The 111220-nt window shown below is 66.8% G+C and carries 108 protein-coding genes and 1 pseudogene (1 of these 109 only partly in view); 46 read left to right on the plus strand and 63 right to left on the minus strand.

All coding sequences use genetic code 11. From position 1 onward, the window contains the following. A partial coding sequence (locus B3098_RS19170; protein WP_286898491.1) for an alpha/beta hydrolase occupies window positions 1–1417 on the plus strand: 1417 nt, incomplete at its 5' end. A 37-nt stretch (window positions 1418–1454) separates the two neighbouring features. Here the strand turns inward: B3098_RS19170 and B3098_RS19175 are convergent. The 7 genes from B3098_RS19175 to B3098_RS19205 form a co-directional block, all read right to left on the minus strand. Beyond that, window positions 1455–2261, minus strand: a complete 807-nt coding sequence (locus B3098_RS19175; protein ID WP_286898493.1) for a putative hydro-lyase — start codon at window positions 2259–2261, stop codon at window positions 1455–1457. A gap of 28 nt (window positions 2262–2289) precedes the next feature. Then, window positions 2290–3639, minus strand: a complete 1350-nt coding sequence (locus B3098_RS19180; RefSeq protein ID WP_286898731.1) for an amidase — start codon at window positions 3637–3639, stop codon at window positions 2290–2292. A gap of 90 nt (window positions 3640–3729) precedes the next feature. Further along, complete coding sequence (locus B3098_RS19185) at window positions 3730–4413, minus strand: DUF2848 domain-containing protein (protein WP_286898495.1); 684 nt, start codon at window positions 4411–4413, stop codon at window positions 3730–3732. Window positions 4414–4479: 66 nt separating this feature from the next. After that, window positions 4480–5763, minus strand: coding sequence for a TRAP transporter large permease (locus B3098_RS19190; RefSeq protein WP_286898497.1), 1284 nt, complete (start codon window positions 5761–5763; stop codon window positions 4480–4482). After that, complete coding sequence (locus B3098_RS19195) at window positions 5760–6380, minus strand: TRAP transporter small permease subunit (RefSeq protein WP_286898499.1); 621 nt, start codon at window positions 6378–6380, stop codon at window positions 5760–5762. Before B3098_RS19195 ends, B3098_RS19190 begins: the two co-directional genes overlap by 4 nt. A 131-nt stretch (window positions 6381–6511) precedes the next feature. Next, window positions 6512–7558 carry a TRAP transporter substrate-binding protein gene (locus tag B3098_RS19200; protein WP_105238771.1) on the minus strand — a complete coding sequence of 349 codons (1047 nt, stop codon included), beginning with the start codon at window positions 7556–7558 and terminating at the stop codon, window positions 6512–6514. A gap of 339 nt (window positions 7559–7897) precedes the next feature. Continuing rightward, window positions 7898–8785 carry a LysR family transcriptional regulator gene (locus B3098_RS19205; RefSeq protein ID WP_286898503.1) on the minus strand — a complete coding sequence of 296 codons (888 nt, stop codon included), beginning with the start codon at window positions 8783–8785 and terminating at the stop codon, window positions 7898–7900. A 93-nt stretch (window positions 8786–8878) separates the two neighbouring features. Here B3098_RS19205 and B3098_RS19210 point away from each other — a divergent pair, with 93 nt between their 5' ends. Both B3098_RS19210 and fabV read left to right on the plus strand, forming a co-directional pair. Then, complete coding sequence (locus tag B3098_RS19210; RefSeq protein ID WP_218343703.1) at window positions 8879–9841, plus strand: DMT family transporter; 963 nt, start codon at window positions 8879–8881, stop codon at window positions 9839–9841. Between the two features lie 118 nt (window positions 9842–9959). Further along, window positions 9960–11150 (plus strand): enoyl-ACP reductase FabV, encoded by a 1191-nt coding sequence (fabV, locus tag B3098_RS19215; protein ID WP_286898505.1) that lies wholly within the window; start codon window positions 9960–9962, stop codon window positions 11148–11150. Between the two features lie 66 nt (window positions 11151–11216). Here fabV and B3098_RS19220 read toward each other — a convergent pair whose 3' ends face one another. Both B3098_RS19220 and B3098_RS19225 read right to left on the minus strand, forming a co-directional pair. After that, window positions 11217–11519: a hypothetical protein gene (locus B3098_RS19220; RefSeq protein ID WP_286898507.1), complete on the minus strand. Its 303-nt coding sequence runs from the start codon at window positions 11517–11519 to the stop codon at window positions 11217–11219. 57 nt (window positions 11520–11576) lie between these two features. Next, entirely contained in the window at window positions 11577–12254 is a 678-nt protein-coding gene (locus B3098_RS19225; protein ID WP_105238766.1) for an ABC transporter ATP-binding protein, read from the minus strand. On the opposite strand from B3098_RS19225, the gene B3098_RS19230 reads away from it, so the two are divergent. Next, a complete protein-coding gene (locus B3098_RS19230) occupies window positions 12253–12900 on the plus strand; it encodes an arylesterase (RefSeq protein ID WP_286898509.1) in 648 nt (215 codons plus the stop codon). The two genes, B3098_RS19225 and B3098_RS19230, sit on opposite strands and share 2 nt — an antisense overlap. Window positions 12901–12916: 16 nt before the next feature. On the opposite strand, the gene B3098_RS19235 is transcribed toward B3098_RS19230, so the two are convergent. Further along, entirely contained in the window at window positions 12917–14875 is a 1959-nt protein-coding gene (locus B3098_RS19235; protein ID WP_175136626.1) for a SurA N-terminal domain-containing protein, read from the minus strand. A 352-nt stretch (window positions 14876–15227) separates the two neighbouring features. On the opposite strand from B3098_RS19235, the gene B3098_RS19240 reads away from it, so the two are divergent. Genes B3098_RS19240 through B3098_RS19250 form a run of 3 tightly spaced genes read left to right on the plus strand, consistent with a single transcriptional unit; the run spans window position 15228 to window position 18203 of the window. Then, entirely contained in the window at window positions 15228–16553 is a 1326-nt protein-coding gene (locus B3098_RS19240) for a M20/M25/M40 family metallo-hydrolase (RefSeq protein WP_286898512.1), read from the plus strand. Further along, window positions 16550–17299 (plus strand): glycerophosphodiester phosphodiesterase, encoded by a 750-nt coding sequence (ugpQ, locus tag B3098_RS19245; protein ID WP_175136628.1) that lies wholly within the window; start codon window positions 16550–16552, stop codon window positions 17297–17299. Before B3098_RS19240 ends, ugpQ begins: the two co-directional genes overlap by 4 nt. Before the next feature lie 13 nt (window positions 17300–17312). Beyond that, window positions 17313–18203, plus strand: coding sequence for a 23S rRNA (adenine(2030)-N(6))-methyltransferase RlmJ (locus B3098_RS19250; protein ID WP_175121701.1), 891 nt, complete (start codon window positions 17313–17315; stop codon window positions 18201–18203). A gap of 158 nt (window positions 18204–18361) precedes the next feature. Here B3098_RS19250 and B3098_RS19255 read toward each other — a convergent pair whose 3' ends face one another. The 3 genes from B3098_RS19255 to B3098_RS19265 form a co-directional block, all read right to left on the minus strand. Then, window positions 18362–19792 carry a dihydrolipoyl dehydrogenase gene (locus tag B3098_RS19255; RefSeq protein ID WP_175121702.1) on the minus strand — a complete coding sequence of 477 codons (1431 nt, stop codon included), beginning with the start codon at window positions 19790–19792 and terminating at the stop codon, window positions 18362–18364. 275 nt (window positions 19793–20067) lie between these two features. Next, window positions 20068–20796 carry a glutathione peroxidase gene (locus tag B3098_RS19260; RefSeq protein WP_108005634.1) on the minus strand — a complete coding sequence of 243 codons (729 nt, stop codon included), beginning with the start codon at window positions 20794–20796 and terminating at the stop codon, window positions 20068–20070. A 177-nt stretch (window positions 20797–20973) separates the two neighbouring features. Beyond that, on the minus strand, window positions 20974–21174 hold the full coding sequence (locus B3098_RS19265; RefSeq protein WP_175121703.1) for a heavy-metal-associated domain-containing protein: 201 nt from the start codon (window positions 21172–21174) through the stop codon (window positions 20974–20976). A 151-nt stretch (window positions 21175–21325) separates the two neighbouring features. Here B3098_RS19265 and B3098_RS19270 point away from each other — a divergent pair, with 151 nt between their 5' ends. Further along, window positions 21326–23608, plus strand: a complete 2283-nt coding sequence (locus B3098_RS19270; RefSeq protein ID WP_286898522.1) for a heavy metal translocating P-type ATPase — start codon at window positions 21326–21328, stop codon at window positions 23606–23608. Next, entirely contained in the window at window positions 23605–23997 is a 393-nt protein-coding gene (gene cueR, locus B3098_RS19275) for a Cu(I)-responsive transcriptional regulator (RefSeq protein WP_175121705.1), read from the plus strand. The genes B3098_RS19270 and cueR overlap by 4 nt, the downstream gene beginning before the upstream one ends. Window positions 23998–24112: 115 nt before the next feature. Here the strand turns inward: cueR and rlmD are convergent, their stop codons facing one another. From rlmD to surE, 7 genes are all read right to left on the minus strand, one after another. After that, window positions 24113–25606, minus strand: coding sequence for a 23S rRNA (uracil(1939)-C(5))-methyltransferase RlmD (rlmD, locus tag B3098_RS19280; RefSeq protein WP_286898526.1), 1494 nt, complete (start codon window positions 25604–25606; stop codon window positions 24113–24115). 215 nt (window positions 25607–25821) lie between these two features. Beyond that, the gene (locus tag B3098_RS19285) at window positions 25822–26574 is read right to left on the minus strand and encodes a TorF family putative porin (protein WP_175121707.1); all 753 of its coding nucleotides are present in this window, start codon (window positions 26572–26574) and stop codon (window positions 25822–25824) included. Window positions 26575–26920: 346 nt separating this feature from the next. Beyond that, a complete protein-coding gene (locus tag B3098_RS19290) occupies window positions 26921–27589 on the minus strand; it encodes a hypothetical protein (RefSeq protein WP_286898530.1) in 669 nt (222 codons plus the stop codon). Window positions 27590–27784: 195 nt separating this feature from the next. After that, window positions 27785–28564, minus strand: a complete 780-nt coding sequence (locus B3098_RS19295; RefSeq protein ID WP_175121709.1) for a 3'-5' exonuclease — start codon at window positions 28562–28564, stop codon at window positions 27785–27787. Beyond that, window positions 28561–29421: a peptidoglycan DD-metalloendopeptidase family protein gene (locus B3098_RS19300; RefSeq protein ID WP_175121710.1), complete on the minus strand. Its 861-nt coding sequence runs from the start codon at window positions 29419–29421 to the stop codon at window positions 28561–28563. Before B3098_RS19300 ends, B3098_RS19295 begins: the two co-directional genes overlap by 4 nt. A gap of 16 nt (window positions 29422–29437) precedes the next feature. After that, window positions 29438–30259, minus strand: coding sequence for a protein-L-isoaspartate(D-aspartate) O-methyltransferase (locus B3098_RS19305; protein ID WP_255595626.1), 822 nt, complete (start codon window positions 30257–30259; stop codon window positions 29438–29440). Further along, window positions 30244–31002 carry a 5'/3'-nucleotidase SurE gene (gene surE, locus B3098_RS19310; RefSeq protein ID WP_286898533.1) on the minus strand — a complete coding sequence of 253 codons (759 nt, stop codon included), beginning with the start codon at window positions 31000–31002 and terminating at the stop codon, window positions 30244–30246. The genes B3098_RS19305 and surE overlap by 16 nt, the downstream gene beginning before the upstream one ends. Window positions 31003–31096: 94 nt before the next feature. On the opposite strand from surE, the gene plsY reads away from it, so the two are divergent. After that, a complete protein-coding gene (plsY, locus tag B3098_RS19315; RefSeq protein ID WP_279974271.1) occupies window positions 31097–31735 on the plus strand; it encodes a glycerol-3-phosphate 1-O-acyltransferase PlsY in 639 nt (212 codons plus the stop codon). A gap of 65 nt (window positions 31736–31800) precedes the next feature. Here plsY and tsaD read toward each other — a convergent pair whose 3' ends face one another. Continuing rightward, window positions 31801–32832, minus strand: coding sequence for a tRNA (adenosine(37)-N6)-threonylcarbamoyltransferase complex transferase subunit TsaD (gene tsaD, locus B3098_RS19320; RefSeq protein ID WP_218343689.1), 1032 nt, complete (start codon window positions 32830–32832; stop codon window positions 31801–31803). Between the two features lie 110 nt (window positions 32833–32942). On the opposite strand from tsaD, the gene B3098_RS19325 reads away from it, so the two are divergent. Then, complete coding sequence (locus B3098_RS19325; RefSeq protein WP_279974269.1) at window positions 32943–34235, plus strand: NCS2 family permease; 1293 nt, start codon at window positions 32943–32945, stop codon at window positions 34233–34235. 59 nt (window positions 34236–34294) lie between these two features. Here the strand turns inward: B3098_RS19325 and B3098_RS19330 are convergent, their stop codons facing one another. After that, the gene (locus B3098_RS19330; protein WP_279974281.1) at window positions 34295–34651 is read right to left on the minus strand and encodes a VOC family protein; all 357 of its coding nucleotides are present in this window, start codon (window positions 34649–34651) and stop codon (window positions 34295–34297) included. Between the two features lie 246 nt (window positions 34652–34897). On the opposite strand from B3098_RS19330, the gene B3098_RS19335 reads away from it, so the two are divergent. Both B3098_RS19335 and B3098_RS19340 read left to right on the plus strand, forming a co-directional pair. Next, the gene (locus tag B3098_RS19335) at window positions 34898–35920 is read left to right on the plus strand and encodes an LLM class flavin-dependent oxidoreductase (RefSeq protein WP_175121717.1); all 1023 of its coding nucleotides are present in this window, start codon (window positions 34898–34900) and stop codon (window positions 35918–35920) included. Window positions 35921–36086: 166 nt separating this feature from the next. After that, window positions 36087–36461, plus strand: a complete 375-nt coding sequence (locus B3098_RS19340) for a thioredoxin family protein (RefSeq protein ID WP_006388150.1) — start codon at window positions 36087–36089, stop codon at window positions 36459–36461. Between the two features lie 96 nt (window positions 36462–36557). Here B3098_RS19340 and B3098_RS19345 read toward each other — a convergent pair whose 3' ends face one another. The 17 genes from B3098_RS19345 to B3098_RS19425 form a co-directional block, all read right to left on the minus strand. Further along, a complete protein-coding gene (locus B3098_RS19345; protein ID WP_286898541.1) occupies window positions 36558–37145 on the minus strand; it encodes an IMPACT family protein in 588 nt (195 codons plus the stop codon). A 108-nt stretch (window positions 37146–37253) separates the two neighbouring features. Next, window positions 37254–38060 carry an ABC transporter substrate-binding protein gene (locus B3098_RS19350; protein WP_286898543.1) on the minus strand — a complete coding sequence of 269 codons (807 nt, stop codon included), beginning with the start codon at window positions 38058–38060 and terminating at the stop codon, window positions 37254–37256. A gap of 10 nt (window positions 38061–38070) precedes the next feature. Beyond that, window positions 38071–38844 (minus strand): ABC transporter permease, encoded by a 774-nt coding sequence (locus tag B3098_RS19355; RefSeq protein ID WP_175121720.1) that lies wholly within the window; start codon window positions 38842–38844, stop codon window positions 38071–38073. Next, a complete protein-coding gene (locus B3098_RS19360) occupies window positions 38841–39839 on the minus strand; it encodes an ABC transporter substrate-binding protein (RefSeq protein WP_175121721.1) in 999 nt (332 codons plus the stop codon). Before B3098_RS19360 ends, B3098_RS19355 begins: the two co-directional genes overlap by 4 nt. 68 nt (window positions 39840–39907) lie before the next feature. Next, window positions 39908–40678 carry an ABC transporter ATP-binding protein gene (locus B3098_RS19365; protein ID WP_175121722.1) on the minus strand — a complete coding sequence of 257 codons (771 nt, stop codon included), beginning with the start codon at window positions 40676–40678 and terminating at the stop codon, window positions 39908–39910. A gap of 106 nt (window positions 40679–40784) precedes the next feature. Further along, window positions 40785–42002, minus strand: a complete 1218-nt coding sequence (locus B3098_RS19370; protein ID WP_279974263.1) for an MFS transporter — start codon at window positions 42000–42002, stop codon at window positions 40785–40787. Window positions 42003–42185: 183 nt separating this feature from the next. Further along, entirely contained in the window at window positions 42186–43790 is a 1605-nt protein-coding gene (locus B3098_RS19375) for an ABC-F family ATPase (RefSeq protein WP_175121724.1), read from the minus strand. 144 nt (window positions 43791–43934) lie between these two features. Further along, entirely contained in the window at window positions 43935–45008 is a 1074-nt protein-coding gene (locus B3098_RS19380; RefSeq protein WP_286898546.1) for an LD-carboxypeptidase, read from the minus strand. Further along, window positions 45005–45496 carry a tRNA adenosine(34) deaminase TadA gene (gene tadA / locus B3098_RS19385; RefSeq protein WP_286898732.1) on the minus strand — a complete coding sequence of 164 codons (492 nt, stop codon included), beginning with the start codon at window positions 45494–45496 and terminating at the stop codon, window positions 45005–45007. The genes B3098_RS19380 and tadA overlap by 4 nt, the downstream gene beginning before the upstream one ends. A 10-nt stretch (window positions 45497–45506) precedes the next feature. Next, complete coding sequence (locus B3098_RS19390; protein WP_175121726.1) at window positions 45507–46355, minus strand: haloacid dehalogenase-like hydrolase; 849 nt, start codon at window positions 46353–46355, stop codon at window positions 45507–45509. A 148-nt stretch (window positions 46356–46503) separates the two neighbouring features. Beyond that, window positions 46504–47016, minus strand: a complete 513-nt coding sequence (locus B3098_RS19395; RefSeq protein ID WP_279974259.1) for a hypothetical protein — start codon at window positions 47014–47016, stop codon at window positions 46504–46506. Between the two features lie 157 nt (window positions 47017–47173). Further along, entirely contained in the window at window positions 47174–47515 is a 342-nt protein-coding gene (gene mnhG, locus B3098_RS19400) for a monovalent cation/H(+) antiporter subunit G (protein WP_175121727.1), read from the minus strand. After that, window positions 47512–47793 carry a K+/H+ antiporter subunit F gene (locus B3098_RS19405; RefSeq protein ID WP_056317324.1) on the minus strand — a complete coding sequence of 94 codons (282 nt, stop codon included), beginning with the start codon at window positions 47791–47793 and terminating at the stop codon, window positions 47512–47514. Before B3098_RS19405 ends, mnhG begins: the two co-directional genes overlap by 4 nt. Next, the gene (locus tag B3098_RS19410; protein ID WP_286898548.1) at window positions 47790–48272 is read right to left on the minus strand and encodes a Na+/H+ antiporter subunit E; all 483 of its coding nucleotides are present in this window, start codon (window positions 48270–48272) and stop codon (window positions 47790–47792) included. Before B3098_RS19410 ends, B3098_RS19405 begins: the two co-directional genes overlap by 4 nt. Further along, on the minus strand, window positions 48272–49903 hold the full coding sequence (locus tag B3098_RS19415; RefSeq protein WP_175121729.1) for a monovalent cation/H+ antiporter subunit D: 1632 nt from the start codon (window positions 49901–49903) through the stop codon (window positions 48272–48274). The genes B3098_RS19410 and B3098_RS19415 overlap by 1 nt, the downstream gene beginning before the upstream one ends. Then, a complete protein-coding gene (locus B3098_RS19420; RefSeq protein ID WP_175121730.1) occupies window positions 49900–50244 on the minus strand; it encodes a Na+/H+ antiporter subunit C in 345 nt (114 codons plus the stop codon). Before B3098_RS19420 ends, B3098_RS19415 begins: the two co-directional genes overlap by 4 nt. Beyond that, on the minus strand, window positions 50244–53159 hold the full coding sequence (locus B3098_RS19425; RefSeq protein WP_286898549.1) for a monovalent cation/H+ antiporter subunit A: 2916 nt from the start codon (window positions 53157–53159) through the stop codon (window positions 50244–50246). The genes B3098_RS19420 and B3098_RS19425 overlap by 1 nt, the downstream gene beginning before the upstream one ends. 555 nt (window positions 53160–53714) lie before the next feature. On the opposite strand from B3098_RS19425, the gene B3098_RS19430 reads away from it, so the two are divergent. After that, window positions 53715–54701 (plus strand): Bug family tripartite tricarboxylate transporter substrate binding protein, encoded by a 987-nt coding sequence (locus B3098_RS19430; RefSeq protein WP_056560769.1) that lies wholly within the window; start codon window positions 53715–53717, stop codon window positions 54699–54701. 427 nt (window positions 54702–55128) lie between these two features. Further along, window positions 55129–56121 (plus strand): hypothetical protein, encoded by a 993-nt coding sequence (locus tag B3098_RS19435; RefSeq protein ID WP_286898550.1) that lies wholly within the window; start codon window positions 55129–55131, stop codon window positions 56119–56121. Here B3098_RS19435 and B3098_RS19440 read toward each other — a convergent pair. From B3098_RS19440 to B3098_RS19455, 4 genes are all read right to left on the minus strand, one after another. Further along, entirely contained in the window at window positions 56051–56914 is an 864-nt protein-coding gene (locus tag B3098_RS19440; protein WP_286898551.1) for a DMT family transporter, read from the minus strand. The genes B3098_RS19435 and B3098_RS19440 overlap by 71 nt on opposite strands. Window positions 56915–57352: 438 nt before the next feature. Beyond that, window positions 57353–60028, minus strand: coding sequence for an AAA family ATPase (locus B3098_RS19445; RefSeq protein ID WP_286898552.1), 2676 nt, complete (start codon window positions 60026–60028; stop codon window positions 57353–57355). Then, a complete protein-coding gene (locus B3098_RS19450) occupies window positions 60025–61152 on the minus strand; it encodes a metallophosphoesterase family protein (RefSeq protein WP_286898553.1) in 1128 nt (375 codons plus the stop codon). The genes B3098_RS19445 and B3098_RS19450 overlap by 4 nt, the downstream gene beginning before the upstream one ends. A 223-nt stretch (window positions 61153–61375) precedes the next feature. After that, window positions 61376–62677 (minus strand): D-amino acid dehydrogenase, encoded by a 1302-nt coding sequence (locus tag B3098_RS19455; RefSeq protein WP_191578958.1) that lies wholly within the window; start codon window positions 62675–62677, stop codon window positions 61376–61378. Between the two features lie 135 nt (window positions 62678–62812). Between B3098_RS19455 and B3098_RS19460 the strand changes: the two genes are divergently transcribed. From B3098_RS19460 to B3098_RS19475, 4 genes and pseudogenes are all read left to right on the plus strand, one after another. After that, the gene (locus B3098_RS19460; RefSeq protein WP_175121736.1) at window positions 62813–63280 is read left to right on the plus strand and encodes a winged helix-turn-helix transcriptional regulator; all 468 of its coding nucleotides are present in this window, start codon (window positions 62813–62815) and stop codon (window positions 63278–63280) included. Between the two features lie 173 nt (window positions 63281–63453). After that, window positions 63454–64042, plus strand: a pseudogene (locus B3098_RS19465) (DUF502 domain-containing protein); the annotation flags it as partial. 244 nt (window positions 64043–64286) lie between these two features. After that, window positions 64287–64544, plus strand: coding sequence for an RNA-binding S4 domain-containing protein (locus tag B3098_RS19470; RefSeq protein ID WP_175121737.1), 258 nt, complete (start codon window positions 64287–64289; stop codon window positions 64542–64544). Window positions 64545–64578: 34 nt separating this feature from the next. Then, on the plus strand, window positions 64579–65154 hold the full coding sequence (locus tag B3098_RS19475) for a restriction endonuclease (RefSeq protein WP_286898554.1): 576 nt from the start codon (window positions 64579–64581) through the stop codon (window positions 65152–65154). Window positions 65155–65170: 16 nt separating this feature from the next. Here the strand turns inward: B3098_RS19475 and B3098_RS19480 are convergent, their stop codons facing one another. Beyond that, window positions 65171–65599, minus strand: a complete 429-nt coding sequence (locus B3098_RS19480; protein WP_286898555.1) for a nuclear transport factor 2 family protein — start codon at window positions 65597–65599, stop codon at window positions 65171–65173. A gap of 160 nt (window positions 65600–65759) precedes the next feature. Here B3098_RS19480 and B3098_RS19485 point away from each other — a divergent pair, with 160 nt between their 5' ends. Next, window positions 65760–66179, plus strand: coding sequence for a DUF2784 domain-containing protein (locus B3098_RS19485; RefSeq protein WP_279974249.1), 420 nt, complete (start codon window positions 65760–65762; stop codon window positions 66177–66179). Between the two features lie 34 nt (window positions 66180–66213). On the opposite strand, the gene B3098_RS19490 is transcribed toward B3098_RS19485, so the two are convergent. The 3 genes from B3098_RS19490 to B3098_RS19500 all read right to left on the minus strand — a co-directional run bounded on the left by B3098_RS19490 (window position 66214) and on the right by B3098_RS19500 (window position 70171). After that, window positions 66214–67341 carry an acyl-CoA dehydrogenase family protein gene (locus B3098_RS19490; protein ID WP_286898556.1) on the minus strand — a complete coding sequence of 376 codons (1128 nt, stop codon included), beginning with the start codon at window positions 67339–67341 and terminating at the stop codon, window positions 66214–66216. A gap of 180 nt (window positions 67342–67521) precedes the next feature. Continuing rightward, on the minus strand, window positions 67522–69342 hold the full coding sequence (locus tag B3098_RS19495) for a glycoside hydrolase family 15 protein (protein WP_286898557.1): 1821 nt from the start codon (window positions 69340–69342) through the stop codon (window positions 67522–67524). Between the two features lie 7 nt (window positions 69343–69349). Then, window positions 69350–70171: an SDR family oxidoreductase gene (locus B3098_RS19500; RefSeq protein ID WP_279974247.1), complete on the minus strand. Its 822-nt coding sequence runs from the start codon at window positions 70169–70171 to the stop codon at window positions 69350–69352. Window positions 70172–70443: 272 nt separating this feature from the next. Between B3098_RS19500 and B3098_RS19505 the strand changes: the two genes are divergently transcribed. Further along, complete coding sequence (locus tag B3098_RS19505; protein WP_286898558.1) at window positions 70444–71340, plus strand: NAD(P)/FAD-dependent oxidoreductase; 897 nt, start codon at window positions 70444–70446, stop codon at window positions 71338–71340. A 113-nt stretch (window positions 71341–71453) separates the two neighbouring features. Next, complete coding sequence (locus B3098_RS19510; protein ID WP_286898733.1) at window positions 71454–72509, plus strand: sensor domain-containing diguanylate cyclase; 1056 nt, start codon at window positions 71454–71456, stop codon at window positions 72507–72509. Window positions 72510–72656: 147 nt separating this feature from the next. Here the strand turns inward: B3098_RS19510 and B3098_RS19515 are convergent, their stop codons facing one another. The 7 genes from B3098_RS19515 to B3098_RS19545 form a co-directional block, all read right to left on the minus strand. Continuing rightward, window positions 72657–73628, minus strand: coding sequence for an alpha/beta hydrolase family protein (locus tag B3098_RS19515; protein WP_175136655.1), 972 nt, complete (start codon window positions 73626–73628; stop codon window positions 72657–72659). A gap of 150 nt (window positions 73629–73778) precedes the next feature. Then, complete coding sequence (locus B3098_RS19520) at window positions 73779–75509, minus strand: ABC transporter substrate-binding protein (RefSeq protein WP_175136656.1); 1731 nt, start codon at window positions 75507–75509, stop codon at window positions 73779–73781. A 119-nt stretch (window positions 75510–75628) separates the two neighbouring features. After that, window positions 75629–75937, minus strand: a complete 309-nt coding sequence (locus B3098_RS19525; protein ID WP_056317261.1) for a DUF2160 domain-containing protein — start codon at window positions 75935–75937, stop codon at window positions 75629–75631. Between the two features lie 27 nt (window positions 75938–75964). Further along, the gene (locus B3098_RS19530; RefSeq protein ID WP_279974241.1) at window positions 75965–76777 is read right to left on the minus strand and encodes a carbohydrate ABC transporter permease; all 813 of its coding nucleotides are present in this window, start codon (window positions 76775–76777) and stop codon (window positions 75965–75967) included. Continuing rightward, window positions 76770–77660: a carbohydrate ABC transporter permease gene (locus B3098_RS19535; RefSeq protein WP_175121750.1), complete on the minus strand. Its 891-nt coding sequence runs from the start codon at window positions 77658–77660 to the stop codon at window positions 76770–76772. The genes B3098_RS19530 and B3098_RS19535 overlap by 8 nt, the downstream gene beginning before the upstream one ends. Then, entirely contained in the window at window positions 77657–78745 is a 1089-nt protein-coding gene (locus B3098_RS19540) for an ABC transporter ATP-binding protein (RefSeq protein WP_286898559.1), read from the minus strand. The genes B3098_RS19535 and B3098_RS19540 overlap by 4 nt, the downstream gene beginning before the upstream one ends. Continuing rightward, on the minus strand, window positions 78745–79830 hold the full coding sequence (locus B3098_RS19545; RefSeq protein ID WP_279974236.1) for an ABC transporter ATP-binding protein: 1086 nt from the start codon (window positions 79828–79830) through the stop codon (window positions 78745–78747). The genes B3098_RS19540 and B3098_RS19545 overlap by 1 nt, the downstream gene beginning before the upstream one ends. Window positions 79831–80051: 221 nt before the next feature. Between B3098_RS19545 and B3098_RS19550 the strand changes: the two genes are divergently transcribed. Beyond that, window positions 80052–80843, plus strand: a complete 792-nt coding sequence (locus B3098_RS19550; protein WP_224776955.1) for a DeoR/GlpR family DNA-binding transcription regulator — start codon at window positions 80052–80054, stop codon at window positions 80841–80843. A gap of 92 nt (window positions 80844–80935) precedes the next feature. Continuing rightward, complete coding sequence (locus tag B3098_RS19555) at window positions 80936–82534, plus strand: glycerol-3-phosphate dehydrogenase/oxidase (protein ID WP_286898560.1); 1599 nt, start codon at window positions 80936–80938, stop codon at window positions 82532–82534. A gap of 17 nt (window positions 82535–82551) precedes the next feature. Here the strand turns inward: B3098_RS19555 and B3098_RS19560 are convergent, their stop codons facing one another. The 3 genes from B3098_RS19560 to B3098_RS19570 form a co-directional block, all read right to left on the minus strand. Then, window positions 82552–83151, minus strand: a complete 600-nt coding sequence (locus B3098_RS19560; protein ID WP_286898561.1) for an HD-GYP domain-containing protein — start codon at window positions 83149–83151, stop codon at window positions 82552–82554. Window positions 83152–83295: 144 nt separating this feature from the next. Beyond that, entirely contained in the window at window positions 83296–83976 is a 681-nt protein-coding gene (locus B3098_RS19565; RefSeq protein WP_175121756.1) for a type 1 glutamine amidotransferase domain-containing protein, read from the minus strand. Then, window positions 83973–85022 (minus strand): NADP-dependent oxidoreductase, encoded by a 1050-nt coding sequence (locus tag B3098_RS19570; protein ID WP_175121757.1) that lies wholly within the window; start codon window positions 85020–85022, stop codon window positions 83973–83975. Before B3098_RS19570 ends, B3098_RS19565 begins: the two co-directional genes overlap by 4 nt. Window positions 85023–85185: 163 nt before the next feature. Here B3098_RS19570 and B3098_RS19575 point away from each other — a divergent pair, with 163 nt between their 5' ends. The 10 genes from B3098_RS19575 to B3098_RS19620 all read left to right on the plus strand — a co-directional run bounded on the left by B3098_RS19575 (window position 85186) and on the right by B3098_RS19620 (window position 95282). After that, window positions 85186–85938, plus strand: a complete 753-nt coding sequence (locus B3098_RS19575) for a TetR/AcrR family transcriptional regulator (RefSeq protein ID WP_286898562.1) — start codon at window positions 85186–85188, stop codon at window positions 85936–85938. A 2-nt stretch (window positions 85939–85940) separates the two neighbouring features. Continuing rightward, the gene (locus tag B3098_RS19580) at window positions 85941–86894 is read left to right on the plus strand and encodes an HlyD family secretion protein (protein ID WP_175136666.1); all 954 of its coding nucleotides are present in this window, start codon (window positions 85941–85943) and stop codon (window positions 86892–86894) included. Then, complete coding sequence (locus B3098_RS19585) at window positions 86891–87838, plus strand: ABC transporter ATP-binding protein (protein WP_218343660.1); 948 nt, start codon at window positions 86891–86893, stop codon at window positions 87836–87838. Before B3098_RS19580 ends, B3098_RS19585 begins: the two co-directional genes overlap by 4 nt. Further along, complete coding sequence (locus tag B3098_RS19590) at window positions 87835–88980, plus strand: ABC transporter permease (RefSeq protein WP_175121761.1); 1146 nt, start codon at window positions 87835–87837, stop codon at window positions 88978–88980. The genes B3098_RS19585 and B3098_RS19590 overlap by 4 nt, the downstream gene beginning before the upstream one ends. 5 nt (window positions 88981–88985) lie before the next feature. Then, the gene (locus B3098_RS19595; RefSeq protein WP_286898563.1) at window positions 88986–90455 is read left to right on the plus strand and encodes an efflux transporter outer membrane subunit; all 1470 of its coding nucleotides are present in this window, start codon (window positions 88986–88988) and stop codon (window positions 90453–90455) included. A gap of 132 nt (window positions 90456–90587) precedes the next feature. Next, window positions 90588–91319 (plus strand): response regulator transcription factor, encoded by a 732-nt coding sequence (locus B3098_RS19600; RefSeq protein WP_191579583.1) that lies wholly within the window; start codon window positions 90588–90590, stop codon window positions 91317–91319. 66 nt (window positions 91320–91385) lie between these two features. Beyond that, window positions 91386–91868 carry a YbaK/prolyl-tRNA synthetase associated domain-containing protein gene (locus B3098_RS19605; protein WP_286898564.1) on the plus strand — a complete coding sequence of 161 codons (483 nt, stop codon included), beginning with the start codon at window positions 91386–91388 and terminating at the stop codon, window positions 91866–91868. Between the two features lie 23 nt (window positions 91869–91891). After that, complete coding sequence (locus tag B3098_RS19610; RefSeq protein ID WP_286898566.1) at window positions 91892–93916, plus strand: FUSC family protein; 2025 nt, start codon at window positions 91892–91894, stop codon at window positions 93914–93916. A gap of 3 nt (window positions 93917–93919) precedes the next feature. Further along, entirely contained in the window at window positions 93920–94705 is a 786-nt protein-coding gene (locus tag B3098_RS19615) for an NRDE family protein (RefSeq protein WP_286898567.1), read from the plus strand. Window positions 94706–94847: 142 nt separating this feature from the next. Beyond that, window positions 94848–95282, plus strand: coding sequence for a carboxypeptidase-like regulatory domain-containing protein (locus tag B3098_RS19620; RefSeq protein ID WP_286898569.1), 435 nt, complete (start codon window positions 94848–94850; stop codon window positions 95280–95282). Between the two features lie 61 nt (window positions 95283–95343). Here B3098_RS19620 and B3098_RS19625 read toward each other — a convergent pair whose 3' ends face one another. After that, the gene (locus B3098_RS19625) at window positions 95344–95718 is read right to left on the minus strand and encodes an MAPEG family protein (RefSeq protein ID WP_056560668.1); all 375 of its coding nucleotides are present in this window, start codon (window positions 95716–95718) and stop codon (window positions 95344–95346) included. A 267-nt stretch (window positions 95719–95985) separates the two neighbouring features. Here B3098_RS19625 and B3098_RS19630 point away from each other — a divergent pair, with 267 nt between their 5' ends. After that, window positions 95986–96822 (plus strand): CPBP family intramembrane glutamic endopeptidase, encoded by an 837-nt coding sequence (locus tag B3098_RS19630; protein WP_286898570.1) that lies wholly within the window; start codon window positions 95986–95988, stop codon window positions 96820–96822. Between the two features lie 12 nt (window positions 96823–96834). On the opposite strand, the gene B3098_RS19635 is transcribed toward B3098_RS19630, so the two are convergent. The 4 genes from B3098_RS19635 to arfB all read right to left on the minus strand — a co-directional run bounded on the left by B3098_RS19635 (window position 96835) and on the right by arfB (window position 99506). Next, window positions 96835–97890, minus strand: coding sequence for an alkene reductase (locus B3098_RS19635; RefSeq protein WP_286898571.1), 1056 nt, complete (start codon window positions 97888–97890; stop codon window positions 96835–96837). Window positions 97891–97941: 51 nt separating this feature from the next. Next, window positions 97942–98289 carry an ArsR/SmtB family transcription factor gene (locus tag B3098_RS19640; protein WP_056560656.1) on the minus strand — a complete coding sequence of 116 codons (348 nt, stop codon included), beginning with the start codon at window positions 98287–98289 and terminating at the stop codon, window positions 97942–97944. Window positions 98290–98358: 69 nt separating this feature from the next. Continuing rightward, on the minus strand, window positions 98359–99081 hold the full coding sequence (locus tag B3098_RS19645) for a DUF2238 domain-containing protein (protein WP_286898572.1): 723 nt from the start codon (window positions 99079–99081) through the stop codon (window positions 98359–98361). A gap of 8 nt (window positions 99082–99089) precedes the next feature. Next, the gene (arfB, locus tag B3098_RS19650; RefSeq protein ID WP_175121770.1) at window positions 99090–99506 is read right to left on the minus strand and encodes an alternative ribosome rescue aminoacyl-tRNA hydrolase ArfB; all 417 of its coding nucleotides are present in this window, start codon (window positions 99504–99506) and stop codon (window positions 99090–99092) included. 201 nt (window positions 99507–99707) lie between these two features. Between arfB and queE the strand changes: the two genes are divergently transcribed. From queE to B3098_RS19705, 11 genes are all read left to right on the plus strand, one after another. Then, on the plus strand, window positions 99708–100340 hold the full coding sequence (gene queE / locus B3098_RS19655) for a 7-carboxy-7-deazaguanine synthase (RefSeq protein WP_286898573.1): 633 nt from the start codon (window positions 99708–99710) through the stop codon (window positions 100338–100340). A gap of 28 nt (window positions 100341–100368) precedes the next feature. Beyond that, window positions 100369–100812 (plus strand): 6-carboxytetrahydropterin synthase QueD, encoded by a 444-nt coding sequence (gene queD, locus B3098_RS19660; protein ID WP_056560642.1) that lies wholly within the window; start codon window positions 100369–100371, stop codon window positions 100810–100812. Window positions 100813–100964: 152 nt separating this feature from the next. Then, window positions 100965–101438 (plus strand): MarR family winged helix-turn-helix transcriptional regulator, encoded by a 474-nt coding sequence (locus B3098_RS19665; protein ID WP_175121773.1) that lies wholly within the window; start codon window positions 100965–100967, stop codon window positions 101436–101438. Continuing rightward, window positions 101435–103486, plus strand: coding sequence for an FUSC family protein (locus B3098_RS19670; RefSeq protein WP_286898576.1), 2052 nt, complete (start codon window positions 101435–101437; stop codon window positions 103484–103486). The genes B3098_RS19665 and B3098_RS19670 overlap by 4 nt, the downstream gene beginning before the upstream one ends. Continuing rightward, window positions 103483–103695, plus strand: coding sequence for a DUF1656 domain-containing protein (locus tag B3098_RS19675; protein ID WP_175121775.1), 213 nt, complete (start codon window positions 103483–103485; stop codon window positions 103693–103695). Before B3098_RS19670 ends, B3098_RS19675 begins: the two co-directional genes overlap by 4 nt. Before the next feature lie 2 nt (window positions 103696–103697). After that, window positions 103698–104612, plus strand: a complete 915-nt coding sequence (locus B3098_RS19680) for an HlyD family secretion protein (protein WP_175136677.1) — start codon at window positions 103698–103700, stop codon at window positions 104610–104612. A gap of 66 nt (window positions 104613–104678) precedes the next feature. Then, window positions 104679–106100 (plus strand): efflux transporter outer membrane subunit, encoded by a 1422-nt coding sequence (locus B3098_RS19685; RefSeq protein ID WP_286898578.1) that lies wholly within the window; start codon window positions 104679–104681, stop codon window positions 106098–106100. A gap of 157 nt (window positions 106101–106257) precedes the next feature. Beyond that, entirely contained in the window at window positions 106258–107091 is an 834-nt protein-coding gene (locus B3098_RS19690) for a hypothetical protein (RefSeq protein ID WP_286898580.1), read from the plus strand. Window positions 107092–107104: 13 nt separating this feature from the next. Continuing rightward, window positions 107105–108829 carry a thiamine pyrophosphate-binding protein gene (locus B3098_RS19695; protein ID WP_286898582.1) on the plus strand — a complete coding sequence of 575 codons (1725 nt, stop codon included), beginning with the start codon at window positions 107105–107107 and terminating at the stop codon, window positions 108827–108829. Window positions 108830–108888: 59 nt separating this feature from the next. Continuing rightward, on the plus strand, window positions 108889–109866 hold the full coding sequence (locus B3098_RS19700; RefSeq protein WP_286898585.1) for a Bug family tripartite tricarboxylate transporter substrate binding protein: 978 nt from the start codon (window positions 108889–108891) through the stop codon (window positions 109864–109866). Between the two features lies 1 nt (window position 109867). Continuing rightward, entirely contained in the window at window positions 109868–110662 is a 795-nt protein-coding gene (locus B3098_RS19705) for an SDR family NAD(P)-dependent oxidoreductase (protein ID WP_175136681.1), read from the plus strand. Between the two features lie 112 nt (window positions 110663–110774). Here the strand turns inward: B3098_RS19705 and B3098_RS19710 are convergent, their stop codons facing one another. Further along, window positions 110775–111220, minus strand: the 3' portion of a protein-coding gene (locus B3098_RS19710) for an IclR family transcriptional regulator (RefSeq protein WP_175121782.1). Its footprint extends 379 nt past the window's final position; only the last 446 of its 825 coding nucleotides appear in the window; the start codon falls outside the window, past its right edge — the gene reads right to left on this strand; it ends in the stop codon at window positions 110775–110777.

Raw genomic sequence — 111220 nt, forward strand, 5'->3', positions numbered from 1 at the left:
CCCGCGGCTATCCATTCAAGCCGCCCCCCCCTTCCCCCTTGATCACCGCCTGCACCACGGCGACAATCCACGCGTGCCTTTGCCGTTTGGCTCCCCCATCAACCGGGCCCACCGCATGCGCTTTTTCAATGCCCGCTCGCTCGCCTCGGCGATTTGCCAGTCAGGGACTGCCCGCGCCCTCCTGGCCGCGCTGCTCACGACACTGCTGGCAGCCTGCTCCTCACCCGTGCAACTCATGCCCACACCCGTCAAGTTCACGACGGGCCAGGCCGACCCCTTCGCACACAAGGCGGCGGCCGACATCACCTCGATTCCGCTCCTGTACGCCACCAACCGCGCCGTCTTCCTGGAATCGCGCCAACCCTTCTATTCCATCTTTCCCAGCGACACGCTGCGCATGGGCGTGGCCAAGGTGCAGATCGGCGACGGGACGCTGGACTGGGATCAATTGCGCCAGCTTTCCACCACCGGCAGCCAGCGCGGCAGGCCGGTGCTCAGCCTGGAGCGTATGGAAGAGCTGGTTGCCCTCACGCCGCAGAGCGATGCAGAATCCTCGCCCGAGGCCCAGGCCTACTTCGCGCTAATCAACGACGCCCTGGCGGTCAGCCGGCACCGCGACCTGATCGTCTATGTGCACGGCTTCAACAATGCCGTATGGCGCGGCACCGCGCAGGCCGCGCAGTTTCATCACTTTACGGGCCGGCAGGCGGTCGTCCTGGCCTTTCTCTGGCCATCGGCCGGCAGCCTGCTGTCCTATGCCACGGATGTCCGCACCGCGCGGGCATCCGTGCCCGCCTTCGCGCGCCTGCTGGAACTGCTCGCGCGCAACACGAATGCCGAGCACATCAACGTGCTGGCGTTCAGCGCGGGCGCGCGCATTGCCAGTGAAGGACTCGCCACGCTGGCTCAGCCCCGCGACGGCGAAAGCCGCGAGGCATTGCGCGCACGGTTGCGTCTGGGCCAGATCTATTTCGCGGCGCCCGACGAGGACACGTACCGCTTCGTGACGGACCTGCGGCAGTACATCGACCTGACCGAACGCGTGAGCCTGGGCGCCAATCTAGGTGATCGCGCCTTGCGATTCGCAGCGCGCCACCAGCGGGCGTCACGGGCCGGCCGGCCCGATGCGGACGATCTGACCGAGGAGCAGGTGGATTTCGTCAACGCCGCCTCGCAGCGGCTGAACTTCGACATGATCTGGGTCGATCCGCGCGCCATCCCCGATCTGAATCGCCGCGCCCACAGCTTCTGGTTCGGCAACGCGTGGGTCAGCAGCGACGTGCTGATGCAGTTCCTGTGGCACAAGGCGCCGGCCGAGCGCGGGCTGCAGGAAGGCTTTACGCAGCAAGGCATGCGCTTCTGGACCTTCCCGCCCGACTACGACCAGCGCGTCAAGACGCTGATGCAACAGCGCTGACGCCCCGCCGACAAACCACTCTCGGGCCGCGCCCGGATCAGAACACCGCCATGCGGCTGTTGATGAGGTCGGTGACCAGCATGTGGCCCGGCGCATGCGTGATGCAGAATTCCGGCCGCACCGCCGCCACCACCGATTGCGGCGTCACGCCGCACGCCCAGAACACCGGCATTTCGCCAGGGCGGATCTCCACGGGATCGCCGTAATCGGGTGCACCGATATCCGAGATGCCGATGAGCGACGGATCGCCAATGTGAACGGGCGCGCCATGCACCGATGGGAACCGCGACGTCACCTGGATCGCCCGGATCGCGTCGGCGGCCTTGAGGGGCCGCATAGACACCACCAGCGGACCGCCGAACACGCCAGCCGGCTGCGTTGCGATGTTGGTGCGGTACATGGGCACATTGCTGCCCTGCTCGATGTGGCGCACGGGCAAGCCGTTGTCCAGCATCGCCTCTTCAAAAGAGAACGAGCAGCCGATCAGGAACGACACGAGGTCGTCGCGCCACAGGTCGCGCACGTCCGTCGGCTCCGCCACGAGTTCGCCGTCCTTCCAGACCCGGTATCGCGGGATGTCGGTGCGGATGTCGATGTCCGCGCCAAGCTCGGGCAACGACGGGTCGCCCGCCTCGGACATGGCCAGCAAGGGACACGGTTTGGGATTGCGCTGGCAGAAGTGCAGGAAATCCGCCGCCAGCGCGCGCGGCAAAATCGCCAGGTTGGCCTGAACGTGCCCCGGCGCCAGATTCGCCGTGGGACCCGTCAGGCGCCCGCTGCGGGCATCCAGCCGCGCCTGGCGGGCGAGCGCGAGGCTGGTTCTAACGTTATCGGCGTCTGGCATGGGTTCTCTCGTTGCAGGTAAGCGCCGCTCAGCGCGCGGCGAACAGGTCTTCGACCGACAGGCCGATGCCCAGGACGCGGCGGTCCGCACCATTGCTGGCCGCGATCATCAGGCCCACGGGCGCCGTGCCCGCCGCGTGGCAGGGCAAGGACAGCGCGCAGCCGTCCAGGAAATTGATGAGGGTGGGATTGCGCAGGATGAGTCCGTTGGCGGCGTAGTAGGCTTCGTCGGAACCCTGCAGGTCCGCGACCGGCGGCGCCACGATGGGCGTCGTGGGCATGATCAGCGCGTCGTAACCGGCAATGCGGTGGTCCACAGCGGCTACCCACGCCTCGCGCGCATCGAGCAGTTCGATGTAATCGGCGGCCGTCATATCCTGGCCGCGCATGATGCGCGAGACAACGCGCGGGTCGTAACGCTTGCCCGCGCGCGCGATCAGGTCGCGGTGCCAGGCCCAGGCTTCGGCGGCGGTGAAACCGCCCTTGCTGTTGATGGCGGCCAGCTCGGCGAATTCCGGAATCTCGATCCGGTCGATCAGCGCACCGGCGTCCTCCAGCCGTTGCACCGTCGCCGCGAAGGTGTCGGAGACATGCTTGTCCATGGCGTCCAGCGCCAGCGTCGTCGGAATGGCCAGACGCAGGCCACGCACGGGCAGCGCCTGCGGCAAGGGACCCGCGTCGCCCGACAGGATGGCGTCGAGTTCGGCGCAGCAGCGTACGCTGGCGGCGATGGGGCCGATGGAATCCAGATTGGCCGACAGCGGCAGCACGCCCTGCATGGACACCCGCCAGGCGCTGGGCTTGAACCCGGTCAGGCCGCACAGGGCGGCAGGAATGCGCACGGAGCCGCCCGTATCCGACCCGATGCCCGCGACGGCCATGCCGTCCGCAACCGACACCGCCGCACCGGACGACGAGCCGCCGGGAATGCGGCCGGTGGCGCGGTCGTACGGATTGAGCGGCGTGCCGTAGTGGGGATTGATGCCCAGGCCCGAATACGCGAATTCGGTCATGTTGGTGCGGCCGATGATGACGGCGCCCGCGGCGATCAGGCGCTGCACGACCTCGGCATTCGCTTCGGCCGCCGGCTCGCCTTCGCGCGCCACGGACCCGGCCATCGTGGTCTCGCCCGCGATGTCGAACAGGTCCTTGATGCTGATGGGCAACCCTTCGATCGCGGACCGCACGATGCCGGCCGCGCGCAGCGTGTCGGACGCGCGCGCCTGCGCCAGCGCCGAATCGGCATAGAGCTTGGTGAAGGCGCGAGCGCCCTCGCCCGCCGGATCCTGAGCCCGCGCCAGCGCGGCTTCGGTCAACGCGACGGAGGTGCTGCGGCCCTCACGCAGGGCCGAGGTCAGATCATTCAGGGTCGAAACCATCATTGTCCTAATGCCGCCTGGCGGCGTAAGTGTTCGGTCGGGCGCCTTCGCGGGGAACGCGCCCGGATTCAGCGCCGAGCGTGGCGGCCATCAGGCGACCACGGGCAGCGACTCGACATGATAGCGGTGGCGCAGCGTGCGATTCAGGCGCGGATCGTGCAGTTCCATCGTGAAATCCGCGGCCGGGCGGATGCCGCCGATGGCGGCCACCGTGCCGCAGGTCATGCCTGCGCCATCCGGCAGGACGGCGCCGCCGCCCGTGTAGCCCGCGATCAGATCCTGCGGCGTGCGCAACGTGGACAGCGGCCCTTCCTGGTACAGCACCTTCTCGCCGTTTTCAACGATGTAGGCGCGGATGATCAGTTCGTCCCAGTGCCCCGCCACGTCCGCGAGACGCCAGGCTTCGGCGCCAACAGGCTTCACGCAGACCTGCTTGGACATCGCCACGCTGACGGTCTCCAGCTTGCGGTCGGTATGGTCGGAAGCGATGCTGACGTACATCTCGCCGTCGACGGCAAAGACAAACGTTTCGACCTCGCCCGACGATTCCTCGCCCAGCGCCTGCACATTGGCGGACTGGGTGAGCTGGTTTTCGGCGATGCGGTAGTACAGCGGCACGCTGCTCGGACGCGGCACGCCGATGGCGGCCAGTTCCTCGATGTGGTGTTCGATGGCAGCCATGTCGCGCCCGGCCCAGCCCGCCACGATCACGCTGTTGAAGGCCACTTCCACCTGGCGGGGATTGGCGTCGTCGATCTTGAATACGGCTTTCATATCAGTCCTGCGAAGAAGGAGTGGGAAGCGGCGCGGCCAACGGGCCGCGCCGGAATCAAAGAGTCATCAACCGAAGACGCGCGGCAACCACAGCGCGATGTCGGGCCAGAAAGCCAGCAGCGCCAGCATCACGAACATGGCCGCCACGAACGGCAGGCTGCCGACAATCACGGCGCTCATCGAGCCGCTCTTGCGCAGGCTTTGCACGACGAACAGGTTCAGGCCCACGGGTGGCGTGATGAGCGCAGCCTCGACCAGAATGATGATCACGATGCCCAGCCAGATGGGGTCGTAGCCCAGCGCGATCATGATGGGCGCCACGATGGGAATCGTCGTGATCATCATGGACAGCGTCTCCATGAAGCAGCCCAGCACCAGATAGAAGATCACCACGATCAGGAGCATCCAGCCAGGGGACAGGCCGAGACCGGTGATGGACTTGGTCAGCGCATCGGTCAGGCCCGTCGCCGACATGACGAAGTTCAGGAAGCTGGCGGCAATGACGATCAGCATGATCATGGCCGTGGACCGCATCGTGCCTTCCATCACCTCGCGCAGCATCGACCACGTCAGGCGGCGGAACCACGCGGCCAGGATGAACGCGCCCAGCACGCCCAGCGCGGCGGCCTCGGTAGGCGTCGCCAGGCCCGCATAGATCGATCCGACCACCAGGAAGAAGATGCCCAGCGGCGGCGCCAGATGCACGAGGCTGGCGATGCGTTCGCCCCACGTTGCGTGGATCTTCTTGCCGCCCCACGACGGTTTGGCCACGCAGGCGATCACGACGGTCAGCATGAACAGCGCCGCCATCGCAAAGCCGGGGATGATGCCGGCCAGGTACAGCTTGGGCACCGACGAGTTCGTCAGCACGCCATAGATGACCAGATTGATCGAAGGCGGGATCAGGATACCCAGCGTGCCGCCCGCGGCAAGGCTGCCAAGAAAAAGCGGCTCGTTGTAACCGTACTTGCGGATCTGCGGAATGGCGACGGTGCCCACGGTAGCAGCCGTTGCCACGCTGGAGCCGGATGTCGCCGAGAACAGCGTCGAGGCGCCAATGTTGGCGTGCATCAGTCCGCCCGGCAGCCACGACAGCCATAGGCTCATCGCGCCGTACATGCGCTCGGCAAAACCGGCGCGCAGCAGCACTTCGCCCAGCATGATGAACAGCGGAATCGCAACCAGCAGGAATTCGTTGTTCGAACTCCAGGAGATCTCGCCGATGGCCCGCGTCAGCGGCAGCATCGAGAACATCGGATCCAGGATCAGACCCAGGACGCCAAGCGCGGCGCCCACGGGGATCGACAGGCCGATCAGGACCAGCAACAGGGTCAAGGCGGTGGCAATCATGCGGCTTCTCCCTTCACCATGCGCTCGCCTGCGGCGGCTTCCTCGTCAGCCTCTTCCTGCGCCGAACGCACGCCGCAGATCTGCTTGACCAGTTCGATATCGCCCGTGACGAGCGCGGCGGATGCCCGCGCCAGCATCAGCGCGACCGTGATGCACATCCACGCCAGACCCAGCACCCACAACCCCTGCGGAATCCAGAGCGGCGTGGCCAGCGGCGTGTTGGCAGAGGACTTCTGCGTCCAGGACGTCACCACCACGTCGTACGCGTAATACGTCAGAAACACCATGAAGACGGCCAATGCCACCATGGAGATCCAGTCCAGCACGGCCGACAGGCGAACCGGCAGGTATTGATAGAGCACATCGACGCGCACGTTGGCGCGCTGCAGCGTGGCAAACGCCAGCGCCCAGGAGGTGCTGATGGCAAACGCGTAGCTGGACAGTTCGTCCGCGCCCCCGGTCGTGAAACCCAGGAACTTGCGGGCCAGCACGTCGAAGGAAATGAGCAGCACGCTGGCCACGGTCAGGGCGCCGCCGGCCCATACAGCCGCGCGGGAAAAGCTCTCCGCGCGCCGCAACAGGCCGCCGAGCAGGCGGAAGTGTTCGGTTTGAGTCATGAATGGAACCTCAGGTGGCACGGCCTGCCATCGCGTGCGGGCGCCGCGGACCTCATGCCAAGGTCACGGACCAGCGCGCGCCATCACCGGCCGGAATTCGCGCCGGCCCGCGGGCCGGCGCGTCCTGGCGCTTACTTGCTGGCGGTCAGGTTCAGCGTCTTGCCGACCGTGGCATTCCAGTCCTTCACGCACTGCGCCGAGCAGCGGGCGGCCCACTTGGGCAGGACGGCCTCTTGCGCCACCTTCTTGAGCAGCGCCTTGTCGGCGTCGGAGGGTTGCACCAGGACCATCTTGCCCTTGACCGGGAACGGGCACGCAGCCGCGCCGGTGTTGCAGTCATAGCCTTCCTGCGTCTGGCGCGCGGCGGCATCCCAGATGTTGTCGACCAGCGTCTTGACGTTGTCCTGCAGGAACGTGCGCACCTTCGGATCCAGCTTGTCCCAGGCCTTCTGGTTGACGGCATGGATCTGCTGGTTCCAGTTGATCGGCAGCGCCACCAGGTGCGTCGACACCTCGTACCACTTGGCGGAGTAGCCCGACAGCGAGCCCGTGATGGCGCAATCGACCACCTTGTTCTGCAGCGCGGGAACGACTTCGCCGAAGGCCATCGTCACGCTCGAACCACCCAGTGCTTCGACAAATTCGGCCGTGGTGCGGCTGCTGGTGCGGACCTTCTTGCCCTTGATGTCGGCCAGGCCCTTGATCTCGGCATTGCAGAACAGCACCTGCGCCGGATAGGTGGAGATGCCCAGCAACTTGACGTTGTTGCCTTCGCCGTACAACTTGGCGTAGACGGGCTCGAAGGCTTCGGTCACGGCGCGCGCCGTCTTGACGTCGGGCGCGAGGCCAGCCAGGTCGATGGCTTCGTTGATCGGGTTGTCGCTGGCAAAGTAGGACAGCGTGGCGGTGCCGAATTCGATGACGCCCTGCGACATCAGGCGCAGCAGCTCGGGCCCCTTCAAGCCCATTTCATTGAAGCCCTTGATCTCCGCCGTGACCTGTCCCTTGGACTGCTCGGGAATGGTCTTGGTCCAGAACGGCTTTTCGTAGTCGTTGTAGGCGGTCAGGTTGGACAGGCCGCCCACGATCTTCAAGTGGGTCTTGGGAAGGTCCTGGGCGTGGACGGCGCCGGCCAGAAGGCTGGCGGCGATGGCGGCAAAAGCAAGGGACTTCTTCATGGAAAAACTCCTGGCTGCGGGATCGTGTGCCGCGCGCGGGATCCCGTTGTCCTGGTTGCGCGCCGGTAGGAATCGGTGGTCTCGGATGTGTATCCAGCCGCTACTCCGTTATGAGCGCCATTGCAGCGTCAGGGGCGGCGAGCGTCCAATCGTAAGTTCCGATGTGGGGGTATAAATATTTTTTGGGTCTCGCGGCGTGCGGCGGCGCCAATCCGCGCAAACGACGCATCGGCGCGGCTTTGCGGCCGACGGGCAAGCGCGGCGGCACCCTTCTCGCTTATGCAACAAGCAATCCGCGACGCCGCCCGCTCGGGAAAACACCTACGGCCAAATTGCCGGTCAGGTCTGCGCGGCAACCTTTTGCGCCATCTGCGCGATGACGCGCACGGCATGGCTGTCCGGCCCTTGCACCCACGTGGCGGTGAAGCTCAACTCGGGCAGCGGATCAGCCTGCACCTGCAGAATGCGCAACTCGCCGCGCGCCAGCTCCTTGCCCAGAAACACGGGCGCGATCACGCTGGTGCCGATCGCGTCCTGCGTCATCCGCACCACCATGGACATCGAGGCGCTGCCATACATGCGCGGCGACGTGACACCCGCACGGGTCAGCATGTCGCGCACCACGCGGTACGGCGAACTGTTGGAGGGATAGGTGATGATCGGCAGCTTGCCGATCGTTGCTAGCGTCAGAGGCTCGGGCCCCAGATCCAGCACCGGACTGGCGACCCACGCGAGCGGGTAGGTGCACAGCGGCAGATTCTCGACCCGTGCTTCAAGCACCGGCCCCATCAGAAACGCCAGATCGATCTGGCGCGACATCAGGTGCGAGCGCAGCACATTCGTGGTATCGACTTCGATTTCCAGCACCAGCGCGGGATACGTCGCGTGGATCAGTTCAATGAGCGCGGGCAGCCAGGTCTGCACGATGGTCTCGGCCACGCCGATGCGCACGGTTCCCGACATGACGTTCTGCTCGCGCGCGGCTTCGAACATGTCGCGCCGCACCTGCAGCATGCGCTCGGCATGCGACAGCAGTTCGTGTCCCTTGGCGGTCAGCTTGACGCCGCGCGCATCACGCTCGAACAGCTTGACGCCCAGGTCGGCCTCCAGCGAAGCGATGCGCTGCGAGACGGCGGGTTGCGTGGTGTTGAGTTTGTCGGACGCGGCGCGAAAGCTGCCCAGCGTGGCGACCCAGAAAAACGTTTCGACGTTGCGTAGTTCTATCATTGGCCTTTTCCCCCGGCGCGATGAGCGTATCATGTCAGCCGCCCATCGCCCCAAAGGCGCCATGCCTCGTGCACGCTGAAAGGAGTACCCTCCATGTCCCCGGCCGATAACGGTCGCCCGCGCTCCGGCGCGTCCGCCGCGCGCGGCCCGATGATCGGTGTGCTGCTGCTGGTGCTGTCGATGTGGACCCTGTCGTGCCTGGACGCGAGCGGCAAGTGGGTCATGGACGCGGGCGTACCTTTGCTCGTGCTGTCGTGGTTCCGTTACGCCATCCACCTGGTGCTCGTGCTGGCGCTTGTGCTGCCCGCGCGCGGCATGGGCGTGTTGCGCAGCACCAAGCCGCGCGAGCAGCTCATCCGCGGCGGCTCGATGTTCCTGGCCACACTCATGTTCTTCACGACGCTGAGCTACATCCCCCAGGCCGAGGCCACGTCCATCAATTTCCTGGCGCCGTTGCTCGTGCTGTCGCTGGCGCCCTGGATCCTGAAGGAACCCGCGCGCATGTCGCGCTTTGTCGCGGCGGGCATCGCCTTTGTCGGCGTGCTGATCGTCATCCGCCCCGGCGGCGGCCTGCACCCGGTGGGCACGATCTTCGGCCTGCTGACGGCCTGTTGCTTCACGGCCCAGTTCATCGCCACACGCCGCGTCGCCGGCGACGACCCCTTCACCTCGCTGATCTGGAGCGGTGCGGTGGGCACGATCTGCCTGACCCTTGCCCTGCCCTTCATCCTGCCGCCCGCCCTGCCGTTCCTGCAGGCCTTGTCGGCGTTCGACTGGGCCGTGCTGATCTCCACCGGCATCACGGGCTGCGTGGGCCACCTGTTCCAGATCGCCGCCTATCGCCGCGCGCCGGCGTCCACGCTGGCGCCGTTCATCTACCTGCAGATCATCAGCGCCACGTCCGTGGGCTGGCTGGTATGGGGCCATTTTCCCGACCCGCTGACCTGGCTGGGCATCGCCATCATCTGCGCCAGCGGCGTGGGGATCGGCATGATCGAATGGCGCCGGGGCCGCGCGCAGAGCGCCGCGGCGGCGCGGGCTGCCCGCGGCACGTAAGCCCGGCGTTGATCGGCGACAGATTCGAAATCGCGGGCCGGCCGCCTCCCGTACAATGCGCTTCGCCTGATGCCCATTCCCGCATCCGTCCCTGGCGTATTCCCAACAAGAGGCTCCCATGATCATCAAGCCCCGCGTGCGCGGTTTCATCTGCGTCACCACCCATCCTGCCGGCTGCGAAGCCAACGTGAAGCAACAGATCGACTACGTGAAGGCGCAAGGACCGGTGCCTGGGGGCCCCAAGCGCGTGCTGATCCTGGGCGCCTCGACGGGGTATGGGCTGGCCGCACGCATCAGCGCGGCCTTTGCCTGTGGCGCGCAGACGCTGGGCGTCTTCTTCGAACGGCCGGGCGACGCCGCCAAGCCGGGCACGCCGGGCTGGTACAACAGCGCCGCGTTCCACAAGTTTGCCGAGGCCGAAGGCCTGTACGCCAAGAGCATCAACGGCGACGCCTTTTCCGATGAGATCAAGCAAAAGACCATCGCCGCCATCAAGGCGGACCTGGGTCAGGTCGATCAGGTCATCTACAGCCTCGCCGCCCCGCGACGCACGCACCCGAAGACGGGCCAGGTCTACACCTCCACGCTCAAGCCCATCGGCAAATCCGTGACCTTGCGCGGCCTGGACACCGACAAGGAGCTCATCAAGGACGGCGTGCTGGAACCCGCCTCGCAGGACGAGATCGACGCCACCGTCGCCGTGATGGGCGGCGAAGACTGGCAGATGTGGATCGACGCGCTGCTGGAGGCCGGCGTGCTGGCGGACGGCGCCACCACCACGGCCTTTACCTATCTGGGCGAAAAGATCACGCACGACGTCTACTGGAACGGGTCCATCGGCGCGGCCAAAAAAGACCTGGACCAGCGCGTGCTGGACATCCGGGCCAGGCTTTCGGAACACGGGGGCGACGCGCGCGTGTCGGTGCTCAAGGCAGTGGTCACGCAGGCAAGCTCGGCCATCCCGATGATGCCGCTGTACCTGTCCCTGCTCTTTAAGGTCATGAAGGAAGACGGCACGCACGAAGGCTGCATCGAGCAGGTGTATGGGCTTTATCGCGACAGCCTGTGCGGCCCGTCGCCGATCCTGGACGACGAAGGCCGGCTGCGCGCCGACTACAAGGAACTGGACCCGAAGGTGCAGGCGCGGGTGCAGGCGCTGTGGGATCAGGTCGATACGGACAGCCTCTATGCGCTGACCGATTTTGCTGGCTACAAGCGCGATTTCCTGCGGCTGTTCGGGTTTGAAATCGACGGCGTCGATTACGCGGCCGACGTCGATCCGGTCGTGGAGATCCGCAATCTGGGGTGAACGCAGGGCGGCGGTGCCGGCCGCGCGTTGCTCGTGCTGTCCCGGCGCACCGGGACGGCGCCATTCCTACAGGTATTCCAGCGTCACCAGATAGCGCTTGCCTGAGGCTTGCGCTTCGGCATTGGCCGCGGGCACTTCCCGCACGGAGGTTTTGACCCGCGGCGCCGGATCCTCGGCGCGGGCCCGGGATTCAGGCGCGCAAGCCACGCGGGGGAGTCCACCGGCGCTTGCCGGCGTCACACGCGGCATGCACCCTGCCGGCTCCACAATGCCACCGACAAAGCGGATGACACCACCGCTCGCGCCGGCAACGGCGGGCGCCAGCAACGCAACAACCAAGAACGCATGGATGGATGTACGGGCAGACATGGCAACTCCTTGAGTTAGCCTACTCCCGTACATTTGCGACAGCAATGGGTATTCGTCTCAATCGTCCGTGACCATGCGGCCGGCGGCCAGCACCAGTTGCCGCCCGCAGCGCGCCGCCAGTTGCGGATCGTGCGTGACCAGCACCAGCGTCGTCCCGTGCTCGCGGTGCAGGTCGAACATCAGATCGATGACCGTCACGCCGGTTGCGGCATCCAGGCTGCCGGTGGGCTCGTCGGCAAACAGCAGGTCCGGCTGCACGACAAACGCACGGGCCAGCGACACACGCTGCTGTTCGCCGCCCGACAGCGTGCGCGGATAGTGGTGCAGGCGCGCGCCCAGCCCCACCCGTTCCAGCATGGCCTGCGCGGCCTCGCGCGCGGATTGGCCGGCCAGCTCCAGCGGCAGCATCACGTTTTCCAGCGCGGTCAGGTTGGGCAGCAACTGGAAGGACTGGAACACGAAGCCGACGTGATTGGCCCGCAGGCGCGCGCGGCCGTCTTCGTCCAGGGCGAACAGGTCCTGCCCGGCAAGGTGTACGCTGCCCACGCTGGGAACATCCAGACCGGCCAGCAGTCCCAGCAGAGTCGACTTGCCCGAGCCCGAGCTGCCCGTGATGGCCACGGCGCTGCCCGCCGCGACCGTAAAATCAATTCCTTCCAGGATAGAAAGCGATCCACCGGCATCGGCCACCCGCTTGCCCAGCCCTTTCACCACGATTGAGTTATTGCTATCCATGCGCCTATTTTCCCGTCTGCTTCTTGTGACTGCCTTCGCGACCGCCGCGGCGGCGCCCGCCCACGCTCAGACCGCCGCGGCGCCCCAGGGTTCCACGCCGCGCACCGTGCTGGTGGTGGGCGATAGCCTGTCCGCCGAATACGGCATCAAACGCGGCACGGGCTGGGTGCCCCTGCTGTCCGCGAGGATCTCAGAACAATACCCGAAGTTCCAGGTCGTCAATGCCAGCATCAGCGGCGACACGACCAGCGGCGGCGTTGCCCGCCTGCCCGCCCTGCTGCGCCAGCATGCGCCGGCGGTCGTCGTGCTGGAGCTGGGCGCCAACGACGCGTTGCGCGGCCTGCCCCTGAACATGACCGAGCAAAACCTGCGGACCATGACCCAGGCGGCGCGCAAGGCCGATGCCGAGGTGCTGATCGTCGGGATGCAGATTCCGCCCAATTACGGACGGGACTACGCCCAACGCTTTGCCGCGGTGTTTTCCAATGTGGCCAAAAACGAAAACGCCCAGCTCGTGCCCTTCCTGATGGAAGGTATCGCGACGAACCGGGCGATGTTTCAGGCTGACGGCATCCACCCTAACGAGGATGCCCAGCCTCAATTGCTGGACAACGTGTGGCCGGCGCTGCGGCCCATGTTGAACTGACTATCTGACAGGGCGATCAGCCCGCGGCCTGGGCCTGATCGCCGCGGATGACATCCGCGGCGGCGGGCGTGACGTTCACCTCGTACTGCTGGCGCAGCATGCGGATCAAAGCCTCGTTTTCGGCTTGGCCCCATGCACCCGACAGTTGCTGCGCCAGGCGCTCCATGTCGGCCGCATCGGACTTGCCGGCTTCCACCTTTTCCAGACGCACCAGCGTGTAGTCCACGCCGGACTGCACCCCCGTGAAGGCCGGCAGCGTGGCCGACGGCAGGCGCATCACGGCGTCCAGCACCGGGCGCGACAGATCCTGGGGATTCTGGCGCGTCACACTGATGGCCGGGCCGAAGCCTTCGGGCGTCGCGGCGGGATCAGCCTTGGCGGCCGCCAGGGCCGCTTCGCCGGCCTTCTTGGCGGCTTCGGCGGAGCGCTCGTCGAGCAGCTTGGCGCGAATGACTTCGCTGACCTTGTCCAGCGGCGGCACGTGGGCCGGTTCAACGGAGGCAACGCGCACGGCCAGCATCGTGTCGGGCGCGAGTTCGATCACACCGGAATTCTGCTTTTCGCGCAGCACGTCGGGCGAGAACAGCACTTGGCGCACGCGCGGGTTGTCCAGCAGCGCGGCGTCGGGGCTATCAGCGGCGGAGCCCGGACCGGCCTTGTCGGCGGGCAGCAGGCCTTCGCGGGTGACGCCCGAAGCGGTGCGCAGCTTCAGGCCGACGGCGTCGGCAGCCGGTTGCAGGCTGTCGCGCTGGTCGTAGACCTGCTTGTTCAGCTGGCTGGCCATCTCGGAAAAACGCTGCGCGGCGATCTGCTTGCGGACTTCCGCGGTGATCTGGTCCTTGACCTCGGCCAGCGGCTTGACGGCGCCCGGGCTGATTTCCGTGACCTTGACGATGTGCAGGCCAAACGGGCTTTCGACCACGCCGGACACCTGGTTCTGGGCCAGGCCGAAGATGGCCTTGTCCAACGGGCCGGGCTGCGCACCCGGGGCAATCCAGCCCAGGTCACCGCCCTTGGCGGCCGAGCCGGCGTCCTGCGAATTCTTGGCAGCCAGTTCGGCGAACTTGGCGGGATCGGCAGCGGCCTGCTTGGCGATGTCTTCGGCCTTGGCGCGCGCGGCCTTGCGGGCGTCTTCGCCCGACGGCAGCTCGATGAAGATGTGGCTGGCGCGGCGGCGCTCGGGCTGGCCAAAGCGGTTCTTGTTCTGTTCGTAATACGAAGCCAGGTCCTCGTCCTTGACCTGCACGCCTTGCGTGGCGGCGGCTTCGTCCAGCACCAGGTATTGCACCTGCACCTGTTCCGGCACCTGCAATTGCTGCTTGTTGGCGTCGTACCAGGCCTGGATGTCGGCCGGGTTCACGGTGACTTGCGAGCGGAAGTCCGCGGCGGAGAAGTTGCGCAGTTGCACGGTGCGGGCCTGGGTCAGCGCCGATTCCACGGCGGCGACCACTTCGGCCGGCGCGCGGGCCGATTCGCCGACGGGCTCGAGCACACGGGCGATGGCCAGGTCGCGGCGCAGGCCGGCTTCAAACGACGTCGGCGACATGCCCTGCGCGGCCAGCACCTGGCGATAGCGTTCGGGCGAGAAGCGGCCGTTATCCTGGACTTCGGGGATGGCGGCGATCGTGTTGCGCAGCGTCTCGTCGGACACCGAGAAACGGTTGTCGGCGGCCACGTTGGCGAGCAGGCGCTGGTTGATGAGCTGGTTCAGCAGGCCTTCACGCAGCGCGGGCGTATCGATCACGGCCGGATCGAACTGGGCGCCCAGGCGCTGGCGGAACTGGTCAAGCTGGTTGCGGTGCGCCTGATCAAACTCGGCGCGGGAAATCGGCTGGCCAGCCACCGTCGCCAGCTCGGGCTCCCGACTCATGAAGCTGTCATAGCCTTGAATCCCGACCAGGAAGAAGGAAGGCACGATCAAGATCAGCAGGATGAACTGCATCCAGCGCCGATGGCTGCGAATAAATTCGAACATGGAATCCCTGTTGCCGCGCTCCGGGGGTAGACGCCCGGGGCCGCACGAAAACGCATAAAAAAAGGCGAAGTCGATTCGCCTCTATTCCCATACCGGTTCAAACCGGGTTCAGCGGGCGGATTTTACCATTTCTCATTCATTGCGCGGCCATTGCCCAAGCCAACGGGCAATGCGCGGCGTCGTGGACCATCCGTCCCCACGGAGGGCGAGGTCCGTCAACCCGGGAATCCCCCATTACCGCCCCCGCGCCGCGCTCGTATCGTGGGCTGGGGTTAGCCCGCAGATCGAGGGCCGCCCTGCCAGGCCGGCGCCAGGCCGGCTCCCCTTCCCGCGCGCAAAAAGGTCACCCACGATGCCGTTCATGCCTTCCCGCCTCCCGTTGCTGAAGTCCTGTGTCGCCCTGATGTTTCTGAGCTGCGCCCACGCCGCGCAGGCCGCCCCGGTGGCCAATGTGCTGGACGCGGCAAAGGGCCAGCAGCAGGCAATGCTCGATACCATGCGGGATCTGGTGAATATCGAGTCGGGCAGCAAGGATGTCGAAGGCGTTGAACGCATCGCCGAACTGATCCGCGACCGGCTCAAGGAACTGGGCGGCGCCGTCGAGATCATTGCGCCTACCGACGTGTTCCGGCTGGACGACACCCCCGAGAAGGTCGGGCCGATGGTCCACGCGGAGTTCAAGGGCGGCGGCAGCAAGAAGATCATGCTGATCGCCCATATGGACACGGTGTACCGCAACGGCATGCTGAAGGACCAGCCGTTCAGGATCGACGGCGACAAGGCCTATGGCCTGGGAATTGCCGACGACAAGCACGGCGTGGCGGCCATCCTGCACACCATCGCGCTCCTGAAAACACTGAAGTTTGCCGACTACGGCACGCTGACGGTGCTGATCAACGGGGACGAAGAGATCAGCTCGCCCGGCGCGCGCAGCACCATCACCCGCCTGGGCGCCGATCAGGATGCGGTCTTTTCGTTCGAGGGCGGCGGCATGGAACCGCGCCTGACGCTGGCCACCAGCGGCATCGGGGCGGCGTACCTGACCGTGCAGGGCAAGACCTCGCACGCAGGCGCCCGGCCGGAGGGCGGCGTCAATGCGCTCTACGAGCTGTCGCACCAGCTCCTGCAGCTGGACGATCTTTCCAAGCCCGACGAGGGGCTGAAGCTGAACTGGACCGTCGCCCAGGCAGGCACCAACCGCAACGTCATTCCGGGACTGGCCACCGCCCAGGGCGACGCGCGGGCGCTGCGCGTGGCCGACTTCGACGCCCTGGCGCGCACGCTGGAGGAACGCATCCAGAAGAAACTGCTGCCCGAGTCCAAGGTCAGCGTGAAGTTCGAGGTCCGCCGCCCGCCGCTGGAGGCGACTGCGGCGTCGCGCGCCCTGGCCCAGCACGGCGTGAAGGTCTACCAGGAGCTCGACCTGCCGCTTAAGGTGGTGGACCGGGCCAGCGGTGGCGGCACGGACGCCGCCTTTGCGGCGCTGAAGGCCCGCGGACCCGTCATCGAGGGCATGGGACTGAGCGGATTCGGCGCGCATTCGAATGACGCCGAGTACGTCCTTGTGAGCAGCATCGTGCCGCGCCTGTATCTGGCCACGCGCATGATCATGGACGTGTCGCAGAACAAGGTATCCTTGCAACCTGTCCCAAAAGAACCCCAAAGCAGCACCAAATGACCGCAAACCTCCCCTCCTGGCCTTACTCCCGCCACATCGCGCATCGCGGCGGCGGCCGTCTGGCGCCGGAGAACACGCTGGCCGCCATGCGCGTCGGCGCCGAACACGGCTTCACCATGTTTGAGTACGACGTGAAGCTCAGCAGCGACAACGTGCTGGTGCTGATGCACGACGACGACGTCGACCGCACCTCGAACGGCAAAGGCCCTGCCGCCGCCAAGACCTACGCCGAACTGGCGCAGCTTGATTTCGGTAGTTGGCATTCGGCGGCCTACGCCGGCGAACCGCTCCCCACCTTTGCCGCCGTCGCCCGCTACACGCTGGCCAACGGCATCGCCAGCAACGTCGAGATCAAGCCCTGCCCCGGCCGCGAAGCCGAAACCGGCCGCGCCGTCGCCCTGGCGGCCCGCGAACTGTGGCAAGGCGCCGGCACCGCGCCGCTGTTGTCCTCGTTTGCCGAAGAAGCCTTGGAAGCCGCCCGCCAGGCCGCTCCCGAATTGCCGCGCGCCCTGCTCGTGGAAAAGGTGCCCGCCGACTGGCGCGAACGCCTTGCCAAATATGAATGCGTGGCGCTGAACATCAACCAGAAGGACGCCACCCGCGAACTGATCGACGCCGTGCACGCCGCCGGCTACCGCATCGCGGCCTGGACCGTCAACGACCCCGAGCGCGCGCGCCTGCTGCTCGACTGGGGCATCGACGGCATTTTCACCGACGAGCTGGCCGCCATCCGGCCCGCCGCCTGAGGCAGAAAGCCCCGTGTTCAGCTACCGCCACGCCTTTCACGCCGGCAACCATGCCGACGTGCTCAAGCACGCCATCCTGGTCCATACCCTGGACTACTTCAACAAGAAAGACGCCCCGTACTGGGTCATCGACACCCATGCAGGCGCCGGCCTCTACAGCCTGGACAGCGACTGGGCAGCCAAGACGTCCGAATTCGCGGACGGCATCGGCCGCCTGTGGGAAGCGCAGGACCTGCCGCCACTGCTGGCCGATTACGTTGCGCGCATCCGCGACTACAACACCAACGGCCGTCTGCGCCGTTATCCGGGCTCGCCGTGGCTGACGCTGGACGCGCTGCGCCCGTCCGACCGCCTGCGCCTGTTCGAGATGCATCCCACCGAAATCGACACGCTGGTCGGCAACCTGGAGCACCAGGGCCGCGCCGCGCAGCGCCAGACCACAATCTACGGCGACGACGGTTTCGAGGGCATCAAGGCGCTGCTGCCGCCGCCCACGCGACGCGGCATGGTGCTGATCGACCCGTCGTATGAGGACAAGCACGACTATCGGCGCACGCTCCTCACCGTGAAGGAGTGCATCAAGCGCTTTGCCACCGGCACGTATGCCATCTGGTATCCGCTGGTGCAACGCCGCGAGGCCAGCGAGATGGCGCGCCATTTCGAGAACCTGAAGGTCAAGAGCTGGCTGCACGCCACCCTGACCGTCAAGAAGGCGACCATCGATGGTTACGGCCTGCACGGCAGCGGGATGTTCCTCATCAACCCGCCCTGGACACTGCACGACGCGTTGAAACAGGCTATGCCGTATCTGGCGCGCGAACTGGCACAGGACGAACGCGCAGGCTTCACGCTGCAATACCGCGAGAACCCGTTCCCGGTGCCGAAGAAGCAATCGGACGACTGACGCCCTGCCCCGCACCGGGGCAATGCGGCCGCACCGACGACAAAGGGCCGCGCCTTCATGGCGCGGCCCTTTTTTTGCGATCGCGATCCTATGAGGTCCGCGACCCTTTCAGGTCAGCGACCCTTTTTGCGTCCGCGCCCCGCTTACATCAGCGGCGCTCAGACCGTTTCCACGTCGGCCTGGCGCATCGCTTCCTGCGCCAGCGCCAACTTCGACGCGGCATCGCGCAGCGCGGTGCGCAGGCCTTCCTCGATCACCGGGTGGTAGAACGGCATTTCCAGCATGCGCGCCACCGTGAGCTCCTGCTGCACGGCCCACGCCAGCAGATGGCCGATGTGCTCCGCGCTGGGTCCGATCATCTCGGCGCCCAGGAAGCGGCCTGTTTCAATATCGGCGTAAACATGCAGCATGCCGCGGTTCTTCAGCATGACGCGCGAACGGCCCTGGTCGCTGAAATCCACTGCACCGGTAACGAACGTGCCCGGCACCAGCTTGGCGTGTCCTGCGCCGACCAGCGCGATCTGCGGATCCGAAAAGACCACGCCCAGCGGCGCACGGCGCAATCCCTCGCGCACTTCCGGGAAGCGCGCCGCGTTCTCGCCCGCAATGCGCCCTTCGTCGGCGGCCTCGTGCAGGAGCGGCGCGTCGGCGTTGGCGTCGCCGGCAATGAAGATCGGCGAGCTGCCCGCCTGCATCGTCAGCCGGTCAAACTGCGGCACGCCTTGCGCGTTGAGCGCCAGCGACGTGTTTTCCAGACCAAGACCATCGACGTTGGGACGGCGGCCCGTGGCGACCAGCGCGTAGTCGAAGCGCTCGGTGCGCTCGCTGTTGTCCAGCGCCACGTAACGCACTTCCACCTCGTCGCCGACGCGGCTGGTTTCCAGGACGCGGGCATCGGTGTCCAGATAGAACTCGCGCTGAAAGATCTTGCGGGCGGTTTGCCGCACCTGCGGATCGCTGATGCCGCCCAGGCTGCCGCTCATGCCGAACACGCGCACTTCCACGCCCAGCCGGGCGAGCGCCTGGCCAAGCTCCAGCCCGATCACGCCAGGCCCGAAAACCGCCACGCGATTAGGCAGGTCGTCCCACGCAAACACGTCATCGTTCACAACGAGGCGATCGCCGAGCGCGCGGAAAGGCGGCGGCACGGACGGCCGCGAGCCGGTGGCGATCACGACACGCGAGGCCTGGATTTCGGTGTGGTCATCCACACGCAGCACGGTGTCGGACACGAATTTCGCGTAGCCGCGCACCTTGTCTTCGGCCGGAATGTTTTCCACGCCGTCGACAACGAAGCCCACAAAGCGGTCGCGCTCGCGCTTGACGCGGTCCATGACCTCGGCGCCGTCGACCGTGATCTCGCCGCCGACATGCACGCCGAACGCATCGGTGTGCGCCGCCGCGTGCGCCGCCTCGGCGGCCGCGATCAGCAGCTTGGACGGCATGCAGCCGACCCGGGCGCAGGTCGTGCCGTAAGGGCCGCCTTCGATAAGCAGCGCGCGCTTGCCCGCCGCCTTGGCGGCTCGGTAAGCAGCCAGGCCTGCGGTTCCGGCGCCGATGACAGCAATGTCGGTATGCAGCGTCTTCATGATTGGGAATCCCCCGTGGTCGCGTAATGATCAGAATGTGAAGGCAAATTCCGCCTTGTTGCGTGCCCTCGAGGCAAACGCCGTCCTGCGTCCTGATTTTGGACGCACGGCGCCCGCACAAGGGCGCAAAAGAAGGGAAACTTGCGGGAGTAGCGCGGCGGCTACGTTGCCGGCCATTGCGCCGGAGCGCGCGGCGGCCAGTGCGGAATCAACCGCCGCGCGCTCCGGGCGACCGGGCGGGGACCATGCCCCTGCCCGGCCGTCTCGCCGGTCAATCAGGCGAAGTGCGCCTTCAGGTCTTCCAGGCCGCCGATCAGGGCGCCGTTGATGAACACCTGCGGGGCCGTGCCCTTGCCGGACACTGCGCCGATCACGCGGCCGCGGACCTTGTTTTCCAGCGGGATCTCGATCGGGGCGTAGCCCTTGCTGTCCAGCAGCGCCTTGGCTTCGACGCAGAACGGGCAGCCGGGCTTGGAGAACACCACGACCTGGTCAGGCTTCTTGGCGGACGGCGCGAAGTGAGCCAGCATGGTGTCGGCGTCCGACACTTCAAACGGATCGCCTTCCTTTTCCGGCTCGATGAACATCTTTTCGACGACACCGTCCTTGACCAGCATGGAATAGCGCCAGCTGCGCTTGCCGAAGCCCAGGTCGCTCTTGTCGACGAGCATGCCCATGCCTTCGGTGAAGGCGCCGTTGCCGTCGGGCAGCAGCGTGATGTTGGCCGATTCCTGGTCCTTGGCCCATTCGTTCATGACGAAGGTGTCGTTGACCGACACGCAGACGATGCTATCGACGCCGGCGGCGAAGAACGCGGGAGCCAGTTCGTTGTAGCGCGGCAGGTGGGTGGACGAGCAGGTCGGCGTGAAAGCGCCGGGAAGCGAGAAGACCACGACCGTCTTGTTCTTGAACAGGTCGTCGGTCGTGACCTTCTTCCACGTGTTGTCCTCACGAACGGGGAACGTCACATTCGGAACACGTTGGCCTTCGCGGTTTTGCAGCATTCGATTCTCTCCTTGGTTTGATAACTTAAGTGGCGGGTTTCTGGCCCGCCATGAAAAGAATCATAAATCTCGACTATCAATTAATCCAATTTAATTACTTTAATTGATCGATAGCCTAATTCGATTGATGAATATTCAAAGAAAGATAGAAGCTATCACAAAGCCGCGTTCGCGTCCTCAGACGCGGGCCGGCTCGTAACCCGCGTCCCGGATGGCGGCTTCTACCTTGTCGGCCTGGTCGGTGCCGCTGATGGTGACGCGATGCGTGGGCAGATCCACGGCGACCACGGCGCCCGGGACAGCCTCGTTGACGGCGCCGGTGATGGTCTTGACGCAATGGCCGCAGGTCATGTCGGGCACTTGGAAAGCGATGCTCATGGTTTTCTCCAAAAGTTGACGGCGGCGCTTGAGCCACCATGTCGGGCAGGTTAAACGTTCCCATCATGTCAAGGTCAAGCGTAGAATGGCGCTTGACCTTCCCACGATGGGAAGGATGAAACTGGGCGCTCCCATCCAGATCGAGATAGTCATGCACGCAGCACGCTCGTCCTCATTTTCCGAATTGGAACTCGCCATCGAAGGCATGACCTGCGCATCATGCGTCAAGCGCGTGGAAAAAGCGCTGGCGAATGTTCCCGGCGTTGCGCAGGCGCAAGTGAACCTTGCAACCGAGCGCGCGCGGGTCTCCTTCGACCCCACGGCTGCCGAGCCGCAGGCGCTCGTCGCGGCCGTCGGCAAGATGGGCTATGAGGCGCGTCCGATCGCCGACCAGGATGACCATGCCGAGCGGCAGTCCGAAGCCCGCGACGCCGAGGCGCACCGCTTGCAACGTGCATTCATCGCCGCGTTGGTCCTGACGCTGCCGGTGTTTGCGCTGGAGATGGGATCGCACCTGATTCCCGCCATGTACCACTGGGTGATGGAAACGATTGGCCGGCAAAACAGCTGGCTGCTGCAGTTTGTACTGACCACCGCCGTGCTGGTCTGGCCGGGCCGGCAGTTCTTCACCAAGGGGCTTGTGGCGCTGTGGCGCCGCGCGCCCGAAATGAATTCGCTGGTGGCGCTGGGCGCGGGCGCGGCCTGGGGCTATTCGGTTGTCGCCACGTTTGCGCCGGGCTTGCTGCCGAACGCCGCGCGCAACGTCTATTTTGAAGCTGCCGCCGTCATCGTCACGCTGATCCTGCTGGGCCGCATGCTGGAAGCCCGGGCCAAGGGCAAGACGGGCGCGGCCATCAAGCGGCTGATCGGCCTGCAGCCGCGCACCGCGCGCGTGCTGCGCGACGGCCAGGCGCAGGACATCGAGATCGAACGCGTGCGCACGGGTGACATCGTGATGGTGCGGCCGGGCGAGAAGATTCCGCTGGACGGCGACATCATCGAAGGCAGCTCGTACGTCGACGAATCCATGCTGACGGGCGAGCCCGTGCCCGTGGAAAAGCAGCCGGGCATGCAGGCCACCGGCGGAACGCTGAACACGTCCGGCAGCTTCACGCTGCGCGTCACGCACACGGGCGCGGACACCATGCTGGCCCGGATCATCCGCATGGTCGAAGCGGCCCAGGGCGCGCGGCTGCCGATCCAGGCGATGGTGGACCAGGTCACCGCGTGGTTCGTGCCGGCGGTCATGGCGGCCGCCCTGCTCACCTTCCTGGCGTGGTTCTTCATGGGCCCCGAACCGGCGCTATCCCATGCGCTGGTCAACGCGGTGGCCGTGCTGATCATCGCCTGCCCGTGCGCGATGGGGCTGGCCACGCCCACGTCCATCATGGTGGGCACCGGGCGCGCCGCCGAAATGGGCGTGCTGTTCCGGCAGGGCGATGCGTTGCAGACGCTGCGCGACGTCAACGTCGTGGCCTTCGACAAGACGGGCACCCTGACGTTGGGCAAGCCCACACTCACCGAACTGGAGCCCTCACCGTGCCAGGATCCGCAGCAGGTCCTGCAGTGGGTGGCGTCAGTGCAGGCGCGCTCTGAGCATCCCATCGCGCTGGCCATCGTGGCCGCGGCTGCCGAACGCAAGATTGAACTGCTTCCCGCCGACAACTTTGCCGCCATTACCGGCGCCGGCGTCGAGGCCACGGTGGCGGGCCGCAAAGTGCTGGCGGGCGCAGCGCGTCTGATGGCCGAACGTGGCGTCGACGTCAGCGCATTCGGCGCACGCGCCGCCGACTGGGGCAACGAAGGCAAGACGCCGATCTACGTCGCCATCGACGGCCAGGCGGGCGCCATGATCGCCGTGACGGACCCGGTCAAGCCCTCGGCCGTCTCCGCCATCGCCGCGCTGCACGCGCAAGGCCTGAAGACCGCCATGATCACGGGCGACAACCGCCACACCGCGCAGGCGGTCGCGCGCCAGTTGGGCATCGATGAAGTGCGCGCCGAGGTGCTGCCGGACGGCAAGGTCGAGGCTATCGCGACGCTGCGCGAAGGCGGCCGCAAGGTGGCGTTCGTGGGCGACGGCATCAACGATGCGCCCGCATTGGCCGCAGCCGACACCGGCATCGCAATCGGCACCGGCACTGACGTGGCGATCGAGGCGGCGTCCGTCGTGCTGATGGCCGACGACCTGCACGGCGTGCCCAACGCCATCGCGCTCAGCCGCGCCACGCTGGCCAACATCCGCCAAAACCTGTTCTGGGCGTTCGCCTACAACGCTGCGCTGATACCCCTGGCCGCGGGCGCGCTGTATCCGGCCTTCGGTCTGTCGCTGTCGCCGATCTTCGCGGCGGGCGCGATGGCGCTGTCCAGCGTCTTCGTGCTGGGCAATGCGCTGCGCCTGAAGGCATTTCGCCCCCACGGGAGGCAAGCATGAACATCGGACAAGCCGCCAAGCAATCCGGCATCTCGGCCAAGATGATCCGCTATTACGAAAGCATCGGCCTGATCAGCCCCGCCGTGCGCACCGATTCCGGCTACCGCGTGTACAGCGATCATGACGTGCACACGCTGCGCTTCGTGCGCCGCGCGCGCGATCTGGGGTTTTCCGTGGAGCAGATGAACGAGCTGCTGGCGCTCTGGCAGGACCGCAGCCGAGCCAGCGCAGACGTCAAGCGCATTGCGCTTGAGCACGTTGAGGAGCTGGAGCGCAAGGCGGAGGCGCTGCGCGAGATGGCCGCCACGCTCAAGCATCTGGCGCAGCATTGCCATGGCGACGAGCGGCCCGACTGCCCTATTTTGGAGAACCTGGGTTGCTCGCACTGACGACACGCGGCGGAAGTTTTCCGGCCGCGGGATAACGCCCGGCGCGGGAGACGCCCGCCGCGGGGTACGCCCACCGTGGGGGTACGCGCGCCGCGGGTGCGCCCGCCGCTGCTTTTTACTGGTCCGCCTGCGCCTCGGCGGCGACACGGGCCTCGTAAGCTTCGGTGGCGGCCTGCTTGGCTGCCGCCTTTTCAGCCGCCGCGGCCAGCTTGGCTTCCTCGGCGGCCGCCGCATCGGCCGCTGCCTGGATCGCGCGCTGACGAGCGCGTTCCTTCGCCTCCCGCACACCCTCGGCATCCAGCGTTTCGAATACGGCGATGGATTCCACATGGCCCGTGTGCGGGAACATGTTGATCACGCCGGCGCTCTTGAGCACGTAGCCGCCCTCGTGGACCAGGATGGATGCGTCGCGCGCCAAGGTGCCGGGATTACAGGACACATAGACGATGCGGCGCGGCCGTTCTTCGAACGTGAGATCGGACAACGCCTGCGACACCGCGTGGGCGCCTTCGCGCGGCGGATCGATCAGCATGCGGTCGAAGTAGCCCAGGCTGCGCAGCCAGGTCGCGTCGACTTCGAAGAGGTTCAGCGTGGCAAAGCTGGTGCGCTCGCCCAGGCCGTGGCGCGACGCTGCATCGAAGGCGCGGTCGGTCAGCGCCTTGCTGCCTTCCACGCCCACGGCCTCGCGGCCTTGCGTGGCCAGCGGCAGCGTGAAGTTGCCCAAGCCACAGAACAGATCGGCCACGCGGTCGGTGGGCTGCACGTCCAGCAGTTTGAGCGCGCGGGACACCATTGCGCGGTTGATGGCGTGGTTGACCTGCGTGAAGTCGGTGGGCCGGTACGGCATGCGCAGGCCGAACTCCGGCATGGTGTAGGACAGCGCATCGTTGTGCTCGCGCTCCAGCGCGTGCACCGTTTCCGGACCCTTGGACTGCAGCCACCATTGCACGTTGTGCTTGGCCGCGAAGGCGCGCAGGATGGCGATGTCGCCGTCGGTCAGCGGCAGCAGATGGCGCAGCACCAGCGCCGTCACGCCTTCGCCGAGCGCCACCTCGATCTGGGGCATGCGGTCAGGGGCGGACATGGACGCGATCATTTCGCGCAGCGGGATCAACAGATCGCTGACGTGGCGCGGCAACACATGGCATTCGCGCATGTCTGCCACAAAGCTGCTCTTGCGTTCGTGAAAGCCCACAAGCACCCCGCCCTTCTTGGGCACCACGCGCACCGACAGGCGCGCGCGATAACGGTAGCCCCAGGTCGGCCCCTGCAGCGGCGGCAGGATCAGCGCCGGGCGCAGCTTGCCGACATGCCAGAACGTGTCTTCGAGCGCGCGTTGCTTGATCGCCACCTGCGTGGTGGGCTCCAGATGCTGCATGGCACAGCCGCCACAGACGCCGAAATGCGGGCAGCGGGGTTCCACGCGTTGCGATGAGGGACGCAGCACCTCGTCGACACGGGCGGTTTCATAGGAAGGCTTGCGGCGCAACGTGACCGCGGTGACCCGTTCGCCCGGCAAGGCGCCTTCCACGAAAATGACTTTCCCGTCGCGGCGGGCGATCCCCCTGGCTTCCAGGTCCAGGGATTCGATACTCAAAACGTCAGACATCTCACGCAGTCCAGAATTGCACGCAACCCGTGATTGTAGAAGGACTTCGCGATTTACCGGAAATCGGGTTTGATGGGGCCGGAGCGGCCCGCACCGCGCCGCGTGGTGCTGCGCCCCGCGCGGGTAAAAAAGGGGCTGTTTCGGCCCGCCGCCGGGCAAGGCGGCGTGCCGGAACAGCCCCAAAGGCCGGCGCCATTCAGGCGCCGCCACGGATATCAGAACGAGCGCGCGACCGAGAAGACAGCGCCGATTCGGCCCGACGGGTGACCGTACTTGGTGGGCAGCCAGTTGTCCTTGGTGGCGCCGACGGCCGCCAGACCGAGGATCCAGCCCTTCAGGTCCTTGGTCACGCCCACCTTGTAGTCGACGTAATGGCCGATCGAGTCGCCGTCCATGTTGGTCTGGTTCTTGAGCTTCTGGTAGCCCAGATGGCCCAGCAGTCCCCAGCCGTCGCCCAGGTCGAACGTGGCCGTTCCGTCCAGGTACCAGGTGCCCTTGCTGTCCGGCGTGCTGAAAAAGTCGCTGGGCGTGTACGAATACTTGAGGCTGTAGTTGCCGTAGGACGCGCCCAGGTAGAGGTCCGTGTTGTTGTAGTTCCCGCCCTTGGGGGAACTGGAGCCGGGATAGTAGTAATGCAGCACGCCCGCATCCAGCGTGAAGCCGCCGCCCACGTCACCCTTCCAGCCGCCGTAGAAATCCATTTCCAGGTTGCCGTCGGTGAACACGAAGCTGGAGACGTTGGAGTTCCAGTTGCCCAGGTAGAAGCCCGAACTGTGGTTCAGGTCAAAGCCCAACTGAACGGCGGGACGGAAGTCGGTCTGCGAATAGCCGCGGAAGCGGTAATCGCTGACTATGGTGGCGTTACCGCTGAGCGAAAAGCCGCCACCCAGGTCGGTGGGTTCGGCTTGCGCCACACCTGCAAAACAAGCGGCAAGCGCGAGGGGCAAGGCTAGCAACGTCTTATTCATGGTGCGAAGGTCCTGATCGGATAGTCGAAAGAGCGGACGGCGCGCGGCGCATCCGGCTGCCCGGCTTGTGCAGGTCAAGCCGGCTCAAATCCCTTCAAGCAATGTCCGTGCCAGGTTTCAGCGCCAGCGTGCAGCCTGCCGCAGTGTCCTTCGGGCTTCGGCATTGCACCATGCTGGTGCCCTCTTATGGGGCGCGGCCAAGGCCCATGCGTCAAAACTGGGAAATCCGGCCTGGCCCCGCCTGGAAAAAACAAACACCCCGGCACGCGGGAAGCGTGTCGGGGTGCTGTTCAAGCGGAGCGTTGCTCCGCTTTGCGGCCAGTGTGATGGCCCAGGACTTGCCGGCTCAGTTGGCGTGGGGCGCGGCAGGCGGCGGGGGCGGCGGGACGTCGCCGGCAGCCGGCGGAGGCGGCGGCATGCCGGGACGACCGTCGGCGCCGCGCATGCCGGGGCGACCCTTGCCGTCCGCGCGGGCTTCCATCTTGGCGTGGCGCTCGGCCATGCGGGCTTCGCGCTCCTTGACGATCTTGGTCACCTGGCCGCGCTGCGTGTCGTTCAGGCTATCCCAGACGGCCAGCCATTGGTCGCGCACCTGCTTGGCTTGCGGGCCGAACGCGTCACGGCGCTTTTCCGACTGCTCGATGAGCGCGCGGGGATCCAGCTTGCCGCTGTCCAGCTGCGACTTGAGCAGGTCATGGCGCGTACCGCGGTCGGCGCGCATCGCTTCGTGCAGGCTGCGCTGCCCTTCCTGGGCGGTCTTGAACAGGGCCTCCTGCTTGGCGTCGAGCTTCAGCTCGGCGACCTGGGCCTTGGAGACGGGGCCCAGACCGGGGATCAGCAGGCCGTCGCGCATGCCCTTGTGGAAACCACCGCCGCGATGGCCTTCGTGCATGGCGGCCGGACCGCCCTCGGCGGGAGGAGGCGGCGCAGCCATTGCGGAGCCAGCCGCGAAACCGCTCGACGCGGCGACGATAGCAAGGACGGCCAGATTGGAGCGGATAGCGAATCGGGACATGGATGTCTCCTGAAAGTGAAGAAAGCGAGGCCATTGTGCGATCCGCCTGGTTTCATCCAGGTTTCGTTTACGGCCGTCTTGTTTCAGTCGATTGCTTGCCCGCCAGACGCGAGAACGGGGCCACACAGGCCCCGTCGGTGTCCCCTGACCCGTGCGCATTGGCAAGGAATCAGGCTGGCTGGCCGCCCGCGCGGATCAGCCCGCGTCCCAGGCCGCCATGTATTCCTTCCAGTGCGGCGCATCGCTGGCCGAGAGCGTGTCGCGCACCAGCGCGATTTCGGTCTCGTAGGCGGTGCGGTCGAGTTCACCGCGCAGGAAGCGGAAGCGGCAATACACCAGCCACGTATTGACCACGTCGGTTTCACAGTACGCCCGCACTTCGTCGGCGCGGCCCGTGCTCCAGGCCTCCCAGACCTTGCTGCCATCCATGCCGAGCTTGCCGGGAAAGCCGCACAGCTTGGCCAGTTCGTCGAGCGGCGCGTTGGCGCGGCCGTTGTACTTGGCCAGCACGTCCATCAGATCGATGTGACGGTTGTGATAGCGCGAAATGTAGTTGTTGAACTTGAAATCGCGGTCTTCTTCGCCCATGTCCCAGTAGCGCGGCGCGGGCACACCCTGGATCAGGCTGCGGTAATGCAGGACGGGCAGGTCAAAGCCCGAGCCGTTCCAGCTGACGAGCTTGGGCGTGTAGCGTTCGATGGTCTTGAAGAAGCCCGCAAGCAAGGCCGCTTCGGGATCGTCCGGCTGGCCCAGCGTCTTGACGCGAAAGCCCTGGTCGTCACGGAACACGCACCCTACCACCGCGACCTTGTGCAGATGCAGCGGCAGGAAGTCGTGGCCCACGGCCTCACGCCGCGCGGTCAGCGCGCGCTCGACCACTTCGTGGTCGGGCACGTCGGCGCCCCAGCCGTTGAGCTTGCGCAGCCCGTCGGCGTCAGGGATGGTCTCGAGGTCGAATACCAGGGTGGGCGTCATTTGGGCGGCAGGTATTGCATCGGATCCACCGGCGTACCCTGGCGGCGGATTTCAAAGTGCAGACGCGGCGACGTCGTGTCGCTCTGGCCGAGTTCAGCGATCTTGGCCCCGCGCTTGACCGTCTGGCCGGTCTTCACGAGCAGCGCACGGTTGTGCGCGTAGGCCGTGATGAAGCCGTTCTGGTGCTCGACGATGATGAGGTTGCCCAGGCCGCGCACGCCATTGCCGCTGTACTTGACCAGGCCATCCGCCGCGGCGGTGATCGGGTCGCCCAGCGCGCCGGCGATGTCGATGCCCTTGCTGCTGGCATTGAACGCCTGCACGATCTGGCCGTTGGCCGGCCAGGCCCAGTTGATGACGCCCGCATCGGCCGCACGCGTGGCCGGCTTGGTGTCGACCGGCGCCGGCGCCGGCGTGGGCGTGGCATCAGGTGCGGGCGTGGTGGCCGCGGGAGTTTCGGGTTGGTCAAGCGGACGCGGTTGCGGCCGGTTGCTGGCAATCGGCGCGGTCTGCGCGCCGCCGCCGGTGGCGCCGCCAGACATGCGCAGCACCTGCCCCACCGAGATCTGGTTGGGGTCGCTGATGTTGTTCCAGCGCTTGATGTTTTCGATGTCGACGTTGTTGGCGCGCGCGATCTTGTAGAGCGTGTCGCCCGGCTTGACCACATAGCTGCCGGACGTGGCCGTCGGCGCGGGTTGTCCGCCGGTCATGTCGACCACCGGGGCACGAGTACCTTTGGATGCGCAGCCGGCCAGGATGGCGAGGCTGAGAACCCCCACTGCGAAGAGCGGGCGGCGAAGACGCGTCATGGACGCGCCCAAATTCATATCGGTCAGTTGCAACTGCCCGTTGAGCATACGTTTCTCCTGTCGCTCAAGATTGTATTCCGGACCGTAGCGGCACAAAGCGCACGGCCTCTAGTTCGGTTCTTTTCCAGCTTGCCGCGCCCGTGCGTTCGATCAGAACCAGGCGCTGGTTCGAGCCCCCTTCGGGAGCGATGAGACGGCCGCCCGGAGCAAGCTGCGTCAGCAGCGCTTGCGGGATGGCCAGACCTGCGGCAGCCACAACGATAGCATCGAACGGCGCCACGCCGGGCAGCCCCAAAGTGCCGTCTCCATAGATGAGCCGGATCCTTGTAGTGAGCCGCAAGGCGCGTAGATGCTCGCGCGCCAGCTCGTACAGCCCGCGTATGCGTTCGATGGTGTGGACGTCGCGCACGAACTGCGCGAGCACCGCGGCCTGGTATCCGCAACCGGCGCCGACCTCGAGCACACGGGTAGGCGCGCGATCTTCGCAAGCAGCCGCGATCATACGCGCCACAACCCACGGCTGGGAAATGGTTTGCGAGTGACCGATGGGCAACGCGGCGTCTTCGTACGCGCGGCTGGCAAGGGCCTCGTCTACAAACAGATGGCGCGGTACTGCGGCCATGGCGTTCAGCACGCGTTCGTCGGTGATGCCCTGAGAGCGCAGACGCTGCACCATGGCCTGGCGCAAGCGTTCGGAGTTCAGGCCAAGGTTGCTGCCCGCTTGCGGCACGGGCGTCTGCGCCTGCCGCTGCAAGGTGGCGGCCGAGATGCGCGTGTTGCTGTTGGCCGGCGTGTAACCCGGGCCGAGTCGGCCGGCGTCGTGGCGGGCCGGGCTGCCGCGGCCGGCGCCGGGGGTGATGTCCGGCTGGCTTATGCGTTTGCGCATAGCGGCTCTGCCCAGGTGCGGATCTCGTCAAGCTGGCTGTGCTGGGTCAGGTCCAGACGCAACGGGGTGACGGACACGATGCCCTGCTCGACGGCGTGAAAGTCCGTGCCGGGCGTGGCGTCGGCGGCCAGTCCGACCGGTCCGATCCAGTAGACCGTGTCGCCATAGGGCGTGGTGGTGCGCACGACCGGTTGCGACGGATGCCGCTTGCCCAGCCGCGTGACCGCAAACCCGTGCATGTCTTCAAAACGGCGGCTCGGGATATTGACGTTGAGCAGCACCGGCGCGGCGAGCGGCTGGGCCAGATGGCGCTCGACGACCAGGCGGGCGGCGCGTGCGGCCGAGTCGATGTGCTCCCAGCCCTTTTCCGCCAGCGAGAACGCGATGGCGGGGATGCCGAACAGATAGCCTTCGCTGGCGGCGGCGACGGTGCCCGAATAGAGGGTGTCATCGCCCATGTTGGCGCCGTTGTTGATGCCAGACACGACCAGGTCGGGGCGCGTATCCATCAGGCCGGTCAGCGCGACGTGCACGCAATCGGACGGCGTGCCGTTGACCGCGATGAAGCCGTTTGAAGCGGTGCGCACCGACAGCGGCCGGTTCAGCGTGAGCGAGTTGGAGGCGCCGCTGTGGTTGGTCTCGGGCGCGACGACGATCAGATCGCCCAGCCCTTCCAGCGCGGCGACCAGCGCTTCCAGGCCAGGGGCCGAATAGCCATCATCGTTCGAAACCAGAATTCGCATTGTGCATCCGAAAGAAAATAAAACGCGGGTGACGTGGCGGATTGTACCCGCGGTAGAATCCGCAGCCACTACTACAACAACGGACTCCCCTTCCATGGCGATAACCGAACCCTCCCTGGCATTTACCGTCGCGCTCGTCGTGCTGGCCTACCTGATCGGCTCCGTGCCCTTCGCCGTGGTGGTCAGCAAGCTGATGGGTCTGCAAGACCCCCGCAGCTATGGGTCCAAGAACCCCGGAGCAACCAACGTGCTGCGCACCGGCAACAAGACCGCCGCCGCGCTGACGCTATTGGGGGACGCCGCCAAGGGATGGTTTGCAATTTGGCTGGCCGAGAAGCTGGCGCCCGGCATCGGCCCCGTCGCCCTGGCCTGCGTGGCGCTGGCCGCCTTCATTGGCCACCTCTACCCCGTGTTCCTGGGTTTCAAGGGCGGCAAGGGCGTGGCGACCGCGCTGGGCGTGCTGGTGGCCATCCAGCCCTGGCTGGCCGTCGCCACCGCGGCAACCTGGCTGATCATCGCCATTTTCTTCCGCTATTCGTCGCTGGCTTCGCTGGTGGCCGCGTTCTTCGCCCCGGTGTACTACGTATTTGGATCCGGGTTGGCCTGGCAGGCGCAGCCGGCGCTGGGCGTGGCGCTGGCGATCATCGGCATCCTGCTGTTCTACCGTCACCGCGCCAATATCGCCCGGCTGATCCAGGGCACCGAAAGCCGGATCGGCAGCAGGAAGAAGTAATCTTCCCGCGATGGGCGGATCAGATGGGTGAAACAAGCGGGCGGCCTGGCCGCCCGTTCTTCATTTCAGGCGATATCGGCCAGATCCCAGCGCGGCTTGACCGTGAAGCTATGGGCGCTGGCGTCCAGCGTGGCCAATCCGGCCTTCACCCGTTCGGCGGCCGCGAACGCGATCATGGCGCCGTTGTCGGTGCACAGTTCCAGCGGCGGGAAGTATGCGCGGGCCTTGAGCGGCTTGAGCGCGGCATCGAGCTTGGCGCGCAGAAGCTGGTTGGCCCCCACGCCACCGGCCACGACCAGGCGGCGCAGCCCGGTCTGTTTCAGCGCGCGGATGGACTTGGCCGCCAGCACCTCGACGATGGCCGCCTGCGTGGCGGCGGCAAGGTCCGCGCGGGTCTGTTCGTCCAGGCCGCCATTCTGTTCGGCCGCCTTGACTCGGGTCAGCACGGCGGTTTTCAAGCCGCTGAAACTGAAGTCCAGGTCACCGCTGTGCAACATGGGGCGCGGCAGGTCGAAGCGCGAGGCGTCGCCGCTGCCGGCCAGCCGGGACAGCGCGGGTCCACCCGGGTAGCCCAGGCCCATGAGCTTGGCGGATTTGTCGAAGGCCTCGCCCGCGGCGTCGTCCAGGGTTTCGCCCAGCAGCTCGTAGCGGCCCACGCCGTCCACGCGCATGAGCTGGGTATGGCCGCCTGAGACCAGCAAGGCAATGAAGGGAAACTCGGGCCGGGGATCGGCCAGCATCGGCGACAGCAGATGGCCTTCGAGGTGATGGATGCCGATGGCAGGCAGGCCGCGCGACCAGGCGAACGACTGCGCGACGCTGGCGCCGACCAGCAAGGCGCCGGCAAGACCGGGCCCGGCCGTATAGGCCACGGCGCCGATGTCGGACATCTGCAGGCCAGCGTCCTGCAGCACCTGGCGAGTCAGCGGCACCACGCGGCGGATGTGGTCGCGCGAGGCAAGTTCCGGCACCACGCCCCCGTATTCCTGGTGCATGGCGATCTGGGTATGCAGCGCGTGCGCAAGCAGGCCGCGTTCCGTACAGACGGCTGCGACGCCGGTTTCGTCGCAGGAGCTTTCAAAGCCGAGAATGATCATGGCGGCAGAGTTTACAACTGATGCGAAAATACTCGGGTTCTTGACTGGGACGGGGCTTTCCGCCCCGCCCGCGACAACCTGAAAATCCTGCACAAACCCTGGGGACTCGAATGCTGGAGAAGCTATTCAAGCTGCGTGAGCACGGCACGACCGCAAGAACGGAAGTCGTGGCCGGCCTGACGACATTCCTGACGATGTCGTACATCATCTTCGTCAATCCTGACATCCTGTCCTCGACGGGCATGGACCGCGACGCGGTCTTTGTCGCCACCTGCCTGGCCGCCGCGCTGGGCTCGCTGGTGATGGCGTTCATCGCCAACTGGCCGATCGGCATGGCGCCCGGCATGGGGCTGAACGCCTTCTTTGCCTTCACCGTGGTCAAGACCATGGGTTACTCCTGGGAGCAGGCGCTGGGTGCGGTGTTCATCTCGGGCATCATCTTCCTGTTCCTGACGATATCCGGCATCCGGGTCTGGCTGGTCAAAGGCATCCCGCATTCACTGCGCAGTGCCATCGCAGCCGGCATCGGGCTGTTTCTGGCCATTATCGCGCTATCCAGCGCGGGCATCGTGGTCGCCCATCCGGCCACCAAGGTCACGCTGGGCAACCTCACCACGCACGGCCCACTCTTTGCCATCCTGGGCTTTTTCGTGATCGCGTCGCTGGATGCGCTGCGCGTGCGTGGCGCCATCCTGATCGGCATCATCGTCGTCACGGTGCTGTCGATGGTGATGGGCTACAACGAGTTCAAAGGCATCTTTTCGGCGCCGCCCAGCCTGTCGCCTACCCTCTTCAAGCTGGACATCATGGGCGCGCTGCATTCCGGCTTCGTGCACGTGATTCTGGTGTTCGTGCTGGTCGAAGTGTTTGACGCCACCGGCACGCTGGTGGGCGTGGCCAAGCGCGCGGGCCTGGTGCCTGAAGACCGGCCCAATCGCCTGGGCCGCGCGCTGTTCGCGGACAGCACCGCCATCGTGGCCGGTTCGATGCTGGGCACCAGCAGCACCACCGCCTATGTCGAAAGCGCCTCCGGCGTGCAGGCTGGCGGACGCACCGGCATGACCGCACTGATCGTGGGCCTGCTGTTCCTGGCCGCGCTGTTCATCTCGCCGCTGGCGGGCGCCGTGCCGGCCTACGCCACCGCACCCGCCCTGCTCTACGTCGCCGGCCTGATGATGCGCGAGCTTATCGACATCGACTGGAACGACGTCTGCGAAGCCACGCCGGCCGCGCTGACCGCGCTGGTCATGCCGTTCACGTACTCGATCGCCAACGGCATTGCGTTCGGCTTCATCAGCTACGTGGTGCTCAAGACCGCCACGGGCAAAATGCGCGACGTGCACCCGGCCACATGGCTTGTGGCCGTGCTGTTCGTGATCCGCTACGCGTTCTTCCCTGAATAGTCAGGCTGACACGCTGTTCGCGTAAAACCGCCGCAGGCCATGCCTTGCGGCGGTTTTTTTCATTTGGCGGCCGTCCACACCGGCAGTTCGTAGCCGTCGAGGTCCGTGAAATGGAAGCGGCTGCCGCCCGGAAACGTGAACTCGTCGCGGCTGATGCGACCGCCCGCGGCCGTGATGCGTTGCCGGGTTGCGGCCAGGTCGTCGCCGTACAGGATCACAAGCGGACCGCCCGGCCGCACCGCTTCACCCGTCGTGAAGCCGCCCGTCAGCCGGCCATCGGTGAATTCCGAATACGTGGGGCCGTAATCCGTGAACGTCCATCCGAAGACGTCGCCATAGAAGCGCTTGCTGCGCGCGATGTCCGCGACGTTGAATTCGATGTTGTCGATGCGATTGTTCTGGCCGCTGGCGCCCATGCGCGTCTCCTTTGGTTGAATGGCAAATGTTGAATGGCCAATGCGCGGCCATTCCAGGCCGCGTTCGTGCTTGCTATTGTAGGGATCGAGAAAATCAATCAACCCGGCCAAGGGCATGGTTGCTGGCGGGCGCGGTTGAATTCGCCGATACACTCCCCATGTAGATCAGCATATGGAGTACATTTTGCGCCCTTCCCCTTTCATTACCGCGCTGCCGGCCTGTCATGACGCAGCGGAGGCGCACGCATGAGCGCCCTGGCGAATATCCCCTTTTCCGTGCTGGACCTGGCCCCCATTGTGCAGGGCCGCGATGCCGCAGACGCGTTCCGCAATACGGTCGCGCTGGCGCAGCATGTCGAGCAACTGGGCTACAACCGCTTCTGGTTGGCCGAGCACCACAACATCAACGGCATCGCCAGCAGCGCCACGGCTGTGCTGATCGGCCATGTGGCCGGCCACACGCGCACGCTGCGCGTCGGCTCGGGCGGCGTCATGCTGCCCAACCACGCGCCGCTGATCATCGCAGAACAGTTCGGCACGCTCGAGACCTTGTACCCCGGCCGCATCGACCTGGGCCTGGGCCGCGCGCCCGGCAGCGACGGCGCCACGCAACAGGCGCTGCGCCGCAGCCCGCGCAGCGGTCTTGAGTTCCCGGCCCTGGTCGAGGAGTTGCGCGGCTTTCTGGCCCCCTCGCGCCCCGGCCAGCCCGTGCGCGCCATCCCCGGCGAAGGCCTGGATGTGCCGATCTGGCTGCTGGGTTCCAGCGACTTCAGCGCGCGCATGGCGGCTGAACTAGGCCTGCCCTTCTCGTTTGCCGGGCATTTCTCGCCGGAAGGCATGGCCGCGATGCGCTTGTACCGTCACTTGTTCAAGCCTTCCGAGACGCTGGCGCGCCCCTATTCGATGATCGGCGTGCCCGTCATTGCCGCCGAAACCGACGAGGCCGCGCGGTTCCAGTCGACCACGCAGCAACTGAAGTTCCTGTCGCTCGTGCGCGGCCATCGCCTGCAATTGCAGCCGCCGGTCGAAAGCATGGACGGCGTGTGGAACGAATGGGAGCGCGAGGCGGTCAATCAGAGATTGGGCGCTTCGATCGTGGGCGGACCGGACACCGTCAAGCGGGAACTCGAAGCCCTGGTCGCGGAAACGCAGGCCGACGAGGTCATGATCGTGTCCGACTTCTACGACATCGCAGACCGCCTGCGTTCTTTCGAGATCGTCGCCTCGCTGAAAAACGGCGCGGGCGTCTCCACGAAATCGGCGGCCTGAGGGCCGTATTCTGCGCCATTGACGGCGCCAACCATTGCGACGCGGCCTGGACCGGCTCTACTATGGGCTTTCAACGCCTGGCAATACGCGTCGCCGCATCAGCGCCGGGGCAGGCCCCCGGTGTCTCCGCCACCGCTTTTCGCCGCCCACGCGGCAAGGATTTCTTATGAGTATTGTTGAACTCACCAAAGACAGCTTCCAGGAAGCCATCACGCCCGACGGCACCCTCATCGTCGACTTCTGGGCGCCCTGGTGCGGCCCGTGCCGTGGTTTCGCGCCGGTATTTGAACAGGCCGCCACCGAGCATCCGGACGTCACGTTCGCCAAGGTGAATACCGACGTCGAGCAGGAACTGGCCGGCGCGCTCGGCATCCGCTCGATTCCGACGCTGATGGTCTTCCGCGAAAAGGTCCTGCTGTTCTCGCAACCCGGCGCCTTGTCCGGCGGTCAGTTGAATGAACTGCTCGCCAAGATCAAGGAAGTGGACATGGAAAAGGTCCACCAGGAAATCGCCGCGGCGCAAGACAGCCAGGACGCGTAAAACCGCAAGGGGCCCGGATCGGGCCCCTTCCTTTTGCACCGGGACATTTGCTTCCCGGACGCCGCTGCGCGGCAGGCCGGTGCGGACGCTGGCTGGCTACGAAACGACTTCCCACGCGGACCGGCCGCGCGTGATGTTCGCCGCAGTGACTTCCAATTCAGTCAGCACCACACGCGGCACCGTGAACGTGAGCGTGACGCCGTCCGCGTTGTAGTCTTCCTGCAAGATGGCCGCGCCTGCCTGGGCCAACCGCGATTTCAACAGCGCCATCTCGCCGAAGCCGCAGGCGCAGCGCACCGTTGCCAGATCGACGATTTCCGTGCGCTCGCCCAACCGCAGGCAATTGGCTGCGCATCCGCCGTAAGCGCGCACCAGTCCGCCCGCGCCGAGCTTGATTCCCCCGTACCAGCGCACGACCAATACCGCCACGCGGTCCATGTCCTGGCCTTCGATGGCCTGCAGAATCGGCCTGCCCGCGGTGCCGCCGGGTTCGCCATCATCATTGAAGCGGTATTCCTGTCCGATGCGGTAGGCCCAGCAGTTGTGCGTGGCCTCGGGGTCGCTGTGCTCGGCAAAGAAGCGCATGGCGTCGTCGATCGTGGCGACCGGCGCGGCATACGCGGCAAAGCGGCTTTTCTTGATGTCTTCCTGGTAAGTGCAGGGAGCGGTCAGCGTGTGCGTCATGCCCGGCATTGTAAGTGCGCGGATCGGCAGGCGATGCGGCCTGCGCGGCCCGGCCTGCTCGGATGCGGCCTGCGCGGCCCGGCCTGCGCGGCGCCGACCGGACGCGCATCAGCCGTGGCAGTCCGGGACTTCCTGATCCAGATAGACGTCGAAGGCGACGTCGCGAGCCCATTTCGTGGTCATGGCCTTCCAGGCGCCGGCGCGGTCCCAGGCCCGCATCTCTTGCCCGAGCCACGCGCGCGAGGCCTCGTCCTGCGCGGGCAGCAGCCACACGCGCTCCTGGCGTGCGCCATCCGGCGTCAGCGTCGAGGAGAACTTCTTCCATTCCGGAAAGCGCATCAGCGGCTCCCAGACGGCATCGTCGACCAGACCGATGTCGCACGCTCCTTCGCGCACGGCGACGAGCGCGTCCGACGGCACGCGATACGTCTTGACGGTTGCGCCCCAGCTTTGCGCCAGGGCTTGCGCCTGCGTGGCGGCTTCGGCCATGCACACGCTGCGGCCCTGCACGTCGGCGGGCTTGCGCATCCGCGTGTCGGTGCGGATCACGGCCTTGGGCCGTGCCGCGTAGCCGGTGGCTTGCACCGCGACGGTCTGCGGCTGTCCGTCGCCGCGGTCCGCAAGCACCAGATCCACTTCGCCCGCCTTGAGCGCCCGGGCGGCGTCAGCGGCCGGCAACTGGACCAGCCGCACGGGCAGCTTCAGGCTGGCGCCCAGCTTGTCGGTGATGGCGGCGTCCAGGCCTTCGGGCGTGCGGATCTTCGCCCCCGCGACCGGCGGCGGCGCCAGATACGGCACGCCCACGACCAGCTCACCGCGCGCCCGCGCCGCCGGAAAGGTCTCCGGCTGCGCCTGCGCGAAGCCCGCGAGCAGCAGGCCCGCGGCAAGGACGAATGGACGCATGCGGGACATCATGATGACAACGTCAGACGTATTGGTAACGCAGCAAACGATGCTTGAGGTTTTCAAGCACGAACTGGTCGATCAACGCAGCCAGCACGGCGATCACGAGGATGTTGGTCATGACGCCGGTCATGTCCGCGATTTCGCCCGAGTACGCCAGCGACCGGCCCAGCCCCTTGCCGAACCCGATCAGCATTTCGGCCGAGATCAGCGCCCGCCAGGCGTTGCCGAACGCCAACTGCGCGCCGGTGATGAGCTCGGGCATGACCGCCGGCAGGTACACCCGCTTGATCAGCCCCCAGCGCGTCGCGCCCATGACGCGCGCCGCCGACACGTGCACGCGCTGCACGGATTCGGTGGCGTTCATCACGCTGAGCGCGGCCGGGAAGAATGCCGACAGCGCCACGACCACGATGATGGGCGTATTGCCAAAGCCCATCACGATGAGAAACAGCGGCACCCACGCGATGGACGGAATGGATTGCAGGATGACGATGGCGCTGCGCAGGACTTCGCGAAAGAAGAACAGCACGGCCGCCACGAGGCCGAAGCCCACGCCGGCGGCCAGCGCCAGCCCGTAGCCCGCGCCCAACCGTCCCAGCGTGCCCATGAGGCTCTGATGGAACGACTGCTTGCCCAGGTCTTCGAACAGCCGCTCGACGACGGCGGGCACGCCCGGCATCAGGAAGTCGGGCAGCGCGAACGCGGCCAGTTGCCACAGCGCAAGGATGAACAGGACGCCCAAAACGCCCGCAAGATGCTTGCGGGCGCCGGTCACACGGGTAGATGCGCTCAAAGCTTGCGAGCCTCTTGCCAGGACAGATCGACGATGCTGGAGACGTCGTACGGCTTGCCGTCGCGCGTCTTGAGCGAACCCTGGGCCTGCAGGATGTCAGCAATTTCCTGCATGCGCGCCGTGTCCTTTTCCGTCAGCTTGGGCGTGAACACCTGCGTGCTGATGGCCTCGGAAATGACGGTCTCGCGCGGCAGCTCGCCGCGGGTCAGCGTCTTGAGCGTGGGCTCGGCGATGAAGTACGACGCGATCAGCTTGGATGCCTGCGCCGGTTCCTTCTGCAGCAGCGTGATGGCCTGGTTCTGGGCGTCCAGCGCCTTCCAGACATCGTCCTTGCGCTTGGCCAGCGTTTCGCCCGACGTGATGACGACCATGCACGGGAACGGCCAGGCCTGGCCCACTTCGTAGATCTGCTTGACCGGCGCGACCAGTTGCGCGATGCGGTCGTAGGGTTCGAACAGGAAGGCAGCGTCAACACGCTTGCCCACCAGCGACTGCACGGCCACGGCCGGGCTCACGCCCATGACGTTCACGTCGTCGGCAGTCAGGTTGCCCTGCTTGAGCACGACGCCCTTCAGAACCACGTCGGCGGTGCTGCCTTCGGCCTGCGAGGCCAGCGTCTTGCCTTTCAGGCCGGCGATGTCCTTGATGCCGGAATCGTCACGCACGATCAGCGAGTGATAGCCCTGCTGCGCGCCGCCCACCACCTTCAGGTCAGCGCCCTTGGAGGCCCAGGCGACCGCGTTGGTGAAGCCGAGCACGCCGATGTCGAGCTGGCCGCCGACGATTGCCTTGATGAGATCGGTGCCCGATTTGAATTCGATCAGTTCGGAATCCAGGCCGGCCTTCTTGTAGTAGCCGCCCTCTTGCGCGACGATCGCCTGCGCGTCGTCCATCACGCGCAGGTAGCCTACGCGGAACTTCTCGGCAGCCATCGCGGGGGCAGCCGCCAGCAGCGCCGCGGCCAGCGGCAGGGACAACCATTGCTTCAGTTTCATCAGAAGAGCTCCAGGAAATTCGATAAGCGGCCGCGCCCGGGCGGCCGTGGGTATTTGGGGGAAGAAGGTCAGGCGGCCAGCGCGATGTCGGCGTGCGCGTCCGAACCGCCGACGCCGATGCCCAACAGGCGCAGGATTTCGCGCTTCTCGGTGGCAAGGTCGGACAGGTCGTGCGTCTTGACGCGGTGGGCCAGGTTGAATTCGCGCAGCACCCGCGCTGGACGCGGGCTGAAGACGACGATGCGATCGGCCAGGAACAGGGCCTCGTCGACGTCGTGGGTCACCAGCAGCACCGTCGGCTTTTCCTGCGCGATGAGCTGGCGCAGCACATCCTGCAGGCTCAGGCGGGTCAGCGCGTCCAGTGCGCCGAAGGGTTCGTCCATCAGCATGGTCTGGGGCTGGGCGATGAACGCGCGGGCCAGCGCAGCGCGCTGGCGCATGCCGCCGGACACCTGATGGGGATAGTAGTGTTCGAAGCCTTCAAGGCTGACGCGCGCCAGCCATTCGCGTGCGGCTTCGCGGGCGCGCTTCTTGGGCGTGTTCTGGAATTCCAGCGCCAGCGCCACGTTGTCTTCCAGCGTCAGCCAGGGATACAGGGCGTGTTCCTGGAACACCAGCGTGCGGCTGGGATTCGGTCCCGTGACCTTGTCGCCGTCGGCCAGCACGCTGCCCTGCGTGGGCATTTCGAGCCCGGCGGCCAGGTGCAGCAAGGTGGACTTGCCGCAGCCCGAGGGGCCGACCAGCGCAACCAGCTCGCCGGTCTTGAATTCACTGGTGAAGCCGTCGACGACGGGCAGGTCGCCGAAATGCTTGTGGACGTGGTCGAAAGTCAGGTTCATGGAACGAATCGTCAGCGCGCGTGAAAACGAGCCTCAAATCTAACAATTCGTTATATGAATCCAAACGATCAATATCGAATGTCTTTACTTCTTTTCGTAATAACGATCAGACCGTCGCCGGCTGCCTGCTGGCCGCCCGCTGCAGTCCGAACGCAATGACGAAGCCCAGCGTGACGCACAGGGACGCGGCCAGGAAGATCGCGGGGTAGCCGAAGCCGCTGGAGATGTAGCCCGCGATCGGGCCGGTCACGCCCAGCGCCAGGTCCAGGAAGGCCGAATAGGCGCCCAGCGCCGCGCCGCGGCTGCCGGCCGGCACGCGCGCCACGGCCTCGACGCCGATGGCCGGGAACACCAGCGCGAAGCCGCAGCCGGTCAGCGCGGCGCCGAGCAGCGCCATGCCCGGGTTGGGCGCCAGCCACAACAGCAACAGACCGGCCGCTTCCACCACAAACGACACCTGCGCGACCCGGAATCCGCCAAAGCGGGTGATGGTGCCGGCGAACAGCAGGCGCACGCCAATGAAAGCGCCGCCGAACGCACTGAGCGCGCTTGCGGCGCCGTCCCACGAGACGCTGGCGTAATACAGCGCGACGAAGGCGGCCAGCGTGCCGAAGCCGACCGACCCCAGACCCAGCGCCACGCCGTGGGGGAACACGCGCAGCACCACACTCTTGAAAGCCATGCGGTGCCCGCCCACGATGGCGACGGCCGGCCGGATCATGGCAAGACCCAGCCCGGCCAACCCCAGCAGCAGCACCGCGCCCCCCAGCGCGCCCATGCTCCAGTGCTTTTCAAGCTGCACGCCCAGCGGCGCGCCCAGCGCCAGCGCGCCATAGGTGGCGATGCCGTTCCACGAAATGACGCGGGCGGTGTGCAGCGGCCCTACCCGCGCGATGGCCCAGGTGGCCGAGCCGGTGCCGACCCAGCTTTCGCCGAATCCCAACGCCAGGCGACTGAGGATGATTGCCGCGAGGCTGAGCCACGCGGTGCGCTCAAAGGCGTAGGCGAGCAGCAGAAAGATGCCGCTGATCGCGCAGGCCGCCATGCCGATGACGACGGTCTGCTTCGGGCCGACCGTATCGGCCATGCGGCCGGCGTGCGAGCGGCTGAGCAAGGTCGCCACGTACTGCACGCTGATCGCCAAGCCCGCCAGCACGGATCCGTAACCCAGGTTGCCGTGCACGTAACCCGGCAGCACGGCAAGCGGCAGGCCGATGGCCAGGTAGCAGATGAAGGTAAAGAAGGCGATGGCAACGATGCGGGCCGTCAGGGTGAACGTGCCGATCTGCGCGCCATCAGGCGCGTCGTGCAAAGAGGGAGACATGTGGGGACAAAAAGAAGCCCGGCCGGACAGCCGCCAGGGTCGGGCCCGATGATAGCGCAGCGCAGATTGCGTCCGGCTGAACAGGTGGCCATCGCGGCCCGGCGGACTGCATGGCGCGCGGGCGTGGCGCAAAAGAGAAAGCGGCGCACGAACCCGTGCGCCGCTTCATGACCCGCCGCGGAATCAGGCCTCGATGCCGCGCGAGGACAGGTAGTCTTCGTAGCCGCCGCGGTAGTCGACGATCTCGCCGGTGGGCAGGATTTCGATCACGCGCGTGGCCAGGCCGGACACGAATTCACGGTCATGCGACACGAACACCAGCGTGCCTTCGTACTTTTCCAGCGCGAATTGCAGCGACTCGATCGATTCCATGTCCAAGTGGTTGGTGGGCTCGTCGAGCAGCATCACGTTGTGCCGGCCCAGCATCAGGCGGCCGAAGGTCATGCGGTTCTTTTCGCCGCCGGACAGCACCTTGGGGGCCTTGGGCAGGTCGTCAGCCGAGAACAGCAGGCGGCCCAGCACCGATCGGATCGACTGGTCGTCGTCGCCCGGCTGGCGGTGGTCGCCCATCCAGTCCAGCAGATTGATGTCGGTTTGCTGGAACTGGTCGGACACGTCCTGCGCCATGTAGCCGAGGTCGGCGTTGTCCGACCATTTCACCGTGCCCGAATCGGGTTGCAGGTCCTGCGCCAGGAGGCGCAGCAGCGTGGTCTTGCCGACCCCGTTGGCGCCGATGATGGCGATCTTTTCGCCGGCGTCGACCATGGCCGAGAACTTGGTGATGACGGGCGCGTCGTAGGCCTTGGTGAGGTTTTCGACAGTGACGGCCAGGCGGTGCATGACCTTGCTTTGCTCGAACCGGATGTACGGGTTCTGGCGCGACGAGGGTTTGACCACGACCTGGTCGGCCTTGATGCGGTCGATCTGCTTCAGGCGCGAGGTGGCCTGACGCGACTTGGACTTGTTGGCCGCGAAACGGCGGACAAAGTCCTGCAGTTCGGCGACGCGTTCCTTGGCCTTGGCGTTGTTGGCCACCAGGCGCTCGCGGGCCTGGGTGGAAGCCAGCATGTAGTCGTCGTAATTGCCTGCGTAGATGCGGATTTCACCGTAATCCACGTCAGCCATGTGCGTGCACACCTGGTTCAGGAAGTGACGATCGTGGCTGATGATGATCATCGTGCTCTGGTAGCCGTTGAGCACGTTTTCCAGCCAACGGATCGTGTTGATGTCCAGGTTGTTGGTGGGTTCGTCCAGCAGCAGCACGTCGGGGTTCGAGAACAGCGCCTGCGCCAGCAGCACGCGCAGCTTCCAGCCCGGCGCGACTTCGCGCATCGGCAGATTGTGCTGGTCGACCGCGATTTCCAGGCCCAGCAGCAGCTCGCCCGCGCGGGCTTCGGCGGTGTAGCCGTCGTATTCCGCGAACTTGGCTTCCAGATCGGCCGCGCGCATGTAATCGTCTTCGGTCGCCTCCGGGTTGGCGTAGATCGCGTCACGCTCGGACATGGCGTCCCACATTTCGGTGTGGCCCATCATCACGACGTCCAGCACGCGCACGTCTTCAAACGCGAACTGGTCCTGGCGCAGCTTGCCCAGGCGCACGCCGGGTTCAAGCGCGACGTTGCCGCCGGAGGGTTCCAGGTCGCCGCCGATGATCTTCATGAACGTAGACTTGCCGGACCCATTGGCCCCGATCAGCCCGTACCGGTTGCCTTCCCCGAACTTGACGCTGACGTTCTCGAAAAGGGGCTTGGGACCGAACTGGATGGTGAGATTGGCGGTGGATATCACGGTGTATGTACGTTTGAAGGCGCCCGAAAGCGCATGCGGGAAAACCTGCTAGTGTAGCAAACGGGCTGCGGCCCTTATTTATATTGGCGAGAGCGGCGCTGCTGGAGCGCCGGACCGCCCGCCCCCGGAGCGCCGGACCGGGGATCAGTGGTGATGCTCGTCCAGCACCAGATGCGCCAGGCCCTTTTCGGTGGCGATGCCGACCTTCTGGCCGATGGGCAATGTGGCTTTGGTGGCGACATGGCCGTACGGCAGACCGGTAATGACCGGCACCTTGACCGTCTTGCGCAGCCAGGCCACGACCTCGTGCAGATCGTACCCCTTGTCGTGCGGCGCCAGCTTGTATTCGGTGAAGCGGCCCAGGACGATGGCCTTCTGGCGCGCCAGAATGCCGGCCTGCCAGAGCTGGATCAGCATGCGCTCGACGCGGTACGGATGCTCGGCCACGTCTTCCAGGAACAGGATGCCGCCGCGAATCTTCGGCATGTACGGCGTGCCCAGCAGCGAGGTCAGCATCGCAAGGTTGCCGCCCCACAGGATGCCGCGCGCGTCGACCGGGTCGGCGTCCTGGGTTTCGAAGCTGAGGATCTCCAGCTCGCCGCGCATCACTTCGCCGAACAGCGCTTCGGTCAGGTCATCGACCTTTTTGCCGCCGAAATCCTGGACCGCGGTGGCGCCCGTGTAGCTGACCGCGCCGGTCTGCGCCAGCAGCGCCAGGTTGAACGCCGTGAAATCGCTCATGCCGACAAAGCGCTTGCCGCTGTCGGCCATGGCCTTCCAGTCGATGGCGTGCAGCAACCGGCCCAGCCCGTAGCCGCCGCGCGTCACCATGACGATCGGCAGCTTCTGCTTCGTGGCGCGGGTCAGGCTGGCCAGGCGCTGGGCGTCCGTGCCGGCGAACCGTTGATGCTCGGCCAGCGCCGTGCGGTCCAGCGCGGTCTTGAAGCCCTGTTGCGCCAGCCGTTCAAGCGCCAGCGTCACGGTGGCGGGGTCGCGCACGGCGGACGAGGGGGAAATTAGGTAGATGCCGCGGGCGTCCGGCTGGGGACCGTGATGGTGCGCGTGGTCGTGGCCATGATCGTGGTCGTGACCGCATGCGTCGCCGCAGTCCGGGCCGTGATCGTGCGGGTGATCGAGCGCCGGGGTGGCTGCGGCCTTGGCGCGGCGCGCCTTGGCGGCGGGCTTGGCAGCGGACTTGGCGGCTTTGGGGGTACTCATGCGATGGATTCCTTGGCGCGGCGTTCGCGGAAGAACCGGCGCAGCAGGTCGCCGCAGGGTTCGGCCAGCACGCCGCCGGTGACTGAAGTGTGATGGTTGAGCTTGGGCACGGACCCGACGTCCAGCACGCTGCCGCAGGCCCCGGTCTTGGGGTCGTACGCGCCGAACACCACGCGCGCAAGGCGCGCATGCAGCATGGCGCCGATGCACATCACGCACGGTTCCAGCGTGACGTAGACGGTGATGCCGGGCAACCGGTAGTTTTCAAGCTGGCGTGCGGCGCTGCGCAGGGCGACGATCTCGGCGTGCGCCGTGGGATCGTGGTCGATGATGGTGCGGTTGTAGCCCCGCCCCAGGATGTCGCCCTGGGCCGACACGACCAGCGCGCCCACCGGCACCTCGCCGATGTCGTAGGCGGCCTGAGCCTGTTCCAGGGCCAGGGTCATGAAACGCGCGTCCTGCTCGGTCCAGCGCGGCACCGCGTCCATCGGGGCCAGCTCAGCCACGGTACACCCGCGATTTCAGCGCGATGCGGCCCGCCAGGCTGGTGACCGCTTCTTCGAGCCATTGATACAACTCGGCCTCTTCGTCGTAGCGGGCCTGGTTCAGGTTGGACACGCGCCCTTCTTCGATGAAGCCCCAGGCGCGGCTGCGCTTGTCGCGGTGCTTGGGATCCCAGACGCCGAAGGCAAAGCCGCCGGCGCGGCGGATCAGGGAAAAGCACGGGATGTCGGTGTACCCGTCGCCCACGAAGACCATCTGGTCGAACGGGATGCGCAGCCGGTCCTCGGGAACCTTGCGGTTGACCTCGAACGGCTTGTTGCGGAATTCGCGGCCGATGATGCCCTTCTGGATGTGGAACAGGTAGCGTGTCTTGTCGGTAAAGCTGACGACGCGCCGCGGAAACGCGATGCCGCCGTCCTCGCCATAGACGAATTCGGACGCCCAGATTTCGGTGAATTCATGCGCGATGGGCGTCGAGCGCACCACGTCGCCGATGCCGCTGGAGATGAGATAGAACTCGAGCTGCACCTGCGGGTGCTCGGCCCGGACCGCGGCGCGCAGACGCTGAAACAGCGTGGCCACGCCATCGTGCAGATCCAGGCGCGCGCCCCAATCTTTCAGGCGCTGCTGCGTGATGAGGCCGTGCCGTCCCTGCCGGGACAGTTCGATCATCTTGTAGAGATAGGCCGGCACGGGATCCCAGTCCTGCTGAAACAGCAGGGGATCGACCTCTTCCTTCCAGAACGAGGCCGTGTCCACGCCGATGCTGTCCAGGAAACCGGACGTGCTGTCCGAGGCCAGCGTGTCGTCGAAATCGAAAATCAGGGCGATGACGTCGGACATGAATATGCGTGAAAAAAGGCGACAGCCGCCATTTTGCCTGAATGCGGCAGCGGCTGCGCCTGGGGAGCAGCGCGGTACATCACGCAGCGCCCTGCTTCACCTTCGCTTCATGCGCTTTGAGTCATGCGCCCTGGTTCGGAGCAAAGCCTTACTGGCGGATCGGCGCGCTCATCGTTCCCGTGCCGGGAGCGGGCGCCATGCCTGGTGCGGGAGCCATGCCCGGAGCCGGGGCCATGCCCGGCGCGGGGGCCATGCCCGGGGCCGTGCCGGCGGGCACCTGGATCACGGTCTCGCGCAGCACGCCGCCGCCCTGCACGCTGCCGCGCACGTTGCCCGGCGCGGTCATTTGCGTGACGCAATTCTGGCGCTGGGTTTCGGGCAGACGGTTGCAGCGCGCCACCATGTTCTGCTGCAGTTGTTCGGGGCTTTCTTCGCGGAGATTCTGGCGGCTGCGCTCCTGGCGCGCCGCGCCGGCTTCGCGCAGGCAGGCATCCAGCGCTTGCCCGGTCCTGCCGCTTTTGCACGCGGCGACGTCCTGCTGATAGCTGGACTGCGCCGAGGCGCCGGAAGATTGCGCTTGAACCGCGCCAGCGGCGAGCATCAGGCCGGCGGTGCAGAGAATGGCAGCAAGGCGCTTCGAAGGCATGGGAACAGTATTCATGGTCAGCTCCATATGAAGAGATTGAACCCGGACGGCGCGGTATCAACCGCGCCGCCAACTGACCTCACTATCCCATGACCGCGCGATGGGGGACATAACTAGCGACGTGAATTCGTAAGGTTACGTTTCAACGCCAGCAAACAGGGACGGCCCGAAATCAGCGCGCGTCTTTGTCCGCTTCCGCCTTGGTAAGGCGGTTGCGGTACGTGGCTGCGCGCATCAGCAACATGGCCGTGACAGGCGACGACACAATCAGCAGCAGCGTGATGATGACCTCGTGAAACACCGGGCGCGCAGACAGCGCCGAGAACACCAGGATGGAAGACGCCAGCACGCAGGCGCAGCCCATCGTGTTGCCCAGCGTGGGGGCATGGATGCGCGACTGGAAGGTGCGGAAACGCAGCAGCCCGGCCGAGCCGGTCACGGCCAGCAGTCCGCCCAGCACCAGCAGAATGGTGGCGGGGATACCGGCCCACAGGGGGATATCGACTTCCATCATGGCTCGATGACCTCGCCGCGCAACAGGAAACGCGCCATGGCGGTAGAGCCCACAAAGCCGAACAGCGCGATCAGCAGCGCAATGTCGAAGTACACCGACGTGCCGGACCGGATACCGAACACCAGCATCGTCAGCATGCCGTTGATGTACAGCGTATCCAGGGCCAGGACGCGGTCCTGGGCGGTGGGGCCGCGCAAGAGGCGGATGGTGGCGAACACCATGCCCAGCGCAAAGCAGAGCAAGGCAAAGGATGCCGCCCAATACAGTACGGAATTCATTCGAACATCTCCATCAACGGGCGCTCGTAGCGCTGCTGCACCAGTTCGATCCACTCGTCTTCGTTTTGCAGATCGAGCACATGCAGTTTCAGCGCGTGGTCTTCAGTCAGGCTCACCCAGACCGTGCCGGGCGTGTAGGTGACGATGCAGGCCAGCATCGCCAGGCCATGCGGGTCGCGCATGGTGAGCGGGATCAGGATGAATCCCGGCGAGAACTCATTGCGGCGCGGATTGAGGATCAGCCGCGCGACCGCGATGTTTGACTTGATGATGTCCCACGTCACGTGCAGGAAAAGCGGGATCACCTTCCACAGGTGGCGCGGCCGTGCATGCAGCGGGCGCAGGCGCGAGGCGGCCCACGTGAACCACAGCGCCAGCGCGATGCCCAGGGCGATCTGCCCCGGCAACACGCTTTCATTGAGGAGCAGCCACAGTGCAAACAGCAACGTGGGCAGGATCAGGAAGTAAAGGCGGCGCATCAGCTTCCTCCCTTGACGCCGCGCACGGTCTGCGCGGACATGACGGCGTCGATATACGACGCGGGCTGGTCGAGCGAACGGGCGGCGTCGTCCAGGTAGGCCGACACGGGACCCGCGCCAGCGGCCAGGCCCACGCACAGCAGCACCAGCACGGCGACCGGGCCTGCCTCGATTACGCGCAGGCGCGGCGTGCTGCGGTCGTCGCTGGCCCAGAAGATACGGATGCCGGTGCGGCCCAGGCCGATCAGGCCGGCCAGACCCGACACCAGCACGGCGGCCACCAGCAGCCAGGCGTCCATCGGCGGCGCCGACTCGGTGGCGGCCGATACCGCTGCCGACAACAGCGAGAACTTGGCGACGAAGCCGGACAGCGGCGGCAGGCCGGTCACCAGCAACGCGCAGGAAATGAAGGCCAGGCCCAGGAACGCCATTGCCGCGGGAATCGCCACGCCGACGACGTCGTCGGAGCGGTTCACAGAGGTTGGATCGTCCAGGTCGAAGGCATCGAGCGTGACCGCCAGCACGTTTGCGCCGAAGCTGCGGGTGCGTTCGATCAGTTCGGCCAGCAGGAAAAACGCGCCCGTGGTCAGTACCGAGCTGATCAGGTAGAAGAGCGCGGGCCCCGTGAGCGTGACGCCCGGCATGCCCAGCGCGGTCAGCAGCGTGCCGGCCGACACGATGACGCAGTAGCCGACCATTTTTTCCAGTTGCTGGGTGGCCAACAGGCCCAGGGCGCCGAATAGCAGCGTGGCCAGCCCGGCGGCGAACATCCAGTCCAGACTGAAGGCGGCGGGCGCGCCGGTGGGCAGCAGCAGCGAGCCGATGCGCAACAGTGCGTAGATGCCGACCTTGGTCATGATGGAGAACATGGCCGCGATCGGTGCTCCGGCCGAACCATACCCCTTGACGAGCCAGAAGTTGAGCGGCCAGGCGCCTGCCTTGACCAGGAAGGCCACGCCGAGGATGGCGGCGCCAGCCTCGAACAGCATGCGTTCGGCGCCCGCCAGATTGCCGGCGCGCAGCGCCAGGTCCGCCATGTTGAGCGTGCCCGTCACGCCGTAGATCAGCGCAATGCTGATCAGCAGCAGGAACGAGGCCACCAGGTTCACGGCGATGTACTGAAGGCCCGCGCTGACGCGCGCCACGCCGGACCCGTGCAGCAGCAGGCCGTAGGACGCCGCCAGCAGCACTTCGAAGAACACGAACAGGTTGAACAGGTCGCCGGTCAGGAAGGCCCCATTCAGGCCCATCAGCAGGAACTGGAACAGCGAATGGAAATGCACGCCGGCGCGGTCCCAGCGGGCCAGCGCGTAGACCAGCGTGGCCAGACCGAGTACGGCCGTCAGCGTCAGCATGACGGCCGCCAGGCGGTCGACCACCAGTACGATGCCGAACGGCGCGGGCCAGTCGCCCACCAGGTAGGCCCCTACCCCGTTTTCCCAGACGCCGGGCACGCCCCCGCCGGCCACGACCAGCAAGGCGATCGCGGCTGCCAACTGGGCAAGCGTCGACAGAAGCGCGACCCCGCCGCGCGCGTAGCGGCTGGTGTCGGCGAACAGCAGCATCGCTGCGCCCGCGACCAGCGGAATGATGATGGGCAGGACAGGAAGGTGTTGAAGCCAGAAACTCAAGATTGGGACTCCCGTCCATCAACGTGGTCGGTACCCGTGAGGCCCCGCGAGGCGAGCAGCACAACCAGGAACAACGCGGTTGTGGCAAAGCCGATGACGATGGCGGTCAGCACCAGCGCCTGAGGCAGCGGATCCGCATACCAGGAAGGATCATGCGCCATGGACGGATCCACCACCGGCGGCCTGCCGGACGTGAGCCGGCCCATGCCGAAGATGAAGAGGTTCACCGCGTAGGAGACCAGCGACAGGCCCATGATGAACTGGAACGTCCGGGGCCGCAGCAGCAGCCACACGCCCGAGCCCGCCAGCACGCCGATTGCGGCAGCGTATATCAATTCCATCAGGCTTCTCCTGTTTGAACGGCGGCCGCCTGGAGCTCGGCGGCGGCCTTGCGTTGCGCGCGCAGCGATTGGTGGGCAAGCGCCACCAGCACCAGCACGGTGGATCCGACGACCAGCATGTAGACGCCCAGATCAAAAAGCAGCACGCTGGACACGTGGACGTGGCCAATCAGCGGCAGCGCGACGTCCCAAGCCAGTGCGGCAAGGAACGGCTTGTAGGCCAGCCACGCGCTCACGGCGGCAATGCCAGCGGACAGCAGCCCGATGCCGATCCAGTTCTGGGGATTCAGGCGGCTGCGGGATTCAACCCAATACACCCCGCCCACCATGTATTGCAGGATGACGGAGGTGGCGAAGATGAGGCCGCCCACGAAACCGCCGCCGGGCTGGTTGTGGCCGCGCAAGAGGAAATACACGGAGATCAGCGCGGCGATCGGCAGCAGCAGGCGCACCAGCACCGCGGGCACCATCATCGAGCCTGCGGGCACCGGAGACTTGATGTCGGGCGCGTCCGGGATGCCGCCGTCCTGATCCATCTGCTGGCGGGGAATGTCCGCGCTCTCGGCGGCTGGACGGAAGCGGCGCAACAGCGCGTAGACGGTCAGCGCCACGATGCCAAGCACCGTGATTTCGCCGAACGTATCGAAGCCGCGGAAGTCCACGAGGATCACGTTGACGACGTTGGTGCCGCCGCCGTCAGGCAGCGCCCGATCCACGAAATAGGACGAAATGGGATTGGTCTGCGGCCGCGCCAGCACCGAATAGGCCAGCGCGGACATGCCCGTGCCGGCGGCGACTGCCAGCAGCAGATCGCGCAGGCGGCGGCCGCGTGCCTGCAGCGTGGCTTTCAGGCTTTCCTCGTCGTCCTGCACGATGCGGCGAGGCAGCCAGCGCAGGCCCAGCAACAACAGCACCAGCGTCACGACCTCGACAGACAGCTGCGTCAGCGCCAGATCGGGCGCGGAGAACCAGACGAAGGTCAGGCAGGTGATCAGCCCTGCCCCGCCCGCCAGCGCCAGGGAGGCCAGGCGGTGGTACTTGGCCTGGAACGCGGCGGCCAGGGCGCAGGTGCCGCCCACGATCCACAGCAAGGCGAAAACCGGATCGACCGGCGTCAGGCGCACGGCGCCGTCCAGCCAGCCGCCGGCGCGCAGCGGCAACCACGCGACGAACAGCGTGCCCACCAGGATCAGCACCATCTGGACCTGCAGGCGCGTGGACGACACCCAGCGCAGCAGCCATGCCGCGGCGACGCTGGAGCCATCGAGCAGCGCTTCGAAGGTGCGGCGGCCGTCAAGGCGGTAGATGAACGGCACCCGGCCCGGATTGGCGCGCTGATGCGCGCGCAGGGCCAGGTACAGCAGCACGCCTGCGGTAGTGGCGACCAGGCTCATCGCCAGCGGAAGATTGAAACCGTGCCAGACGGCCAGGCTGTAGTCGGGCATGTTCTCGCCCAGGATGCTCTGCGCCGCAGTGGCCAGGAACGGGCCGACGGTCAGGCTGGGGACGATGCCCACCAGCAGGCACATGAGAACCAGCAGCGCGCTGGGCAGCAGCATCCAGCGCGGCGGCTCGTGGGGCTCGCGCGGCAGGTCGGTGGCCGGAGGACCGAAGAACACCTGCAGGATGAAACGCAGCGAATAGGCGACGCTGAATGCGCCGGCGATCGTAGCGAGCAGCGGCAGGCCAAGCTGGACGTAGCGGTCGGCACTGACGAAGGTGGTTTCCGCAAAGAACATTTCCTTGGACAGGAAACCGTTCAGCAGCGGCACGCCCGCCATCGAAGCCGCGGCCACCATCGCCAGCGTGGCGGTAATGGGCATCGCCTTATACAGGCCGGACAGCCGGCCCAGGTCGCGCGTGCCGGTTTCGTGGTCGACCACGCCCGCCGCCATGAAGAGCGACGCCTTGAACGTGGCGTGGTTGATCATGTGGAAGATGGCGGCCACCAGCGCCAGCGTGCTGTTCAGACCCAGCAGCAGCGTGATGAGGCCCAGATGGCTGATCGTGGAATACGCCAGCACGCCCTTCATGTCCTGCTGGAAGATGGCCGCGTAGGCGCCCAGCACCAGGGTGATGAGACCCAGCCCGCCGATGATCCAGAACCACTCGTCGGTGCCAGACAGCACGGGCCAGAAGCGCGCCAGCAGGAAAACGCCTGCTTTGACCATCGTGGCCGAGTGCAGATAGGCGGACACCGGCGTGGGCGCGGCCATGGCGTTGGGCAGCCAGAAATGGAACGGGAATTGCGCGCTCTTGGTCAGCGCGCCCAGCGCCACCAGCGCCAGGACGGCGGGATACCAGGGGTCGGCGCGGACCAGGTCGCCCGACGCCAGGACGCGGTCCATGTCATAGCTGCCGACGATATGGCCCAGGATCAGCACGCCGGCCAGCAGACAGAGACCGCCCGCCCCGGTGACCGTCAGCGCCATGCGCGCGCCCCGGCGGGCGTCCAGGCGGTGGTGCCAGTAAGCGATCAGCATGAACGACGCCAGGCTGGTCATTTCCCAGAACAGAACCAGCTGGATCAGGTTGCCCGAGAGCACCACGCCGAGCATGGCGCCCATGAAGGCCTGGAAGAAGGAAAAGAAGCGCGGGACCGGGTCTTCCGGCGACATGTAATAGCGCGCGTACAACACGACCAGCGCGCCCATGCCGGAGACGATCAGCGCAAAGAGCCACGCGTAGCCGTCCATGCGCAGGGTGAATTGCAGACCCAGGGCGGGCGCCCAAGGCATGTCGGCTCGTATGACGCCCCCGTTGGCGACGTCCGGATAGAGCGTCGCGATCAGAACCACGCACGCGAGGGCGATGAGGCCAGCCAACCACGCCTCGGCGTTGCGGGCGTTGGAAGGCAGCAGCGCGGCGCACAGGCTGCCGGCGAACGGCAGAGCGAGGATCAGGATCAGCGACATGGCGTTCCGAAAATGTCCGGGCCCCCTCCCGCCAGCGCAGGGCAGCGAGAGACGAAACAGACCGGGGATTGAAAAACGGACGGAACCCTTGGCCCGGTGCGTCGCTGCACTACACGTTGCCCCGAGGGGTCATCAACCAACGCCAATTGAACGGCGCAGACAGAAACAAACGCAATAGCTTTCTTGCAAGACCGGGCAAGAATCTCAGCCGAAAAATATCAGATTCTTGTAAGTTATGCAGGGATTTATGTACGTACCCAGCTAATGACAGCAAGATGACTGCGCAGCGATTGCGCACCGAAAGCTTCTCAATTTGTGTTCAACTGCCTGTCAGACTGACTTTTTCCTGCAACTTCTGTCATCTCCGCGCTTTTTAGGAACACGTTAGAAATTTTGCGATTTCTCATGACAGGGACAATCCCGAGTTGACCATGGGGACATATCTGTGTGGAATGCGGCCACGAGGCGTTGGCTTGCGACACCCCGGCAATGCGCGCCTCACCGAAGCTGGCCCGGCAAGATGGCCGGCTCGGAACAACAATATGGAGAAGACTCTTGAACGTGTTGTCACATGCTAAGGCCGTCCTGGCCGCCGCCATCGCTGGCGCCTGCCTGACCTCCGCTGCCCAGGCCGCAGACCCCTACCCCAATAAACCCATCCGCCTGATCGTCCCGTTTGCAGCCGGTGGCACCACCGATATCGTGGCGCGCGTCGTGGCCGAGGGCCTGGGCCGTGAACTCGGCCAGCCCGTGGTCGTGGAAAACCGCGCCGGCGGCGGCGGGTCCATCGGCGCCGACGCCCTGGTGCGCTCTGCCAACGACGGTTACACGCTGGGCGTGGCCACGGTCAGCACCATGGCCACCAATCCGGCCACGAACCCCAAGAACCCGTACAACCCGCTCAAGGACTTCACGCCCATCACCAACATGGTGAACGTGCCCAACGTCATGACGGTCAACCCGAGCGTGCCCGCCAAGACCCTGGCCGAATTCATCACCCTGCTCAAGAACAACCCCGGCAAGTACAGCTATGCCTCGTCGGGCGCGGGCGGCATCAGCCACCTGGACGGCGAGCTGTTCAAGTCGCTGACCAAGACCGACATGGTTCACGTTCCTTACCGCGGATCGGGTCCGGCGCTGAACGACGTGATCGCCGGCCAGGTGAACGTCCAGTTCGACAACCTGCCCTCCTCCATGCCGCACATCCAGGCGGGCAAGCTGCGCGCGCTGGCCGTGGCGGCGCCCAAGCGCCTGCCCGCCCTGCCGGACGTGCCGACGTTCGCCGAGGGTGGCCTGCCCGACATGGACAACATGGCCTGGTACGGCCTGGTGGCGCCCGCCGGCACGCCGCAAGCCGTGGTCGACCGCGTGCACGCCGCGGCGGTCAAGGCCTTGAAGGATCCGAAGATCGCACAGCGCCTGGCCGACGGCGGATCGATCGTGGACGGCAACACGCCGGCCGAGTACGCCGCACAGATCAAGCGCGAACTTGAACTGCGCCAGCGCATCGCCAAGGACCGCAACATCGTCCTGACGAACTGATCGCAACCTGACGAGCGGGGCGCGGGCCGGCGGTTTGCGGTTTGCGGTTGGCGCCCCGCTTTGCATTCGTCCCCGCTTGACGGCAATTGCCCCGGTGGTAGCATCTGCCCCGTGCAACCCGATATATCTTCCCTTCCCTGCGTCACCTGCGCTCTCTGCGCCCTGCGCTCAACGCTGTTGAGTTCGCAGGAGGTCGCCGCGCGTTCCGCTTACGCGCGGTCCAAGCCCGGCTAATCGCCCGGCTCTCCCCTTTCTGATTCTTGCTCCGGCCCGTTGCCGGCTGCCTGCGCACATCCGCGCGTCCTGCAGCCTGAAACCGGCCGGCGGGCGCACTGCCGCGTGGCGGGCGCTCGTCCCCATTTCGCCGCTCGCACGCCCTTTCCGGCTTGCGCGGCGTCCACGCACCGCACCTTTTCGATTCAGCGCCATGCAACTCACCAAGAAATTCGTCAAAGCCAAGAACCCGTGCGCGGGCGGCTACAAATGGTTCCTGCGCGACCACAACGGACAGGGGGACTACCAGGCCGTGCTCGATGCCCTGGTCGCCGACGGCCGCGTCGGCGACGCCTGCTGGCTGTTGGACCAGTTCGGTCCGACCGACGCAGTGTTGCGGCTGGACACGCTGGATGCCACCGCCATCGTGTTTGCGGGAACGCTCGAAGTCCGCATGGGCATCAACGTGGACACGGTGGTTCGCGCCGGCCGCAGCCTCATCACGGGCGGCGGCATTCGCGCTGGCGAGTCGATCGTGGCGGGTGAAAACATCACCGCCGGCGGCAACATTGCCAGCGGCGGCAACCTGCGCGCCGGCGGCGACGTGGCGGCCGACTGGGGGATCGAGATTGCGACGCGCCTGGATTGCGGCGGCAATGTGCGCGCCAAGTGGGACATCTGCGCCGGACAGGACCTGGCCGTGACCGGCCACCTGCATGCCGGCCAGGACATCAACACGCAAGGCGCCATCAAGTGCGGTCAAGGCATCAAGGCAGGCGGCGGCGTGACCGCGGAGCAGGAAATCAATGCCGGTTGCGGTATTCAGGCGGGCGGGTCCATTCAGTCGGGCGAACACCTCGCCTGCGGGTGGGGCTTGATCGCCGGCGAGGACATCCGCGCCGAGGGCGCGATCCGCGCGGGCGAAGGCGCGCAGGCGGCCGGCGTCATCGAGGCGGGCGCGGGACACGGCGTCTACGCCGGACTGAGCGTGCGGCTGGACGCGTGGGATTTGTGTGCGCGGGTGATCGCCCAATCCCGCCCGGCACAGTTGGTCAGCGGGCATTGGGCGGGACCGGACGGCGCGACGAGCGCCGGCTCCACGCCCCCTGACCAGCCGTGGAACGGGTGGATGGATGTCAGGGCGTCGCGGGATGGCGTAACACCAGCATCAACCCTGTCAGGATCGCGGCCATGCCAGCCAGGCTGAGCGCCGGCAAGCGATTGCCCAGAATCAGGTAGTCCAGCGCCGCCGTGCCCACCGGCACCAGATAGAACAGGCTGGTCACGTTGACGAGGTTGCCCGCCTGGATCATGCGGTAGAACAGCAGCGTGGCGCCGACTGAAATCACGAGGCCCATCCAGACCAACGGCACGATGAAGCCGACGCTCCAGTCGGCGTGTAGCGGCTGGAATGGTGCGAACAGCAGGCAGAGCACCAGACTGATCGCGTACTGCAACGGCATCACGTCCATCGGCGGTTGCTGGACGCGCTTTTGCAGCAAGGCGCCTCCCGTCATGCTGGCCAGCGCCGCGCAGGCGTACGCGATGCCCGCGACGGACAAGCGCGTCAGCGCGATGCTCTGGTAGACGACCAGCACCAGCCCGGCGAGCGCCAGGCAAAGTCCGGCCAGACGCGCCGGCGCAAAGCGGCGCTCCGTCAGCGCCAGCGTCAGGATGGGCTGCGCGCCGAGCAACGTCGCCAGCACGCCAGGCGTCACGCCATGGTCCAGCGCCAGCAGATAGCAGATGGAATAGCTGCCGATCAGCAGCGCACCCGTGGCCGCGACCTGCATGCGGGTGCCGGTCTGCGGCAACCAACGTCCCCGCCTCGCGCAGATCAGCAGCAGCACCGCCAGCGCAAGCAGGAAGCGGAACAAGAGAAAGCCGAAGGCGGAGGCATGCGACAGCCCCCACTTGGCAAAGATCGCGCCGCCGCTCCACAGCAGCACGAACAAGGTGGTGGACGCGTGGGCAGTCCACGCGTGTCGGATGATGGACATGAGGTATCACCTGTCTGAATGGGGTACAGACTCCCGCCCGGGGCGCGATAACGCGCGCCCATGTGCGCGCGCGGCGGGCGACGTCAATGCGTCATGCTCGCGGGGCGGCGCTGGAGTTCAGGCGGGAGACGGAGATGCGGCGGGTCAGCCTAGGACGGCTGACACAGGCGGATGCGCGCCAGACACGACGCCGCGGGGCGGCGATGCGGGCGGCGGCGCCGCGTTCTTGACAGGAGACACAGCCGGCGTAGCGCCGGCGGAGAAGGAAGCCAATACACGCGCGCACGCTAGACCCGCGCGGACGGCGCGGGCAAGCATGGCGAAAGGCGTGTAAGCAGGCATCCGCGCAGACTACCGGCGCCGGGCCGCAGCGTCAAGCATCGGCGGTTGTGGCCGCGCGGCTTCCCGGCACCGAGGTGCCGGAACCGGGCCGGTGCGCTAACCAATCCTGCGCTGCTCCACCCCCATGTCGCGCCATGCCTCGCCGTGGCACGTAAACATCAGGATCTGATGGCGGGTCGCGGCGTCGAACAGCGCGCGCTTCATGAAGTCGCGCCGGGCGTCGTCGGTGTGGACCAGCGCGTCGTCCAGCAGCAGCAAGGTGGGCCGGCCGGCCTCGCGCAGCAGATCGGCGTAGGCGAACCGCGCCAGGATGCCGAGCTGTTCCCGCGTACCGAAGCTGAGGGCGTCCAGCGCGTCTTCGCCATCGCCCCGGCGCAGCGCCGTGGGCAGCAGCGCATCGTCCAGGCGCAGCGCGGCGTCGGGAAAGAGCAGCGCCAGATAGTGGTTGAGCCGGCGGGCGAGCGGCGCTTGCAGGCGTTGCGTGGCGGCGGCGCGTTTGTCGGCCAACAGCTTTTGCAGCAGGTCCAGCGCGGCGGCGCGCCGTGCGAATTCGTCGCGGCGCCGTTGCAGACGCTCGCAGGCTGCCTGCGCTTCGGACAGGCGTTCGCCCAGGCCTTGCGCACCGGCCTGGTCCAGCTTGCCCTGCAATTGCAGGATGTCGCCGTGCCGCTTGTGCTGGGCGTCGCGTTCGATGGCGGCGGATTTTTCAAACCGCTGCACGTCCTGTTCCGCGAGTTCGGGCCGGTGTTCAGCCAGCGAGGCCCGAGCCTCGCGTACGCGCAGTTCGAGCTGGTCGTGGGCGCTGCGAACTTCGGCGAGGCGGCCGGCGCGGGCGTGGCGTTGCGCCGTGCGTTCGTCGGATTGCAGTTCTGCGCTCCGGGCGGCAGCCTGCCCTTCCAGCAACTGGGCACGGGCTGTGTCGGCGTCCAACGCGCGCTGCGCGTCGGCGACTGCCTTTTCCGCCTGCGCCGCAACGGCTTCGGCCTCGCGCAGGGCCTGCACGGCGTCGGGCAGATCGTCATCGCTTGTGTCGGGAACGATGCCGGCATCTGCGTCACCAACCCGAATGCCGTCTTCGGTTTCCTGCACAGGCGGCAGCTTGGACAGTCTTTCCTGCAACTGCGCCAGCCGCGCCAGAGCCTCGTCGCGCTGGGTGCGCAGCGCATCCACGCCGCGGGGCGCATGAATGCTCAGCGTCTTGCGCATGCCTTCGAGTTCGCGCTGCAGCGCGTTGTAGCGCGCGTGACGCTGTTCGGCATCGGCCAAGGTGTCGACGCCCGCCCGCTTGAGCAACGCGGCGCTTGCCGACTCCGCGCGCGCCAGTTCGCGCTGCAAGGCCGGCAGGTCTTGTCCGCCCGGCTCGATTTGCAGGCGGCCCACACCGGGCAGATCGAGTTCGGCCGCGGCCGTAAGCAGGACTTCGCCCGCGCCGCTGACGGCCTTGCCGTCCAGCAGCGCCTGCGCGCCGGCATCGAGCCGGTACCGCAAGCGCGTCGCGACCGCCTGTTGCTGCAACTGCAGATTTCCAAGTTCGCGGCCGGCCTTGCGCAGCGCCTCGATTTCAGCATCGGATATTTCGAGTTGGACGGCTTCTGTGCGCAACGCCGAACCTTGCTGGATCAGGTGGGTGGCTGCGACCAGCGCGCCGTCCAGGCGTTCAATTTCGGGGGTGAGCTGCGCAAGCTGCCGGTCCAGGTCGCGGCGGTCCGCCAGCGCCTGAAGCCGCGTCACGCGCCGGCGCGCGGCCTCGACTGCGGCGGCGTGCGATTGCCGCTGCTGCAACGCGCGCGCCAGCGGTTCCTGCATCGCCTGCACATGGGCGTGCGCCGCGCGCGCATCCCGAAGCAGCGCCTGGTAATCGGCTTCGTCCTGTTGATCGCGGCGGACCTGATCCTGCAGCAATGCAAGGGTCTGGGCGGCCTGCGCCTGTTCGCGTTGCAGTCCGTCGAAGGCTTCACGCTCCTTGGCCAGTGCGGCAAGGCGCGCGCGGGCCTGAACAGCCTTGGCCTCGAAATCCTTCCAGGGTTGCGCGGCCTGGGCGCGTTCATGTTCGCGCCGCAGCTCGGCCAGGCGATCGACGTCGGCGTTGAGCTGGGCCATGGCCTGCCCGCATTCGTCGCGTTCGGACAAGGCGCGCGCGAGCGCGTCTTCGGCGTCCTTGTAGCTGCCCTTGGGACGGCCGTTGCGGGCGTCCAGCAGCGCGGCGCGCTCGGCCGACACGCGATCGAACAGCCGGTCGCCGTCTCCGGAGGCCAGCTCGCCGGAGAGCTGCGTCAGCGCATCGCGCAGATGCGAGCCCGCAAAGCCGGCGGCTTCGTGCAGGTTCTGGCCGTCGCCTTGGCGGATCCATAGCAGGCCCGGTACGCCAGCCAGGTCAGGTTTGCTTTGGCCGCGCCCGGGCATTTCAAAGCCCAGCAAACCGGCCAGCGCGTTTTCGGCTTCTTCGCCGTCCAGCCGCTGCGCGCCGTCGTCCACCACGAGCTCGCAGCGGGCCTTGGACAGGAACTGCTTTTTCAGGACGTAGGCGTGATCCGCGTGCGTGAAGGCCACTTCAACGCTGGGGCGCGCGCCGGATTCGCCGCGCGGCGCCAGGTCGGCGACCTTGCTGGTGCTGTAGCGTTCAAGGAAGGCGGCTCGGATCGCGGCCGCGACCGTGCTTTTGCCGGCCTCGTTGGGGCCGACAAAGAGGTTCAGGCCGTCTTGCAGTCCATCCAGCGACAGCGGCTGGCGGAACTTGCGGAATTCTTCGAGGGCGATGCGGGAGATCTTCATTTGGCGGCTCCCGGCGTGGCGGTTTCGCGCTGGAACCGCAGCAGCAGGCGCAAGGCCTCGCTGGCCACGGCGGACTGGTCTTCGTCCGCCTGCAACGCTTGTAGTTGTGCGGCGACCTCGCCCACGTAGCCGCTGGCGCGCAATTCGGCCAGGTCAGCTTCGTCGGGTTCCAGGCGCACGCCGGACAAGTCCGGCAGCAAGGCCCGCACCTGCGCGGCGGCCTCGGCCACGGCCTTTTGCAGCGCATCCCAGGTTTCGAGGTTGACGTGCCCCTGCACGTCCAGGCGCAGCACGTCGTCTGACCGCAACGCCGCCATGCGTTCGGCCAGCGCCTGGGCATCGGTGGGCAGGCTAAGGGTTTCGCTCCAGGCGGACCAGCGGTACTTGCCGGTTGCAATGCGTTCGACCACGGGTGCGGCGCCCGGCGCGTCGATGCGCACGTCCAGGACATATCCGGGCTCGTTGCCGCGAAAGCGGTCCTGTTCCGGCGTGCCGGCATACCAGGTGCGTGTGTCAATGGACAGACAGCCGTGCCAATCGCCCAGCGCCAGATAGTCAAGACTGGCGCGGTCCGCGCGGTCGGGCGCAATGGGATTGGTGGCGTCGATCGTGTTGGGCAGGCGGCCGGCAACGCTGCCATGGGCGAGGCCCACGCGGATGCGTCCGGGCGGCGTTTCCAGCGTGTCGAAAGCCTGGGTGACGTCGTCGTAGGTGTGGCGTTGCGTAAGCGGCGCGGCGAGCACAGCGAGGTTGGCGTCCGGCAGGTCCACCACGCCGGTGGCAAGCGGCACATGCACGTTGGCCGGAATGCAGCCCAGTTGCATGGCGCGGCTCCAGACGCTGTCGGCAAGGGCCGCGTCGTGGTTGCCGGCGATCATTACCCAGGGGCCCGTGTAGCCGGCCATGGCGGCAAAGAGGCGGCGGATGCTGCGATCGGACACGGCCTGCGTGTCGAAGACGTCTCCGGCGACCAGCACGGCATCCACGCGGCGCTCGGCGGCCAGCGTGGCGATGCGCGCGACGACCTCGAAACGGGCCTCCGCGAGCATGGCGGCATCGTCGGTTTCAAACTGGCCGTATTGGCGGCCGATCTGCCAGTCGGCAGTGTGCAGGAAATGGGTCATGCGGCGATTTTGGCATAAAGCAACGAGCCGTTTCGCGCACAGCGTGCGCAATTCAGCGCACTCAAAAACAACGCGGGCCGCATCGAAGCGGCCCGGCGGGTGTGCGTCCTACTGGCCGTGCAAGCGCCAGATCAGCCGCAGGCCGGTGAGACGCAGTTCAGACGCGATTCGAGGCGCGGATCACGCAACACAAGCACGCCTCGAGGTGCAGCTTAAGTCCTGCTCAAGCGCCCTTGCCGTCCAGCACCAGTTGCTGGCGAGACGCCGCGCTGCGATCGTAGCGCGACAACCCGAGCCCGTCGGTGCTGATGGCGGGGCGCTGGCCCATGACGAGATCCGCGACCAGCTTGCCGGAACCGCAAGCCATGGTCCAGCCCAGCGTGCCGTGGCCGGTGTTCAGGTAGAGGTTGTTGTAGCGCGTGGCGCCGACGACCGGCGTGCTGTCCGGCGTCATGGGACGCAGGCCGGTCCAGAACTCGGCCTGGGCCACGTGGCCGCTGCCGGGGAACAGATCGTTGACCACCAGCTCCAGCGTCTTGCGGCGGGCGTCCTTCAGGCGCAGGTCGAAGCCGGACAATTCGGCCATGCCGCCCACGCGGATCCGCTGGTCAAAGCGCGTGACGGCGACCTTGTAGGTTTCGTCCAGCACCGTCGACACCGGCGCGGCCGCCTCGTCCTTCATGGGGATGGTCAGGGAGTAGCCCTTGACCGGATACACCGGCAGGTCCAGGCCGAGGGGCTCAAGAAAACCGCGGGTGTAGCTGCCGAAGGCGGCCACATAGCGGTCGGCCGTGAGGACTTCGTTGCCGACGCGCACGCCGGTGATCTGGCCGCCGGCGGTGTTCAGGCCCGTGACGCTTTGGCCAAAACGGAATTCAACGCCCAGTGCGGCCGCCATGTCCGCCAGGCGGCGGGTGAAAAGCTGGCAGTCGCCGGTTTCATCATTGGGCAGGCGCAGGCCGCCGGTGAGCTTGTGCGCGGAGTTGGCGAGCGCGGGCTCGGCCGTGACGAGACGGTGGCGGTCCAGCAATTCGTAGGGAACGCCCACCTCTTCGAGCACCGCGATGTCGCGGCGCGCGGCTTCCATCTGGGCTTCGGTGCGGAACAGCTGGAGCGTGCCGCGCGCGCGCTCTTCGTAGTGGATGCCGGTGGCGGCGCGCAGTTCACGCAGGCAGTCGCGGCTGTACTCGGACAGGCGCAGCATGCGTTCCTTGTTGACGGCGTAGCGGTCGGCCGAGCAGTTGGCCAGCATGGCGGCCATCCATTTGAGCTGGAACAGGCTGCCGTCCAGGCGGATCGCCAGCGGCGCATGTTTCTTGAAGAGCCATTTGATCGCCTTGAGCGGAATGCCGGGCGCGGCCCAGGGCGTGGAATAGCCCGGCGACACCTGTCCGGCATTGGCGTAGCTGGTCTCCTGCGCCGCGGCCGGCTGGCGGTCCAGTACGGTCACTTTGGCGCCCTGCCGGGCCAGGTAATAGGCGGTGGTGGTGCCGATGACGCCGCTGCCGAGGACAATCACATGCATGATTCTTTCCGGTATTTGGATTTGTCTGGGAATTTCGGTAGTCTATGACCCCTTCAGCAGTGAAAAACACTGAAGATTTTCCTTGGGCAGTGGTTTTTCTCGGGCCAACCTTGTTTTTCGACCGGCGTTAGTGAAATGCGCGACCTCGACCGAATTGACCTCAAAATCCTCGACATCCTGCAGCGCGAAGGCCGGATTTCGGTCACGGAATTGGCCGAACGCGTGAGCCTGTCGGCAACCCCCTGCTCCGACCGCGTCAAGCGCATGGAGCGCGAAGGCGTCATCACGGGTTACCATGCGCGCGTCAATCCGGCGGCGCTCGGCAAGAATCTGCTTGTCTTTCTGGAGATCAAGCTGTCGGCCAAGTCGGGCGACGTCTTCGACAAGGTCAAGCAGGAACTGCTGTATGTGCCCGAGGTCATGGAATGCCACCTGGTGTCGGGCGAATTCGACTACCTGGTCAAGGCGCGCCTGTCTGAAATGAATGAATACCGCCGTCTTCTGGGCGAAATCCTGAAGAGGCTGCCCGCGTCCGCCGAGTCTCACAGCTACATCGTGATGGAGGAGATCAAGGAGACGCTCTTCCTGCCGGTGGACCGCTAGGGCCTGTTCACACTAAAAGAAGGGATGCGCCGCGCCCGGCCAGGGGCGCCACGCTAGGGGCGCCCGGCTAGGGGCGTCCGCCTTGTTACCGATAATTCCTGCGGCGGCTGCTATGCTGCGGCCCTCCCCGGCGAGCCGATGCGCTCGTCCGACCCTAATTTTTGCTCTTGCCCATGACCCGTCTTTATAAATACTTCTTCCGCGGCCTGATCACCGTCCTGCCGCTGGCGCTGACGATCTACCTGCTGTACCTCTTTCTGGCCTGGACGGAAGGCGTGGCGCTGACGTTCCTGCGCCCCTTCATCGGCGGCTTCTATGTGCCGGGCATGGGCCTGGCGCTGGGCATCCTGGGCATTCTGGCCATCGGCTACCTGGTGTCCAAGCAGCGCGTGCAGCGGTTCCTGACGCTGGTCGAGATGCCCTTCACCAACTTGCCGGTGGTCAAGAGCATCTATTCGTCGCTCAAGAGCTTTGCGGATTACTTCTCCCCCAGTTCCAAGAACACGGCCCAGCAGGTCGTTGTCCTGCGCATCCCGGGCCAGCAGCTTGAGCTGGTGGGCCTGGTGACGCGCCGCGGCACCGATGGCCTGCCCGAGGGATTCACCCAGGGCGATCGTGTCGCCGTCTACCTGCCGATGGGCTACATGATTGGCGGCTATACCGTGTTCGTGCCGCAGGAATGGGTGCAGCCCATCCAGATGTCGGTCGAGGAAGCCATGCGCTCGTCGCTGATCGCCTGGATGGCGCGGGCAGAAACCGGCGGCATCCGCCCCGTGCCGACGGCCAGCCCGGACGCGGGCGCGGATAAGCCCGTGGCTCAGCCGGTCACGCCGCCGGTCGCCCAGCCCGCGGGTCAAACCGCCGGCTCGTCCGTTTCCCCGTCCGGTTCCCCGTCCGTCGCGCCGTCCGCAGACCAGCCCGCAGCTGCGGGAAACCCGGCCAACCTGGCCAACCCGCGCACCCCCGGCAACGGCCCCGCCTGACCTCGATTTACCGAAGCACTTCCATGTCCATCATCGAATTCACGCTTGCCGAAGGCAGCCCCTACATTGAAATCAATCAGCTGCTGAAGGCGACCGGCGTCGTCGACAGCGGCGGCGCCGGCAAGATGCTGGTGGCCGACGGCCAGGTCAGCGTTGGCGGCGTAGTCGAAACGCGCAAGACGGCCAAGATCCGCGATGGTCAGATCGTCACCTGCGGCGGCGTGCGCATCGTGGTCCGCGCCTTTGCCGGCGGCCACGACGACAACGGCGACAGCGCCTGAATTCCCAGTTGATCCCATCACGCCGCGAGCTGCCATGAAATTCAAGATGTCCCAGAACTCCATCTTTGCCGTGCTGCTGCGCTCGCCGTGGTGGATGAGCGCCGGCGTGGCCGTGCTGCTGAGCGCAGGCGGCTTTGCCGCGCTGCCGCTGGAGTATGCCGCGATGGGCGTCTTTGCCGCGGTGCCGTTTGCCGTGATTTCGATCATGGCCGCCTACAAGCAGCTGCGCGCGCCGTCCGGCGCCCGCGTGCAGGCGGTGACCGAAACCGTTGCCGCCATGTCGTGGGCAGACTTTTCAAAGACCGTTGAAGCCGGTTTCCGCCGCGACGGCTGTGAGGTCGAACGCCTGCAGGCGCCCGGCGCCGATTTCGCGCTGAGCAAGGACGGCCACGTGGCCATCGTCAGCGCCAAGCGTTGGAAAGCCGCCAGAAACGGCGTGGAACCGCTGCGCGAACTGCAGGCCGTGCGCGAAAAGCGCGGCGCCCGCGAAGCCATCTACATCGCGCTGGGCGACGTGTCGGACAACGCCTTGCAATACGCCAAGGCGCAGGGCGTCTCCCTGATGACCGCCCTGGAACTGACCAAACTGCTGCGCGACCTGAAGGTCTGAAGACCGCCGGGCAGCCTTAGACCACCATCACCGAACTGGCCGCGATGACGCGCCACGCACCTGCCGTGGCGCCAGGCGTCGCGCCGGCCCCCTCACCCGCCGCAGCATCCGCCCCCGAATCCGGCGCCCAGGTTCGCATGAACCGGAACGTGCCATTGGCCGGCACGCCGTTGTAGCTGCCCGCGATGCGGGCCAGCACCGACACCACCGCGCAATCCGCGCGCGGCAGGATGCACTGTTCGGACAGGTCCAGCGCGTGGATCTTCAGCAATCCGCCGCGGTGCGCATCCAGGTCATCCTCGCGCGTGACGGTCCAGCCCATGTGATTGACGAACAGCAGGTCCGGATGCAGCAGCGCTTCCAGCGCGGCAATGTCCGAGGACAGCATGGCCTGGCGCAGCCGTTCCTCGGCGTCCTGGATGGCGGCGGTGATCGAAGCGTGCATGGCGTGGGTTCCGGGAGTATCTTGGATTGAACACGCCCGCATTCTATTCGGTCATCAGCCGTCTTGCCTTGTTGCCAATGCCCCGCACGCCGCGTGCGGGCATACGCTTTAATGCACCTCCCGCCGGTTTGCGGCGCCCCGCCATTTACCCATTTCAAAGATGATCTATCGCATCCTTGCCGACCTCGTGCTGGTCATACACGGCCTGTTTGTCGCGTTCGTGGTGTTCGGCGGCCTGCTGGCGCTGTGGAAACCGCGCATGGCGTTCTGGCACCTGCCGGCGCTGGCGTGGGGTGCGATGGTGATCGGCATGGGCTGGATCTGTCCGCTGACGCCGCTGGAGGTGTCGCTGCGCGAACGCGCGGGGCAGGAAGGCTACGCGGGCGGCTTCATCGAGCACTACGTGCTGGGCATCATCTACCCCGAGGGCATCACGCGGGCGACGCAGATGCTGCTGGCGGCGGTGCTGATCGTGGGCAACATCGTCGTCTATACCGTGTGGGCGCGCCGCCGGGCCGATGTGCGCCGCGCGGCTGCGGCTGCTGCCCAAGCGCGGCAGTCCGTACAGGGCCGCTCCTGAACAACGCGAACCGCCCCACCCCTGCCCCGCGCCGCTACAGGCTGCGCGCGATCACCAGGCGCTGGATGTCGCTGGTGCCCTCGTAGATCTGGCAGACGCGCACATCGCGATAAATGCGCTCGACCGGAAAATCCTTCAGGTAGCCATAACCGCCCAGCGTCTGAATCGCCGCCGAGCAGACCTTTTCAGCCATCTCGGACGCGAACAGCTTGGCCATGGACGCCTCGGTCAATGCCGGCCTGCCCGCTTCGCGCAAGGCCGCGGCGTGCAGCACCATCTGGCGGGCCGCGTGGATCTGCGTCGCCATGTCCGCCAGGCGGAACGACACGGCCTGGTGTTCGATGATGGGTTTGCCGAAGGCTAGTCGATCGCGGGCGTAGTCGCGCGCGCATTCGAAGGCAGCCCGCGCCATGCCCACCGACTGCGACGCAATGCCGATGCGCCCGCCTTCCAGGTTGGACAAGGCGATCTTGTAGCCTTCGCCTTCTTCGCCCAGCCGCCATGCTGCCGGGATGCGCATGTCTTCAAATGCAATCTGGCAGGTGTCGGACGCGTGCTGACCGAGCTTGTCCTCCACGCGCAGCACCTTGTAGCCCGGCGTATCGGTGGGGACGATGAACGCCGAGATGCCGCGCTTGCCCGCGTCGGGGTCGGTGACCGCGAACACGATGACCGTCTGCCCGTTGCGCCCGGACGTGATGAACTGCTTGGCGCCATTGAGGATGTAGTGGTCGCCGTCGCGCCGCGCGCGGGTATGCAGGCTGCTGGCGTCGGAGCCGGCCTGCGGTTCGGTCAGCGCGAATGCGCCGATGTGTTCGCCACGCGCCAGCGGCCGCAGAAACTGCGCCTTCTGGTCGTCGTTGCCGAACTTCAGGATGGGCATGCAGCCGACCGAGTTGTGCACGCTCATGATGGTGGAGCAGGCGCCGCTGCCCGCGGCGATTTCCTCCAGCGCCACCGCGTACGAGATATAGCCGCTGCCGTTGCCATCCCACGCTTCGGGCACCAGCATGCCGAAAAAGCCCAGTTGCGCCATTTCGGCGATGGCGTCGGCGGGATAGTGGTGTTCGCGATCCCAGCGTTCGGCATTGGGCGCCAAGCGCTCCTGCGCAAACCGGCGCGCCATCTCCTGGACGCTTTGCTGTTCGTCGGTCAAAAGCATGCTTGTCTCTCCTGATGCGGCGGGCCGTCGATCGAGCCGCTGCGCGCGTTTTTTGTGGTGTGCATGACCGGCGCCGGGCGGGCGGCGCCGTGTGATTGCGAGAATACACCGGCGCGGGCAACGGCCGGCGCGCGTTGTGCAACGCCCGCTGTGCGCCCTTTAAGCCCGCGCGGCCCGTCCCTACGCCCGGGGCGCGTCCTGTTCCGCACGCTGCTGCGCCGGTCCCATGGCGCGGCTCAGGTTGTAGGCCGTGTTCACCAGGCCGATATGCGAAAAACCCTGCGGAAAGTTGCCCACCAGGCGGCGGCGCACGACGTCGTACTCTTCCGACAGCAGCCCCAGGTCGTTGCGCAGGGACAGCAGACGGTCGAAAAGCCGCTCCGCATCGCCCAGCCGGCCCTGCATGACGTAGGCGTCCGCCAGCCAGAAACTGCACGCCAGGAAGACGCCCTCCTCGCCCTCCAGCCCGTCGTCGGTATCCTCGACCGAATACCGGCGCAGCAGGCCGCCGTGCATGAGTTCGCGTTCGATCGCGTGTACGGTGCCCGCCACGCGCGGATCGCTTGCCGGCAGAAAGCCTACCTGCGGGATCAGCAGCAGGCTCGCGTCCAGCGCCGGCGATCCGTAACTCTGCACGAAGCAGCCGCGGGTGCGGTCGTAGCCATGCTCGCAGATGTCCTTGTGGATGCGTTCGCGCAGCCGGCGCCAGGCATCGACCGGCCCCTTCAAGCCCCAGCGCTCGCAGGCCTTGACCGCCCGGTCGAACGCCACCCAGCACATCACGCGCGAATGCGTGAAGGCGCGCCGTTCGCCCCGGACTTCCCAGATGCCGTGGTCCAGTTCGCGCCAGCGCTGCTCCAGCGGCTTGAGCAGCACGTTCTGCAGGCGCCAGGCTTCGGCCAGCGGCGCCAGATCCGCGACGCGGGCGGCGTAGAGCGTATCAATGAGTTCGCCGTAGATGTCGAGCTGGCTCTGCCCCGCCGCGCCATTGCCCCGGCGCACCGGCTGGCTGCCTTCGTAGCCGGGCAGCCACGGAATCTCCAGCTCGGGCAGCCAGCGATCGCCCGCGATGCCGTACATGATCTGCAGCTGATCGGGGTGTCCCGCCACCGCGCGCAGCAGCCATTGGCGCCACGCCTCGGCCTCTTCGCGATAGCCGGCGTTGAGCAAGGCGTACAGCGTCAGCGCCGAGTCGCGCAGCCAGCAATGGCGGTAGTCCCAATTGCGGCTGCCGCCCAGCGCTTCAGGCAGCGACGTGGTGGGCGCCGCGATGATCCCGCCCGTCGGCTGAAAAGTCAGCAGTTTCAGCGTGATCAGCGAACGCACCACGGCGTCGCGACGCCCGTCGCCCGACCCGTCCCAATGACAGCGTTTGGCCCATTCCTGCCACCATGACACGGTGCGGTCCATGCTTTCGACCCGGTCCGGCACGAACCGGGGCGTGCGGTGCGAGCGGTGATAGGACAGCGTGAACGGCACGACGCGGCCCGGATGCAGCGAGAACCGCGCCGTGGTCTTCATGTCGTGGCCTTCGAGCTCGATGGGCGTATGCAGCTCGACCGCGTCCGGGCCCGCGATGGCGTTCAGGCCATAATCGCGCCGCCGCACCCACGGCACGCTCTGACCGTAGTTGAAGCGCAGGATCAGCTCCATGTCCATCTGCACATGGCCGGACTCGCCGCGCACGATGCGCACCACGTCCACGCGCTCGTCGTCGTCGCTGAGCGGCATGAAGTCGTACACCAGCACCGAGCCCGTACGGGTCTCGAAGCGGGTCTCCAGCACCGCCGTGTCGGGCACGTAGCGGCGGGACGTCGACTTGATCTTGCCGTGCGGCGCGATCAGCCAGCGCCCGTGACGCTGGTCGCCCAGCAAGGCGGCAAAGCACGCGGGCGAGTCGAAATGCGGCAGGCACAGCCAGTCGATCGAGCCGTCGCGCGCCACCAGCGCGGCGGACAGCATGTTGCCGATGAGTCCGTAGTCTTCCAGGGGTTTGGACATGCGCGCCTCAGCCCGCGCCGCGGAATTCGGGGTATAGCGTCATGCCGCCGTCCACGAAGAGCGTGGTGCCGGTGACGTAGTCGGACGCATCGCTGGCCAGCCACACGGCCGCCTGTGCGATGTCCTCGGGCTCGCCGATCCGGCCGTAGGGGATGAGTTCCAGCAGTTTGGCCAGCGCCTGCGGGGTGTCCCACGCTGGCTGGTTGATCGCGGTGCGGATGGCGCCGGGCGCAATGGAGTTGACCCGGATGCGGTCGGGCGCCAGCTCCTGCGCCAGGGATTTCATCAGCAGCGAAATACCGCCCTTGGACGCGGCGTAGTTCACCTGGAACGCCCAGGGGATCACTTCGTGCACCGAGCTGATGAAGAGGATGTTGCCCACCGAGCGGTTCTGGCGGGAGGGATCGGGCGGCTGCGTCTTGAAGGCTCGGGCCGCCGCGCGGGCGCACAGGAAGTGGCCGGTCAGGTTTACGTCGATCACGCGCTGCCAGTCTGCGAGCGTCATGTCGGCAATAGGCGACGGATGCTCAACCCCCGCGTTGTTGACCAGGATGTCCACCCGTCCGAAGTGCTGCACGGCCTGCTCGAACAGATGGTCGACGTCGGCCTCGCGGCTGATGTCTGCCGCGGCTGCGACCGCCGTCCCGCCGCTACGCTGGATCGATTCCACCACCGCCGCGCCGCGGGCTTGGGAGTCTCCGCCCGCCCGGTGGTTCACCACCACTCGCGCTCCCGCTTCGGCAAGTCCGATTGCGGTGGCGCGCCCAATGCCTGAAGACGCGCCTGTCACCACGGCCACGCGGCCGTTCAGGTCAGTCGTGTGCTGCATGCCAGTCTCCTTGGCAGCCGGCGTGTGGCCGGGCTGCCGGTATAGAGGGTTTCAGGGTAGTCCCGCCCGGGGGGCCGGCGCAACCCGGCGGCGGGAGGATGCCGCTACGCGCAGGGTTTTCGCTGGACCGCTCCATGCGGCGGGGCGCTCTGCTGCAAGCGGCATTCCTGCCCGCGACGACGCAATACGCAACAACATAGGTTGCATAAGATCACATGCGCTTCTATCATGCAACTTATCAAGTATCGTAACCACCGCGTGAGGGTCTTACCATGCACTACGACGTCATCATCATCGGCGGCAGCTTTGCCGGCCTGTCCGCTGCCATGCAACTGGCGCGCGCCCGCCGGCGGGTGTTGCTGGTCGACGCGGCCAAACCCCGCAACCGCTACGCCGCGCACGCGCACGGCTTTCTTGGGCAGGACGGCGTGCCGCCGCACGAGATCGTAGCCACCGCCCGCGCGCAACTTGCCCGCTATCCGACCGTTGCCTTCCTGGACGGCGAGGCGGTCCAGGCCCAGCCGCAAGATGGCGGATTCGGCATCGTCATGGCGGACGGCAAGCAGGTACGCGGCGCGCGCCTGATCCTGGCCACCGGCATGCGCGACGAATTGCCGCCGCTGCCTGGACTTGAGGAACGCTGGGGGCAGACGGTGCTGCACTGCCCGTACTGCCATGGCTACGAAGTCGCAGGCAATCCGCTGGGCGTGCTGGCCGCGCATCCGATGTCCGCCCATCAGGCGATGATGCTGCCCGACTGGGGGCCGACCACGTATTTCACGCAGGGGCAGTTCGAACCTTCGGCAGAAGACGCGCAGCATCTCGCCGCGCGTGGCGTCCACATCGAGCGCACGCCGGTAGTCGCGCTGCTGGGCGCAGCGCCCGCCTTGGACGGCGTCGTGCTGGCCGATGGACGCGAGGTGCCGCTGCGCGCGCTGTTCGTCGCCAGCCGCGCACACATGGCCAGTCCGCTTGCCGATCAGCTGGGATGCGCGTTCGACGAGGGGCCGCTGGGACCCGTGATCCGCGTGGACGATCTGAAGCAGACCACGGTGCCCGGCGTGTACGCCGCCGGCGACGCGTCCACACCGATGTCCAACGCCACGCTGGCCAGCGCCTCCGGCGTCATGGCCGGCGTCTGCGCGCACCGGTCGCTGGTCATGGCGTAAGCAGTCTTTGGCCTGATCCCCAGGCCGTGCATAATGGCGGGATTGGCGGCCCGGTCTCCGGCATGGAGCACGGGCCGCCAGTTCATCCGACCACGAATCCAGGAGCAGCCGTGCTGGATCCCATCCTCGCCGAACTTTCCACCACCCTGCCCGCCGCCAAGTCGGTCGAGCAGTTGACCCGCCCGCTGCTGGACATGCTGGGCGCCGTCACCGGACTTGAATCCACCTACCTCACCGCCATCGACCTCAAGGCCGATCTGCAGCACGTGCGTTACGCGCGCAATGTGGGGCAGCTGCAGATACCGGAAGGACTGTCCGTGCCCTGGGACAACACGCTGTGCAAGCGCGCGCTGGACGAAGGCCGCATGTGCACCAGCGACGTGTCGCAGTGCTGGCCGGATTCAGACGCGGCCCGGCAGTTGGGCATCCAGACCTACGTCAGCGCGCCGGTGCGCGCCGATGACGGCGCCCTGTACGGCACGCTGTGCGCCGCCAGTGCCCGGCGCCACGACATCAGCCCGCAGGCCGAAGCGGTGCTGAAGCTTTTTTCCAGCGTGATCGCCAGCTTCATCGAACGCGAAATGCTCGTTGAACAGTTGCACTCGGCCAACGTCCGGCTCATGTCCTATGCGCTGACCGACACGCTGACGGGACTGCCCAATCGGCGTGCTGTCTACGAGGCGCTGGACCGGCTGCTGGCGCGCGCCGTGCGCGAGAACGGCAGCGTGCTGGTCGGCGTCATCGATCTGGATGGTTTCAAGAGCATCAACGACACGTACGGCCACCAGGCGGGCGACCTCTTTCTGCAGGAAGTCTCGCGGCGCATGGCGGCGGCGCTGCGCGGGTCGGACATGCTGGGACGCGTGGGTGGCGACGAATTCGTGCTCATCGGGCCCGGCCCCGCGCTGACGGGCAAACGTGCCGACGAAGGCGGCGTGAGCCAACAGGCCGAGCCCGACGAGGCCGCCCGAGCGATGGAAGAACGCGTCCTGGCCGCCTCCATGGGCCGTTATCGGCTGGGCGACGCCACCGTGGCCTACGAAGGCGCCAGCGCCGGCGTCGTGGCGCTGGACCCCGCGGGCCTGGACGCGGAGGCTGCTGTCCGACTGGCCGATACCCGCATGTACGAAATCAAGCACGCGCGCCGGGCGGCGCGGGTCATTCACTGATCGACCGCGCGGCGCATGTACGGTTGAAGCGGCGGCGCGCGACCATTCGTCGAAGCGCCGGCGCGCTCGCTCCGGAAAGCGCGGACGCGCGGCTGTTCCTTTGAAGCGCCGGAAGCGCGGCTGTTCCTTTGGGACGCGGACGCGCGGCTATTGCAGCCGCGCCTTGAAGAACGCCGTCACCTGGGCGTTCAGTTCACGATGAAACGCCAGCCGATCAGTACCCGCATCGTCGCGGCAGATGCCGGGCAGCGCCTCGGCCTGTTCAGGCGAGCACGGCGCCAGAAACGCGTAATGCCCCGCGCCCGCAGCCACCCGGAAATCCGGCGTGACGCCCAGGCCCTGGCGCACGGCCTCGACGCTGGCCGGGCTGACGCCTTCGCCGCCCCGCTCCGACGCCCATAGCTGAACGGGTAGCGTGACACGCTTGAGCGCATCGCCCGGAAACACGTTGAGCGGATCGGCAATGACCGCCGCCTTGATGCGTGGCTCCGCCGGATAGGGTTGCTGCGGCACCTTCCCGGCCGCGATGTCGCGGCACATCGGCAGCGACGGCTGGTCAGCGCAGATCGCCAGCCCCGCCGCCAGGTCCGGCGCCGCGCCGGCCAGCACCAGGCCCGTATACCCGCCGCGCGAAAAACCGAAGAAGCCGATCCTGTCGGGATCGACCCTTGCCTTGTCCGGCCACGCGCCGGTCATGTAGTCGATCAGCCGGCGCATTTCGCGGGGCCGGGTGGAAAAGATCGACAAATATCCCTGCCGCGATTTGTCTTGCGCGTTGTCGCCCACGTGGTTGATCGCCGCCACCACGAAGCCGGCATCGGCCAGCGCGGCCGCGGTGCCGTGGTGGCTGAGATACGAGCCCGCCGAGCCGTGCGACATGACGATGAGCGGATAGCGGCCTTCCGGCAGCTTGCAGCCCTGCACCCCTTGAATGGCGACGCGGCCCACCTTGATGTCGCCCGCGGGTTCGGCGCACGGGGTCCAGACCGCACCTTGCAGACCGGGACCATTCTGATCCATGGGCAAATTCAGACGCTGGAAGCCGGCGGCGTGCGCAGCAGGCGCTGAAATCGCCAGGGCGGCGCACACTAGTGACGGGACAAGCTTGGCAAGGGGCATGCAGGACGGAGTGCAAAGGATTCTAGGGCGCGCGCCGCGCGGCTGGCGAGATTGTGACATGCCCGGCCATCCGGCTCGCCCGGGCAGGCAAGCCAAAAAAAACGCCACAGGCACCCTGTGGCGTTCATGCACTGAGCGGACGGAAAGCGCTTACCGAACCTTCCCTGCCTTCCACGCCGACAGCAGTTGCTCGTAGGGAATCGTCTCGCCCTTCGGCTTTTCATTGGCCAGCTTCTTCCACGGCGCGTGCTGGTCCGACAGCCACTTGCTCGGATCGCTCTTGGGGTTGAGCTTCGGCGCGCACTGCGCCATGCCCGCCCGTTCAAGCCGCGCCATCACCTGATCCATTTCGTTGGCCAGGTTGTCCATCGCGGCCTGCGGGGTCTTTTCCCCTGTGACCGCAGTGGCGACGTTCTTCCACCAGAGCTGCGCCAGCTTCGGATAGTCCGGCACGTTGGTGCCGGTGGGCGTCCATGCCACGCGCGCGGGACTGCGGTAGAACTCAATCAGGCCGCCGTAGTTGGCCGCGTTCTTGGTGAAGAACTCGCTGTTGATGTCGCTGTCGCGGATGAAGGTCAGGCCGGTAATGGACTTCTTGAGCGACACCGATTTGGACGTGACGAACTGCGCATACAGCCACGCGGCCGCCATCTTGTCGGGGTTGGTGGACTTGAAGAAGGTCCACGAGCCCACGTCCTGGTAGCCGTTCTGCATGCCGTCCTTCCAGTACGGGCCGTACGGCGACGGGGCCATGCGCCACTTCGGCGTGCCGTCGTCGTTCACGACGGGCAGCCCCTTCTTGGTCATGTCGGCGGTAAAGGCCGTGTACCAGAAGATCTGCTGGGCGATCTGGCCCTGCGCGGGCACGGGTCCGGCTTCCGAGAAGGTCATGCCCATGGCCTGCTGCGGCGCGAACTTCTTCATCCAGTCGATGTACTTGGTCAGCGCGTACACGGCGGCCGGGCTGTTCGTGGCGCCGCCACGTGACACCGACGCGCCCACCGGCGTGCACTTGTCGTCGGCCACGCGGATGCCCCACTCGTCCACGGGCATGCCGTTGGGCAGGCCCTTGTCGGCCGCGCCCGCCATCGACAGCCACGCATCGGTGAAGCGCCAGCCCAGCGACGGATCCTTCTTGCCGTAGTCCATGTGGCCGTAGACGCGCTTGCCGTCGATCTCCTTGACGTCGTTGGAGAAGAACGTGGCGATGTCTTCGTACGCCGACCAGTTGGTGGGCACGCCCAGTTCATAGCCGTACTTGGCCTTGAACTTTTCCTTCAGGTCCGGCCGCGCGAACCAGTCGGCGCGGAACCAGTACACGTTGGCGAACTGCTGGTCCGGCAACTGATACAGCTTGCCGTCGGGCGCGGTGGTGAACTTGGTGCCGATGAAGTCCTTCAGGTCCAGATCGGGATTGGTCCATTCCTTGCCGGCCCCGGCCATGTAGTCGGACAGCGGCAGGATGGCGCCGTAACGGTAGTGGGTGCCAATCAGGTCGGAATCGGAGATCCAGCCGTCGTAGATGGACTTGCCGGACTGCATGGACGTCTGCAGCTTCTCGACGACGTCGCCTTCCTGGATGAGGTCGTGATTGACCTTGATGCCGGTGATTTCGGCAAAGGCCTTGGCCAGCACCTTGGACTCGTACTCGTGCGTGGTGATGGTCTCGGACACCACGCTGACCTCATTGACGCCCTTGGCCTTGAGCTTGGCCGCGGCGTCGATGAACCATTTCATTTCGGCCATCTGCTGTTCCTTGGACAGCGACGAAGGCTGGAACTCCGAATCGACCCACTTCTTTGCCTCCGGCTCGCCGGCCCAAGCCCCTGACGTTCCGATCAGGGCGATAGCGGCCGCCATGGCGTGCATGCGCAATTTCATGACCTGTCTCCTCGATAAGTCTTCCCCTATCGTGCTGCGGACCGCTGGCCGGGGAAGACGCTGGCCGATAGTCCTTTTCCTGACTGCCCGAAACCAACGAAGGGTCTGGCGCCCTTCTCTCACCCTTTTTTCATGATGAAGGCCAGCAGCAGCATGGACAGCACGAAGCTGATCCACACCGATGGCGGCTGATCCAGCGAAAACCACTCGACCGCTTTCTGGCCGAAACCCAGGAACGCCAGGTTCAGCCAGGCTGCGGCCATCAGGCCGATGAAGAGCCGGTCGCCGCGCGTGGTGCGCAAGGGGAGAAATCCCTTGCGCTCCTGCGTCGGCGACTTCAGCTCCCAGATCGTCATGCCCACGAGCATCAGCACGATGCAACTGAAGAACACGGCAACCGGGGTGGTCCACACCATCCAGCTGAACATGGGCACGCCCTCCTGTAGTCCCGATGCCTACACGCGGCCCATCGCGAAGCCCTTCGCGATGTAGTGCCGAACGAACCAGATGACGATGCCGCCCGGCACGATGGTCAGCACGCCCGCGGCCGCCAGCACCCCCCAATCCATGCCGGATGCCGATACGGTGCGCGTCATGGTCGCGACGATGGGCTTGGCGTTCACAGTCGTGAGCGTGCGCGCCAGCAGCAGCTCCACCCAACTGAACATGAAGCAGAAGAACGCCGCCACGCCCACGCCCGACTTGATGAGCGGCAGGAAGATCGTCAGGAAAAAGCGCGGAAACGAGTACCCGTCCACATACGCGGTCTCGTCGATCTCACGCGGCACGCCGGACATGAAGCCTTCCAGGATCCACACCGCCAGCGGCACGTTGAACACCAGGTGCGCCAGCGCCACCGCCAGGTGCGTGTCCATCAGGCCGAACGAGCTATAGAGCTGGAAGAACGGCAGCAGGAACACCGCCGGCGGCGTCATGCGGTTGGTGAGCAACCAGAAGAACACGTGCTTGTCGCCGATGAAGCGGTAACGCGAGAACGCATAGGCGGCCGGCAGCGCCACGGCCAGCGAGACGACCGTGTTGATGACGACGTAGATCAGCGAATTGATGTAGCCGGAATACCAGGCCGGGTCGGTGAAGATGGTGCGGTAGTGCTCGAACGTGAAGTCGCGCGGCCAGAGCGTCAGCGTGCTGACGATCTCGGTGTTCGACTTGAACGACATGTTCAGCATCCAGTACAGCGGCAGGATGGCGAACACCAGGTACAGCGTCAGGAAGGCGCCGCGCCACCAGGAGGATTTCTCACGCATTGCCCCGCTCCTCGTCGAAACCGCCCGTGGTGCCCGCGCGCTGCATCCAGTTGTAGAGGATGAAGCACAGCAGCAGGATGATCAGGAAGTAGATGATCGAAAACGCGGCGGCGGGGCCCAGGTCGAACTGCCCCACCGCCTTTTGCGTCAGGTACTGCGACAGGAAGGTCGTGGCGTTGCCCGGGCCGCCGCCGGTCAGCACGAACGGCTCGGTGTAGATCATGAAGCTGTCCATGAACCGCAGCAGCACCGCAATCATCAACACGCCGCGCATCTTGGGCAGCTGGATGTAGCGGAACACGGCAAAGCGCGAGGCGCCGTCGATGCGCGCAGCCTGGTAATACGCATCCGGTATGGCGCGTAGCCCCGCATAGCACAGCAGCGCGACCAGCGGCGTCCAGTGCCACACGTCCATGACCAGCACCGTGACCCAGGCGTCGACATCGTTGCCCGTGTAGTTGTAGTCCACGCCCAGCCAGGACAACGTGGCGCCGAGCAGCCCGATGTCGGTGCGGCCGAACACCTGCCAGATGGTGCCCACCACGTTCCACGGGATCAGCAGCGACAGCGCGATGATCACCAGCACGGCCGACGCGCGCCAGCCGCTGGCCGGCATCGACAGCGCCAGCAGGATGCCCAGCGGAATCTGGATCAGCAGCACCGCAAACGAAAACCCGATCTGCCGGAACAGCGCGCCGTGCAGTTCCTCGTCCTGCAGCACCGCGGCGAACCACTCGGTGCCGACGAACACGCGGCGCTCGGGCGAGATGATGTCCTGCACCGAATAATTGACGATGGTCATCAGCGGCAGGATGGCCGAGAACGCCACGCACAGCACAACCGGCATGACCAGGAACCAGGCCCGGTGATCGGTGGGTTTCATCGGATCAGTTCCTCGTCGAGGTAGAAGCAGGTGTGCGGGTTGAGCACGGACAGCCACACCGTGGCGTCCTTGCCGCCGGCCACGACGTTGCTGCCCAGGCGGGCGCGCACCGGCGTGCCTTCATAGTCAGCCACCAGCAGCGTGTAGGTGCCCACGTCCTGCACGCGTTCCACGCGCATGGGCACCGCGCCAGCCGTCCCGGGATCGGTCACGCGCAGGTATTCCGGCCGCACGCCCAGCTTGACGGGGCCCGCGCCTTCCAGCTTGACGGCCAGCTCGGCCGGCACGCCTTGCAATTGGTGCTGGCCCACCCTCAGCGCGCCGTCGCGCCACTGCGCCGGCAGGAAGTTCATCCCCGGCGACCCGATGAAATGGCCCACGAAGGTGTGCGCGGGCCGTTCGAACAGATCATCCGCGCTGCCCACCTGCACGGCGCGGCCGCGCGCCATGACCATGACTTGGTCGGCAAAGGTCAGCGCCTCCGTCTGATCGTGGGTCACGTAGATCAGCGTCAGCTTGAACTCGTGATGGATCTCTTTGAGCTTGCGGCGCAGTTCCCACTTGAGTTGCGGGTCGATCACGGTAAGCGGTTCGTCAAAGAGAATCGCCGACACGTCGCTACGCACCAGGCCGCGGCCCAGCGAGATCTTCTGCTTGGCATCCGCCGTCAGCCCGCTGGCCCGGCGGTCCAGCACATTGGACATTTCCAGCATTTCGGCGATGCGGCCCACGCGCTCGCGGATGCGATCGGGCGCAACGCCCCGGTTGCGCAGCGGAAACGCCAGGTTCTCCGCGACCGTCATGGTGTCGTACACCACCGGAAACTGGAACACCTGCGCGATGTTGCGCGCCTGCGGGGTCTTGTCGGTGACGTCCTGCCCGTCGAACAGGATGCGCCCGTGCGATGGCCGCAACAGGCCCGACACGCAGTTGAGCAGCGTGGTCTTGCCGCAGCCGGAGGGCCCGAGCAAAGCATAGGCCCCGCCGTCGCGGAAGGTGAACTGCAGCGGCAGCAGGGCGTAGTCGTCGTCGGACTTGGGATGGGCGACGTACGAATGGGACAGGTCCAGCTCGATCTGCGCCATCAGGCCACCTCCCCCGCCCCCGCCGGCTGCCGGGGCGCCGCGAGCAGCGCGCCATCCGGGCCAAATGCGTAGGTCTGCGCGGGGTCGAAATACAGCCGCACGTGCTGGTCCAGCGTGTACCGGTGCACGCCGGGCAGTTGGGCGACCACGTCGCCCGCAGCCGTCTCGGCATGGACAAAGGTGTCGGACCCGGAGATCTCGGCCAGCTTGACCCGGCCGGGCAGCTCGACGTGACCGGGCCGCGATTCCACATCCAGCGCGCCGGCGCGCAGACCGGCCGTGATATCGGCGTCCGCGCCCGCCGGCAGCGCGCGGTCCACCGCCACGTCGCCCTGCAGCACGAACCCGCCGTTGTGGCGGCGGGCGGCGAACAGGTTCATGGGCGGGTCGCTGAAGGCGCGCGCCACGCGGATCGAATTGGGCCGGTGAAAAACCTCGGCCGTGGGGCCGTATTGCAGCAGTTCGCCCGCGTCCAGAACGGCGGTGTGGCCGCCTAGCAACAGCGCCTCGCCAGGTTCGGTGGTGGCGTAGACCACGGTCGACCGCCCCTGCGCGAACAATTCCGAGAGTTCGTCGCGCAATTCCTCGCGCAGTTTGTAGTCCAGGTTGACCAGCGGCTCGTCCAGCAGGATCAGCGGCGCATCCTTGGCCAGCGCCCGCGCCAGCGCCACCCGCTGCTGCTGCCCGCCCGACAGTTCGGACGGATAGCGGTCCAGCAAATGGTCGATGTGCAGCCGCGCCGCCATGGCGTGGACTTTTTCACGCGTGTCGCGCTCGCCGCGCAGCTTGAGCGGCGAGGCGATGTTGTCGTAGACCGACATGGACGGATAGTTGATGAACTGCTGGTAGACCATCGCCACGTTGCGCTGGCGGACGGGCACGCCGGTGACGTCGGCGCCGTCGACCCGCACGTGGCCCTCGGAAGGGCGGTCCAGCCCGGCCATGATGCGCATCAGCGAGGTCTTGCCGGCCAGGGTGGCCCCCAGCAGGACGGTCATGGCTCCCGGAACCGGGGCCAGGCTCATGGGATACAGGTGCGTCTGCGAGCCGGCCCGCAAAGCTATCCCGTCCAAGGTCAGCTGCATCTAGTCTCCTCAACCTACTTATACGTCCCTGTTTTCTACGGACTTCGGTATTCGGCACAGCGTCCCAGCTTGCGCGACCCCACGTTCCCGCGCGGGCGCAACACGATGAGCATACTCTTTCAGATGGCTTTCGTTTTTTGTGCGTTTTACTGAAGAAGCGAACAAAAAACAATCTTGCGGTGCGTCATTATTTTTCGCTTTTGTTGTTTTATCATTCGAACATGACACTGAATCCACGACAGAGCGCGCTGATCGAAATGGTGCGAGCCCAGGGCTCGGCCTCGATCGAAGAGCTTGCCAAACGTTTCGACGTCACGCTGCAGACCGTGCGGCGGGACGTCAACATCCTTTCGGAAGCCGGCCTGCTGTCGCGCTTTCATGGCGGGGTGCGCATTGAAGCCTCCACCATCGAGAACATCGCCTACCGCAAGCGCCAGGGGCTGCACGCCGCGGGCAAGCAGCGCATCGCCGAAGCCGTGGCCCGCGCCGTGCCGGACGGCTGTTCGCTGATCCTGAACATCGGCACCACCACCGAGGCCATTGCGCGCGCGCTGCTGCGCCATCGCGGACTGCGCGTCATCACGAACAACCTGCACGTGGCCGACATCCTGTCCGACAACCCGGATTGCGAAGTCATCGTCGCCGGCGGCGTGGTGCGCTCGCGCGACCGCGGCATCGTCGGCGAAGCCACGATGGACTTCATCCGCCAGTTCAAGGTCGACATCGGCCTGATCGGCATTTCGGGCATCGAGGCCGACGGCACCCTGCGCGACTACGACTTCCGCGAAGTGCGCGTGGCGCGCACGATCATAGAGCAGTCGCGCGAGGTCTGGCTGGCCGCCGACAGCAGCAAGTTCAAGCGCCAGGCCATGGTGGAACTGGCGCATATCTCGCAGATCGACCGCTTCTTCACCGACGCGCATCCGCAGGAACCACTGGCACAAGTGTTGCTGGACGCCGGCGTGCGCTGCGACGTCGCCGCCGCGCCGCACGTCCCCAAACCTACACCCTGACCCGAGCGCCGCCGCGGACGCATCGTCCGCGCAAGCCCCGCCGGCAAGCACATCGACGCATTTACCTCGCGGCCCTGCCGCCCTAAAAGAACATGAACCAACCCCTCGCCTCCGTCACCCCGCCCGACCGCAGCCGTCTTCTAAACACGCTGGACAACACGCATTCCTGGGACGTCATCGTCATCGGCGGCGGCGCAACCGGCCTGGGCACGGCGGTCGACGCCGCCGCGCGCGGCTACCGGACGCTGCTGATCGAAGGCGCCGACTTTGCCAAGGGCACGTCCAGCAAGGCCACCAAGCTGGTGCACGGCGGCGTGCGCTATCTGGCGCAAGGCAACGTCAGCCTGGTGCGCGAGGCCCTGCATGAACGCGGCCTGCTCAACCGCAACGCGCCGCACCTGGTGTGGCCGCTGGGCTTTGTGGTGCCGGCCTACACGATGCTGGACCAGCCGTTCTACGGCATCGGCCTGAAGATGTACGACATGCTGGCCGGCAAGCTGAACCTGTCGCCCAGCCGCTGGCTGTCGCGCCGTGAAACGCTGGCCAACGCCCCGACCCTTGCGGAAACCGTCAGCGGGCGCAGCCTGAAGGGCGGCGTGCTGTACTACGACGGCCAGTTCGACGACGCGCGCCTGGCCATGAGCCTGATGCGCACGCTGTTCGACCTGGGCGGCACGGCAGTCAACTACGTGCGCGCCACGGGCCTGACCACCACCAACGGCAAGGTCGACGGCGTGACCGCACAGGACGTGATCGGCGGCGCGTCGTTCACGCTGCGCGCGCGCTGCGTGGTCAACGCCACCGGCGTGTGGGTGGACGCCGTACGCCGCATGGAAGACAAGAACGCGCAGACGATGGTCGCGCCCAGCCAGGGCGTGCACCTGACGCTGCCGCAGGATTTCCTGCCCGGCAAGCGTGCCGTGCTGATTCCCAAGACCGACGACGGCCGCGTGCTGTTCGTGGTGCCCTGGAACGGCCACACCATCGTCGGCACCACCGACACGCCGCGCCAGGACCTGCCGCTGGACCCGGACGCCGGCGCACAGGACGTGGATTTCATCCTGAGCACCGCCGCGCGCTATCTCAGCCGCAAACCGACGCGCGACGACGTGACCAGCGTCTGGGCCGGGCTGCGTCCGCTGGTCAAGGCGACCGGCGAAGCCTCCACCAAGAAGCTGTCGCGCGAGCACACGATTCTGGTGTCCAAGGCCGGCCTCGTGACGGTCACCGGCGGCAAGTGGACGACGTACCGCCGCATGGCGCAGGACGTGGTCGACACCGCCATCCAGCATCAGTTGCTGACGCAGGCCTCGTGCCGCACCGAATCGTTGCCGCTGCATGGCGCCAATGGTCTTGCACCGTCGCAGGAACACGCCGGCACGCCGGACAGCTACTACGGCAGCGATCTGGCGACGTTGCAGGCGTTGCCCGGCGCGCAGCGCATGCTGGTCAAGGCCAGCGGCCTGACCGAAGCGCACGTGCGTTTTGCGGCGCGCTTTGAACTGGCGCGCACTGCCGAGGACGTGTTGGCGCGCCGCAACCGCGCGCTTTTCCTGGATGCCGAGGCCGCGATGCTGGCCGCGCCGGAAGTGGCCCGCATCCTGGCCGAGGAACTGGGCCACGACGCGGCCTGGCAGCAGCGCACGCTGCAGGACCTGGCCACCGTCGCGGCGACCTATCGCCTGAAGTAATTCGCTACGGTAAGCCGCTACGGCACGCGCAGGCGGCTTTCGCGGATCAACGATTCGAACACGCGCAGCATGTCGGGATCGAACTTCGATCCCGCCTCCTGATTCAGGATGTCCATGATCTGCGTGTGCGAGCGCGCCGGATGGTAGGGCCGCGCATCGCCCAGCGCATCGTAGGAATCGGCCACCGAGATGATCCGCGCGTGCAGCGCGATGGCGTGGCCGGCAAGGCCGTCCGGATAACCGGAGCCGTCGAAGTGTTCATGATGGTGCCGCACCGCCAGCGCAATGGTCTCGCGCTGCGGCATCGCGGTCTGCATGATGAGGGCAGCGCCCGCCGCGGCGTGCGCCTTCATGATTTCCCAGTCTTCCCATACCAGCCGGTGCGGGCTGTGCAGCACACGATCGGGCGTGGCGATCTTGCCCACATCGTGAAGCCGCGCGGCCACGGCAATGACGTCCACCTCGTGCTCGGGCAGTCCACAAGCCCCGGCCAGCGCCACGCTCAGCGCAGCCACTCTATTGCAATGCCGGCCGGTGGCCGGGTCACGCGCCTGTATTGCGGCAAACAGCGCCGCTTCATAGGATCCTGCGGATATGTCGGGTACGTCGGGGGGCATTGGAAAACCTGCGCGCCGCAACGGCATGGCGGCGCGCGCATATCGGAAAGCCGGAATTCTGACACAATTCGCAACGATGTCCGGCCGCCGCGCGTCGAGCGCGGGGCCGGGCTTCGCCTTCCTGCTGTTGTGCCGTAACGGCGTTCAGTCCTTCAGGCGTTCCAGCAGCGCCTTGGCCACGCCCACCGACGAGCCGGGATTCTGCCCCGTGATGAGCAGGCCGTCGCTGACCACATGCGACTGCCAGTCCGGCCCGCTGCTGTACAGCCCGCCCAGCTTTTTCAGCTCGTCTTCCACCAGGAACGGCACCACATCGGTCAACTGCACGGCGGCTTCTTCCGCATTGGAGAAGCCCGTGACCTGCCTGCCCTGCACCAGCGGCTTGCCGTCGGCGGTCTTGGCATGGCGCAGCACGCCCGGCGCATGGCACACGGCCGAGACCGGCTTGCCCGCGGCCAGCATGGTCTCGATCAGCGCCACCGATTTGGCGTCCTCGGCCAGATCCCACAGCGGGCCGTGACCGCCCGGGTAGAAGACCGCGTCGTAATCCGACGCCTGCACGTCGGACAGCCGGCGCGTGGACGCCAAAACGCGCTGCGCGTCCGCGTCTTTCTGGAAGCGGCGCGTGTCGTCGGTCTGCGCGTCAGGATCGTCGCTCTTGGGATCCAGCGGCGGCTGGCCGCCCAGCGGCGAGGCCAGCGTGATCTTCGCGCCCGCGTCCAGGAACGCGTAGTACGGCGCCGCAAACTCTTCCAGCCAGAAGCCCGTCTTGCGGCCGGTGTTGCCCAGCGTGTCGTGGGAAGTCAGCACGATCAGGATGTTCATGTAGCGCTCCATTCGTCAGGGCCGACGCGCACAATGCGCTTGCCGGCGTTTTCACCCTTGAGCAGCCCGATCAGCCCGCGCGGGGCGTTCTCCAGGCCGTCGACCACGTCTTCACGGTATTTGATGCGTCCTTGCTTGATGAGGTCCTGCATGGCCTCGCGGAATTCACCGTAGCGATGCGCGTATTCGTTGAAGATGATGAAGCCCTGCATCCGCAGCCGCTTTGTCAGGATGGTGCGCATCAGCAGCGCCAGGCGATCCGGGCCCTCGGGCTGGCTGGTGGCGTTGTAGGCCGAGATCAGGCCGCAGACGGGGATGCGGGCGCGCGGGTTCAACAAGGGCAGCACGGCATCGAAGACCGCGCCGCCGACATTTTCGAAGTACACGTCGATGCCTTGTGGCGCCGCCTTTGCCAGGCGCCCGGGCAGGTCCGGCTGACGGTGGTCTACGCATTCGTCAAAGCCCAGTTCCTCGACCACGTAGCGGCACTTGTCCGGCCCGCCCGCAATGCCGACGACCCGGCAGCCGTGGATCTTGGCGATCTGGCCGACCACCGCGCCGACCGCGCCGCTGGCCGCGGCGACCACAACCGTTTCACCGGCCTTGGGCTCGCCGATGTCCAGCAGCCCCATGTAGCCGGTGAAGCCCGGCATGCCCAGCACGCCCAGCGACCACGACGGGTTTTCGGGATTGGCGCCCAGGCGCAACAGGCCGGCGCCGTCGGACACCGCGAAATCCTGCCAGCCGGTCTGCGCCAAGACCCACTCGCCGACCTGAAACTGCGGATTGTTGGAGGCGTGGACGCGGGTGACCGTGCCGCCCACCATCGGCTCACCGATTTGCACCGGCTCGGCATAGGACGGCGCGTCGCTCATGCGGCCGCGCATGTAGGGGTCGAGCGACAGATAGACGGTGCGCAGCAGCACCTGGCCCGGTCCCGGTTGAGGGATGTCGCCGGTTTCCAGGCGGAAGTCGGCATCGGTGGGTTCGCCGTGCGGCCGGGCGGCCAGCACGATGCGGCGGTTGGTGGATGCGGATTGCGGCATGAGGTTCGGTCTCCTTCGTAGCGCCGTCCGGGCCTTGCGGACAACCCCGGGCGGCAGGTTGGGGAACCGGCCCATTACACCACCCATGGCCGCGCGGCCGGCTTGAAACCCTGTTGATCGAACCCTCTTTTAATTAATTAAGTCTTTAATTAGAATCTGCCGCATGTCTTCCCCCACTCGCCTTCCCGCCCGCCGGCCCGGCCGCCCGCCCCGTCCGGACAACGCCGCCGCCCGCGCCAATCTCCTGGATCTGGCCACGCAATTGTTCGCCGCCCAGGGCGTCGCCGCCACCACCATCGCCAATATTGCGCAGCGGGCGGGCGTGACGCCGGCGATGCTGCATTACTACTTCAAGAGCCGGGATCAGTTGATCGACGCGGTGGTGCTGGAACGGATCGTGCCCGTGATCGGATTTGTCTGGGCGCCCGTGCCGCTGGAGGGCGGTGGGGCCGTCATTGACGGGGCTCCCGCCTCCGGGCCCGGCGCATCGCCCGACCCGGCCGCCGCCGCCCGCGGTTTCATCACCGAAGTGGTCGGCCGCGTGGTGCAAAGCGCCACGGAAAAGCCCTGGCTGCCGTCGTTGTGGATGCACGAGGTCGTCAACGAAGGCGGCCAGTTGCGAGAGCGCGTGCTGCGCCATCTGCCGTCGGACCGGCTGCAGGCGTTCGCGGGCCTCATCGCCGAATGCCAGCGCCGCGGCGCCATCACGCCGGGCGTGGAACCGCGCCTCGTGTTCCTTTCCATCCTGGGCCTGACCCTGTTGCCGCTTGCCACGTCCAACCTGTGGCGCCGCATCTGGCAGGACGACCCGGTGGCGCAGTCGATCGATAACGAGGCGATTGCGGCCCACGCCATCGCCATGCTGACCGGCGGCCTGTTCGCGCCGTCTCTACCCTCCCCGACTCCAGGACGCTGACCATGCGCACCTTACGCCGCCTGTCCGCCCCCCTCGCCTTGCTGCCGCTGTTCGGCTGCGGCAATAACGACCAGCCGTTCTATCAGGGCTATGTCGAAGGCGATTACGTGTATGTCGCCTCGTCCGAACCGGGCCGCCTGGACACCCTGGCGGTGCGGCGCGGCCAGCAGGTCGACGCCAACCAGCCGCTGTACGCACTGGACGCCACACGCGAGGCCGCGGCACGCGATCAGGCGCAGGCAGAAGCGGCCGCGGCGCGCGCGCAACTGGAGGACATTGCCACCGGCAAGCGGGCGCCGGAGGTCGACGTCAGCCTGGCGCAATTGGCGCAGGCGCAGGCCGCCAGCCGCCGGTCCGCGGCGCAGCTGGCCCGCGACAATGCGCAGTTCCGCATCGGCGGCATCGCGCGCTCGCAGTTGGACGACAGCCGCGAACAGGCGCAGTCGGACGCGGCGCGCGTGCGCGAACTTCAGGCGCAGGTCGAGGTAAACCGGCTGCCCGGCCGCGACGAGGCCCGGCGCGCGCAGGCCTCCCAGGTGGAGGCCGCCGACGCCGCGCTGGCGCAGGCCGAATGGACGTTGAACCAGAAGCGGCTGGCCGCGCCGGCCGCCGGGCGGATCTTCGACACCATGTACCGCGTGGGCGAATGGGTGCCGGCCGGCAGTCCGGTCGTGAGCCTGCTGCCGCCTGGCAACATCAAGGTGCGGTTCTTCGTGCCGGAGACGGTGGTCGGATCGCTGAAGATCGGCCAGCAGGCCACGCTGCGCTGCGACGGCTGCGGCGATCCGATCCCCGTGCGCATCGACTACGTGTCTGACCAGGCCGAATACACGCCGCCGGTCATCTACAGCCGCGAAAGCCGCAGCAAGCTCGTGTACATGGTTGAGGCCCGCCCCGCCCCCGACCAGGCGGCGCGGCTGCATCCGGGTCAGCCGGTGGAGGCGACGCTGCCATGAACGCGCCCGACGCCGGCAGCAACGTCATCGACGTACGCGGCCTGAACAAGCACTTCGGCAACAAGCATGTCGTGAACGACGTGTCGCTGCAGGTTCGCGAAGGCGAGATTTTCGGGTTCCTGGGGCCCAACGGCAGCGGCAAAACGACGTGCATCCGCCTCATGTGCGGCCTGCTCACGCCGGATTCCGGCAGCGGCACATGCCTGGGCTACGACATCCTGCGCGACAGCGCCGAGATCAAGCGCAATGTCGGCTACATGACGCAGAAGTTCTCGTACTGGGAGGACCTGACCATCCGCGAGAACCTGGACTTTGTCGCGCGCATGTACGGCATGCCGCAGCGCAAGGAGGCCGTGGACCGCGCCCTGCAGGACCTCGGGCTGCAAACCCGCGCCGGGCAATTGACGGGATCCTTGTCCGGCGGATGGAAGCAGCGCCTGGCGCTGGCCGCCTGCCTGCTCCACCAGCCCCGCCTGTTGCTGCTGGACGAACCCACGGCCGGCGTGGATCCGACGGCGCGGCGCGACTTCTGGGAACAGCTGCATGAACTGGCGGCGCGCGGCATCTCGGTGCTGGTCAGCACGCATTACATGGACGAGGCCGAACGCTGCCACAAGCTGGCCTACATCTCGTACGGCAAGCTGCTGACGCAAGGCACCGCCGACGAGGTCATCGCCGAGCAGCAACTGACCACCTGGGCGATCCACGGCGTCAACCTGGTGCCGTTGGGCCAGCAACTGCGCAGTGCGCCCGGCGTTGACCAGACGGTCGCGTTCGGATCCGCGCTGCACGTCAGCGGCCGGGACGCGGCCACGCTGGAAAGCACGCTGCGCGCGGCCATCGCGGGCCAGGATCTGCGCCTGGAACGCATCGACACCAGCCTGGAGGACGTCTTCATCTACCTGATGAACCGGTCCACCGACAACTTCGCGGGCCAGCCATGACCGCGCGCCTGAACGGCTTTTCGTGGTCGCGCTGGTGGAGCATGGTGCTCAAGGAATTCCTGCAGCTGCGCCGCGACCGCATTACCTTCGGCATGATCGTGGGCCTGCCGATCATGCAGCTCGCGCTTTTCGGTTATGCCATCAACACCGATCCACGCCAGATGCCCACCGCCATCATCGCGGCGGACCACAGCCCGTTCACGCGCAGCTTCATCGCGGCGATGCGCTCGTCGGACTACTTTCACATCGTCGAGGAACTGGACACCGAGGAAGCGGGCCGCGCCGCGCTGGCGCAGGGCCGCGTGCTGTTCGTCGTGACCATTCCGCCGGATTTCACGCGCAGCCTGCTGCGCGGCGAACGCCCGGCGCTGCTGATCGAAGCCGATGCCACCGACCCCATGGCGACGGGCATGGCGCTGGGCGCAGCAACGCAGCTGACGCAGGCCGTCGCGCAAAAGGATCTGACCGGACCGCTTGCCAGCCTGGCGGGCGGCCAGCCGCCTTTCGACGTGCGCATCCATCAGCTCTACAACGAAGAGCAGATCTCGCAATACAACACCGTGCCGGGGCTGATGGGCGTGATCCTGACGATGACGCTGGTGATGATGACCGGACTGGCGATGACCCGCGAGCGCGAACGCGGCACCATGGAAAACCTGCTGGCGATGCCGGTGCGGCCGATCGAGGTGATGACGGGCAAGATCGTGCCGTACATCGCCATCGGGTTGATCCAGGCCAGCATCATTCTCGCGGCGGCGCATTTCGTCTTCCACGTGCCAATCATGGGCAGCCTGCTGTCCGTGTACCTGGCCGCGCTGCTCTTCGTCGCGGCGAACCTGACCGTCGGCATCACGCTGTCGTCGCTGGCGCAGAACCAGCTGCAGGCGATGCAGCTGACCATGTTCTATTTCCTGCCGAACATGCTGCTGTCCGGCTTCATGTTTCCGTTCCAGGGCATGCCGATGTGGGCGCAGCACCTGGGCAACCTGCTGCCGCTGACGTATTTCAACCGGCTGATCCGCGGCATCCTGCTCAAGGGCAACGGCTGGTGGGACCTGTGGCCCAACATCTGGCCCCTGATGCTGTTCACCGTCATCGTCATGACCGCCGCCGTGAAGTTCTACCGCCGCACCCTGGATTGAAGCCCATGTCCCGCCCCCCCTTCATGCCCGCTTCCCGTCCCCTGGTCTCGATGGCGCTGTGCGCGCTGCTGTCGGCCTGCGCGGTCGGCCCCGACTTCGATACGCCCGCCGCGCCGGACGTAGCAGCCTATACGCCAAACGGGCAGGACGCGCTGCCCGCGGGCCAGCAGCGGCTGCAAGCGGGCGCCGACATTCCCGCGCAGTGGTGGCAATTGTTCCGGTCGGACGCGCTGGACCGGCTGGTGCGCCAAGCGCTGGACGCCAGCCCCACGCTGGAAGAAGCGCGTGCGCGCTTGCGGCAGGCGCAGGAAGACCTGGCCGCGGACACCGGCGGGCGCATGCTGCCCGCGGTGGACGGCAATCTGTCGGCGGCGCGCAAGAAGGTCGATCCCGCCGCCTACGGCGTGCCGGTGGCCGAGCCGCCCCCGCCCTTCACGCTGTACAACGCCTCGATCGACGTGTCCTACACGCTGGACGTGTTCGGCGCCAACCGCCGCGCGCTGGAAAGCCTGGCCGCGCAGACGGATTACCAGGCGCATGAGCTGCAGGCGGCGCGCATGTCGCTGGCGGCCAACGTGGTCACCGCCGCCATCCGCCAGGCGGATCTGGCCGAGCGGCTGACCGCCACGCGCGACCTGTTGGCGGCGCAAGTCAGCCAGCAGGACATCATGCGCAAGCGCCTGGACGCCGGGGGCATTGCCCTGGCCGATCTGCGCAACCAGGAGCTGCTGGTCGCGCAAACCCGCGCCACCGTCCCGCCGCTGGAATACCAGTTTGCGCAGGTGACCCACCAGCTTGCCACCTACCTGGGCGTGCTGCCCGCCGCCCTGCAAACGCCGCCGCTGCGCCTGGCGGACCTGACGCTGCCGCCCGACGTTCCGACCGGCGTGCCGTCGGGGCTGACGCGCCAGCGGCCCGACATCCTGGCGGCCGAAGCCCTGTGGCGCAAGGCGTCGGCCGACGTGGGCGTGGCCACGGCCAACCTGTATCCGCAGTTCACGCTGACCGCCAGTTTCGGGTCGCAGCGCACGGGCGTGAACGAACTGTCAGATGGCGTCAACGTGTGGAACCTGGGTCTCGGGCTGGTTCAGCCTCTTTTTCATGGTGGCGAACTGCGGGCCCGCAAGCGCTCGGCGGAAGCGGCGTATGACGCTGCCGCCGCATCATTTCGCCAGACGGTGCTTGACGGCTTTCGCCAGGTGGCCGATGCGTTGCGCGCGCTGCAGACGGACGGTGACGCCTTCGCGGCCTACGACGATGCGTGGCGCCGCGCAGACGAAGCCGAACGCATCGCGGCGGGCCGCTACCAGGCCGGCGGCATCAGCCACCTGAGCCTCCTGGACAGCCAGCGGCAGGTGTTGCAGACCAGGATTTCGCGCATCGAAGCGGATGCCGCGCGCTACACCGACACGGCTGCGTTGTTACAAGCGCTGGGCGGCGGCTGGTGGAATGAGGCGGTTGCACCCGCCCCGTAAGCCCGCAAAAGGGGCTCTGCGGGCCCATGGCCGAGAATTCGGGTAGGAAAGTGTCGTTGTGCGCGGCTTGGGAAAGCGTTGTATCCCGTCATCATGCAAGCGCTCAAGCTGCATGATGTTTACAACGATTTCATGAATGACCTATTAGACCTGATCGTCTTCGCGCCCGACGCCGGCCAGCGCGTCCGCCGTAGCGATGAACTGGCCGAAATGGGGTTCTCGCCGCGCCCTTGCGAAGACTCCAACGGACTGTTCCGCCTGTTTCAGGCCCGCCGCACCCCGCTACTCGTGATGCAAGCCGAGTTCACCGATCTCTGCATGGCCGTCGCAGGTCTGCGCGCCATGGACACCACCGCCGGCATCGTTGCCATTTCCGCCTTCGATACCCCTGAAAACCGCATTCTCGGCCTGCACTGCGGCGCCGACGCCTGCTTTTCGCCCGAGGTGGTCACCGGCGAAATCGCCGCCGCCTTGCAGGCGCTGGTGCGCCGCGTCCCCACCACCGCCAGCCGCCGCGGGGCGGCCGAGGCCGATGCCCGGCCCGCGCCGCCGCCCGTGGCGTCCGCCGAGCCGACCGGCAAGTGGCAATTCCTGGACGCCGCCTGGACGCTGGTCAGCCCCCAGGGCAGACGCCTGGCGCTGACCCAGGCCGAGCGCGAGTTCCTGCTCAAGCTGACCGGCGCGCCGGACAAGCGCATGCCGCGCGGCGATCCGCCTGGCATCGACCCGCATTCCGGCCGCGAATCCATGCGCCGCACGGACGTCGTCGTCAGCCGCCTGCGGCGCAAGGCGCAGGACGTCGACGTGGAACTGCCCATTCGCACCGTCTGGGGCTGGGGCTACGCGTTCACCGGGGAAATCTGACGCGCCGCGGGCGTATGATTCCGCGTACAGGGCCGACTCCCGGCCCGCCTCTGCCCCATCCGTCCCATGGAAGTCTTTGAACGCCTGCAAGCCCTGCTCACCCAGAATCAGGCGCGCTACCGCCTGCTCGAACACGCTGCCGCCGGCAAGTCCGTCGAAGTCGCCGCCATCCGCGGCACCGAAGTCAGCCAGGGCGCCAAGGCGCTGGTCTGCCGCGTGAAGATCTCGTCCAACCAGCGCAAGAACGTGCTCGCCGTCTTTCCGGCGGACAAACAGGCCGACCTGGACGCCATCGCGCGGGCGGCGGGCGGCAAGAAGGCCTCGCTGGCCTCGCAGGACCTGGCACGTGAACTCACGGGCTGCGAGATCGGCGCCATCCCGCCCTTCAGCTTCAATCCCGACCTGACGCTGCTGGTGGATCCCAGCCTGCGAGAGCGCCACGACGAAATCGTGTTCAACGCCGGACGCCTGGACGCGTCCATCCTCCTGAACACCGACGACTACTTCCGCCTGGCCGCGCCCGACGAGGCGCCGCTGATCAAGGCCTGACCGGCGCCGCCCATGAGGCCACCTTGTCCCGCCCTTTGATGACCCACGGCGCGCGCGCCTCCAACATGCGCTGGCTGATGAGCCTGGCGCACATGGAGCCGTCGCCGGTCAACCCCTGGGTGATGCTGCGCGCCGCCCTGGCCATCGGCCTGCCGACCGCGGTGGGCATGGCGCTGGACCAGGGTGCGGCGGCCGCGCTGGTGGCGCTGGGCGCGCTGCCCGCCATCACGGGCGACAACGGCGGCCCCTACCGCAACCGCGCGCTTTCCATCGCTTCCACGGTGTTCGGCGGCGCGTTCGGTTATCTGCTGGGCAACCTGATGTCCGGCCACGGCCTGTGGACGTCCGCCGGCATGACGCTGCTGGTGCTGGCGGCCAGCCTGGTCGGCACCTTCAACAACATCGCCGCGGTCGCGACGCTGCAATTTGCCACGTATGTCATCGTCGGCTCCAGCTTGACGCCCACGCTGCCGCCCTGGCTGCCGCCGGTGCTGGTGGGCGTGGGCGGCCTGTTCGGGCTGGCGCTGACGCTGTCCGGTTGGGTCGTCAACCCGATCGCGCCGGAGCGGGCCGCCGTGGCGCAGGCCTACCGCAAGCTGGCCGCCATGTTCGCGGCCATCGGCACCTCGCGGGTGATGGCCGCGCGCCGCGACATGGAAGCCGCCATGGCCACGGCCTACGACACCGTCCTGGCCGCGCGGGGCCGGTCGGCGGGTCCGTCGCCCAGACTGGCCCGGCTGGCCGCACAGTTGCAGGCCTGCACGCCGCTCACCAACGCCGCGCTGGCGCTGGCGCGCGCCGGCCGCGTGTTGCCGGACGAATGTGCCCGGGTCATGAACCATCTGGCCGACCGGGTCGAAAACGATGCGCCACCGGACGCCCGCGACGACATCGCCGCGCTGCACCGCGCCGGCATGCCGCAGTTGGCCGAGGCGCTGGAACAGGTGCAGCCGCTGCTGCACGGCGCGCGGGCCAGCCAGGCCAACCAGGGCGCCGGGGCCACGGAAGCCAACCCGGCCACCGAGGCCGACGCCTTCGCCACCCTGCAGCCCGCACCGGCGCGCACGCCGTGGCGGGTGCTGATCCGCACGTACCGGCCCGGGCCGACGACAGTGCGTTACCTGGTCCGGTTGGGCCTGTGCCTCGTCGCCGCCGAGGCCGTCGCCCTGGCGGCCGCGCTGCCGCGGTCCTACTGGGTGCCGCTGATCGTCGTGGTGGTGTTCAAGCCCAACTTCGGCTCGGTGTTCGCGCGCGCGCTGCAAAGCTGCGCGGGCAGCGTGGTCGGCGTGGCGATCAGCGCCACCGTGCTTGCGCTGGATCGTGGTGGTCTGGCCAGCCTGCTCACCGTTGCTGCGCTGGCCGCGTTGCTGCCGTGGTCGATACGGCGCAACTACGGGCTGTTCTCGGCGATTCTGGTGCCGATCCTCATGCTGCTGATCGGGGCGCTGCAGCCGGGAAGCTGGGCCATTGCGCTGGCGCGGCTGATCGATGTGGGCGTTGCGGCGGCCATCGTGCTGCTGGTGGGCTACCTGCCTTGGATCCGCATCGAACGCAGCAACCTGGACCATGCCGTTTCCGCCGCCACGTCCACGCTGGCGGCCTACCTGAACACCGTCTTCCGGACCGACCCCGGCAACCGGCATGACCTGCGCGCCCGCGCCTACGCGCGCCTGTCGGACCTGCGCATCGCCCTGCAGCGCGGGCTGTCCGAACCCCGGCTGGTCAGCCGCCGCGCATTGGCCTGGTGGCCGGTGGAAGTCGCACTGGAACGCGTGGCCAACGCGATTTCGGACACGGCCTGGTCGCTGCCCGCCGGACAGGACGCGCCCGCCGCCGCGCAGGTCGCCCAATTGGCCGCCGCGCTGGACAGCATTGCGGCCGCCGTCGAACAAGGCCTGCCCGTGCCCGCCGCCCCCATCGTGGCGCCATCACCGGCGCTGCGGGACGTCGCCGCCGAAATCGAATCCCTGCGCGTCACGCTGGCCGGCCCCGACTTCACGGCAACGCCCGGCCGCCCCGCCGCCCCTTCCCCCCTTCATCAGGTCTGAATCATGTGTCTTGCCGTACTGGCTCTGCATACGCTGCCCGGCATCCCTGTGCTGATCGCCGCGAACCGCGACGAATTTCATGCGCGCCCCACCCTTCCCGCAGCGCAATGGCCCGACGCGCCAGCCATCTACGCCGGGCGCGATGGTCAGGCGGGCGGCACCTGGATGGGCGCAACCGTTCAGGGGCGCTATGCCTTGGTCACCAACTTCCGCGAGCCCGGCCGGCATCTGGACAACGCCCCTTCGCGCGGCGCGCTGGTCGAGGACTTTCTGCGCGGCGAAATGACACCGCAGGCCTACCTTGAGACGGTGCACGCCATGGACCAGGCGTACAACGGCTTCAATCTGATCGTGGGCGACACGCGGCAGGCGTGGTATCTGAGCAATCGCGACGGCGGGCCGCGTGCGTTGGACCCCGGCATCTACGCCCTGTCCAATCATCTGCTGGACACGCCCTGGCCCAAACTGGCGCGCACGAAGGCGGCGTTCTCGGCCGTGCTGGAATATCCGTCGCAGCCCGACCTGCCCGCGCTGTTTACCGCGCTTGGCGACCGCAGCCCGGCGGACGACGCCGACCTGCCGGCCACCGGCCTGCCTTTGGCGCGCGAACGCCTCTTGAGCAGCCCGTTCATCGTCAGCCCGGAATATGGCACGCGCAGTTCCAGCGTCATGGCGCTGCACGGCAATGGCGCCGGCGAACTGGAGGAACGGCGGTTTGCCCCGGACGGCTCGGTCAGCGGCGTCAGCCACCTGACGTTTTCCTGGCAGGCGGCCGGCGGCGGCGTGTGATGCGCGGCGCTTGATACAAACGGTTGATTTCCGAGGCGGACGGACGCGAACTCGCCTTGCGCGCGCACGTCGAATGGTTGCAAGCTACCGGCGAAGGCACCCACAACGCGCTGCCACGCCGGTTTTTCTGCAGGAGAACTCCATGAACAAACGTTTTGAACGCTGCACGATCGCCGCCGCCATGACCCTGGGCACCATTGCTTTAGCGGGTGTCCTGTCCACCGCCCAAGCGGCCATGCCGCCCGTTCAGCACCAGGGCGCTATCGAATATGTCAGCGGCGGCATCGGCATCGACGAATCCGAATCCATGAAAGCCGCGTCCAGCAGTTATCCGCTGGCATTGACCTTTGCTGCACAACGCGGCGGCAAGGCCGATTACGTCGCCGACGTGACCGTCGCGATCCGGGATGCGCAGGGCAAGGCCGTGTTGCAGACGACCGCGCAGGGTCCCTACATGCTGGTGAAGCTGCCGGCGGGCAACTACCGCATCTCGGCCACGTTTGATGGCAAGGCACAGGAGCGCGAGGTCACCGTGCAAGGCTCGGGCACCGTGCGCGCCATGTTCGAGTGGAAGTGATGGCACTGAGGCGCGGCTGATACGGCCGCGCCCCCTATCCTGTTCAAAGGCGCCGGACGCGTCAGACGCCCGCGAACAGGATCGCAATGACAAAGCCCACGCCCGCCGTCCAGACCAGCGAGCGCAGCGCGCCCCAGTTCGCCAGGTACATCGCCAGATAACCCAGCCGCGTGCCCAGCCAGCACGCCATCAGCGTCGCGACGTGCGCGGGGGACGCCTGGTTATACAGCGCAAACAGCACGGCGGCGTAGAAGAACGGCAGCGCCTCGAAGGTGTTGACCTGCGCGGCGTTGGCCCGCGCGCGCCACCCCTCCTGCCGGGCCAGCCAGGCCCGCGGGTCGTTGTTGTCGAATTTCTTGCCGCCTGCCTTGGCGATGATCGTGGACACGAACGGCAGCAGCGCCGCCGCCAACATCAACCACGCGATTGTCTTCATTCCTGACTCCATTGCTGGCGGCTTTTGTGTCCGCCGGACGCGCGGGGCGTGTGCCGCCGCTGCCGCATGGTCGCCTGAAAAGCGGGGGAAGGCAAAGGCGCAGGGGGGGACTCGGGCGGCACGAGTGGCGCCGCCGGCGTTGGAGCTCAAGTTGGCGTTGGCGTTGGCCGCATCAAACTCGCCGGCGTCGAAAGCGCCAAGGTTGGCGAAGACCGCGCTTACACTCGGTCCTTTGCGATTGCCGCCCGCCCGTCGATGCCGCCTGTCATGCCCTGGTTTGCCCTGTTCCTGGCCGCCGCCTTGCTATGGCCGCCCGGCACGCGCCGCTGGGCGCTTGCCCCGTTGGCGGTGACATGGGCCTGGGCATTGGCCGACGGATCGGTCGACCTCGTTGCGCTCGCATGGCCCGCGTTGCTGCTGATTGCCGCGGCGCTGGTGCGATCCCACGCGGGACCGGCCGCGCGCATAGCCGGGCACGGACTCTTTGTGATCCTGGCCGCGCTGCTCTTTGCACATCTGCTGCCCGGCTTTCACAACCTGCGCGTGATTGATCCCGCGCCGCTCAGTCCGGACGCAGTTCCTTTCAGCATGTACCTGAACCTGGACAAACCGCTCGTGGGCTTCTGGGTGGTGCTGGTGCTGGCGCCGCCCATGGCCGCGGCCCATGCGCGTCTGACCATGCAGGCGGCGATCCTCGCCTGCGCAGCCGCGGTGGCGGCCTGCCTGGGATTGGCGCTGGCGCTGGGCGTGGTGGCATGGGCGCCGAAGTGGCCGGCCTCAGGCTGGATCTGGCTGATCAACAACGCCTTGCTGGTGACGCTGGCGGAAGAGGCGCTGTTCCGAGGTTATGTGCAGCAACGCCTGGCGAAGTGGTGGCGCCATCGCGCATGGGGCGCGTGGGCGGCGGTGGCCGTGGCGGCCGTGCTGTTCGGATTGGCCCATTACGCGGGCGGTTGGCAGTGGATGCTGCTGGCTGGCCTGGCGGGTACGGCGTATGGCGCGGCCTATCGTTACGGCGGTTTGGGCGCCGCCGTGCTGGCGCATTTGGGCTTGAACGCGGCGCACTTCGGATTGTTCACCTATCCGATGCGCGCCGCGTTCTGAAAGGCCGCCGCTTCAGGCCGTTAGCGCCGGATAGTCCGTATACCCTTCAGGACCCGAGGCGTAGAAGGTGGCCGGATTCGGCGTATTCAGCGGAGCCTTGCGCGCCAGGCGCTCGGCCAAGTCGGGCGTGGCGATGTACGGCACGCCAAACGCCACGGCGTCGACCTTGCCGGCCGCGATGGCGGCCTCGGCGGTGTCGCGCGTGTAGCCTTCGTTGCCGATATAAACGCCGCCGAACTCGGCCTTGATCATCGGCGCCAGGCTGTCGGGCGCTTCGTGTTCGCGGGCGCAAATGAAGGCGATGCCGCGCTTGCCCAATTCACGCGCCACGTAGCCGAACAGACCCGGCAGATCCGAATCACCCATGTCGTGGGCATCGGCGCGGGGCGACAGATGCACGCCGACGCGGCCCGCGCCCCACACCGCCACGCAGGCGTCGACCACTTCCAGCAGCAGCCGCGCGCGGTTTTCGATGGAACCGCCGTATTGGTCCGTGCGGTGGTTGGTGCTGTCCTGCAGGAACTGGTCCAGCAGGTAGCCATTGGCGGCATGCACCTCGACGCCGTCAAAACCCGCTTCCTTCGCCATCTTCGCGCCGTGGCGGTAGGCGTCGACCACGCCGGGGATCTCTTCGGTTTCCAGCGCGCGCGGCGTCACGTATTCACGCTTGGGGCGCACGTGGCTGACGTGACCCTTGGCGGCGATGGCGCTGGGCGCGACCGGCAGTTCGCCGTCCAGGAACATCGGGTCGGAAATGCGGCCCACGTGCCAGAGCTGCGCGACGATCAGGCTGCCCTTGCCGTGCACGGCGTCAACCACCTTGCGCCACCCCTTGACCTGCTCCGGCGACCAGAGCCCAGGCGTGTCGGCATAGCCCACGCCCTGCGGCGTGACCGCCGTGGCTTCCGTCAGGATCAGGCCGGCGCCCGAACGCTGGGTGTAATACTCGACCATCAGGTCGTTCGGCACGCGGCCGGCGCTGGCGCGTTGGCGCGTCAGCGGCGCCATCACGACGCGGTTGCGCAGGGTCAGGTCGCCGACTTTCAGCGGTTCAAACAGGGGGTTCATGCAAAATCCTTTCGTCCCGGCAATGGGGCGCTTGCGGGTATGGCAGACGGGCTACATATCCAGATTCAATTGCCGCAGAAATGCGGCAATCACGGGTTCATTGCGACGGAAAAAGACCCACTGCCCCACCTTGGTCGCCGAAATCAGGCCGGCGCGCTGCAACACGGCCAGATGCGACGAAACCGTCGACTGGGACAGGCCGCAGCGATCATCGATGTGGCCCGCGCACACCCCGTGTTCGAAGGTGTGGCCCGGGCGCTCCTCGAAATACGCGTGCGGCGTCTTCAGCCAGGCCAGGATGTCGCGGCGAACCGGATTGGCCAGCGCCTTGAGGATGGCGTCGGCGTCGATCGCGGGTTGCGCGGCGTTCTGGTCGGAGGGTGAGGAAGTTGCGGTCATATTGGTATATCGCAATTTATCGAATCATATATCGGGTTTATCCGATATGTCGTCATGCCCCTGTTGCAATCAAGGATTTCGGACGCCGGTCGCGCGATCCTGCGCCCGGCGATCCGGCCGGCGGCTCTCCGGCTTCAGGCTATCGGCCCAGTCACGGGCGAGGTCGCGCTGAGCCTTCCAATTGACCAGCGCGGTGATGGCCATGGCAATCACCGCGCCCAGCGCCGCCAGCGCCATGTCCTTCTGCGCGTCCCAGATATCGCCCTGCGTGCCCAGGTAGGCCGCTCCCAGGTCACCGCCAAAGAACTCCGCGGCGCCCCACTCGATCAGTTCGTAGAGCGCCGAGGTCGACAGCGTCACGTCCATCGGCAGGAAGTACGCCCAAAAGCCGCGCACCTCGGCCACCCGCAGGAAGATCTCGCGGATCGGATAGGCCAGCAGCAGCCCATACGAAAAATGCACGACACGGTCGAAATTGTTGCGTTCCCACCCGAGCACGCTGTTCAGGGTGCGGCCGGTCAAGGCGCGCCACCAGTCGTCGTACGGCACGAGCGAATACGTGTAGTGCGCGCCCACTGTGTGCAAGCACAGGAACAGAAAGATCAGCGTGTATGACACCCGCGAAAACACGAACGCCCGCCGCGTGGCAAACAGCACGGCGCCCAGTCCCAGCACCAGCGCGTTCTCCAGCGCCCAGGCCGAGCGGTCATGCGGATTGATGGCCAGCGCCACCCAGATGACGGCGAACACGCCGGCCAGCGTGACCAGATAGCGGCGGCGCGCGTCGGCCATGGTGCGTCCTAGTCGCCCTGCACCCGGCCGCGCAGCCGCTTGACCTCGCCATGCAGCACCTTGCGCTGCACGCGGCGGCGTTGCGACGAGCGCGTCGGCTTGGTGGGGCGGCGCGGCTTGTCGACCTGGATGGCTGATCGCACCATGCCCACCAGCCGTTCGATGGCCTCGGCACGGTTCTTTTCCTGGCTGCGGAAGGATTGCGATTTGATGACGATCACGCCCTCTTTCGAGATGCGGTGGTCGTTGACGGCGCACAACGCATCCTGCACCTCGGGCGGCAGGCGGGAAGCGCGCACATCGAAGCGCAGGTGGACGGCGCTGGACACCTTGTTGACGTTCTGCCCGCCCGCGCCCTGGGCGCGAATCATGGTGAAGGTCAGGTCGCGCTCGTCGATGAAAAGCGAATCTTGGACGTGAAACATAGGCGGGAAGTCTACAGGGCCGGCCGTCTTCCTGCACCCGGCGGTTGAAACCGCTGGATCCGCGGTTTGGCGCCACAGAGCGGCCATGCGCCGCCCGGCGGCGGACCCGTCTTGCAGGGTCTTTCGGCGGATATCGGCCGCGCCAAGTAAAATAGTGCGCTTTTGCTCGAATTCCGTGGCGCCCTGCCGCCCGCATCTCCTATGACTTACTCCGCCAAAGAAATCTTCAAGACCCTGCAAGGCGAAGGCGCCCACGCAGGCCGCGCGGCGGTATTCTGCCGGTTTGCGGGCTGTAATCTGTGGACCGGCCGCGAAAGCGACCGTGCCAGCGCCGCCTGCACCTTCTGCGACACCGACTTCATCGGCACCGACGGCGACGGCGGCGGCAAGTTCGCCACGGCCGAATTGTTGGCCGACGCCATTGCCGCAGCCTGGGGCCCCGACACCGGCAACCGCTACGTGGTCTTTACGGGCGGCGAGCCGCTGCTGCAACTGGACGCGCCGCTGCTCGACGCCATTCACGCCCGCAGCTTTACCGTCGCCATCGAAACCAACGGCACGATCAAACCGCCCGCCGGCATCGACTGGATCTGCGTCAGCCCCAAGGGTACGGCCCCGGTCGTGATCGAACGCGGCAATGAGCTCAAGCTGGTCTATCCGCAGCTCAACGCCCTGCCCGACGCCTTCGCACATCTGGATTTCGAGCATTTTTTCCTGCAACCCATGGACGGACCGGCGCGCGCAGCCAACACCGAGCAGGCCGTTCAATACTGCATGCAGCATCCGCAATGGCGGCTCAGCCTGCAAACCCACAAATACATAGGCATTCCATGATTTACCCCCACGCCTTGCGGAGCACGCGATGATTTCCGTGACCCGCAGGCTCGAGTTCGACGCCGGCCACCGCATCCCCGACCACCGTAGCCAGTGCCGCAATCTGCACGGCCACCGCTATGTGCTGGAAATCACGCTGACGGGCGACATCGTGCAGGCGCCCGGCGAGTCCGACAACGGCATGGTCATGGACTTTTCCGAGATCAAGCACATCGCCAAGACGCATATCGTGGACGTCTGGGACCATGCGTTCCTGGTCTACGAAGGCGACGACGCTGTGCGCGGCTTTCTGGATACCCTGCCCGGCCACAAGACCGTCGTGCTGGACCGGATTCCCACCGCTGAAAACCTGGCCACCATCGTCTTCGAGACGCTGGCGCCGCAATACCACGGCCACTACGGCGCCGAACTGCGCCTGACGCGCGTGCGTCTGTACGAAACGCCGAACTGCTGGGCCGACTGCAACGGTTGATCCCCGATAGCGCATGAAGGCGGGCTTCGGGCCCGCCTTCAGTTTTCCACCCACGGAAAACCGCACCGCCATCTTCCCAATTGAAAGAATCTATCGCGATAGTCGCCATTTTCAATCATTAGTAAGCTAATCGATAGGATACAATCGAATTCATGCTTACTCCATCCGACTCCCAGCTCATGGCCACCACCGCCAACCTGATGGTGCTGTCGCGCGCCTACCGCGGCGCCGCCGATAAAGCGCTCGCCGACTATGGTCTTTCCCAAGCGACTGCATGGCCCGTCATTCTGGCCGGCCGTCTTGGCGACGGAGTTCGCCAAGGCGCGCTGGCCGAAGCTTTGGGTGTGGAAGGCCCTTCCCTTGTGCGCGTGCTGGATCAACTGGTGGCCGCCGGCCTGATGGAACGGCGCGAAGACCCGCACGATCGCCGCGCACGCACCCTGCACCTGACCGAAGCCGGCCACGCGCTGCGCGCGCAGGTCGAAGATGTGCTGGTTGAACTGCGCCGCCGCATCTTTCACGACGTCAGCGAATCCGATCTGCAAGCCTGCCTGCGCGTGTTCGACGCCATGAAGGTATCGCTGGGCCGCAGCGGCGCCGGTGCGCAAGAGGACGCCCGGCCATGAAACTGCCCAACGTCCGCGAAACCATCTTCTCGCTCAAGAGCTACCTGAGCGCCATCATGGCGCTCTATCTGGCTTACAGCATTGGTTTGCCGCGTCCGTTCTGGGCCATGACCACCGCCTACGTCGTGGCGCAGCCCTGGTCCGGCGCGGTGCGTTCCAAGGCGCTGTACCGTCTGGTCGGCACCTTCTTCGGGTCGGCGGCCACCGTGTACATGGTGCCGCGGCTGTCCAACTCGCCCGTCGTCATGACCGGCGCGATGGTGCTGTGGGTGGGCGCCTGCCTGTACATGTCGGTGCTGGACCGCACACCGCGGTCCTATCTGTTCATGCTGGCTGGCTACACCGCCGCGATGATCGGCTTTCCCAGCGTCACCGACCCTTCCCTTGTGTTCGACACGGCGCTGGCACGTGTCGAGGAAATCAGCCTGGGCATCGTGTGCGCCACGCTGATCCACAGCATCGTGCTGCCGCGCGGCCTCGCGCCCGCGCTGACGCTGCAATTGGACAAAGCCGTGCGCGATGCGCGCAACTGGATGCACGACACGCTCAGCGGCAAGACGGCCGAACAGCGCGACAAGGACCGCCGCGAGCTGGCCAACGACATCACGCAATTGCGCCTCTTATCCACCCACGTTCCCTTCGACACCAGCAATCTGCGCTGGACCGCGGGCGCCGTGCGCGCCATGCAGGACCAGATCGCGGCACTGACGCCGGCCGTGTCCGCCGTCGAAGACCGCATGCGCGCCTTGCAGGCCAATGGCCAGACGCTGCCCGAACCCGTGCAGTCGCTGCTGTCTGATATCTCGGAATGGATCAACGCCGGCCCGCAGGCCTCGCACGAAACGGCCGTCCAGTTGCGCGCGGCCGTGACGCGGCTGACGCCTGGCATCGACAGCCGCTCCACGTGGCGCGACGCGCTGCTGGCCAGCCTGATGGCGCGCCTGCGCGAGCTGATCGACACCTATGACGAATGCCTGGCGCTGCGCCGCGACATCCGCGCCGGGCTGCAGGGCGCGCCGGTTCGCGCCCCGCGCACGACACGCGATCCGAACTCGGCGCTGCACCGCGACCACGGCATGGCGCTGCTGTCGGCGCTGGCCGCGGCGCTGGCGATTTCGGTCTGCTGCCTCTTCTGGATCGGCACGGCCTGGAGCAACGGCGCCACCGCCGCGCTGATGGCCGCGATCTTCAGCTGCTTCTTTGCGTCGCAGGACAATCCCGTGCCCGGCATCATGCAGTTCCTGACCTACACGGTGTATTCCATTCCGCTGTCGGCGCTGTATTTGCTGGGCATCATGCCGGCCATCCATTCGTTCGAGATGCTGGCGCTGTCCATGCTGCCGACCGCCTTCGTGCTGGGCGTGTTCATTGCCCGCCCGGCCAGCACTGGCAAGGCCATGGCCATGCTGTTCGGGTTCCTGGGCACCATGGCGCTGCAGGACACGAACACCGCCGATGTCGTGTCGTTCATCGACACGCAGGTCGCGCAGTGCATGGGCGTGGCCACGGCCGCGATCATCGCCGCCATCTTCCGCACCGTCAGCGTCGACTGGAGCGCGCGCCGCATCCAGGCCGCCAACTGGAAAGAATTGGCGACGCTGGCCAGCTCGCCTCGCGCGCCGTCGCGTCAAACGTACACCGCTCGCATGCTCGACCGCATCGGCCTGTTGCAGCCGCGCCTGGCGCTGGCCAAGCGGCCCGATGATCTGGTGGCCGCCGACGCGCTGAAGGACCTGCGCGTGGGCCGCGACATCACCGAGCTGCAGCGGGCCCGCCGCCAACTGCCGATGGCCGAGCCCACGATCCAGCCGGTGCTGAACAGCCTGGCGCAGTTCTTCAAGATCCGTTCGTCCGGCCGCATGCAGGACAAGACGCCGGAATTCCTGGCGCAGATCGACCGCGCGCTGAGCAGTGTGGCCGCCACCCCGCAAGGCCCCCATGCGCGCGACCGCGCCGTGGTGGCGCTGGTCGGCATCCGCCGCGCCTTCTTTCCCGACGCGCCCGACTATCAACCCGCCCATCCGACCCTGGAGGGCCAAGCATCATGATTGGCGAATTCAATCTCTACGGCATTTATTTCCCCTGGCTGCTCGTGCTGGGCGTCGTCACCCTGGCCGTCGCCTGGGGCGTGCGCCGCGTGCTGGCGCGCGCCGGGCTGTATCGCCTGGTGTGGCACCCCGCGCTGTTTGACCTGGCGCTGTTCGTAGTGCTGCTGTACGGCGTCTCCCTCATTTCCCCTTATTTTCTTCAGAGATAGGTATGAAACTCCCCAATGCCCTTCGCCCTGCTGCTATCGGCAAGTTCGCAGTGACGGCCGTCGTCGTCGCCGCCGCCGCTTACGCCGGCTGGCAGCTTTGGGATCACTATGAAGTCGAGCCCTGGACGCGCGATGGCCGCGTCAAGGCCTATGTGGTGCAGGTGGCGCCCGACGTCTCCGGCCTGGTGACCAGCGTGCCCGTGCACGACAACCAGGACGTGAAGGCCGGCGACCTGCTGTTCGAAATCGATCGCGCCCGCTTCCAGCTCGCGTTCGACCAGGCGCAGGCCTCGGTCCGTTCGCAGCAGGTCGCGCACGACCAGGCGCTGCGCGACGCCAAGCGCAACCGCTCGCTGGGCCAGCTTGTCGCGGCCGAAGCGGTGGAACAAAGCCAGACCAAGGTGCAGCAGACCGAAGCCGCGCTCGCGCAGGCGCAGGTGCAACTGAACACCGCGCGTCTGAATCTGGAACGCAGCCGCGTCGTGGCCGCCAGCGACGGCCGCATCACCAACCTGGACCTGCGCGCCGGTTCCTACGCCACCGCCGGCCACGGCGTGATGGCGCTGGTGGACGCCGGTTCGTTCTACGTCGAAGGCTACTTTGAAGAAACCAAGCTGCCCGGCATCCACGAAGGCGACCCCGTCACTGTGACGCTGATGGGCGAACCGCGCCACATCCGCGGCCATGTCGAAAGCATCGCTCTGGGCATCGCGGACCGCGACCGCAGCACCGGCGCCAATCTGCTGCCCAACGTGAACCCGACCTTCAACTGGGTCCGTCTTGCGCAGCGCATCCCGGTGCGCGTGAAGATCGACGAGGTGCCCGAAGGCGTACGCCTCGTCGCCGGCCAGACCGCCACGGTGTCGGTGGACGACCGCCCGGCCCAGACCGCCGCCGCCGCGCCCCACGCGTCCTGACGGGACACAGAACCACTTTTCTCCGGAAACTCCGCAATTTCTTATCGACGCCAAGCCGTACCTGCCATGAAAACCAGACTCCTCCTTCCGCTGACGCTGGCCCTCGCGCTGGCCGGATGCGCCTCCGTGGGCCCCGACTACAAGGTGCCGCCGGAGGCCGTCTCCCAGCGGCCGAGCGCGCAATCCTCCCTTGTGGAGGCGCAGGCCGGCGTGTATCGGCAAGAGGAAGTCCCCGGCCACTGGTGGCGCCTGTACAACGACCCCGTGCTGGACGGTCTGGTCGAAAAGGCCCTGGCCGCCAACACCGACCTGCGCGTGGCCAGCGCCAATCTGGAACGCGCCCAGGCTGCCGTGCAGGAAACGAAAGCCCAGCAACAGCCCACGATCGGCGTCAATGCCTCGCCCTCGTTCGGCCACGTTTCCGGCTTGCAGGAACTTCAGCCCGGCATTGATCCACCTAATCGCTGGTCGTATTCCACCGGCGCCAGCGTGTCGTATCAGTTGGACCTTTTCGGCCAGATCCGCCGCGCCGTGGAAGCCTCCACCGACGACGCGCAGGCCGCCCAAGCCGCCTACGACGCCACCCGCGTCACCGTCGCCGCAGAGACCGCGCGCGCCTACGCGAACATGTGCGCGGCGGGCATGCAGCTTGCCTCCGCACAACATTCCGTGCAGGTGCAGAAGGAATCGGTCGACGCCGTCAGCCGTTTGCAGCGCGCCGGCCGCGGCACCGCGTTGGACGTCACGCGGGCGCGCAGCCAGCTCGAACAATTGCAGGCCAACCTGCCGCCGTTCCAGTCTCAGCAGCGCACCGCGCTTTACCGTCTGGCTGCATTGACCGGCCAAACGCCGGGCCAGATTCCGCAAGCCCTGCTGCAATGCGCCACCGCCCCCAAGCTGACCGAAACCATCCCCGTCGGCGACGGCGCCGAGCTGCTGCGCCGCCGACCCGACATCCGTCAGGCCGAACGGACGCTGGCCGCCTCCACCGCCCGCATCGGCGTGGCCACGGCCGATCTGTACCCGAAGATCACGCTGGGCCTGTCCGCCGCGTCGGGCGGCCCGGCCGCCATGTTCGGCGATCGCGGCACGTTCAGCTGGAGCGTAGGCCCGCTGATCTCGTGGACCGTTCCCAACACCGGCGCCGCGCAGGCCCGCATCGCCGAAGCCGAAGCCAACACCAAGGCCGCGGCCGCCCGTTTCGACGCGGCCGTGCTGAACGCCTTGCGCGAAACCGAAAGCGCGCTGGTCGTCTATGCCCGCCAGCTGGACCGCGACACTGCCCTGCGCGCTGCCCGCGATCAAAGCGCCGAAGCGGCCTTGCAGGCGCGCCGCCTGTTCCAGTACGGCAAGACGGATTACCTGACCGTGCTGGACGCCGAGCGCACGCTGGCCAGCAATGAAAGCGCGCTCGCCGCATCGCAGGCGGATTTGAGCAGCGACCAGATCGCGTTGTTCCTGGCATTGGGCGGTGGCTGGGAGAAGTAGCCGCCCAAAAATTGATTTCCATATTATGGGGATGACATTGATCTCCCCGAACTCGCACTCCTAGAATCGTCCCAAGCCAATAACTACATCAGACGATTCGAGAGCATCGGTCCGGTCACACCGGACACGATGCTCTAGGACGGGGACAATTCATAATATGGAACATTCCGCAAGCGCCGGCGACGCGCGCGTGCTGGACAGCATCACCAAGCTCACGCCGCAGGATGCCGGGCGCGTGGTGATCGCCGGGTCGCATGGCGGCAGCTATGCCGCCTACTGCGCGGCGCGCGGTGGCGTGCTGGCCGTCGTCCTGAACGACGCCGGCGTGGGCTGGATGCGTGCCGGCATTGCAGGCCTGGACGACCTGCAACGGTGGGGCGTGCCCGCCGCCACCGCAAGCTATCAAAGCTGCCGCATCGGCGATGGCGCGGACATGGCGCGGCACGGCGTCATCAGCTTCGTGAACGCGCTGGCGCAAGACCTGGGCTGCAAAGCGGGTATGCCAGTGGCCGAGGCCGCCTCGCGGCTGGCGCGTGCGTCGCTGAATGCCCGGCCGCTCGCCGACGTCAAGGAATCCCGCACTGTATTCAAGACAGGCACGGACGGCGCTCCGCTGGTGATCGGCGCCGACTCCGTGTCGCTGGTCGACTCCCGCGACGACGGTCTCATTGCCATCACGGCCTCGCACGGGGAGCGGCTGGCGGGCCTGCAATCGGACGGTGTCCGCGCGTCCCCCCGCCTCGTCACGTTCAACGACGCGGGCATCGGCAAGGACAGCGCCGGCATCGGGCGCCTGCCTTTGCTTGACCAACGCGGCATTGCCGCCTTGACCGTGTCCGCGCAAACCGCCCGCATCGGCGACGCCCGTTCCTGCTACGAGGAAGGGACCATTTCCTCTGCCAACGCCCGCGCCCGAAACCTGGGCTGCCGCGTCGGCACGCCGCTCAAAACCTTCATCGACGCCCTGCTGAGCGGGCGCGACCCTTACTAGGAGCATCACGCGCATGTCCGAAAAACTGGAAATCACCGGCGGCGAAGCCATCGCCCGCATGTTCGCGGCGCACGACGTCGGTCTGATGTTCGGCATGGGCGGCTTTCAACTGCTGCCGTTCTATGACGCGGCGCGCCGCCTGAAGCTGAATCACAACCTGATCAACGACGAGCGCTGCGCAGTATTTGCGGCCGATGCCTACACCAAGGTCAGCGGCCGTCCCGGCGTGTGCGACGCGACGCTGGGTCCGGGCGCGACCAATCTGGTGACCGGCCTGGCCGAAGCATTCAACGCCGGCACGGCGCTGGTGGCGCTGGTCGGCGACGCGCACCGGATGCACGCGTGGAAGAACATGACGCAGGAAGCCCGGCAACTCGAAGTGCTGCGGCCGGTCGTGAAGGACGTGCTGCGCGTGGAGATGGTCGAGCGCATTCCCGAACTGGTGCGGCGCGCGTTTGCCGTGGCGACCAGCGGACGTCCCGGCCCCGTGGTGCTGGACGTGCCTGAAGACATCGCGCACGCGGTCCATGCCTTTGACGCCGATGACTTTTACTCCAGCCCCAACTACCGGCGCTCGCCCGCCCTGCGCTGCCGGCCATCGGCCGAGGACGTGGCGCAAGCTGCCAGCATGCTGGCCGGCGCCGCCCGCCCGCTGATGCTGTGCGGCGGCGGCGTACACATCAGCGATGCGGCCGAGACCGTCCAGGCCTTCGCGCGCAAGTTCGGCATCCCCGTCGCCCACACCATGAGCGGCAAAGGCGCGATCGCCTGCAACGATCCGCTGAACGCGGGCCTGTTCGGCCGCTACAGCCGTATTGCCAACGACCTGATCGCCAAGTCCGACTGCCTGTTCGTCGTCGGCTGCAAGCTGGGCGAAGTGGCGACGCGCCGCTACGACCTGCTGGCCGCCGGCGCGCCGATCATCCATCTGGACATCGTGGCCGAGGAATTCGACCGCACCACCACGCCCGCCCTGCGGCTGTGGGGCGACGTGCGCGCCACGCTGGAAGACCTGGACGCGCGCCTGGCCGCCCACGGCGCGCACGCGCGCCAGGACTACGTGGACGAGGTCGGCCAGGCCATGCACGCGTGGCGCGAATCCGTGAACGCCAAGCTGACGTCGGCCGACCGGCCCGTCGGCATGGCGCGGCTGCTGCACGAGATCAACGCCTCGCTGCCGGATGACGGCATCCTGGTCGCGGACGGCGGCTTCGCGGCCCACTGGGGCGGCCTGCTGTTCGACACCAAGCGCGCAGGCCGCGGCTTCGTGCCGGATCGCGGCTTTGCCTCCATTGGCTACGGCATCCCCGGCGCGATCGGCGCGGCCGCAGCGGCGCCAGGACGCCAGGTGGTCAGCCTGACGGGTGACGGCGGCTGCAACATGTCGCTCGGCGAACTGGAAACCGCAGTGCGCATGAAGCTGGCCTTTACGCTCGTGGTGGTCAACAACGCGGCCTCGGGGTACATCAAGGCGCTGCAGCACCTGATGTACGGCGCGGGCAGCTACCAGTCTTCGGACCTGGTCGACACCAATTACGCCAATGTGGCGCGCGCGCTGGGCTGCCATGGCATCCGCGTGGAAGACCCCGCAGAGCTGCCGGCCGCGCTGGCAGAGGCATATGCCTGCAAGGACCGTCCCACCATCCTGGACGTGGTGGTCACGCGCGACCCCGCGCACATGCTGCCGGGCGTGGACAGCCGGGCCGCCAAGATCAAGCCGGGCGACCGCATCGCCTGACGGCGGCGCGCAACGCCCGGTTCAAGACACAACAAAATCAAGCAAGGAGACAACCCATCATGAAGCGCAGAACCTGGATCAAGCTGGCGGCCGCCGCTGCAACGCTGTCGCTGGCGGGCGCCGCCGCGGCGCAGGCCACCTACCCCGACCGCCCCATCCGCCTGATCGTGCCCTTCCCGCCCGGCGGCACGTCCGACGTGGTCGGCCGCATCTTTGCCGAGGCGCTGGCCAAGCAGATCGGCCAGTCGGTGGTGGTGGAAAACCGGGGTGGCGCAGGCGGCACCGTCGGCAGCCGCGCCGTGGCCTCGGCCGCGCCGGACGGTTATACGCTTCTGCTGGGCACGTCCAGCACCAACGGCACCAATCCCGCCGTGTACAAGAACCTGCCCTACGACGCGGTGAAAGACTTCACGCCGGTCACGCAGATCATCCGCGTGCCGGGCGTGATCGTGGTGAACAAGAACTTTCCCGCCAAGGACTATGCGTCGTTCACCGCCTTGATCAAGGGCGCGCCCGGCAAGTATTCCTACGCGTCGTCCGGCAACGGCGGCGCCACGCACATGGCGATGGAGTACTACAAGTCGCTGTCCGGCCTGGACATGATGCACGTGCCGTATCGCGGCACCGGCCCCGCGCTGAACGACGTGATCGCCGGCCAGGTGCCCATCCTGTGGGATACGGCCGCGTCGTCGATGGCGCACATCCAGTCGGGCAGTCTGCGCCCGATCGTGGTGGCCGCCAAATCGCGCCTGCCGCAATTGCCCGACGTGCCCACCTTTGCTGAGGTCGGCCTGCCCGATTACGACGCGGAAATGTGGAACGGCCTGCTGGCCCCCGCGGGCCTGCCGAAGGACGTGCTGGCCAAGCTGAACGACGCGTCCCGCAAGGCGTTGGCCGACAAGGACGTGCAGGCCAAGTACGCGGGGGTTGGCGCGTATGTGGTCGCCGACAAGCCCGAGGCCTTTGCCGCGATGATCCAGGACGACGTGGCCAAGTGGAAGAAGGTGGCCGACTTCGCCCACATCTCGGCGGAATGACATGGGCGAGCGGCTGAAGGACAAGGTGGCGCTGGTGTTTGGCGCGGGGTCGTCGGGGCCGGGCTGGGGCAACGGCAAGGCCGCGGCGGCGCTGTATGCGCGTGAAGGCGCGCGGGTCTTCGCGGTGGACGTCAGGGAGGATGCCGCGCGCGAAACCTGCGCCATCATCGAGGCCGAAGGCGGCCGTTGCCAGGCGTTGACCGCCGACGTGACGGACTCCGCGCAGATCCAGGCCGCGGTCGCCGCCGTGCTGGCGGCCGCCGGACGCATCGACGTGCTGCACAACAACGTGGGCATCACCGAAATGGGCGATCCCATCGAGGCCAGCGAGGAAAGCTGGCATCGCGTGCTGGACACCAACCTGACCGGCGTGTTCCTGACCTGCAAGCATGTGCTGCCCGCCATGCTGGCGCAGGGCTCGGGCAGCATCGTCAACATTTCGTCGCTGGCGTCGATTCAGGTCAATTCGTATCCGTACACCTCGTACTACGCGGCCAAGGCGGGGCTGAACCATCTGACGCGGTCGCTGGCGGTGCGTTATGCGCCGGACAATATCCGCGTGAACGCCGTGCTGCCCGGCGTCATCGACACGCCGTTGATCTACAAGCAGATTGCGGGGCAATTCGACGATGTCGAGGAAATGCGGCGGCGGCGCAATGCCGCCAGTCCGATGGGCCGGATGGGGGATGCGTGGGATGTCGCCCACGCCGCGCTGTTCCTGGCGAGCGACGAGGCCAAGTACATCACCGGCGTTTGCCTGCCGGTAGACGGCGGCAAGGCCTGCGCGGGGCGCTGACGCGCGCGGGCCGGGGCGCTGACGCGGCGGGCGCGCGGCTTTTTGCCGAGGCGCCGGCTGCGCAGCGTTTCCTGACGGGCCAGGTGCGGGACTTCCGTTCGCCTGGCAGCGATCAGAAGCGCGGGGCCAGGTCCGCGGACAATTCCGAAGCGGCCCGCTGCAACGCGGCCACCACGTCCGCGAGGCGCGCGCCCGACAGGCGCGAACGGATCGCCGCCACGCTCAGCGCCGCCACCACGTGCTGTTCACGGTCGAACACCGGCACGCCCACGCCCAGCATGTCGGGAATGATGCGGCCCGGGTTGAGCGCGTAGCCGTTCTTGCGCGCGGCGGCGATGTCTTCGCGCAGCATGTCGGTGGACGGCAGATCGGGCGCGGCGCTGGCGTCGTAGCGCGCCAGTACGCGGTCGATATCGTCGTTGGGCAGGAATGCCAGCAGCGCCAGGCTGCCCGCCCCCACGCCCAGCGGGCGGCGGTGGCCGACTTCCAGCGTCAGGATCTTGATGGGAAAGTCGCCCGTCTTGCGGTCCACGCAGACCGCTTCGTGTCCCGATCGCA

This window comes from Achromobacter sp. UBA2119, assembly GCF_002331005.1.
Taxonomy (GTDB): domain Bacteria; phylum Pseudomonadota; class Gammaproteobacteria; order Burkholderiales; family Burkholderiaceae_B; genus Achromobacter; species Achromobacter animicus.

What these genes read in the sequence shown, in the direction of transcription:
- B3098_RS19605 (WP_286898564.1), top strand. Translation starts at nt 91,386, where the DNA reads ATGGAAGTCTTTGAACGCCTGCAAGCCCTGCTCACCCAGAATCAGGCG.
- B3098_RS19485 (WP_279974249.1), top strand. Translation starts at nt 65,760, where the DNA reads ATGATCTATCGCATCCTTGCCGACCTCGTGCTGGTCATACACGGCCTG.
- B3098_RS19360 (WP_175121721.1), bottom strand. Translation starts at nt 39,839, where the DNA reads ATGAAACTGAAGCAATGGTTGTCCCTGCCGCTGGCCGCGGCGCTGCTG.
- B3098_RS19570 (WP_175121757.1), bottom strand. Translation starts at nt 85,022, where the DNA reads ATGCCGCAATCCGCATCCACCAACCGCCGCATCGTGCTGGCCGCCCGG.
- arfB (WP_175121770.1), bottom strand. Translation starts at nt 99,506, where the DNA reads ATGTTTCACGTCCAAGATTCGCTTTTCATCGACGAGCGCGACCTGACC.
- B3098_RS19285 (WP_175121707.1), bottom strand. Translation starts at nt 26,574, where the DNA reads ATGAATAAGACGTTGCTAGCCTTGCCCCTCGCGCTTGCCGCTTGTTTT.
- B3098_RS19515 (WP_175136655.1), bottom strand. Translation starts at nt 73,628, where the DNA reads ATGCCCCTTGCCAAGCTTGTCCCGTCACTAGTGTGCGCCGCCCTGGCG.
- B3098_RS19260 (WP_108005634.1), bottom strand. Translation starts at nt 20,796, where the DNA reads ATGCTGCAAAACCGCGAAGGCCAACGTGTTCCGAATGTGACGTTCCCC.
- B3098_RS19390 (WP_175121726.1), bottom strand. Translation starts at nt 46,355, where the DNA reads ATGTCCGACGTCATCGCCCTGATTTTCGATTTCGACGACACGCTGGCC.
- B3098_RS19335 (WP_175121717.1), top strand. Translation starts at nt 34,898, where the DNA reads ATGAGCGCCCTGGCGAATATCCCCTTTTCCGTGCTGGACCTGGCCCCC.
- B3098_RS19705 (WP_175136681.1), top strand. Translation starts at nt 109,868, where the DNA reads ATGGGCGAGCGGCTGAAGGACAAGGTGGCGCTGGTGTTTGGCGCGGGG.
- B3098_RS19505 (WP_286898558.1), top strand. Translation starts at nt 70,444, where the DNA reads ATGCACTACGACGTCATCATCATCGGCGGCAGCTTTGCCGGCCTGTCC.
- B3098_RS19635 (WP_286898571.1), bottom strand. Translation starts at nt 97,890, where the DNA reads ATGAACCCCCTGTTTGAACCGCTGAAAGTCGGCGACCTGACCCTGCGC.
- queD (WP_056560642.1), top strand. Translation starts at nt 100,369, where the DNA reads ATGATTTCCGTGACCCGCAGGCTCGAGTTCGACGCCGGCCACCGCATC.
- B3098_RS19410 (WP_286898548.1), bottom strand. Translation starts at nt 48,272, where the DNA reads ATGCGCCGCCTTTACTTCCTGATCCTGCCCACGTTGCTGTTTGCACTG.
- B3098_RS19480 (WP_286898555.1), bottom strand. Translation starts at nt 65,599, where the DNA reads ATGCACGCTTCGATCACCGCCGCCATCCAGGACGCCGAGGAACGGCTG.
- B3098_RS19695 (WP_286898582.1), top strand. Translation starts at nt 107,105, where the DNA reads ATGTCCGAAAAACTGGAAATCACCGGCGGCGAAGCCATCGCCCGCATG.
- B3098_RS19305 (WP_255595626.1), bottom strand. Translation starts at nt 30,259, where the DNA reads ATGCGCAAACGCATAAGCCAGCCGGACATCACCCCCGGCGCCGGCCGC.
- B3098_RS19210 (WP_218343703.1), top strand. Translation starts at nt 8,879, where the DNA reads ATGTCCCCGGCCGATAACGGTCGCCCGCGCTCCGGCGCGTCCGCCGCG.
- B3098_RS19270 (WP_286898522.1), top strand. Translation starts at nt 21,326, where the DNA reads ATGCACGCAGCACGCTCGTCCTCATTTTCCGAATTGGAACTCGCCATC.
- ugpQ (WP_175136628.1), top strand. Translation starts at nt 16,550, where the DNA reads ATGACCGCAAACCTCCCCTCCTGGCCTTACTCCCGCCACATCGCGCAT.
- B3098_RS19525 (WP_056317261.1), bottom strand. Translation starts at nt 75,937, where the DNA reads ATGTTCAGCTGGATGGTGTGGACCACCCCGGTTGCCGTGTTCTTCAGT.
- B3098_RS19540 (WP_286898559.1), bottom strand. Translation starts at nt 78,745, where the DNA reads ATGGCGCAGATCGAGCTGGACCTGTCCCATTCGTACGTCGCCCATCCC.
- B3098_RS19535 (WP_175121750.1), bottom strand. Translation starts at nt 77,660, where the DNA reads ATGAAACCCACCGATCACCGGGCCTGGTTCCTGGTCATGCCGGTTGTG.
- rlmD (WP_286898526.1), bottom strand. Translation starts at nt 25,606, where the DNA reads ATGTCTGACGTTTTGAGTATCGAATCCCTGGACCTGGAAGCCAGGGGG.
- B3098_RS19440 (WP_286898551.1), bottom strand. Translation starts at nt 56,914, where the DNA reads ATGTCCATCATCCGACACGCGTGGACTGCCCACGCGTCCACCACCTTG.
- B3098_RS19690 (WP_286898580.1), top strand. Translation starts at nt 106,258, where the DNA reads ATGGAACATTCCGCAAGCGCCGGCGACGCGCGCGTGCTGGACAGCATC.
- B3098_RS19550 (WP_224776955.1), top strand. Translation starts at nt 80,052, where the DNA reads ATGACACTGAATCCACGACAGAGCGCGCTGATCGAAATGGTGCGAGCC.
- B3098_RS19625 (WP_056560668.1), bottom strand. Translation starts at nt 95,718, where the DNA reads ATGAAGACAATCGCGTGGTTGATGTTGGCGGCGGCGCTGCTGCCGTTC.
- B3098_RS19330 (WP_279974281.1), bottom strand. Translation starts at nt 34,651, where the DNA reads ATGGGCGCCAGCGGCCAGAACAATCGCATCGACAACATCGAATTCAAC.
- B3098_RS19545 (WP_279974236.1), bottom strand. Translation starts at nt 79,830, where the DNA reads ATGCAGCTGACCTTGGACGGGATAGCTTTGCGGGCCGGCTCGCAGACG.
- B3098_RS19685 (WP_286898578.1), top strand. Translation starts at nt 104,679, where the DNA reads ATGAAAACCAGACTCCTCCTTCCGCTGACGCTGGCCCTCGCGCTGGCC.
- B3098_RS19235 (WP_175136626.1), bottom strand. Translation starts at nt 14,875, where the DNA reads ATGTTCGAATTTATTCGCAGCCATCGGCGCTGGATGCAGTTCATCCTG.
- B3098_RS19555 (WP_286898560.1), top strand. Translation starts at nt 80,936, where the DNA reads ATGAACCAACCCCTCGCCTCCGTCACCCCGCCCGACCGCAGCCGTCTT.
- B3098_RS19585 (WP_218343660.1), top strand. Translation starts at nt 86,891, where the DNA reads ATGAACGCGCCCGACGCCGGCAGCAACGTCATCGACGTACGCGGCCTG.
- B3098_RS19670 (WP_286898576.1), top strand. Translation starts at nt 101,435, where the DNA reads ATGAAACTGCCCAACGTCCGCGAAACCATCTTCTCGCTCAAGAGCTAC.
- B3098_RS19600 (WP_191579583.1), top strand. Translation starts at nt 90,588, where the DNA reads ATGAATGACCTATTAGACCTGATCGTCTTCGCGCCCGACGCCGGCCAG.
- B3098_RS19220 (WP_286898507.1), bottom strand. Translation starts at nt 11,519, where the DNA reads ATGTCTGCCCGTACATCCATCCATGCGTTCTTGGTTGTTGCGTTGCTG.
- B3098_RS19520 (WP_175136656.1), bottom strand. Translation starts at nt 75,509, where the DNA reads ATGAAATTGCGCATGCACGCCATGGCGGCCGCTATCGCCCTGATCGGA.
- B3098_RS19425 (WP_286898549.1), bottom strand. Translation starts at nt 53,159, where the DNA reads ATGTCGCTGATCCTGATCCTCGCTCTGCCGTTCGCCGGCAGCCTGTGC.
- B3098_RS19640 (WP_056560656.1), bottom strand. Translation starts at nt 98,289, where the DNA reads ATGACCGCAACTTCCTCACCCTCCGACCAGAACGCCGCGCAACCCGCG.
- fabV (WP_286898505.1), top strand. Translation starts at nt 9,960, where the DNA reads ATGATCATCAAGCCCCGCGTGCGCGGTTTCATCTGCGTCACCACCCAT.
- B3098_RS19370 (WP_279974263.1), bottom strand. Translation starts at nt 42,002, where the DNA reads ATGTCTCCCTCTTTGCACGACGCGCCTGATGGCGCGCAGATCGGCACG.
- B3098_RS19590 (WP_175121761.1), top strand. Translation starts at nt 87,835, where the DNA reads ATGACCGCGCGCCTGAACGGCTTTTCGTGGTCGCGCTGGTGGAGCATG.
- B3098_RS19395 (WP_279974259.1), bottom strand. Translation starts at nt 47,016, where the DNA reads ATGAATACTGTTCCCATGCCTTCGAAGCGCCTTGCTGCCATTCTCTGC.
- B3098_RS19225 (WP_105238766.1), bottom strand. Translation starts at nt 12,254, where the DNA reads ATGGATAGCAATAACTCAATCGTGGTGAAAGGGCTGGGCAAGCGGGTG.
- B3098_RS19445 (WP_286898552.1), bottom strand. Translation starts at nt 60,028, where the DNA reads ATGAAGATCTCCCGCATCGCCCTCGAAGAATTCCGCAAGTTCCGCCAG.
- plsY (WP_279974271.1), top strand. Translation starts at nt 31,097, where the DNA reads ATGGCGATAACCGAACCCTCCCTGGCATTTACCGTCGCGCTCGTCGTG.
- B3098_RS19340 (WP_006388150.1), top strand. Translation starts at nt 36,087, where the DNA reads ATGAGTATTGTTGAACTCACCAAAGACAGCTTCCAGGAAGCCATCACG.
- B3098_RS19455 (WP_191578958.1), bottom strand. Translation starts at nt 62,677, where the DNA reads ATGCATGTGATTGTCCTCGGCAGCGGCGTCATCGGCACCACCACCGCC.
- B3098_RS19295 (WP_175121709.1), bottom strand. Translation starts at nt 28,564, where the DNA reads ATGACGCCCACCCTGGTATTCGACCTCGAGACCATCCCTGACGCCGAC.
- B3098_RS19230 (WP_286898509.1), top strand. Translation starts at nt 12,253, where the DNA reads ATGCGCCTATTTTCCCGTCTGCTTCTTGTGACTGCCTTCGCGACCGCC.
- B3098_RS19630 (WP_286898570.1), top strand. Translation starts at nt 95,986, where the DNA reads ATGCCCTGGTTTGCCCTGTTCCTGGCCGCCGCCTTGCTATGGCCGCCC.
- B3098_RS19255 (WP_175121702.1), bottom strand. Translation starts at nt 19,792, where the DNA reads ATGAAGACGCTGCATACCGACATTGCTGTCATCGGCGCCGGAACCGCA.
- B3098_RS19700 (WP_286898585.1), top strand. Translation starts at nt 108,889, where the DNA reads ATGAAGCGCAGAACCTGGATCAAGCTGGCGGCCGCCGCTGCAACGCTG.
- B3098_RS19345 (WP_286898541.1), bottom strand. Translation starts at nt 37,145, where the DNA reads ATGACGCACACGCTGACCGCTCCCTGCACTTACCAGGAAGACATCAAG.
- B3098_RS19470 (WP_175121737.1), top strand. Translation starts at nt 64,287, where the DNA reads ATGTCCATCATCGAATTCACGCTTGCCGAAGGCAGCCCCTACATTGAA.
- B3098_RS19580 (WP_175136666.1), top strand. Translation starts at nt 85,941, where the DNA reads ATGCGCACCTTACGCCGCCTGTCCGCCCCCCTCGCCTTGCTGCCGCTG.
- surE (WP_286898533.1), bottom strand. Translation starts at nt 31,002, where the DNA reads ATGCGAATTCTGGTTTCGAACGATGATGGCTATTCGGCCCCTGGCCTG.
- B3098_RS19405 (WP_056317324.1), bottom strand. Translation starts at nt 47,793, where the DNA reads ATGAATTCCGTACTGTATTGGGCGGCATCCTTTGCCTTGCTCTGCTTT.
- B3098_RS19645 (WP_286898572.1), bottom strand. Translation starts at nt 99,081, where the DNA reads ATGGCCGACGCGCGCCGCCGCTATCTGGTCACGCTGGCCGGCGTGTTC.
- tadA (WP_286898732.1), bottom strand. Translation starts at nt 45,496, where the DNA reads ATGGACGCGGTGCCGCGCTGGACCGAGCAGGACGCGCGTTTCATGACC.
- B3098_RS19240 (WP_286898512.1), top strand. Translation starts at nt 15,228, where the DNA reads ATGCCGTTCATGCCTTCCCGCCTCCCGTTGCTGAAGTCCTGTGTCGCC.
- B3098_RS19325 (WP_279974269.1), top strand. Translation starts at nt 32,943, where the DNA reads ATGCTGGAGAAGCTATTCAAGCTGCGTGAGCACGGCACGACCGCAAGA.
- B3098_RS19290 (WP_286898530.1), bottom strand. Translation starts at nt 27,589, where the DNA reads ATGTCCCGATTCGCTATCCGCTCCAATCTGGCCGTCCTTGCTATCGTC.
- B3098_RS19350 (WP_286898543.1), bottom strand. Translation starts at nt 38,060, where the DNA reads ATGATGTCCCGCATGCGTCCATTCGTCCTTGCCGCGGGCCTGCTGCTC.
- B3098_RS19435 (WP_286898550.1), top strand. Translation starts at nt 55,129, where the DNA reads ATGCAACTCACCAAGAAATTCGTCAAAGCCAAGAACCCGTGCGCGGGC.
- B3098_RS19180 (WP_286898731.1), bottom strand. Translation starts at nt 3,639, where the DNA reads ATGGTTTCGACCCTGAATGATCTGACCTCGGCCCTGCGTGAGGGCCGC.
- B3098_RS19575 (WP_286898562.1), top strand. Translation starts at nt 85,186, where the DNA reads ATGTCTTCCCCCACTCGCCTTCCCGCCCGCCGGCCCGGCCGCCCGCCC.
- B3098_RS19560 (WP_286898561.1), bottom strand. Translation starts at nt 83,151, where the DNA reads ATGCCCCCCGACGTACCCGACATATCCGCAGGATCCTATGAAGCGGCG.
- B3098_RS19205 (WP_286898503.1), bottom strand. Translation starts at nt 8,785, where the DNA reads ATGATAGAACTACGCAACGTCGAAACGTTTTTCTGGGTCGCCACGCTG.
- B3098_RS19175 (WP_286898493.1), bottom strand. Translation starts at nt 2,261, where the DNA reads ATGCCAGACGCCGATAACGTTAGAACCAGCCTCGCGCTCGCCCGCCAG.
- B3098_RS19490 (WP_286898556.1), bottom strand. Translation starts at nt 67,341, where the DNA reads ATGCTTTTGACCGACGAACAGCAAAGCGTCCAGGAGATGGCGCGCCGG.
- queE (WP_286898573.1), top strand. Translation starts at nt 99,708, where the DNA reads ATGACTTACTCCGCCAAAGAAATCTTCAAGACCCTGCAAGGCGAAGGC.
- B3098_RS19190 (WP_286898497.1), bottom strand. Translation starts at nt 5,763, where the DNA reads ATGATTGCCACCGCCTTGACCCTGTTGCTGGTCCTGATCGGCCTGTCG.
- B3098_RS19595 (WP_286898563.1), top strand. Translation starts at nt 88,986, where the DNA reads ATGTCCCGCCCCCCCTTCATGCCCGCTTCCCGTCCCCTGGTCTCGATG.
- B3098_RS19195 (WP_286898499.1), bottom strand. Translation starts at nt 6,380, where the DNA reads ATGACTCAAACCGAACACTTCCGCCTGCTCGGCGGCCTGTTGCGGCGC.
- B3098_RS19495 (WP_286898557.1), bottom strand. Translation starts at nt 69,342, where the DNA reads ATGTCCAAACCCCTGGAAGACTACGGACTCATCGGCAACATGCTGTCC.
- B3098_RS19365 (WP_175121722.1), bottom strand. Translation starts at nt 40,678, where the DNA reads ATGAACCTGACTTTCGACCACGTCCACAAGCATTTCGGCGACCTGCCC.
- B3098_RS19530 (WP_279974241.1), bottom strand. Translation starts at nt 76,777, where the DNA reads ATGCGTGAGAAATCCTCCTGGTGGCGCGGCGCCTTCCTGACGCTGTAC.
- B3098_RS19265 (WP_175121703.1), bottom strand. Translation starts at nt 21,174, where the DNA reads ATGAGCATCGCTTTCCAAGTGCCCGACATGACCTGCGGCCATTGCGTC.
- B3098_RS19300 (WP_175121710.1), bottom strand. Translation starts at nt 29,421, where the DNA reads ATGCTCAACGGGCAGTTGCAACTGACCGATATGAATTTGGGCGCGTCC.
- B3098_RS19500 (WP_279974247.1), bottom strand. Translation starts at nt 70,171, where the DNA reads ATGCAGCACACGACTGACCTGAACGGCCGCGTGGCCGTGGTGACAGGC.
- B3098_RS19420 (WP_175121730.1), bottom strand. Translation starts at nt 50,244, where the DNA reads ATGGAATTGATATACGCTGCCGCAATCGGCGTGCTGGCGGGCTCGGGC.
- B3098_RS19565 (WP_175121756.1), bottom strand. Translation starts at nt 83,976, where the DNA reads ATGAACATCCTGATCGTGCTGACTTCCCACGACACGCTGGGCAACACC.
- B3098_RS19460 (WP_175121736.1), top strand. Translation starts at nt 62,813, where the DNA reads ATGCGCGACCTCGACCGAATTGACCTCAAAATCCTCGACATCCTGCAG.
- cueR (WP_175121705.1), top strand. Translation starts at nt 23,605, where the DNA reads ATGAACATCGGACAAGCCGCCAAGCAATCCGGCATCTCGGCCAAGATG.
- B3098_RS19380 (WP_286898546.1), bottom strand. Translation starts at nt 45,008, where the DNA reads ATGAGTACCCCCAAAGCCGCCAAGTCCGCTGCCAAGCCCGCCGCCAAG.
- tsaD (WP_218343689.1), bottom strand. Translation starts at nt 32,832, where the DNA reads ATGATCATTCTCGGCTTTGAAAGCTCCTGCGACGAAACCGGCGTCGCA.
- B3098_RS19665 (WP_175121773.1), top strand. Translation starts at nt 100,965, where the DNA reads ATGCTTACTCCATCCGACTCCCAGCTCATGGCCACCACCGCCAACCTG.
- B3098_RS19615 (WP_286898567.1), top strand. Translation starts at nt 93,920, where the DNA reads ATGTGTCTTGCCGTACTGGCTCTGCATACGCTGCCCGGCATCCCTGTG.
- B3098_RS19475 (WP_286898554.1), top strand. Translation starts at nt 64,579, where the DNA reads ATGAAATTCAAGATGTCCCAGAACTCCATCTTTGCCGTGCTGCTGCGC.
- B3098_RS19185 (WP_286898495.1), bottom strand. Translation starts at nt 4,413, where the DNA reads ATGAAAGCCGTATTCAAGATCGACGACGCCAATCCCCGCCAGGTGGAA.
- B3098_RS19680 (WP_175136677.1), top strand. Translation starts at nt 103,698, where the DNA reads ATGAAACTCCCCAATGCCCTTCGCCCTGCTGCTATCGGCAAGTTCGCA.
- mnhG (WP_175121727.1), bottom strand. Translation starts at nt 47,515, where the DNA reads ATGATGGAAGTCGATATCCCCCTGTGGGCCGGTATCCCCGCCACCATT.
- B3098_RS19675 (WP_175121775.1), top strand. Translation starts at nt 103,483, where the DNA reads ATGATTGGCGAATTCAATCTCTACGGCATTTATTTCCCCTGGCTGCTC.
- B3098_RS19620 (WP_286898569.1), top strand. Translation starts at nt 94,848, where the DNA reads ATGAACAAACGTTTTGAACGCTGCACGATCGCCGCCGCCATGACCCTG.
- B3098_RS19200 (WP_105238771.1), bottom strand. Translation starts at nt 7,558, where the DNA reads ATGAAGAAGTCCCTTGCTTTTGCCGCCATCGCCGCCAGCCTTCTGGCC.
- B3098_RS19450 (WP_286898553.1), bottom strand. Translation starts at nt 61,152, where the DNA reads ATGACCCATTTCCTGCACACTGCCGACTGGCAGATCGGCCGCCAATAC.